Origin of the sequence: Psychromonas sp. MME1 (assembly GCF_041080865.1) — a bacterium.
GTDB lineage: Bacteria > Pseudomonadota > Gammaproteobacteria > Enterobacterales > Psychromonadaceae > Psychromonas.
Window position 1 is genome coordinate 865,071 of record NZ_CP160906.1, and the last position, 115,343, is coordinate 980,413.

Genomic DNA, 115,343 nt, shown 5'->3' on the forward strand with positions numbered 1-115,343 from the left:
ATGGAATTTAATATGAAAAAAAATGTTCTCTTTCTTGTGCTTAATACTGTACTACTTCCCATTACAGCAAATGCTGAAAGTAACCATTCTAGTATTCACGAACAAGTTTCAGATCAAGTTATTGCAAAGCAGCGTGATACGTTGGCTATAAATACGAAAGATAAAGGATTTGGTCCTCAGTCTCCCCGTGATATAGACTCTATTTTAGGTAATAATCAGCGTTTCTTTTCTTCTGCTCCTCCTTATTCAAATATGAACCTATGTAATATTCATTTTCATAAAAATGCAGAACATAAAGGGGGAGAGTTTACAAAATATGCTGGTAATGGTGATGGACATGGTTATCAGAGTGGTTATATGTATTCCGGAATGCTTGAGCCTGATGAGTTAAAACCAGTTCATCAGGAGGTATGCCCAAGCAAACATGGCAATCTGTCACCAGGTGATACGATTGAAGTGCATTATGTCTATTCAACTGCTCAAGTGTCTCCAGGTCCTACTTTAGCTTCTTGCTTAAGTGATTCAATTGTTAATCCTCAATTACGAGTAGAAACACAAGTTTATGTCTTGGTAAATGACAACAAAGCATTAGATTTTACTGATCTAACTAGCTATGGTTTGAATAATGGATTATACCAAGCATTAAATATCCCTAGTAATACAGGTACTCCTATCCAATATGCAGGTTCAACTACTGGGCCAACATACAATGAACAGGCATCTCCCTTCCAAGTTACATGGAGTGTACGTCCTAGTATTGCGAAGGTTAATGTAGAGTCTGTTGGTGAATGGTGTAAAGGCAATGTCTTTAATGAAGATCATGCTCATGGTGTAAGAAATTTGGTTGTTAATCCAGCGCTTTTGTCAAAAATAGACTGATAAATTTACTTTAAATTTATTTCTTGGTCTGTTTTTAGCTATTTTAATGTGATTAAAATGTCATGTTGAGTTGTTTTTATAGATTCATCGTGCATAATTAAGCGTCATTAACTTTGCTGAGTTAGTGATATCAATGCAAATTATTTATTTTAAAAGGAATTAAAATGACACTAATAAAAAAATTATCTGCTGAGTTTATTGGCACATTTTGGTTGGTATTAGGTGGTTGTGGGAGTGCAGTAATTGCTGCAGGCTTTCCTAATGTAGGCATTGGTCTGCTAGGGGTATCATTTGCATTTGGTTTAACCGTACTAACCATGGCATACGCAATTGGGCATATTTCTGGTTGCCACCTAAATCCAGCTGTATCAATAGGTCTTTGGTCAGGTGGTCGTTTTCCTGTCAGTGAACTTGTACCCTATATTGTTGTGCAAGTTGCTGGCGGTTTAACAGGCGCAGCTGTTTTATATGTTATTGCTTCAGGGCAAGCTGGCTTTGATATTTCAGCTGGATTTGCAACTAATGGATATGGTGAACACTCTCCTGGTGGATATAGTTTAATTGCAGCCTTGGTTTGTGAAATTGTCATGACCTTTATGTTTCTCATTATTATTTTAGGGGCTACCGATAAACGTGCTCCGCAGGGATTTGCACCTATTGCGATTGGTTTAGGACTTACTTTAATTCATCTGATTAGTATTCCTGTAACTAATACTTCGGTCAACCCAGCAAGAAGTACTGGTGTTGCTATTTTACAAGGTGATTGGGCATTATCGCAATTATGGCTCTTTTGGCTTGCGCCAATAGCTGGTGCTATGTTAGCTGGTGTTGTTTATAGATGGCTTGGATCTACTAAAGAAGCGTAAAAATATTTGAAACTAGTATTAACGCTGTTTTTTTAAATAAAAAACAGCGTTTTTTTATATCTATTTTTTATTGTTGCGTTGATGTCGATTGGATGTTTTATGTGGAATATCCGTAGGTACAGTTTGCAATGAAAAAATATGTTTGCCTGCTAAAATTGGATGTTTAAGTAACATTCTTGGCCCTGCATACTGCATTATCTCTTTTGCCTGTATGCGTTGTTTGTTTTTATAACAGTGGATAGGGCATTTGTTGCATGAGGGTTTGTTTTGCCCGTAGGGACAACGATCTAGCTTTTCATTCGCATAGTTTATAAACTCACTGCAGTTAAGACAAAGGGAGCTCTCTCCTTGTTGTCTATGGTGCCCATGACAATATATTTTGACCATTGCTTCAATGGTTTTAAATTCAGTCGCTAAACGTCCAGTGAATACATACATCGTTAATTTGACTCTTATCTATTAACCGTAAATAAAGTAGAATAGCTGTTTATCTATACCTTCACAATTGAGTATTTTGCTTTGATCTCATCTTTTTTTGCTCCTACGGGTCCTTTAAGCCAAAAATTGCCCCATTTTATTGCCCGTGATGCACAGCTAGAAATGGCTGAGGCTGTTGCCATAGCGATTAAAAATAGCAGCAATTTAGTGGTTGAAGCTGAAACTGGAACGGGGAAAACTTTTGCATATCTTGCTCCCACTCTTCTCTCTTTTGATAAGGATAAATCACCAAAAATTATTGTTTCAACAGGGAGTAAAGCGTTACAAGAACAACTTTTTATTAAAGATTTACCAATTCTAATCGAAACGACCCGGTTTACTGGCTCTGTCGCTTTATTAAAGGGGCGCAGTAACTATCTCTGTAACGAACGTTTAAATCGCTTTATGCTGGAAACTAAACATAAAGATCAGCATATGCATACGGAGCTAGTGAAAGTTAAGAATTGGTCACTGGCAACCCGTGTTGGTGATATTGCTGAAATTAATGATTTAGCCGAAGATGCCGCAATCATTCCTGCTATCACGAGTAACAATGATAATTGTTTAGGTCGTCAGTGCCCGAGCTTTGATGACTGTTTTATCGTCAAAGCGCGTAAAAAAGCAATGCACTCTGATTTGATTGTTATTAATCATCATCTGTTTTTTGCCGATTTAGCCGTTAAGGAGACCGGTTTTGGTGAATTAATGCCTGAAGCTGGCGTCTATATTTTTGACGAAGCACATCAACTGCCTGACATTGCGAGTTTGTATTTCGGTGAATCTTTATCTAGCCGGCAATTAATCGATCTGGCCAAAGAGATTGATTTCGTTTATCGCAGTGAACTTAAAGAAGCAAAACAGATGGCTAAAGCGGCTGAACAATTGCGAATCTGCACACTCGATTTTCGTTTGGCCTTCGCCTTAGATAAAGGTAGCGGCAGTTGGCGAGATAAATCACGTGAGCGCATCATGCAATTGCATATGCAGCGATTATTACAGGTGATGGATTTTCTGAAAGAGGTGATAGGTGATTTGTTAGGTAAAAGCGAAGTGTTAGATCACAGCTTCGATCGTCTAAACCAATTCACATTGTTGCTTAAAAAATTAAATAGTGTCAATGAAACTGGTTTTAGTTATTGGTTTGATTGCTCCAAATTGCACTTTTCCTTAAATATTACCCCACTTAGTGTGGCGGATAGATTTCAATCCGAGTGCCAAAAGAAGCAGGCAGCATGGATTTTTACTTCAGCAACGTTATCAGTAAAAGGGCTGTTTGACCATTTTACAGAACTGCTTGGTTTACAAAATAGCCAATGTTTACAATTAAGTAGCCCGTTTGATTATGCCAAACAAAGTTTATTTGTAGTACCTAGGTTATTGCCTGAGCCAGGAACCCCAGGCTTAGCCGAAAAACTAATTGAACAATTAGCACCAGTTATTCGTGCTAGTAAAGGGCGGTGCTTCTTTTTATGTACAAGCCATGCGATGATGAACCAATTGGCAAATGGCTTTAGGCAAACTCTCACCATGCCCGTACTTATACAAGGTGAAAAGAGTAAACAGGCATTGCTCGATGAATTTATTAGTCATGGTAATGCGTTGTTAGTTGCAACGGGGAGTTTTTGGGAAGGAGTCGATGTGCGTGGGCAGGTTTTATCCTGTGTTATTATTGATAAAATTCCTTTTACCTCTCCCGATGAACCTTTACTTAAAGCAAGAATTGAAGACGCACAATTGAAGGGAAAAGATCCGTTTTCAGATGTACAATTACCGCAAGCAGTGATTACCTTCAAACAAGGAATTGGTCGCTTAATTCGTGCAGAGCAAGACCGAGGCGTTATAATTGTTTGTGATAACCGTTTAGTGACACGTAAATATGGAAATTTATTTCTTAATAGTTTACCGTGCATGCCACGTACGCGATCCCTTGATAATGCGATTGCTTTTTTAGAAACAATTGATTAGAAAATAAAGTCTTAAACCTGTTGCTGATAAATGTTATACAGGCATGATAGATAAGAGATAAAGTAACTATGTCCAGAGCATTAAATATTTTATGTGTTGATACATCAACAGAAGCTTGTTCGGTGGCGGTACTTAGTGCTACCGGCTTCGACACTGTCATTAATGACCAATTTATGTTGGCCCCCCGTGAGCATACGAATAAAATATTACCGACTGTTGAACAAGTTTTGCAACAAGCAAAGTTAGCACTCGCTGATATTGATATCGTTGCCTATGGCCGTGGCCCTGGTAGTTTTACTGGTGTTAGAATTGGCATAAGTATTGCTCAAGGTTTAGCCTATGGCATTGAAAAAAACATGGTGGGTGTTTCGACTTTGCAGGCGATGGCACAACAAGCCTATAAAACAGAGCAAGCATGTGATGTCTATGCGGCTATTGATGCGCGTATGGGGGAAATTTATTTCGCACATTATCAGTTACAAGGGCAGTTAATGACATTGGTTAATGAAGAAGTGGTAATAAAACCTGCTGATTTATTGGCACAACAGCCGCTAATATCCAAAAATGCGGCACTGGTAGGATCTGCGTGGGCTGCTTACCCTGAATTGGTATCATATTTTGCCAATGCGGTGCGCCTTGATATTGAATTTCCGAGCGCCAAATATATGTTGGATCAGGTATTATATTGCATTGAAAAGGGTGTAACGCAGTTGCCAGAATTAGCGACACCCGTATATATTCGTGACAAAGTTACATGGAAAAAGCTACCTGGTAGAGAATAATTTTTTTAGTTAAAGTGTGGATTATTAATGGCAATACAAAATAATACCAGTTTACATCTCAGTCCAATATCCGTTGGTAAAAGTACGATTGCTAAAAAATCGTCTGTTACTAGCAGTACCGATATTGCACCTGTAACTCCAAAAGCATCGTCGAAAAATTTTTCTATGGTCCTCTCGGAAAAGCAGAAAGAGTCAATTAATAAAACTCTTGGTTATGATCAACCAAACTCTAAGCAGCGTGGTGCATTAGAAGCTTATCAACAAGTGGCGGTACAAGAAAAAAGAGAACGTATTATTGATAGTATGAGTTTTCATTTTGTTGTTTAATAAATGTTTATACCCTTGTTATCTCGAGGTGTTTTGTCAGGCGCCAGCCCATATTTCTGAGCAAGACCTAACATAAAATAATTATTTTTATAGTACAGCAACGTAGTGCTTATTTTCGAATTTGTGTCCATAGGGCAAGAAAAATAGTATTCATCTGCCTTGTCATGAAATAGCTATGTAGCATATATATACTTCAATTTTATACCTAGTATATCGGTCCTTTTTCTTGCTGTCTTTGCTTCTTGAAGTATCATGGGTATATATCTTCTAATTTAGGTGTTTTATGTTCCGTGTATTGACAATTTTCTGTTTTGTTTGTGCGAGTTTTTCATTACAAAGCCAACCTTATAAAATTAATTTATCAGCAACTCAAATAAGTCAATTAGGGCAACTTATTTGGCAAAATGAGGGACAACAAAAATTACAGCACTTAACTTCATGGAATCAAGCTGAAGATTTTCCTTCTCTCGGCTTAGGACACTTTATCTGGTATCCAACTAAAGAAAAAGGTCCCTTTAAAGAACAGTTCCCTGAATTACTTATTTTTTTCCGTGAGTCTGGTGTAAAAATTCCATCCTGGCTTGAACAGACTAAATTGGCTCCTTGGCAATCACGAACGCAATTTTATGAGGAGTTTGAAGGTGAAAAGCTTGCCTCGTTACGTCTGTTTTTAAGTGAGCAGGTTGATTTACAAGCTAAATTTATTATTAGACGTTTAGAAAAGGCAATACCATCGATCATTGCGACCTGCAATCCTGCTGATAAAACTGTGCTGTTACATAATCTATCTTCATTGACCAATAGCGTGAAAGGCACCTTTGTATTACTTGATTACGTTAATTTTAAAGGTGAAGGAGTTGCTAATAATGAACGTTATCAAGGTCAAGGATGGGGATTAAAACAAGTGCTTTTAAATATGCCGCGTCAATATGATGATGCTATACGTGCATTTTCTTTCTCTGCTGATGAAGTATTAACACGGCGAGTAAAAAATGCGCCGCGCGATGAATTTCGTTGGCTTAATGGGTGGCGAGCTCGCCTTTATGCTTACCCTCAGATAAGAATTGAATAATTTTTTTTATTATTTTCTTTTTATTGTTCATGTTTACCTCATATAAACGGTACAATATGGATCACACTATAATCTCTCAATTTTAAAAAGGTTTTGTTATGTTTTATCGTATTCTGCGTAGTTTTTTATTCATGTTAAATCCTGAAAAAGCTCATGATTTATCCATAAAACAGCTCAAATTAACACATGGCACTATATTAGATCTTTTTTATCGTCAAAAGGTTCAAAGTCGTCCTGTACAAGTGATGGGGTTAACCTTTCCTAATTCCGTCGGTCTTGCCGCTGGTTTGGATAAAAATGGTGAATGTATTGATGCATTTGCTGCGATGGGGTTTGGCCATATAGAAATAGGTACAGTCACTCCCGTTGCGCAGCCGGGAAATGAATCGCCGCGTATATTCAGAGTATTAGAGTCTGAAGGCATCATTAATCGTATGGGTTTTAACAACCTTGGCGTAGATAATTTGATTGCAAATGTCAAAGAGAGCAATTTTAAAGGTGTTATAGGGATTAATATTGGTAAAAACTTCACTACGCCAGTGGAAAAAGGTAAAGACGATTATTTACTTTGTATGGATAAAGTTTATCAACATGCCGGTTATATTGCCGTCAATATCTCTTCTCCAAATACACCAGGGTTACGCTCTTTACAGTATGGCGAAGCGTTAAATGAACTGCTTGATGCATTAAAAACCAGACAAGCCGAATTAGAAGTTAAATATAATAAATATGTACCGATTGCTTTAAAAGTGGCTCCTGATTTGAGTGATGAGGAAATTGAGTCAATAGCCTCTTCGTTATTGAAATACAAAATTGATGGATTAATTGCAACGAATACCACTTTAGATCGAGAAATGATCAAAGGTATGTCTCATGCAGCTGAAGCGGGGGGATTAAGTGGTCGTCCATTGCAAAGTAAAAGTACACAAGTCATTGCTAAATTCGCCTCTCATTTAAAAGGGGAAATTCCAATAATTGGTGTCGGTGGAATTGATGGTGTTATAGCCGCAAAAGAAAAAATTGCCGCCGGTGCGAGTTTAGTACAAGTTTATTCTGGATTTATTTATCACGGCCCACAATTAGTCAAGAATATCGTCAATAACATTTAATTTAATACCATTCAAAAAAGGCTAAATAACATCTATTTGTTATTTAGCCTTTTTATTTTTGGAACGTCGTTAACAATAGACGACATATATCGCTATAGGTATGGCAATGATACGCGTGTGAATTCACCTATCTGTATTTTTACATCGTTTATTAAAATATCGACTTGCGCACAGTCACGATTTTTTTTCTGTTACCTAGATCGCATTTATAGTAATTATAGGGGTGTGGTGATATTCATTATTAAATAGCGTTAAGTGATTTAATATTCATGCAATCAACCTCATTTAAGTTTTTATTCAATAATGTTGCATTCTTATTCGTGTAATGATTTTTATTCTGCTTTTCATTGCTTCAAAATGCATGATTACAAACTTGAATTAACCACGTGAACTGTCTATAAAGATGCATCTTTTCTTAACTCAAAGGTTTTAAATGAATACTGAAACTCATGTTTCCAATCGATGGTCAAGTAGATACGCATACATATTAGCGGCAACGGGCGCTGCGGTTGGCTTAGGTAATTTATGGAAGTTTCCCTACATTATGGGCGAAAATGGCGGTGGCGCATTCGTTCTTGTTTATCTACTTTGTATCCTCTTTATCGGTATCCCGGTAATGATGGCTGAGGTGGCGATTGGTAAACGTGGTCGCTCTACACCAGCCAATGCTGCTGCGATGGTGTCGGTTGAATCTGGACACTCTTCACACTGGTCTGTAATCGGCTCGATGGGCGTGCTCGCGGGCTTTTTAATTCTTAGTTTTTATGTGGTTATCGCAGGTTGGGCTGCTGCCTATGTATTGTATGCGGGTACCGGTGAATTTAGTGCCGCTGCTGCGGATAGCGCGACACATGCAGAAGCCATCGGCACACTTTTTGGCAATCTGGTAAGTAGTGTTCCACAGCTGCTTATTTGGACGACATTAACCGTTGTTGCTGTTGTTTATGTTATCTCCAAGGGGGTTAAAGATGGCCTTGAGACGGCGGTAACATATTTAATGCCGGCACTGTTAGTACTGCTTGTTTGTATTATGTGTTACTCCGCGATTGTCGGTGATTTTGCTTCTGCCTTCTCTTTTATGTTTGACGTAGATTTTTCTAAGCTAACGATCAAAGGTGTATTAGTTGCACTGGGCCACGCATTTTTCACGCTAAGTTTAGCCTCAGGTATTATGATGGTTTACGGTGCATATTTACCGGAAGGTGTCTCTATCGCTAAAACATCAGTTATGATCGCCATTGCTGATACGCTTGTTGCATTGATTGCCGGTCTCGCTATTTACCCAATCGTTTTTGCACATGGTTTAGAGCCAAGTGCTGGCCCGGGTCTATTGTTCCAGTCGTTACCAATTGCATTTGGCTCTATGCCAATGGGTGATTTTGTTGGTACATTATTCTTTATCATGGTGGTCTTCGCGGCCTTTACATCGGCAATTGCATTACTGGAGTCTGCTGCGGCATACTTAGTAGAGCGCCAAGGTTTAACACGTGTTAAAGCTGCGATTATTGCCGGTAGTGGCATTTGGCTATTGAGTTTGGGTACGATTGGCTCATTAGCAGGCAGTGAATGGGCGCAAATTAATTTTGGTTTCATGGGCGGTAATATTTTTGATGCCCTTGATTATTTAACGGCGAATATATTGTTACCGCTAGGTGGGTTATTGATATCGGTATTTGCGGGTTGGATAATTAAAACTGAAGTTGTTAAAAGCGAGTTTAGTTTAGCGCCGTGGCAATTTAGTCTAGTCATGGTATTACTGCGTTTTGTTGCACCATTAGGTATTTTATTTGTCTTTGCTAATTCAGTGGGTGTGCTAGATTTTATCAGCTAATTGTTAGTAAAAATTAGTTCTGTAACGACAAAGGCGCTTAATTTATTAAGCGCCTTTGTCGTTTTGCTTTTTGGATAAATCGAAGAATTGTTTGTACCCATTTCCCCTGAACCACCTATGCAAAGTATGATCTTGTCTTCATTTTATTAAGTGTAAATGAATATTAAATATGAGAGAAACCGCTTTCTAGGTATTATTGATTTTTAACGTTGTCGGCAGTAGGTATCAATTTAGTAAGGTTACTATGGGAATTCATAACGATAGACCAACAATCGGTTTCTTTGCTCCGAGTGTGAGTGGCTTTTATCTTAGTACGCTTTGTAGTGAGTTAAGAAAACAGTGCGCATTGCGTAGGATGGATTTAGTTGTCATATTAACCAATGAGACAACTGACTTTAATATGCCCTTAGCACTTGATTATATTGATGCTGCTTATATTGCAGTGGATGTATTATCTTCTATTTATGTCGAACAGCTTTTAGCGCGAAATATTCCCGTAGTTTCAGCCTCAGAAGAGTATTTTTCATTAGCGGTTGAATCTGTTATCAGTGACCAAAAAGCATCCGTTCAACTTGCCTTTGACCATCTTTATGACTTAGGGCATCGAAGAATTGGTTTTGTTGGCACCCTATTTATCACCGATTTCAGATTACGCTATCAAGCGTTACGTGAATGTTATGCACAAAAAGCGATGGTTTTTAATGAAAATTGGCTATTCGATGTAAGTGACCCTGGCATTGTTGGTGGGGCAAATGCGAGTGAAAAGTTCATTGCACAGGCGTGTGACTGTAGTGCAATCATTTGTGGCTCAGATATGATGGCTTTAGGAATGGTAAATGCATTAGATAAAAAAAGCGTTAACATGCCGCAACAACTAGCAATTGTAAGTATTGATAATAACCCTCTCGGAGAGAGTTGTATCCCTACTTTAACTTCAATTGATCAGAACTTACCTGTGATGATTTCGCGAGTTATTGATCGACTTCAGGGACGCCTATCCGGACTACCATTTATTAAAAGCGCACAATTGATAGCGCCGCGTATAGTGATCCGTGAGAGTTGCGGGGGCGCTGATGAAGTTTTGCTCCCTTGTGCTAATAATGAAAATGAGCAAATACAAAGCGCTAGCTATATGCAAGATTGCAGTAATTTGGCTTTGGCCATAGGAGGGCGTGACTACCGATGGATGACTAGTCTATCCAAACTATGGGGGCCATTCTTTACATGTGTCTGTTTAGGGAAATGGCAATCACAATTTAATTCATCGCGCGATAAAGAACGAATCACCTTGGTCGATGTGATTGATGGTGATGGAGATTGTACTATTTTAGATAGCTATATTAATAGTGAGATCGCAATACAAAAATTTCCGCCATTACCGATTGCAACCTATGATGCCAATGAAATACTTTACGTTACCTTGATCCCAATTACTCCAGAAGGAATTAAATGGGGAGTGATGACTATTATTGATAAACTAGATGTCGGTATGGATCAAGCTTCCTATAATATGTTTTTCTATTATGTCTCCCTGATCTCTGTATTTATGCAGCGTGAAGCATTAACCGAATGTGTTCGTGATCGGGAGCGTAATGCGTTGAATTTGGCAAAAAGACTCGAAGTGATTGCTCATGCAAGCAATGATGGTATATGGACCTGGAATCTAGAACTAAATTTAATGGAGTGGAATGACCAATTGCTTGAAATGCTCGGCTTCATAACTGAAGAGGAGAAGCTGTGCTATCGTAATATGTCATTTTTTGAACGTATTCATAGCGAAGATCAAGAAGTTACAAGATCTGCAATCACAGCGCATTTACAGAAAAGTAAACCCTTCAAATTAGAGTTTCGTATGCGAGCCAAGTCAGGCGCTTACCTTTGGGTTACTGCGTGTGGTGAAGCGATGCGCGAAGCTGATGGGCGGACGAGCCGATTTGTTGGGGTCCTTACAGATATTACTGAACAATACCATTCTAAGCAACATATTGAATTTTTAGCTTACCATGACAGTTTAACTGAATTACCCAATCGAGCTGCATTAATGGAGCGGGTTACTAGTGATATTCGTCAATATCCTGATGCATGTTTTGCTATTATGCTCATGGATCTAAATCGGTTTAAAGAGATTAATGATACCTTTGGGCATGCTGCAGGGGATGCAGTATTAGTTTATGTTGCAGAGGCTATAAGTTTTACGCTTCGTAAAGAAGATCATGCCTCCCGGTTTGGTGGGGATGAATTTGTCTTTAAGATTGATGCCAATACGGGCTCTGAAGCATTACTAATAGCGCAGCGGATATTAGATAGTTTTCAGGGGGAATTTAGCTACGAAGGTTACGAAATTCCTATTGCTGGTAGTATAGGTGTCAGTTTATATCCACAGCATGCGACTCTGCCTGAAGAGCTGATAGATAAAGCTGATACCGCTATGTATCATGCAAAATCCCAGTCGCATAATAAGGTGCAGTTATTTCGTTCGCAATTAGTCGAATCTATAGTTGTGTAAAGTAGTAAATATAAAAATAGATCTGTTATGCGATGATTTATTAATTATTTTTTGTCATCGCCACTAAACGTTAGCTAAGTTCATTTAGCGGTATTTGGCTATATTTAACCTAGATAACGCTTAGAGTATTTAATGATGGCGCAAAATCATTTTATAAATAAGTTATTATCACGAATAAGGTCACGTGGAAGGCTGTTTTTTATACGGTTGTTGAGTGCTTTACCCATACCGATTATATTGTCTCGGTAGCAAAGTAGTACTTCTCCTTTAGCATTATTTGTTTGCACTTCGTGAATATCACGGCCTTGAAAGAATTGTTGAGCCTGCTGTGCATTTAATGCGATTTTGTTTTTACTTGCTTGATCGCCAAAGCTGATAACAAATTCATGCATTGTTTTAAAACCTGTTTTACGACCCTGACCAAATTGTTCTGCTATTTTGATACCTAAACGAGAAAAACGTAATTCATTAATCAGTGGCTCTATTGGTGTTGGCAACAACCAAAACTCCTGGTCACGTTGATAGAGTTCGCCGGTAATATCATTAATGTTAAATTGTGCTGCAAAATAGTCATACAACAGCGCTTTAGTTTTTTTACTGCATTTTATAAAAGGGAACTTACCAAGACGTTTATCGGCTAGTGGTGGAAAACTTGCTTGTGTTTTTCTTATAGCCGCAACAAAAAATCCTTCACTATCATAAACCTGTGGCCAGATATGTAAAAAACCTTCTTCTGTTCTGGTTCTATGGGCATCGCTGAAGAGTGTATTAAGATCTAAAAATTCAACACCGTCGGGAAAGCTATTTTTAAGGTAATGGCAAACATCCTGGTTTTCTTCCAAACTTAAGGTACAGGTTGAATAGATTAGAATGCCGTTCTCTTTAAGTGCATGATATGCGCTGATGATAAGTTTTTTTTGTACTGCCGAAATTTCGTCAATAGCATCTTGACTCCAATTTTTCATCGCATTTTTATCTTTTCGCACTGTCCCCTCTCCTGAACAGGGGGCATCTAATAAAATCGCATCAAAGTTATCGGGTAACCATGATCCGAAAACGGCTGCATCAAAGTGCGTCAGTGCCACATTTTTGATGCCACAACGCTGGATGTTGGCATGTAACATTTTTATGCGGCTGGATGAAAATTCATTGGCAATAATTAACCCTTTATTTTCCAACAAAGCGGCCATCTGTGTTGTTTTAGATCCAGGGGCTGCAGCTGCATCGAGTAAAATAGTGCTTTCAGTAGGGAAAAAGAAATGAAATAAAGCTGCGACAGGCATCATTGAGCTAGCTTCTTGAATATAGCAAAGTCCAGCGAGATGCTCAGCACTGTTACCAAGAGGAATGGTTTCATCTTCAATTTCTATCCAAAAACCTTCTTGACACCATGGGATTGGAGTTAATGACCAGCCCTGTTCCGTTGCACGTTGTTTGAATTTATCCACTGATATCTTCAGAGTATTAACTCTGATAGCTCGTCGCAGTGGAATATGGCTAATATTAATGAGATCTTGTATATCAAGATGTGTGGGCAATATAGTCGTCATTTTATCTACGAATGCTTGTGGTAGAAGCGGGCTGTTATCCATTGAGTTCCTTAAATAGTTTATTAATCTGCTATGCGTATAATAGCAATCTGTATAAGTATCTGATCTAGCTTGCTGGTTAAAATAATAAATAGTTTGCTATCACCTGGAGTGTGTATTGCTCTGCCGTATTTTCCCTCAGCGAGCGATGTCCACAATATTATCCAGATTACTCTAATGCTTACAACTTATTGCTTCGACTGGTCATGGTTTAATGTTAAATCCCAAATTAATCGCGTATCAAAACTATGTGCAGCAAAGAGCGTCGTAAGCACTACAATAGTAAAAGAGGTTGCTGCGAAGCCGGGGTAAACCGATAGCATTTGTCCTTTATCAAAAACTGCAACCATAATTGATATGACAAAAAGGTCGAGAATTGACCACTTTCCGATTATCTCAACTAACTTGAATGCCCATAACTGTTTTTGGGGACTTAAATTATGTTGAAAATGTACGCATAGTGCAATCACAGCTAAGGCCAAAATTTTAAAAAAAGGGACGATAATCGAGGCAATAAAGACAATGATTGCAATGCTAACCATACCACTGTCTATGAGACTTAGAATCCCTGAAAAAATACTGTCTGGATATAAAACATTATTTTTTAAAAAATAAGTAATAGGGTAGAGATTTGCCGGAATGATAAATATAGTTGCTGTAATTAAGAAGGCAAAAGTCTTTTGTAAGCTATGATGGATCCGTTGAGATATTCGGCTTTCGCAGTTCGGGCAATAAAGTGGGTTATCTTTTTTTACACTGAAATGCCCACAGTTATTACATAGTTGCAACCCTTGTTCGATGCCAGTTTTACCTGGGACAGCGATATTATTCATTAATATATCTCTCCCATAAGTCATGGTGATTGTAATGATGAATAACAGTTAAGTTAACCAATAACAAGCCAATAAAAAAATAAAAGCCAACGTTAATAAATAGCTGCGCATAGTTAATTAGCTTAAAGATAGCAACCATTAAACTCAGCGCATAAACCTCAAGCATCGACCAATGCAGCAGTAGATGCGTGGTTTTTAGAATCCTACGTAAAAATAGGGGGCGATAATCAAAAGTTAAACAGGCACAACTAATGGTAATGCATACCATTAATACCGTTGGTGCAACAACCGCACAAAAGAGCACAACATAGGAGACAATCGGTGCGCTATTGGCCATCATCAATGCACCTTGAATGATATTTGTGGGCTCAGTTTTACCCAATAAATGAATTGAGAATAAAGGCAAATAAAATGCAGGCAGAGATATTATTAATGCGGTCAGTGATAAAGCTAATAGAGTAGAGATAGGATATCGACTCTGTTTGAAAATAGTATGCTTACAGCGAAAGCATTTTGCGACATGGCCTGCAGGTATGTCAGGAAGTTGTGAAACCATATCACAATGGCCGCAGAGAATAGTTTTCATTGGTTTAATTCATCTGTATAAAATATTAATTAAAGATAGCAAACTTTATTAAAGATTGCATTTTTGCTTTTAATATTTTACTGTATATAAAACCATGAACTTTAGATAAATAAAGAGGCCACCGTGGCAGTCATCATTAAATACATTGTAGAAAGAAAAGGTGTTGAAAAAATGACCTTTACTAGTAAGAAAGAGGCTGATGCATACGATAAAATGCTAGATAGTGCAGATCAATTAGCCGCATTTTTAGGTGCAAGTTCAGTTAACCTTGACGATGAGCAGTTAGAAGAATTAGGTCTGTATCTCGCAAGTAATAAAGAAATTGTGCAAAATTTATTCAAGGGTAACCTTTATACAGCAGGGGTAGAAACAGACAGTGAATAGCGTTCCCAATAAGTTGTGTTTATAAATCATTGAATTGTTGCTTTTCATGTGCGGCAGATTACTTTAAAATGCGCGCTTTATTTATAAAGCAATACAAATGCTTTTTGGTTGGAAGCATCACTGTGAGGAAAAGCGCATGCCAATTATTACTCTTCCCGATGGGAATCAACGTCATTTTGAAAACACCACTTCCGTTATGGAAATTGCATCTGATATCGGGCCAGGGCTTGCCAAAGCCTGTATAGCTGGGCGTGTCGATGGTAAATTAGTGGATGCTTGTGATCCTATTGATCGTGATGTTAATGTTTCTATTATTACGGCTAAAGATGATGAAGGTTTAGAAATTTTACGTCACTCATGTGCGCATTTACTTGGTCATGCCATCAAGCAGCTTTACCCTCAAGCCAAAATGGCTATTGGTCCTACCATAGAAAATGGTTTTTATTATGACATTGATTTAGATGTTGTTATCAATGAAGCGGAACTCGCTAAAATTGAAAAGCGCATGAATGAATTAGTGAAAACCAATTACCGTGTTATTAAAAAGAAAGTATCGGTTGCTGAAGCTATCGAAGTGTTTAAGGCGCGCGGTGAAGATTATAAGTTAGAAATTCTCGAAGGTATTGATAAGGATGACCGTCCTGGGCTTTATCATCATGAAGAGTATATCGACATGTGTCGTGGCCCACATGTGCCGATGATGAAATTCAGTCAATATTTTAAACTAATGAAAGTATCTGGCGCATACTGGCGTGGTGACTCTAATAATAAAATGTTGCAACGTATTTACGGTACTGCCTGGGCGGATAAGAAGCAGTTACAAGCTTATTTAAAACGTTTAGAAGAAGCGGCTAAACGCGATCACCGTAAAATTGGTAAGCAACTTGACCTTTACCATATGCAAGACGAAGCGCCTGGGATGGTATTTTGGCATAGTAATGGCTGGACAATTTTCCGTGAGTTAGAGAAGTTTGTTCGCGAACAAACTGAAGCGTTTGGCTATGATGAAGTAAAGGCGCCACAAATATTAGATCGCTCACTTTGGGAAAAATCTGGCCACTGGGATAAGTACAAAGATAATATGTTTTGTACCTGTAGTGAAAATCGTGAATTTGCCATCAAACCAATGAATTGCCCTGGTCATATCCAAATATTTAATCAAGGTTTGAAATCATACCGCGATTTACCTTTGCGCTTGGCTGAATTTGGATCTTGTCACCGAAATGAACCATCAGGCTCTTTACATGGCCTAATGCGCGTTCGAGGATTTACCCAAGATGATGCCCATATTTTCTGTACTGAAGCACAAATTTTAGAAGAAGTGTCTGCTTGTATTCGCATGGTCTTTGAGTGCTATAAAACATTTGGTTTCGATAATATCGTTGTAAAATTGTCGACACGCCCAGAGCAACGAGTTGGTGATGATGCAACATGGGATAAATCAGAAGCGGCATTAGCTAACGCATTAACAGAAAATGATATTCAATTTGAATATTTACCTGGAGAAGGGGCATTTTATGGCCCTAAAATTGAATTTACCCTATATGATTGTTTGGGTAGAGCGTGGCAGTGTGGTACTATCCAGTTAGATTTCTCAATGCCGGGCCGTTTAGGGGCTTCATTTGTTGGTGAAGACAATGAACGCCATACGCCAGTGATGATTCATCGAGCAATATTAGGTTCACTTGAACGTTTCATCGGTATCTTAACCGAAGAGTACGCGGGTGTTTATCCGACATGGTTATCACCTCAGCAAGTAGTAATTATGAATATTACTGATAAACAAGCCGTTTTTGTTGAAGAAATCGTAAATAAATTGAAGAAATCGGGTATTAGAGCAATTTCGGACTTGAGAAATGAGAAGATTGGCTTTAAAATCCGCGAACACACATTGAAGCGTGTACCTTACCTGCTTGTTGTTGGTGACCAAGAAGTCGAAGCAAATGAAGTTGCAGTAAGAACTCGTAAAGGTGATGATTTAGGTAAGTATCAAGTTGAAGACTTTGTTGCTTATATAAAAGAAGAAATTATCACTCGTCGTTAATTATTTTTGGAGGAATTTGTTATAAAAGGTGCAAAAAAGGCTCCCGTAGCGAGCAATAAACATCGTTTGAATGAAGAGATCACAGGAACAGAAGTTCGTTTATCTGACTCAGAAGGCAAACCTCTTGGTGTTGTTTCTTTAGAAGATGCAAAAGATATGGCATTTGAGCAAAATCTTGACCTTGTTGAGATTAGCCCAAATGCAGAACCACCAGTATGTCGCATCATGAATTATGGCAAATTTCTTTTTGAGAAGAGCAAATCCGTTAAAGAACAACGGAAAAAGCAAGTTCAGGTCCAGTTAAAGGAAATCAAATTCCGTCCTGGAACTGACGAAGGCGATTATCAGGTAAAACTACGCAACCTGACTCGTTTTCTTACAGAGGGTAATAAAGCTAAAGTAACGCTTCGCTATCGCGGTCGTGAAATGGCACACCAATCCATTGGGGTTGATCTTTTAAATCGTATAAAAGCGGATTTATCTGAGATATCTGTTGTCGAATCTTTTCCAAAGTTGGAAGGTCGTCAAATGGTTATGGTGTTAGGCCCTAAACGTGCTAGCTAAGGCATAAAGTAATATCTATTTTGCTGTACATTTTAAAGTGTACGGCAGGATTTTATTCGCCTTACTGGTTTAATTTAAATTTGAACAATGCGGAGTTCGCAATGCCAAAAATGAAATCTAACAAAGGTGCTGCAAAGCGCTTTAAAAAGACTGCTTCAGGTGGTTTTAAACGTAAGCAATCTCACTTACGTCATATCCTTACTAAGAAGTCTACTAAACGTAAACGCCACCTACGTGCTAAAAGCATGGTAGCGAAAGTAGATGTACCGAGTATTAACAGAATGTTACCATTCGCTTAAGTAAGGAATTAAAAGATGCCTAGAGTAAAACGTGGTGTACAAGCGCGTGCACGTCATAAGAAAGTCTTAAAACAAGCTAAAGGTTATTACGGTGCACGTTCACGTGTTTATCGTGTAGCAGTACAAGCTGTAACTAAAGCTGGTCAATATGCTTATCGTGACCGTCGTCAACGTAAACGTGTATTCCGTCAATTATGGATAGCGCGTATTAACGCTGCTTCTCGTATAAGCGGTCTATCTTACAGCCGTTTCATCAATGGTCTTAAAAAGGCTTCTGTTGAAATCGATCGTAAGATCCTTGCTGACATCGCTGTATTTGATAAAGCAACATTTGCACATTTAGTCGAAGTTGCTAAAAAAGCACTTGCTTAATTAGATGACTAATTAGATTTTTGAAAGGAGACTTAAATGTCTCCTTTTTTTTGTCTAAACATTAATTATTTTTATAGTGATGAATTAATTTGATGGTTATATAGATAAACCTTGTTATTATAACTAACGATATTCGACAACTTTTAACCTGCATTTTTGTACTAATTTAATAAATATTTTATGGATAATTTTATGAACGAGCTTTTTTCAAATCGTATCTCCGGTGTATCCCCTTCATTCATCCGCGAAATTCTAAAAGTTGCAGTCGATCCCTCAATTATTTCATTTGCTGGTGGCTTGCCTAATCGGGATCTATTTCCTATCGCTGAATTACAGAAAGCCACTAATGATCTCTTTGCTGATTCGGGTAAAGATATCTTCCAATATAGTAATACGGAAGGTTATTTACCATTAAGAGAATTGATTGCTGCTGATTATAAAAAGAAAGGATTAGATATTGATGTTAATGAAATTCTAATCACCAATGGATCTCAACAGGGACTTGATTTATTAGGTAAGGTATTACTTAATGAAGGTGATCAAGTGATTATGGAGGAGCCTGGCTACTTAGGGGCTATTCAAGCCTTTGACGTATATGCCGCGCAATTTCTTTCTGTGCCTGTTGATGAAACTGGCATGGATGTAGTCGCATTACAAAATGTTTTAGATAGCAGTAATGCGAAACTGATGTACACAGTACCTAATTTCCAAAATCCATCGGGTATTTCCTACAGTGACGAAAATCGCCAAGCGGTTGCAAATTGTTTAGCTGATAAGAATATATTATTAATTGAAGATAATCCCTATGGTGATCTGCGTTTTTCAGGTCAAGATAAGCAATCTTTTAAAGCGTTATTACCGGGAAAAACTATTTTATTAGGTTCTTTTTCTAAGATCGTTGTCCCTTCATTCCGTTTAGGTTGGATAGTCGCCCCGAAAGAATTAATGGCCAAATTAGTGATTGCAAAACAGGCTGGTGATTTACACTCTAATTATTTCTGCCAACGCCTATTGCACCGTTTTTTACAAGATAATGACCTGCAAGCGCATATTAAAGAGATTGTGAGTGTCTATGGGCACCAAAAACAAGTGATGGAAAATGCAATTAAACAGTATTTTCCAAAACAAGTGACTTATTTTAATCCTGAGGGGGGGATGTTCCTATGGGTAACATTGCCAAAAGAGCTATCTGCAATGGCATTATTTGACCTTGCTATTAAAGAGAAAGTTGCTTTTGTACCTGGTGACCCCTTCTATGTAAATAAACGTGGGTTGAATACATTACGTTTGAACTTCTCAAGCGTAGCGCCTGATGTTATTGAAGAAGGGATCCAACGTTTAGGCAAAGTATTACATGACTTGTTAGACGCCTAGCATCTCTACTATCGCCGAATATAAAGCCAATCATATGATTGGCTTTTTGGGTTTTAATCTAATATAAAATATATTGCTATTATATATCTGCCAGCAATATTCTTTTTCGGATACTATTATGCCAATCGCATTTTGTTTAATTATCGCTACGTTTTTGTGGGGTAGCTCCTTTGTTTCATTGAAATTCGCAATAAGTAGTTATGACCCTATTTTTGTCATGTTTTTTAGAATGATTACTACATTTTTTGTCTGTTTATTGCTATGGCGTTGGGTTAAGCGTTTTCGGTATAGAGTTGGAGATTGGAAATATTTAATTGGTATGTCATTAGCAGAGCCTTGTCTATATTTTTTATTTGAAGGTAATGCTTTACGCTATACCTCTGCATCGCAAGCGGGAGTGATTATCTCCTGTTTACCGATGTTGGTTGCCATTCTCGCCTATTTTATGCTCAAAGAACGGCTATCGAAAGCCATTGTTATTGGATTTACTTTATGTATTGTTGGCAGTGTTTCGCTAACATTACTGTCACCGCATTCCGATAATGCGCCCAACCCTTTACTCGGTAATTTATTGGAGTTTGCTGCGATGCTTTGTGCTGCATACTATTCCGTTAGTGTTAAATATTTACTGACACGATATTCACCGTTATCTTTGATTGCAATTCAGGGGGCAAGTGGAACGCTATTTTTTGGCACTTTACTCTGTTTTATTGATTTTCCACAACATTATGATATTGATGCGTTACTTAATATTATTTATTTGGGCTCGGTCGTTACATTAGGGGCCTATGGTTTATATAATTATGCCTTGAGTAAAACGTCGATATTGAAAGTCGCTGCCTATTCAAATTTAACCTTAGTTTTCTCATTAGTACTCTCTGCACTATTACTTGGCGAAGTATTAAATATAGACCAATGGTTAAGTGTAGGTGTAGTTATTCTTGGCATATTAATTAGTCAATTACATAATCCGTTGCCATTGGTTCCAGCAGAAGAAAATAATGTACAGTCCATTACACCTCTTAATAATTGATTGCTTATATGGCTATAACAGGTGAAAATAGTTAATCTCTATTTGCATTGTGCTAAATAGTAAAATGAAGAGAATATTATGAAAACAGAAACACAGGTAAAAAGAAGTAAACGACTTCGTAAAAAATTATATTTAGATGAATATAAAGTGCTGGGCTTTGAAGTTTCATTTCAGTTATCAGAAATAGATGAAAATACCTTTGATCTGTTTTTTACTGAGATAATGGATTTTGTTGAATCAAGAAATTTAATCATGGGTGGTGCCGGTGGTGGTGAAACCTTTAATATCTTCATTAGCCCTTATTCTCGTTATGCAAGTGCAACAGAAGACGATCGTAGCACCTTTACTAACTGGCTTGCTGAGCGTAACTTTATTAAAAATGTTATCGTTGGTGAATTAATTGATGCCTATTATGGCGATTAATTAAGAATCAACCGCTGTGTTTTTTGTTAATCAATCATTTTTTCTTAGATAAAGTGATTGATTTCCTATTCATTTAAGCTCTCATAGTAAGCTGTACAGGGGGCATCTATACCATGATACTCCAAGATGCAAAGCCAGTAGAAAAGAGTACCCATTTGTTAGGCATAAATTTCAGCATTGTTATTATACATAATAAAAAAGATGGGGGCAGTTCTATTGCCTTACAGGGCACTAGATAGAAAAGCAGATCTGTGCAGTAACTCTCGAAAAGTGAATAACAATTACCTCTGCTTAGGTCTTGATCAGCTATCCGAGTGAGCGTCTGAGAAATCATCTTGAGGTAACATTGGTATAGGTATACACTACGCGCTTTATTTTTCAGGTTTCCCTTTATGAAAGTATCAGATTTCTCTTTTCAGCTCCCTAATGAACTAATTGCTCGTCACCCGATGGCAGAACGAAGCAGTAGCCGTTTACTTGCCCTTGATGGGGTTAATGGAGTATTACAGCACTTGCAATTTAGTGATGTTGTTGACTTGATTGATGCGGATGATTTGTTGATTTTTAATGATACGCGTGTAATTCCTGCTCGTTTATTTGGTGAAAAAGAGACAGGTGGGAAAATAGAAGTCTTGGTGGAGCGTGTAATCGATGAACAGCGCTTTTTAGCCCATGTGCGTAGTTCAAAATCACCGAAACCTGGTTGTAAATTACGCTTGGAAAACCGCGTTGATGCGGTGATGGTAGCTCGTCATGGTCCTCTTTTTGAAATTGCAGTTGATGATCAAAAAAGTGTGCTTGAAATATTGGAAGCAATAGGGCATATGCCATTACCACCCTATATTGATAGACCCGATAGTGACGCTGATAAAGAGCGCTATCAAACGGTTTATAATAAAAACCCAGGAGCGGTCGCTGCCCCAACGGCAGGGCTCCATTTTGATCAACCAATTCTTGATAAATTAACTGCTAAAGGCGTTGATTTTGCTTTTGTCACATTGCATGTCGGTGCGGGGACCTTTCAACCGGTAAAAGTTGATAATATACTCGATCATCAAATGCATAGTGAATATGCTCAGGTATCGCAACAGGTTGTTGATAAAATTAATGCTACAAAAGCCAAAGGCGGGCGCGTTATCGCAGTAGGCACTACATCTGTACGCTCTGTCGAAAGTGCCGCGCAAGCTGCGTTATCGCAAGGTATTCCATTACAGCCGTATTTTTCCGAAACGGACATTTTCATATACCCGGGTTACAAATTTGCCTTAATTGATGCCATGATCACCAACTTTCACCTTTCAGAATCGACACTATTAATGCTAGTGAGTGCTTTTTCTGGTAAGGATCATATCGACCATGCATACAGGGTCGCTATTGATGAAAAATACCGATTTTTCAGTTACGGTGATGCCATGTTTTTAACTAAAAATACTTTACTATAACAATCAGACTGTTTATCTGATAAGGAATAAAATGAAATATGAACTATTAGCGACCGATGGTCGTGCGCGTCGTGGGCGTTTGACCTTCGAACGGGGGACGGTGGAAACACCTGCTTTTATGCCTGTTGGTACCTATGGTACGGTAAAAGGCATGACACCAGAGGAGGTTGATGCAACGGGCGCTGAAATTTTACTGGGCAATACTTTTCATCTTTGGCTTCGTCCTGGGCAAGAAGTGATTAAGCAACATGGCGATTTACACGATTTTATGAATTGGAAAGGGCCTATTTTAACGGATTCAGGTGGTTTCCAAGTATTTAGCTTGGGCAAAATGCGTAAAATTAAAGAAGAGGGGGTTTATTTCCGCAGCCCTGTCAATGGCGCCAAAGTGTTTTTATCCCCTGAAATTTCAATGGAAATTCAGTATGATCTCGGTTCTGATATTGTTATGATCTTTGATGAATGCACACCTTATCCAGCAACCGAAATGGAAGCGGAAGTTTCGATGAAGTTGTCTTTACGTTGGGCTGAGCGTAGTCGTAAACGTTTTGATGAACAAGAAAATCCGAATGCATTATTTGGTATTATACAGGGCGGCTGTTATGAACATCTTCGTGATGTCTCACTCGATGGATTAACCAAAATAGGTTTTGACGGGTATGCTATTGGTGGATTAGCGGTTGGTGAGCCAAAAGAAGATATGCATCGAATTTTGGAATATATTGCGCCTAAAATCCCGCAGGATAAACCGCGTTATTTGATGGGGGTAGGGAAACCAGAAGATCTCGTTGAAGGCGTTCGTCGAGGTGTGGATATGTTTGATTGTGTTATGCCAACCCGTAATGCGCGAAATGGTCATTTATTTACCAGTGATGGGGTAATCAAAATTCGCAATGCTAAACATCGCCAAGATACAACTCCATTAGACTCAGAATGTGATTGTTATACATGTAAAAATTATACCCGTGCCTATCTCTATCACCTTGACAAATGTAGTGAAATATTGGGTGCTCGGTTAAATACGATCCATAATTTACATTATTACCAACGTTTAATGAAAGGTTTGCGTGATGCTATCGCAACAGGTACATTAGAGGAATTCGTTGATCAATTTTATAAGCGCATTGGTAAAGAGAAGCCATTGCTTATCGATTAATCGATTTAGTAAATTTAAACAATAAAATATATCTTTAAACAATAAATGAGGGATACAAAATGAGTTTTTTTATTTCACAAGCACATGCCGCAGCTGAAGGTGCTCCAGAGCAAGGCGGGCCACAAATGATCTTTATGTTGGTTATTTTCGCTGCGATTTTTTATTTTATGATTTATCGCCCACAGGCAAAACGTACTAAAGAAATGAAAAATCTAATGGCAAGTTTAAGCAAAGGCGATGAAGTCTTAACACAAGGTGGATTAATCGGCCGTATCGTTAAAATTTCAGCTGAAAATGATTACGTTCAAATCGAGCTTAACGAAAATAATACCATTGTTATTAAAAAGACTTTTATCAGTGCCGTATTACCAAAAGGTACACTTAAATCTATCTAATAAAGTTTAAGTTACTCTAAGAAAATGACAAAATGGGTTTATCATTTTGTCATTTATTTTCTTTAGTGTGTAATTCAAGGACAGTACTGTGTTAAACAAATACCCATTGTGGAAGTATTTACTGCTTGGTTTTATCGTATTAATCAGTTTACTCTACGCAACCCCAAATATTTACGGTGAAGATCCATCTATTCAAATTTCTGCGACCCGCGGAGCAAAAGTTGAACTAGCTACCCTAGGTAAAGTCGAAAGTTTACTGAAAGAAGCGAATATCACTGTTAAAAGTAGCAAATTAGAAAACGGTCAAATTCTGGTACGTTTAAGTTCCAGTGAAGATCAGCTTCTCGCCCGTGAAACTTTAACTAGTCAACTTAGTGACAATTTCATTATTGCTTTAAATTTAGCGCCATCGACTCCTGCATGGTTAGAATCAATAGGCGGTGCTCCGTTAAAGTTAGGACTTGACCTACGTGGCGGTGTTCATTTCTTAATGGAAGTGGATATGGAGGAAGCTATCAGTAAAGCACAAGAGCAGTTGGTGCAAGATGTCCGTTCGGAATTACGTGAGCAAAAGATCCGCTTTATTGGCATCAATAAAGATAGCAGTGAAACGGGTGTCGTGGTGCGCTTCGCTGATCAGGAAAGGTTAGATAAAGCTGTTGATCATTTAAAACCGATAAACCCTGGTTATCAATTCATCGAAACGGATGAGAATGATCAGCTAGCGCTTGTTATTTCAATGACCGAGCAAAAGCTAAAGGCAACGAAAGAAGATGCGTTACAACAAAATTTAGGTATTTTACGTAATCGTGTCAATGAATTAGGTGTAGCAGAACCTCTGGTGCAGCGCCAAGGCAGTGACCGTATTGTAGTTGAACTTCCTGGTATTCAAGATACTGCGCGAGCAAAAGAGATCATTGGTGCAACGGCAACCCTTGAATTTCATGCAGCAGATGCTGAAACAGATCTTAATGATGCATTAGCTGGACGTTTACCTTCTTCTTCTGCTGTTTATAAAGATCGTGATGGACGTCCTGTGGTCGTTAAAAAGCAAATTATCTTAACGGGGAATCACATTGTTGACGCTCAATCGAGTCTCGATGAATATGGTCGTGCACAAGTTAATATTTCTCTGGACTCGGCTGGTGGTAGCAAAATGTCTCGTTTTACCAAAAGTAACATTGGTAAACCGATGGCAACCTTATTTATTGAGTATTTACCAACAGGCAAGAAAAAGGCCAATGGTAAAGCCGAAATTAAGAAGCGTGAAGAAATCGCCAATGTTGCGACTATCCAAGCTCAACTAGGACGTAGTTTCCGTATTACTGGGTTAGATAATCCTGCTGAAGCACATAATCTCGCGCTTCTATTGCGTGCGGGGGCTTTGATCGCGCCGATTCAAATTATTGAAGAACGTACTATCGGGCCAAGTCTTGGACAGCAAAATATTGATAACGGCGTGAAAGCGATGGTTTACGGACTACTTGCGGTCGTTTTATTTATGTTTATCTATTATCGTAAATTTGGCGTGGTAGCTAATGCCGCCTTGTTATTCAATATTGTTATGATTATCGGTGTTATGTCAATGATTCCTGGGGCAACATTAACTTTGCCTGGTATTGCGGGGATTGTATTGACTGTTGGTATGGCGGTTGATGCCAATGTATTGATATTTGAACGTATTCGAGAAGAGTTGCGTGCGGGTAAATCAGTACAAAAGGCGATTCACGAAGGGTATGCGAATGCCTTTTCGACGATTGCCGATGCTAATATTACAACGCTGATTACTGCAATTATTTTGTTTGCGGTGGGTACAGGGCCGATTAAGGGCTTTGCTGTGACTCTTGCAATTGGTATTGCAACTTCAATGTTTACCTCAATTTTTGGAACGCGTGCGCTTGTGAACGCAATCTGGGGTGGACGTAATGATATTAAAAAACTATCAATATAGGGCAGGATAAATTATGTTTGAGTTAATTAGAGCTAAACAAACCATTCCCTTTATGCGTTATTCAAAGCCAGCTTATTGGTTTTCAATAGTGTTAATTGTTGGTTCGTTATTATCACTGAGTATTAATTGGCTAAATTGGGGACTTGACTTTACGGGGGAACACTAATTGAGGTGGGGTTTGAGCAGCCAGCAAACTTACCTGATGTACGTGTAACCCTTGCAGATGCTGGATTTCCCGATGCTATCGTGCAACATTTTGGTAGTAGTCGTGATGTCATGGTTCGTTTGGCACCACGTGAAGGTGTTAAAGGCGAAGTGATTGGTAATCAAGTTTTGGATGCTTTGCAACACGGCTCTTTTGGGCAAGTGGATATGCGTCGTATCGAATTTGTTGGGCCAAACGTGGGGGCTGAGTTAGCTGAAGATGGCGGATTAGCTATTATTCTCGCGCTAGTTTGTATTCTTGTATACGTGAGTGCGCGTTTTGAATGGCGTTTAGCAATGGGGGCTGTATTAGCGTTAGCACATGACGTTATTATAACATTAGGTGTTTTTTCATTCTTCAAACTTGAGGTTGACCTTACGGTCCTCGCGGCACTACTTGCTGTAGTTGGTTACTCTCTCAATGATACGATAGTTGTATTTGACCGTATCCGAGAAAACTTCCGTTTGTTAGTAACAGCAACACCTGAAGATATTGTTAATGAATCACTAACGCAAACCTTAAGTCGCACACTAATTACATCAGGTACAACCATTTTTGTATTAGTATCACTGTTTATTGTTGGAGGAGCAATTATTCATGGCTTCGCAACAGCGCTTTTAATCGGTATTTTTATCGGTACCTATTCATCAATTTATGTTGCGAGTGCATTGGCAGTTAAATTAGGTATTAATCGTGAACATATGATACCTGTCGTTGTGGAAAAAGAGGGGGCTGATCAAGAACCTCTTTTATAATATTACCCACTTTTCACCTACCCGTTACCATTCTATATAGTACAAATATAGTTGAATGATAACGGGTTTTTTCATTATTTATTGCGCATTTATTTAAGCAAAATTTATATCTCTCTTTACTTTATTCTGATTATGGTTCACTCTTAACGTTCTTATCTACAAGGGTTTATACATGAAACTTAATTTTCCTATTATCTCATTATTAACGCTAATTGCTTTTCTAAGTGGTTGTCAAACAATACCTCCAGATACAGAGGTTTCTCCGGAGCAAACTGAAACTCAAGAAACGTTGCCGTTTGCTTTCCCTCTTGCTTTAGCGACCCAAGTTAGTTATGAGGATGAAGTTACAATATTACGCCTTAGTCAATTATTAACAGAGAAAAAAGATTTGACCGCGAGAGAGCGTGCGCAACTTTTTTATGAGCGTGGTATTACCTATGATCGAATGGGATTAAATGCACATAGTCGTTATGATTTTAACCAGGCCATAACTGCAGATCCTACTTTTCCTGAGCCTTATAATTTACTCGGTGTTTATTTGCTTTTGGTGCAATCCTATGATGAAGCCTTTGATGCCTTCGATTCTGCATTAGAGTTGTCTGATAAAATGCAATATAGCCATCTTCACCGAGCAATTGGTTTATATTTAGCAAAACGTTATGGATTAGCAAACAAAGATATAGAAACATTTTACGCGTTTGATAAAACTGACCCTTACCGTGTCTTATGGCGCTATATCATCAATAGCCAGCTAGATGAAGATCAGGCATTAAGAGATCTACAATCAGAGCAAGCACCTGAAAATGATAAAAACTTCGCCTGGGGAATTGTTGATGTTATCGCTGGACGCATAACTGAGCAGCAATTTTTGAGTAGTATATCTAATGGTTTGAAGAGTAACACTGAATTAGCTCAACGTTTATGTGAAGCTTATTTTTACTTGGGCCATAAACATAAATTGGCTGGAGAGCTGAAAATTGCTATTTACTACTTCAAAATGAGCGTTGCTACTAATATTCATGATTTTGTTGAGTATAAATATTCACTGATGGAATTAATGTCAATTCAGCAGATGTTACAAAAAGAGTTAACTAAAACAGTAAGCGAGTAAATAATATTCACCCTGTTAAAAAGGTAGCCTAAGCTACCTTTTTAACTCGTTATTTCTGACTATCTAAAAATCGTTCTGCATCTAATGCTGCCATACAACCAGTACCTGCTGATGTTATTGCTTGACGATAAATATGGTCGCTAACATCACCGGCTGCGTAAACGCCTTCTATACTTGTTTGTGTTGCGTTACCATGACTTCCCGTTTGAACTTTTAAATAACCATGGTTCATTTCTAGCTGATCAGCAAAGATGTCTGTATTAGGTTTATGGCCAATTGCTATAAATACACCCATCACTTCTAATATTTCACTGTTATCAGATAAGGTATCTTTTAAACGTAAACCAGTAACGCCCATTTCGTCACCAGATATTCGTCTAATACTCTATCGGTATGTAATATTATATTGCCGTTTTTAACTTTTTCATTTAAGCGATCGAGCAGGATTTTCTCACTACGAAAGCCAGTACGACGATGAATTAGATGGACTTCTGCGGCTATGTTAGATAAATATAGCGCCTCTTCAACAGCAGTATTACCGCCACCGACAACTGCTACTTTTTGGTTACGGTAAAAGAAACCATCACAGGTTGCACAGGCGGAAACACCACGTCCTTTAAATGCTTCTTCGGACTCAAGGCCGAGATAACGTGCAGAGGCTCCTGTTGCGATGATCAATGCATCACAGGTATAGGTTGCATCGCCAATTAAAGTGAATGGTCGCTTGCTTAGGTCTACACTATTGATGTGATCGACTACAATCTCAGTATCAAAACGCTGTACATGCTCTTTCATACTTTCCATTAAACCGGGGCCTGTCATATCAGCACCGCCGCCTGGCCAGTTTTCTACTTCGCTGGTTGTTGTCAACTGCCCACCTGGTTGCATGCCAGTTATAATAAGTGGGTTTAAATTAGCGCGTGCAGCGTAAACGGCAGCCGTATAACCTGCAGGCCCTGAGCCTAAAATGATTAGTTTGTGATGTGTTTTATTACTCATAAAAATGCCTTAATATATTTGAGTTAGCCTGTAGCTTAAATATCATACTTTACAGAACACTTGCTATATATAGTAAACTGGGAGCTAGAAAATAGCAGCATAAAAAAACGGATATTTCAATGAAATATCCGTTTGCTTTGATAGGCTAAAACTATTGATAGTTAAATAGTTGCTTTTACAGTTTTACTACTTGCCTGATTACTAGCGAAACTACTACCTGCTTGCTGAGTTGATTTAGTAAAGGGCAGGCGTGTGGTTGCAGCAATAATGGTTATTTCATTATTGAGATCCAAAGGCTCACTAATCGTGCGTGTCATTACTGATGTCGCGTACTGGCTGACATTACTGACCGTCCCAATTTTACTAGCATTGTGATCTACTTCGATTACGGAAGTAGGATTATTAACGACAACCGGTGTTTTTTCAGTGACGTTTGCTGGTTGCTTAACGAGTACAGGTGCTTCTTCTGTGACCGTTGGAGTTTGTTCAACGACAACGGGTGCTTCATCAATGACAACCGTAGGCTGTTCAACAACCACCGGCGCTTGCTCTACAACCACAGCTACTTGCTCAGTGACAGTAGTGGGCTGCTCAACAACAAGCGGTGCTTCTTCAGTGACAGTAGTGGGCTGCTCAACAACAAGCGGTGCTTCTTCAGTGACCGCAGGAACTTGTTCAACGACAATAGGCTCTGCTTCAGCAACTACCTGTGTTTCTTCTGCTAGCGTTGTAGTCGCTATAGGAGAAGTTTCTACGGGTTTTGTTGCCTTGCTGTCATTGTCAATAAAGGTTTCCATTTGGATTTCTGGTAATATCTGTTTTGCAATTGTAGTGGTTACATCGTTAGCACTATTTTGTAATTTTTTAACCACTTCACTTGTTGTCACATTACCATCAATATTGCTAATTTCGTTTGCGATACTGGCTTTGGTATTGCTATTCACACTTTCGTTTGTGTTAGTTGTATCCGTTGATTCCGGGTAACGGCTGCTGACAGGATCTAGTTGATTGATCGGATTTGTCGTTTCAATCGTTTTTTCATTTAGTTCCGATTTTTTGTTGCGTTGATTATTGTTACGTAAATAGCGCGCTCGTCGTTTGCTACTTTTTATTGCAACTTCTTCTTTTTCAACAGAATCTGAACTAACATTGTTATTTACTTCTTTAGGTAATGTATCTTTGTTGCTTACTTCATTATTAGGAGGTGTTTCACTTACTGGTACGCTGTTATTTTCAACAGAGGCTTCATTGTTTTGCAAACGGACTTTTTTACGCATATTTCTGCGTTTACGGCGAACGACAACTGCTTCTTCAGACTCTTTCTTATCTAAGTTAGAGTCATTCTGTTCTTGCTTTTTAACTTGATTATTGTCTTTTTTAGGGCGTTTAGGGCGTTCAGAACGCTCAGGACGCTCATTAGTAGGACGATTTCTGTTACGGTTACGGCTGCGATTGCGGTTATTTCGTGTCGCTTGTCGATCTGTTGCTTTTTTCTCCGATACTGTTGCAGCCTTTTTAGTTTCTTCGCTGACCGTTTCTTCGCTATTTGAGAAAATAGCGGCTATTGATCGGATAAAGCGTGTTAAAATTGATGGTTTGTTAGCCGTTTTTTCTTTTTCTGTTGAGGCACTTGGGATGTTTTTTTCAGGTGTTTTCTTAGGGCTAGAGAAACCGGTTAAAACGGGATCAGCCTCTTTATTTTGCTCATCTTTAATTACATTAGGGACGTAAACAGAGTGCTGTTTTTCTAATGCATCGTAGTTAACATCTTCTTTACCATCTTGACGCGTGCGTTTGATTTCAAAGTGAGGTGTTAATAGGTTGGCGTTAGGAATAATGTAAACTTCACATCCGTGACGTTCTTCTATTTTACTAACGGCATTGCGTTTTTCATTGAGCAAATAGGCCGCGACAGCAACGGGCACCGTTGCTTGAATTTGCGCTGTATTTTCTTTTAAACCTTCCTCTTCAATCAAACGTAGGATAGCAAGAGCTAAGGATTCATTATCTCGGATGGTACCTTGTCCATGGCAACGAGGGCATACACGAGATGCCGATTCGCCAAGAGAAGGACGAATGCGTTGACGAGACATTTCCATTAACCCGAAACGTGAAATACGACCAAGTTGAATACGGGCACGGTCTTGATGAACCGATTCACGCATACGGTTTTCAACTTCCCGTTGATGACGAGGAGGGGTCATATCAATAAAATCGATAACGACTAATCCACCTAAATCGCGTAGACGTAACTGGCGAGCAATTTCCTCTGCGGCTTCCAGATTTGTATTAAAAGCTGTTTCTTCAATGTCACCACCACGGGTTGCGCGTGCAGAGTTAATATCGATAGATGTTAATGCTTCCGTTGGGTCGATAACAATAGAGCCACCTGATGGTAGTCTAACTTCTCGTTGGAAGGCTGATTCAATTTGGCTTTCCACTTGGTAGTGAGTAAATAAAGGTACTTCACCTTGATATAATTTGAGGCGATTAATGAAATCGGGGCGAGCTACTTTGATATGCTCTTTAGCAAGTTCAAATATCGCTGCTTTATCAATAACGATTTCGCCGATGTCATTGCGTAAATAATCGCGAATTGAACGTAAAATAACATTACTTTCAGAATGAATTAAGAAAGGTGCGGGTTTAGAGGCTGCGGCAATTTCAATATTATTCCAGTAGTTAACCAGAACAGATAGATCGCTTTCAAGCTCTTCGGGAGATTTACCAACGCCAGCTGTACGTACTATAAGACCCATACCATTTGGTAGCGTTAACTGGCTAAGTGCCTGTTTTAAATCAGTACGTTCATCTCCTTCAATGCGACGAGATATGCCACCTGCGCGTGGATTATTAGGCATTAATACTAAGTAACTACCAGCCAAACTGATGAAGGTTGTTAATGCGGCTCCTTTATTGCCACGCTCTTCCTTTTCAATTTGAATAATAACTTCCTGGCCTTCTTTTATTACCTCTTTAATATTAGGTCTGCCCTTAAAGGAATAACCCGCAGGAAAATATGTTTTAGCGATTTCTTTTAAAGGTAAGAAACCATGTCGGTCAGCACCGTAATCTACGAAAGCAGCTTCTAAGCTTGCTTCAACTCGGGTGATTTTACCTTTATATATATTCGCTTTTTTTTGTTCATGTCCTGGACTTTCGATATCAAGGTCATATAACAATTGCCCATCGACAAGGGCAACGCGCAACTCTTCAGCTTGAGTTGCATTGATTAGCATTCTTTTCATTTTTAATAAACTCTTATATTTTATCGTTATTTTTTGTTTATGTTGGCTATGTTTCTGTTCACTTGACCTCGTGTCTGACTGTACAGTCTCTCGACTGGGAAATATGCAGAGGTGCATTGGAAAGTGAAAACAGATATTTTATTATCATTGCTGTAATTAGCTAATAAATAGATAATAAGCAAAAGGCTCAACATTGTATTTTTTATTTAATAGTTGTTATTTTGACTTCAAGCCGACTGGCGAGTCATAACACCCTAATCATCTCATTAATATACCTTTAGCCGCAATACAAATTTTTACATATTAACCCTTTAACACGTGATAAGCTTAGCGAATGGAACAGATAAATCACTCAGTACGCATGATTGAGGTAACTCAAGACAATGCACAACAACGAATTGACAATTTTCTTCGGCTTTATTTGAAAGGTGTCCCGAAAAGTATGATTTATAGAATCGTACGTAAGGGTGAAGTGCGCGTAAATAAAAAGCGTATAAAACCTGATTATAAACTTGCTGTTGGTGACATAGTACGTATACCACCAGTGCAAGTAGCTAAGGAAAATGCATTACCTTCACCTAAATTAAATAGCATCGCGCAATTAGAGTCGCGAATTGTTTATGAAGATGAGGCTTTGATTATTTTAAATAAGCCCTCAGGACTTGCTGTTCATGGTGGTAGTGGACTGGATTTTGGTGCCATTGAAGGGATGCGTGCGTTAAGACCTGATGCGCGTTTTCTTGAATTAGTGCATCGCCTTGATAAAGATACCTCAGGTTGTCTGTTGATCGCTAAAAAACGCAGCATGTTAAGGGCATTACACGAGCAATTGCGTAATAAAACCATGAATAAGCGTTATCTGGCTTTGGTTAAAGGCAGTTGGGATAAAAAATGGCGCACTGTCACCGAACCTTTACTGAAAATAGAGCAAGACTCCGTCGTGAAGGTAAGTAGTGAGGGCAAAGCCTCTGAAACGCGCTTTAAAATTATGCAGCGTTATCAAGGTGCTACATTGTTAGAAGCCAGTCCCGTGACGGGTAGAACACATCAAATTCGTGTACATACCGCCTGTAAAGGACATAATATTGCCTGTGATGTGCGTTATGGTGATGCGTCATTTACTGAAGAGATGCAAAAGTTAGGATTAAACCGTCTGTTTTTACATGCCGCTCATATTACCTTCTATCACCCCGTATTAGAAAAAGAGATTACTGTGAGTGCGCCATTATGTGCAGAGTTATCCGATTTATTAGAAAAGTTAACGAGGTGCTAGGGTGAAGTATTCACTGTTAATCTTTGATTGGGACGGTACTTTGATGGATTCGCTTGATAAAATAGTAGCGAGTATGCAGCGGGCGGCTATACAGGTTGATGTTGCAGCCCCTAGTAATGAGGCCATTCGTCATATTATCGGTTTGAGTTTGAACCATGCGATGGATAAGTTATTTCCAGAGCAGTCGAAACAAACGCGACTGGCTATCATTGATGCCTATCGCGACGATTATCGGCGTTTTAATAGTCAATTAACGCCATTTTATCCAGGGGTTAAAGAGTGGTTGTTTACACTCAAACAGCGAGGTTATATCTTAGCTATTGCAACAGGTAAAGGTCGTAATGGTTTAAATCATGTTCTTGAATCCCATGGTATGGCTGATTTTTTCTCAATAGCCTATTGCTCAGATGAGACAGCTTCAAAGCCAGATCCTCTAATGTTACATAAAATATTGGCTGAAATGGATGTAAAGGCAACCCAAGCTTTAATGATAGGTGATTCAAGTTATGATTTAGAAATGGCCAATAATGCAACTATCGACTGTATTGGCGTTAGTTATGGTGTACATTGTAAAAGCACTTTATCTGCTTATAACCCGTTGGCAATTCTAGATAATTTACCCAAACAACTTGATGCATATATTTAATTCCCCCAATAACAGTGAAATAATGTGATGTTTAGTGAATATATAAAAATTACCGGGCGCGGTGAAAAAGGGCGACGCCCTTTAACGCAAAAAGAAGCCTATGATGCTTTGTCTTGCTACCTAAATGGTGATGCTGAATTATTACAGCTAGCCGTATTGTTGATGTTGCAACGGGTACGCTGCGAAACAGCAGATGAGGCTGCTGGTTACATTCAAGCCCTACGCGATGTGATCGATCCTCAGTGGAAAAAACTTAGTGTAGATCTTGATTGGCCCTGTTTTGCGGGAAAAAAACGTCAGCCTCCTTGGTTATTATTAGCAGCCAAAGTGATCGCTTCGCAGGGTAAACGCATCCTTTTACATGGACATAATTCCATTGATGCGGTTAAATTTCAGATAGAAGAAGCTTGTCCTACGCTCAATATTAAAATTGCTGAAACACCTGAGCAAGCAGAGCTGTTCCTTTCTGAAAGTAATATCTGTTACCTTCCTTTATCTGCGTATTGCCCTGAGCTTGTGCCGTTGTTAGCCCTGCGCGATAAAGTGGGGTTACGCACACCTCTTAATACCGTCGCACGTAGCCTTAATCCAAGTAACGCACCTTTTGCTATTCACGGCGTTTTTCATAAAGGTTATGAAAAACTGCATGCGCAAGCCGCGTTATTAACTGCTGAACAGAATATGATCGCCTTTAAGGGTGAGGGCGGTGAGAGTGAGGTTAATCCAAGGGTAAGTAGTGATATTTGTGGCGTGCAACAGATTGATGGTGAGGCGACCTATTTTGAAGAAGAGTGGCCTACTTATTTAATTGAAGCGAGTGGCGCACATAGCGAAGTATCAGCTCAATATTTACAAAACGTTTGGTCTGGAAATGTGCAAGATGAGTACGGTGATGCCGCAGTGATCTGTACTATTGCGTTATTACTAAAACAATTCGATAGGCAACGTAGTCAACAAGATTGTTTGGGTGAGGCGCAACGTTTATGGGAAAAACGAGATAAAAATAGTTAACAGCGACTTTAAAAATAAGAGTAACAGTAGGGGGAATTTATATTCCCCCTACTGCATTGAGCTGAACGTTTAATTCTCCTGCGCTGGGATTTTTCTAATTTGTACAATCATGCCCATCAGAGGGTGGTCAAAATAGTGTATCTCACCACTGCGTAAGCGGCGGCTTTGGTCAAATAAAACGTCGGTAAGTTTTGTAACCTCTTGCATCGCCATCGGCATTATTGCTTCACTCTGTTTAATAATTTGTACATCATTTTCACTACTAACAACCTCAACGGATTGATTCTGTTGCGTTGCTGCGGTTGGCGTTGCTTGTTGTACTTGTTGGCGAATGATTAGCTGACTATCAATATATAAAAAATGGTCCAAGTAGACGGTGAAATTACCATCTATAGCCCATTTGTCGACGGCGGGGGGAGTCGCTTCTTGATTAACCGCGATAGCTATTTCATTGCTTAAACTATCTTGTAATTCTTGTGAAGCGTTGCTTTTATCTGCGCTACTCTGTGCAAAATTTTCACCTGCAAAAATATGAATAGGTTTTGCTGCATAACGATTCTTGACAGGCATGCGCCAAGCTAAATGCAGTACGGGCGTATAAGCTGCATGTCGATTTAATTTTTCTCGCTCTACACTTAATTGTAATTGACCATTTGTTAGTCGTTGAAAATTGTTATTTTCAGAATCAAAAAGCGTGCTATCAATCAGTACAGGATGACTAACATGTAAGCAGGTTGTTGTTTCATAGCAATCTAACGCCGTTTCTGTTTTGATTAGCGGTATACTGTTTGATAGATCAATATTAATATTATCATTTGTTAAATGTTCGCTAACATCTTGTAGCTTAACATTACGTTGAAAGAGCAATAGTTCGATTTCAAACCATCTCTCCTCAGCGCTGGCAGGAAAGGCATGCAGTAGTAATATTAATGGCAATATAAGTCTGTAATTCAAGATCATATCCTTAAATCTTATTTATTTGAGCGTATGCGCTGAAAAATCATCCAGCAGTTCTGTGATCCAGCTAATTCTTAATCGAGTATCCGTTAGATCAATGTTAAATTTAAGTTTCGTTGGGCCTTCTAGTTTAAATGTTTTTGTATCTTTTTGCAGTAAAGAAACTAAGAACATAGGATCAACGGAAGTGTTTTCTGTAAATATGACATGCCCTCCCTTAGCATGAGCTTCTAGACGCTGTATACCAAGTGAGCCTGCTTGTTGTTTGAATGTGGTGATTGCAATTAAGTTCTTCGTTGCATCGGGTAATAAACCAAAACGATCGATCATCTCCACCTGCAATTCTTTTAAGTTAGTTATATCTTTACTGTTAGCTATCCGTTTGTATAAGGCCAGGCGCATATTAACATCATGAATATAATTATCCGGGATAAGGGCTGGAATATGCAATTCCACTTCTGCTTGAGTCGCAAGTAGATATTCAAGCGTTGGTTCTTTACCATTTTGTAATGCTGTCACTGCCTGATTGAGCATTTCCATATACAAGTTATAACCAATGCTACTAATTTGGCCAGATTGCTCATCCCCTAGTAGTTCACCTGCTCCACGGATCTCCAAATCGTGTGTTGCCAGTGTAAAGCCTGCTCCGAGCGTATTTAATGATGAGATGGCATCAAGGCGTTTTTTAGCATCTTTACTCATTAATTTTTCATTCGGTGTAAGCAGGTAAGCATAAGCTTGATGGTGTGAACGTCCAACACGACCGCGCAGTTGGTGTAATTGTGCAAGGCCCAAGTGATCAGCTCGATTGATAATAATCGTATTAGCACTGGGGATATCGATACCGGTTTCAATAATAGTGGTACAGACGAGGACATTTTGTCTTTGATGATAAAAATCGGTCATAATCCGTTCTAACTGATGTTCATTCATCTGGCCATGTGCGACAGCGACTTTAGCTTGCGGTAGTAAATGTTGAATATCTGCTGCCGCTTTCTCAATGGTAGCGACTTCATTATGTAAAAAGTAGACCTGACCACCACGCATGATTTCACGCGTGATGGCATCACTAATGACTTGGTCGGTTTTTTGTTGCACAAAGGTTTTAACCGCTAACCGTTTTGAAGGTGGGGTAGCGATGATGGAGAGGTCACGCATCCCGTTCATGGACATATTTAATGTTCTTGGAATAGGCGTTGCTGTGAGAGTTAAAATATCGACTTGTGCCCGTAAAGCTTTAATTTTTTCTTTTTGGCGCACTCCAAATCGATGCTCTTCATCAATAATCAGTAAACCGATGTCAGAAAACTTAAGGTCACTGCTTAATAATTTATGTGTACCAATCAAAATGTCAATTTTGCCTTCAATGGTCTCTTGCAGTATCTGTTTTTGCTGTTTAGCCGTTTTAAATCGAGATAATACCTCAATACGCACAGGCCAATTGGCAAATCGATCTTTAAAGCTTTCATAGTGTTGTTGGGCTAATAATGTCGTAGGCACAAGCAGTGCCACTTGACGCAAGTTATCAGTCGCAATAAAAGCAGCACGCATTGCGACCTCCGTTTTACCAAAACCCACATCACCACAAACTAATCTATCCATTGGCTGCTTAGAGCACATATCGGAAATCACTGCATTGATAGAAAGGGATTGATTGTAGGTCTCTTCAAAGGGGAAGTCATTACGAAATATTGCATAATTAGCTTTATTAAGTTTATATTGAAATCCTATTTTAGCTGCGCGTTGTGCGTAGACATCGAGCAGCTCTGCGGCAACATCGCGCACTTTTTCAGCGGCGCGTTTTTTGGCTTTTTGCCAAGTGTCATTACCAAGTTTATTAATTGGGGCATTGTCGACGTCATGCCCACTATAGCGGCTTATCAGGTGTAAAGCGGTCACGGGGACATAAAGCTTATCGCCTCTTAGATATTCTAATGTGACAAATTCAGTGACATTTCCTGCATTTTCGATGGTTTGTAAGCCAAGATATTTGCCAACCCCGTGATCAATATGGACAACGGGTTGGCCAATTTTAAGCTCTTCTAAATTACGCAGCGTATGTTCAGCATTAAAGTTTTCATCATTTGCTTCATTACGACGCCCACGTAGTGATACTTTAATCCCTAATAGTTCATTTTCGGTAATAAATGCGATTTTGCTGCTATTTAATATAAAACTTTTTGCTACATGGCTGATGGTTACACCGACAGCTTTTGTGTTGCCGGCAAAAGATGTAAATGAGCTAAACTCAGCTATTTTCATCTTTAACGGTGCTAATAATTCTAATAGCGATTCTTTACGCCCTGGCGATTCAACACTAAAAAGAATTTTGCCATCGAAATGAGTAATAAAATGGGCAATTTTTTCCAGTGGGTTATTTTTTTTATGCTCGATTTGAACATTTTCAACGAGCGATATATCGAAGTTGGTATTTCCTGCTTTATGCTCGTTAATTGGCGCCTGCGAGAAAAAATAGCGAGGCCATTTATTTAATTGTTCGAAACATTGTTCATGGCGTAGATATAACTCCGCTGGCGGCAAGAGAGGGCGATAGAGGTCGACACAACGCTCTTCGTAACGCGACTGTAAATTATGCCAAAAATCCATGCTGGCTTGGTTAATATCACCGACGATAGCAAGGCGAGAGTTACTTGGTAGATAGTCAAAAAGGGTAGCGGTTTGCTCAAAAAAAAGTGGCAGATAATATTCAATACCCGCAGGTAAATTTGCCTGTTCTATGGTGTTGTAAATCGATTCTTTACTACTTGATAGTGGAGAATTGAATTTTTCTTTAAACTTTATTTTAAAACGTTGTAATGCATCAGCGTCCGTTGCAAATTCATGTGCGGGGAGTAATTTTATCTCTTTGACTGGCTTTAATGAGCGTTGACTTTCACTGTCAAAGGGGCGGATAGAGTCAATTTCATTGTCAAAAAAATCGATACGGTAGGGCTGTTGACTGCCCATGGGATATATATCAAGTAGTGAGCCGCGCGCACAAAATTCGCCATGGTCCATAACCTGTTCAACGGCATAGTAACCCGCTTCTTGTAAATTTGCGCGGAATTGTTGCGGATCAATTGTCTGTCCATTTTTAACAATTAACGTGTGCTGCTGTAAATAGGATAAGGGAGCTAGCCTCAGTAAAAGCGTGGTTATGGGGACAATTAATATGCCCCCTTGCATCTGCGGTAAGCGATACAAGGTTTCTATACGGGTAGAAATAATATCTTGATGCGGTGAAAAATGGTCATAGGGTAACGTTTCCCAATCGGGAAAATCAATTAGCTCAAGTTTATCCTCAACAAAATAGCTTAATTCTTGGCGTAACTTTAATGCACTTGGCGTATCGTTAACGATTAAAATGAGTGGCGATGATTGCAGTTTCGCGCACTCACTAATTGCCAATGCTTGGCTGCTGCCCTGTAAATTGGCGAGTAATAAACGGTCATTATTATTTTTGAGTGTTGGAATCGATAATAGTTGCACTGGCTTCATTGTCTATTCTTTTTTAAATTGATTGTGTGCGTTGCTCTGCACGCAGTTTGAGTTGCTTGGACTGAATATGTAATGTACTACGAATCAGTAATTCGCGATCTTCTTCGCGTATTCGCTGATAGGTTAATTGAACAGATGTTCCATCGATATTGGTTACCCTTGCATAGCAGTAGATCGCAGCAGACTCTTCAGGTAAAAAAATTTTTAAGCGTACCAGTTGTGATAAATAAAAGTTTTTTCCTGAGCAATCAAATAAACAACAACCGGCACTGAATGCATCGGTTTTAAAACGGTATTGGCTTTCATCTTGCTGACTTAATATGTAAGTTAGCAATATATTTATTTTTTGATTTTGTGTATCTAAGAATTGCCATAAAGTTTGCGTTGTTTCATTGTTTAGTTTTAGTCGATGCAACGCTGTAGAGTCAAGTTCAGAAAGGTCGCTGGCCATACGAAAAGGGGCGGGGATCTCCGCTTCAAATTGCCCTTGTTCTGGAATACTTTCATCGTCTTGCAGAGGTTGAACATTAATTGCAAGCTGATAGTGCACCAAAAAGTATTCATGTTTGGTCATTATTTTCCCTTATTTTCTGTCTACTGTGATTGTTTTCATCTAATTTTCGGTATCTTGATCTATGAAGATACATTAGAATATTGTGTAATCAATGTCTTAATCGTTATTTAATGTATTCTTTTTAGGGCTAACTACGAATATTTTGTCATTATAACTCAATGTCAACTAATCAAGAAACAAAGGAATTTATGTTTTACCCCCTCAGTGCTTTTATCGGCTTACGCTATACAAAATCAAAACGTAATAATAAATTTGTCTCCTTTGTTTCCCTTTTTTCTACGGGCGGGATCACCTTAGGCGTGTTAGCTTTAATAACCGTGTTATCGGTAATGAATGGTTTTGAAAATGAGTTAAAAACACGCATTTTAGGAGCAGTACCGCACGCGATTATCAGTAATGAACAACAAACCCTGAGCGATTGGCATGATCAAATACCGGAAATTGAAGCGATTGATGAGGTTAAAAGTGTTGAACCCATCGTTAGCAGTGAAGCAATAGTGCAAACGGCGACTAGCTTGCAAGGTGTTATATTTGAAGGGGTTGATCCTCTTTTATATGGTGCAGATGTCGTTAAATCCGGCATGTATGTAGGGGATATTAGTGATTTAACGGTAGGTAGTTACCATATTATTATCGGCAAAAATTTAGCGCGCCAACTCGGTGTAACCCTTGGCGATAAAGTACGCGTTATCTCTGCAAGGGGGAGTCGTTATACTCCGCTTGGGCGTATGCCTAGCCAGCGCAACTTTACCGTTGCCGGTTTATTTGATGTTGGCTCTGATGTGGATCAGCAACTGGTTTTGATGAATGTTGATGATGCGGCACGTTTAGTACGTATTAATGATGGGCAAGTGACCGGATTGCGTATCTATCTCTTTGACCCTTTTGCCATTGAATCTTGGCATTCTCCAAGTTTAAAACCGGGGCAATTACTCACTGATTGGCGGAGTAGCCATGGAGAGTTATTTGCTGCCGTGAAGATGGAAAAGAATATGATTTGGTTACTACTTTGTTTAATCATTGCCGTTGCCGCATTTAATATTCTCTCGTCATCGGTGATGGTTGTCAGTGATAAAAGTGCTGAAGTCGCTATTTTGAAAACCTTAGGCATTGAGGGAAGAACGCTTAATCTAATTTTTATTATTCAAGGAGCATGGAGCGGTATTATCGGCGCATTCGTTGGTACCATCATGGGGATTTTATTAAGTAGTTATATTAACGAAATTATGTCGATTTTAGGTTTACACCTTCTTTCAAACGCATCGGGAGGAGAGCGAATCCTTCCTGTGCTGTTTGAACCCATGCAAATTATCGTGATTATGCTGTCAGCGATGCTATTGAGCTTAGTTGCCACATTATACCCAGCATACCGCGCCGGAAAAGTTAGTCCCGTTGAGGCATTAAGATATGAATAATATAGATAATAAAAATAACATTGAGCATGATAATACGATCTTGTCTTGCCATGATTTAGGTAAAACCTATCAAGATGGCAAATTATTGAGTACTGTTTTACAAGGGGTTGAATTATCCGTTGCAAAAGGCGAGTTGTTAGCGATTGTTGGTAGTTCTGGCTCTGGTAAAAGTACGCTTTTACACCTGTTAGGTGCATTAGATGCGCCAACAACGGGGAATGTATTTTATTTAGGGGATAATATCCATCACTTATCATCTAATAAACAGGCAAAATGGCGTAATCAACATCTCGGTTTTGTTTATCAATTTCACCACCTGTTATCGGAATTTAATGCCTTGGAAAATGTGGCTATGCCATTATTGATTGCCGGCGAAAACATAAAAGACGCGACTCAAAAAGCACAGGCTATGTTGACTCGTGTTGGCTTAGATAAACGGTTAGCACATCGACCAGCAGAGCTCTCTGGTGGTGAAAGGCAGCGAGTTGCAATCGCGCGGGCATTGATTAATGATCCGCAACTGGTGCTTGCTGACGAGCCAACAGGAAATTTAGATGCGGTTAGTGCAGAAAGTATTTATCAGCTAATTAAAGACCTTAATAATGAGTTAGGAACCGCCTTTGTAGTGGTAACACATGATCAACAATTAGCCAATAAATTGGATCGTCAATTACACATGATCAGTGGTATTTTGCAGGATAACTTATAATGTATCGCCCTTTATCGACGTTCATTGGCTTACGGTATAGTCAAGCCAAGCATAAAAATAGATTCGTCTCTTTTATCTCTATCGCTTCGATATTAGGTATTGCACTAGGTGTGATGGTGTTAATTGTTGGTTTATCTGCCATGAATGGCTTCGAAAAAGCCTTGCGAGATCAATTATTATCCGTTGTCCCCCATGCTGAATTGGAAATGGTGTCTGGTAGTTTCAACGATATAGATGCAACCATTGCTAAAATCGAGGCGCAACCCGATGTCGTTGCTGCAACACCTTTTATTACTTTGAATGGGTTGTTACAAAAAGATAACAAGATGAAGGCGCTGCAAATACGTGCCATAGATCCTCGCACTGAAAACAATGTGACCAATATTGAGAAATTTATAAAAGGGCAGGGTTGGTCTTTATTATCCCCAAATAAAAATACGATTATTCTAGGCAAAAGTGTCGCTGAAAAGTTGCAATTGTCCATTGGAGATAGCGTCTTTTTGTTATTACCACAACAGGGCGCTCAAACTCGTTTAAAAGCGCCTCGCTCTATTCCTTTTAAGTTGGTTGGCATATTTGCGATGGGGGGCAATTAGATAGTTCACTGGCTTTTATTCACATTAGTGACGCTCAAAAAATACTGTCAATGGATAGCGCTAATGCAATTGCCTTTAAGGTTAATGATGTATTAAAGGCACAAAGTATCGCGCGTAGTGTTGGCTACAGTCTTGATAATTATTTATATATTAAAAGCTGGATAACCAGTCAAGGTTATCTATACCAAGATATCCAAATGGTGAAATCGTTAATGTATATCATTTTATTGCTGGTGGTTGCGGTCGCTTGTTTCAATATCGTGTCGACATTAGTGATGGCTGTTAATGAGAAACGTGGTGATATTGCTATTTTGAAAACCATGGGGGCTGGCAAGTGGACGTTGCGTTTCATATTTATCGTGCAGGGGGCTTTTAATGGTTTTGTTGGTTGTTTATTAGGCGCTATGATGGGGATTTATATTGCGCTTAATTTAACAGAGTTGATTACCCACTTAGAAGCGTTATTGGGCCATAAGTTTTTATCGGGTGATATCTACTTTATCGACTTTTTACCTTCACAAATAAATTATAATCAAGTAATAATTATTACACTGTTAGCCTTTGTGATGAGTGTGTTAGCGACTATTTATCCTGCCTGGCGAGCTAGTAATATAAAACCGGCACAAGAGCTAGGGTATAGTCACTAGCCTTAAATTGCACCCTGTTGGTAAGTAGTTGCGCTATTGCTTGGGCTAGCTTTTGGTAGCCCAATGCATTGGGATGTATGGCATCACTGAGCAATGAGGGTTGTTTTAATATTGTTGTAAAAATAGTGGTATCAATGTGAATAGCCATCTCTGATGCAACGTATTGATACTGTTTAATGGGAGCTAATAATTGCAGGGTATTCGGGATTGCTAGTAATACAACTTGAATATCACGCGCTTGTGCAAGTGCGATCATTGCGCGTAAATTATCTACCATTTCATCTAAACTGCGTTGTTGTAGCATATCATTTGCACCGTGGCACAAAAGCAATAACTGTGGTTCATATCTATCTAATAGCCTTTCTAGCCTAAGTCGTCCTGTCCCGCTTAATTCACCGTTCACACCTGCATTAATAACGTCACGGTTAATTAACTTACTTAGTTGTGCGGGGTAGCTTTGATGGGGGGAGGCGGGATAACCAAAAGTTAAACTGTCACCAAATGAAAGAATGGGTTGTAGAGGATTTAGTTGCTGTAACATGCCATGGAATCACTATGGGGGAAAATAATAGTTAGTAAAAAAACCGCCTAGAACAGAGCGTTATAGGCGGTATCAAACGGGTTAGTCGTCAGAAAGTCCCAATATAGTAAGAAGATGGATAAATATATTGAATAGATTTAAATATAAAGAGACGGTTGCGCGTATGTAGTTTGTTTCACCACCGTGAATAATGCGGCTAGTATCAAACAAAATAAAGCCAGACATAATGAGCACCACGACACTGCTAATGACCACTTGCATCATTGGAATCGCAAAGAAAAAGTTGGCAATCATTGCAATTAGCACAACGATCATACCCGCCATAAGAAAACCACCCATAAAAGAAAAATCTTTACGTGAAGTTAATACGTAGGCAGATAAAGCAAAGAAAATAAGTGCAGTTGAACCTAACGCCTGCATGATTAATGCAGGGCCATTTTCCATTGCCATGTAATGGTTAAGCATATTACCTAAAGAGGCGCCCATCACCCCGGTAAACATAAATACCCAAAACAGTCCTTTACTAGAGTCTGCTGTTTTAGAAACAACAAATAGTAAAGCGAAACCGACAAGCATTAATATTAAAGAGAAAGTTGGGCCAATATTCATGATGGTTGCAATCGTTGCTGTAACAGCTGACACCGTTAGTGTCATTGCCAGCAAAACATAAGTATTTCTTAACACTCTGTTAATAGAGATGCTGCGTCCCTGAGTCTCTGTTTGTGTGTTAAACATGGGTGAATTCATATGATCTCCAAGATAATGTTAAATAAACGGTAGTGCACCTATAGGGACAATTATTATTGTATCGCTTTTAGGTGCATGTTTAGTTCTGTAACTATCTGTATAGCAAACAATTACCTTTATAGTCAATAGATACACTATTATACAAGTATGAAATTTTCCTGCTGACTTTGCATTTAGGAGATGTATGGGTATAATGCCGCCCCCGATTAGGGTTCCATCGGGAAAGTTTAATGTTTGATAATATTTCGACAAAACTGGTAGTTAATCAATAAAATTTCAAGCGGGTTCCCTCACCCCGCACTATTTAATTAAAAAGGTCACAATATGTTAATGTTAACCACACAGCAAATGAGCCGTGCATTAGTTGTCCTCGTTGCTTTTCAAATTATAATAATTTGTGTTAGTAACTATTTAGTTCAACTTCCTTTTCAAATTTATGGCTTCCATACCACATGGGGTGCTTTTAGCTTTCCATTTGTCTATTTAGCAACGGATCTAAGCGTTCGTATTTTAGGTAAAAAAACGGCTCGAGAGATAATTTTAAAGTCAATGTTTCCCGCATTGTGTATCTCCTATGTAATGGGTGTTGTATTTAATCAGGGTGGTTTTCAAGGTGTTGCTGCACTCGCTGAATTTAATGATTTTGTTTTTCGTATCGCCTTTGCTAGTTTTACTGCTTATTTAGTTGGTCAGTTAATGGATATTACTGTCTTTGCTAAATTACGTAAAATAGGGGCTTGGTGGGTTGCGCCATCTATGTCGACTATTGTCGGAAATTTAGTTGATACGGTCGTCTTTTTTGGCGTTGCATTTTATGCTTCAAGCGATATGTTTATGGCGCAACACTGGCCGGAAATTGCAACAGTCGATTATGTGTTTAAGTTAATTGTTAGCCTTGGGTTATTTTTGCCAGCCTATGGGGTATTGTTAAAAATACTCGAGCAAAAAATAATTCAATCGCCAGTATCAAATCAAACAGTTTAAAACCATTTGTGGCTAAATGAACGAGGATTTTGATGCGACTGAACGGTTTGTTGAAGTTGTCAATATGGGATCGTCGCAATCATATTTATTAGACTGAATTTTAATTAAAACAAAACAATCGTTTAGGTATTTATTTAGCATCTGTTAATTAATGTATTGGCAATAATGGTACCATTTTTCGATTAACTGCTTATAATTCGCTTTTTGAATCTAATTGGCTATTGAAGAGAATCTAAATGTTATTAGCACCTTATTACACGAAAAATGGTAATGTAATTACGATATCTGCAACGCAAGCAAGTCATTTTGCTAAACAACAATGTCGCGATTTCAATCCAATTCATGATCCCGAATCGAAGCGCTTTTGTGTTCCCGGTGACTTATTGTTTGCACTTGCTCTGCAAGAGTATGGTTTGAGTGAAACAATGAGTTTTACTTTTACAAATATGGTGGGTGATAATGTTGGGTTGGTTTTTCCTGAGGTTGCTGGTGAAGATATTATTATTACCAATGAGCAAGGAAAAAGTGTATTAGAAATTAATCGTCAGGGAGCGAACAGTCAAGAGCCGACTCTAATCGGGTCATTGATTAAAAATTATGTGCTTTTTTCAGGACAAAATTTCCCCACATTACTCATGCCATTAATGAAAAAACACGATGTGATGTTCAATCCTGCAAGACCTTTAGTGATGTATAATAGTATGAGCTTTGCGTTTGATTCCTTATCGCTCACTAATCCGTTACATGTCAGTCTATCCGATGCAAGTTTTGAAGTGTTACCTAAACGTGCTAATAACTTTTTGAATTTTGATATTTTTGATGGTGATAAAGTTATTGGAAGGGGGGTTAAAACAATCGTTATTGCTGGATTAAAGCCCTATGACCATGAGCAAATTACAGCCTTTTCAAACGCTTATGAAGCGCGTCGGGAAGCATTTTAATTGTTAAAACTATCATTGTGCTCAATTGTTCATTCAAAAAATACATTTATTTTTTTGAATGAACAATATCCCCAACCATGAAAGTTAACCCATCATTTTTTGTTGATTAGCCAACGCACTGCTAAGAAACAGTTCTACTTTTGTTAGTGAATTTTTATTAGCACATTTTAAAGTATTAAACATAGCCCATAGATAGGGATCATCGTCATACCAACGACGTCGTTTTAAATTAAGTGGAAAATCAAATGCATTTTCCGTATCAAGTAAATTAGGCTGATATTTAGCTAACAATGCCATAACCTCTTTGATAATTGGTCCCCTCTCGATTTCAGTTAAATCTTTAAGTGTGTTTAATTTTTGACTTAAAGTTAAATGTTGATCATCCCAGCGATTCATCTGCTTCTCACTCATTTATTGAGGTAACATGGATATAGGTATAGCAGATAAAAATGATCATGTTAAATTCGTCGCATATTTTTTAATACTTACAGTTCATTTTGTAAGTTATGTCATTAGTTTAATAAAAACAGGCTGATTAGCCGCTAGAAAGGCCAATAATATTCATAAATAGTGGCGCTCTTAACACTAACTGAATCATTAATAGATGATAAACATATTTTATGTCGTTACAATTAGGTTTGATGTATATGAACAGAGGATCCTGTTGAATGATGATTGAGCAACATGTCGACGAGTTAGATATAGGTATGTATATCGTTGATATTACGACACCAAAAGGGAAATTTCATCTAGCAAAGGTTGGTTGGATCGAAAGCCCTAAGGCGATTGAGTATTTAAAATTGAAAGGTGTTGAACGTGTGCTTATCGACACTAGCAAACAACGCAGTGGAGCCATAAATAAAAAGCCACCGGTACAATCTCGTCAACAGTTGTTTAAGGAAGATGTTTTAAAAGCGAAGGCGGTGTTTGATCAATCGAAAGAAATTCAAAAAAAATTATTTTATGATGCCGAAAACGGTAATCCGTTAGATTTATCATCAGTGCAAAAAATAACTGATGAGTCTATTGATATCATTTTTAAAAACCCGGATGCGCTTGCCTGCGTATTGAATATTCGCATTAAGGATGAATATTTATTAGAGCATTCCGTTGCTGTAGCCGTGTTAATGACGATTTTTGCTTTCCGCATGAATATTGATAAAGCAATCGTAAAAGAATTGGCCATTGGTGCATTTTTACACGATGTTGGTAAAATTAAAATTCCTCCGGCAATTCTTGATAAACCGGGTAAATTAACGGAAGAAGAGTTTGCTATTATGAAAAGTCATGCTAGCCACTCCATTGAAATAATTAAAAAAACTCCAAATATCAGTGCGTTAAGCTTGGAGGTCGCAGCGTTACATCATGAGAAATTAAATGGTGAAGGTTACCCTAATGGTGTTGCAGATAAAGATATATCCATCTATGGGCGCATGATTTCAATCTGTGATATTTTTGATGCATTAACGTCGCACCGTTGTTACAAAGAAGGCTACTCGCAGGTTAAAGCCTTTGGCATTTTACGTGCTTTGGCTGAGTCTAACCAATTAGATGCAAAATTGGTTGATTCATTTATTAAATGCATTGGCGTCTATCCGGTTGGCTCTGTGGTGCAATTAGACTCTAATCGGCTGGCTGTTGTTGCTAGTCGTAATCCAGATGATCCCATTCGTCCTTTGGTTAAACCATTTTATAAATTACATCCTAAGCAATTTGAAGCTGCTAATGATATTGATTTATCGACTATACGAGATGAGCAGATTGTTAAATGTGTGCGCGTTGATGACTTCGATTTAAACATGGCTTTAGTCATGGAGTTTCTTGCAGATCAAGGTTAATTCTAGTGGCTATGATGCGTAATATGCCTTTAAAATAGACAATAGAGGGGGTAGGTGTACTTTTTATAAGCACTCAAACCATTTTATTAAATTATTTTATATTAAGCACTTGCGCTGAAATAAAACTTCTATACAATACGCCGCACTTACTTAGAAAGATAAAAAGTAATTAGCCCGGATGGTGGAATCGGTAGACACAAGGGATTTAAAATCCCTCGCCTTATGGGTGTGCGAGTTCAAGTCTCGCTCCGGGCACCAATTCAAGAGAAAGCTTCAACTTATGTTGGAGCTTTTTTTTTACCTGAAATTTATACCAAGAACATCTTATACCATTCCTTGATTGCTGTAACTTGTTGCTATAATTGCAAAATAAATAAGGTAGCGTTTATTTTAACAAGCATTAATGCGTAGATAATTATAGGGTTTGGTATTATTAATTTATTAAGGAATGTGATGACTGAATATATTGCGCTTATTATGATTGTAGCCATCGTTTATTTTGTACTAGTTCGTAATAAACCCGCACCGAAAACAGATTGGGAAAAATTGCCAGATTTTCAGGAATACCAAGCGTTGGAGAAAACACAAAATGAAAGCGGGGAGTTATGCTGTCATTATTGTGGTTGCAGCGAGACCGTAAAGCGTCCGTTGAAAAGTGAAAAAGAGAATCCTGATAAGCTCAAATTTTACCACGCCTGCACGCAATGTAAGGTCGTATTATGGCGCAGTGAATAAGCAACAGGGACTGTTTTTACTGAAGTTGTAGAGATTCGCATTTGCAATGTGTGAGTGTATAATGTGGCAAAATTGAGTGCCAAATTATGATATTAATGGGAAATTATTTTGCATACAAGCAATGAAAAGCGACTGAATAAATATATTAGTGATTCGGGTTTTTGTTCTCGTCGCGAGGCTGATAAACTGATTGAGCAACAACGTGTTCAAATTAATGGAAAAATTCCGGAATTAGGGACGAAAGTCCAAGTTGGTGATGTGGTTACAGTTAACGGTAAATGCATATCAGCTGTTGCAGAGAATAAATCAGATCGCATTTATATCGCCTACAATAAACCAATTGGTATTACCTGCACCACGGAGCGTAATGTACATGGCAATATTATTGATGCGGTGAAACATAAAGAGCGTATATTCCCCATCGGGCGTTTAGATAAACCGTCGGAAGGATTAATTTTTTTAACAAGTGATGGTGATATCGTAAATAAAATATTGCGTGCTGAAAATGCGCATGACAAAGAGTATCAAGTGACCGTTGATAAACCTCTAAGTGAACGATTTGTTGAGCGTATGCAGCGCGGCGTTCCTATCCTTGATACGATTACTAAGCCCTGTGTCGTTAAAGTTCAGAGTCGCTTTGTTTTTACTATTATATTAACGCAGGGGTTAAATCGGCAAATACGCCGAATGTGTGAATATTTAGGATATGAAGTGACCAAATTAAAGCGCACTCGTATCATGAACGTCAAGTTAGATAAATTAAAACCGGGACAATGGCGTAATCTTAGTGAACATGAAATGGATGAAATTAACCAAGCCGTTGCTTCATCTTCAAAAACAGCGTTAGATACTGCCTTACCTAAAAAACAGTTCAATAGTGACCATGAAAAGCCGCAAAAGAGTGCTAAAAAAATTTTTGTTAATGACAAAAAAAAGCGTGTTATTGCAAATGATAAGAGTAAACGTACATTAAAGTTAAATCGTTAATGAGTATCAGTGAATTTGATTTAATCGGGCAATATTTTAAAAATAACGTCGCCCTCGTAGATAATGATGTTTGTGTCGGGATTGGTGATGATTGCGCTATTTTAGATGTACCAGATGGTTTTCAATTGGCCGTTAGTACGGATACACTGGTTAGTGATGTGCATTTTTTTGCTGATGTTGATCCCTTTAGATTGGGTTATAAAGCGCTTGCAGTAAATCTGAGTGATTTAGCCGCGATGGGAGCTACGCCTAAGTGGGTATCCTTAGCAATCACCCTACCGGAAGTTAATGAGCAATGGCTTGCTGAGTTTTCTCGAGGCTTTTTTACATTAGCGAATCAACATCGGGTTAGCCTCATTGGTGGTGATACGACTCATGGCCCATTATCAATTACAATTTCGGTGAAAGGTATTGTCCCCCGTGGTCAAGCGTTGCTGCGTAATAAGGCCAGTGTGGGTGAACTTATCTGTGTTTCTGGCAACTTAGGCGATGGTGCATTAGGTCTCGATGCTAAACAATTAAAATGTGCGCTGAGTAGCCCTGAATTGTTTATTGATGCATTGGAGATAACGCAACCTCGTATAGAGCTGGGCCTTGTATTGCGCTCTTTGGCGAGTAGTTGTATTGATATTTCAGATGGATTAATACAGGATTTACAGCACATTTTGCAAGCTTCACACTGCTCTGCCAATGTTCATATTGATAAATTACCCTTTTCACCAGCAATGCGAAATGAGATTAATATGGGGGCGATAAATTGTCAGCAAGCTTCTCAGTATGCTTTAACAGGGGGCGATGATTATGAGTTACTTTTTACCATTGCTAGTGAAAAATTGCCGCAATTAACGATGCAAATGCAAAAAGCTGAAATGCATGATATCACTGTTAAAGTTATCGGAGAGATAACCGAACCGACATCTCCTCAGGTCGCTCTCTTTGAAAATAACAAATCAGTCTCTTTTATGACCCAAGGCTGGGATCATTTTAAATAAGGTTAATATAATGAAACGTGATGACTTAAATGGGTTGAAAATTTCTAATCCTATTCATTTTACTGCTGTTGGATTTGGCAGTGGGTTAGCGAAAAAAGCGCCAGGAACATTTGGCACCTTAGCTGCAATGCCTATCTACTATTTTTTATCTTTTCTCTCCGTTGAATTATATATTGGAATTTTGATTCTAAGCAGTGCCATCGGTATTTGGATTTGTCAGGTTACGAGTCGTGATATGGGGGTACATGATCATAAAGCGATTGTCTGGGATGAATTTGTTGGTTATTGGATCACGATGTTTATGGTGCCTTTTTCTATCAAATGGGCTATTGTCGGGTTTGTTCTGTTTCGTTTTTTTGATATTGTTAAACCATACCCTATTTCCTGGTTAGATAAAAAAGTCCATGGTGGCCTCGGTATTATGATTGATGATATTTTGGCGGGCGTGTTTGCCGCTGTCCTATTACAATACCTCATTCATATCTATAATTAATTATATGTTGCGCTTGTTATTACAGTTATTTCAGTTTGTTGTTATCTTTACTGCCCCTTCTCTCTTTTATGATGTGCTTGCGGAAGAAAGGGACGGGGGAGCGACAGTCGAAATCCAACAAAGCCCAGTCGGTAACGGTACACCCGAAGTGCAGATTGCTGTTGCAGATATTCCTCTTTATTTTTCTCCCTATGCAATGTCTCCTTTAGAGGCTCAATATGCACATTTATTTTTTGATCCCTTAGTGCGTTGGTCTACGCATAAAGAGTTAGAAAAACGTTTAGTGAGTGGCTGGCTGTTACTAAAACCCGGGGTTATTCGTTTTTTTTTAAAAAAAGAGATTAGTTTTCATTCCGGTAATAAATTAAGTAGCGATGATGTTATTTGGACGCTTGATCAAATTCGTAAAACCCCTCATGCAAAAGCTTTTTTTACAGGTATCCTTAAGATAGAAAAAGTCGATCAGCATAGCTTTGATCTACATACAGATTTGTCTGAAGATCAATTATTAGATTATCTGGCGCATTTTTTTGTTTTAGACCATGCATTTTATGAATCACATAATATCACCATGAATAATAGTCAAGATATCGTCAACTTTAATAGTAAAACACTGCCTATTTCTGGTTCAGGCCCCTATAAAATAAACCAATATAATCCATTATTACATCTACGTGTCGTTAGTAATGATAAATATTGGGGGGAAACTAATGTAATTGCAGGTTTTAATTTTATTAGGATACACTCAGCGAATTCTCGTTTATATGCATTACTTGCCGAAGATGTTGATATATGTGAATCGATGGCTAAAAAAGATATTGATACCGTTAGCCATGCCCCATCTAAAAAATTAGTAGAAATATCTTCATCGGAAGTTGTTTTTTTAACCATTAGTGATAAACGATCTAATGTGTTTAAACGCCGAGTTGCAAGAGATGCCGTTGCTTTGTCGATCAATAAAATGGGCATGTTAAAGCACATTGTTAATAATCTAGGGAGTGTAAAACCCTATTTTACTGCGCAGCAAAATATAGGAGATAAAGAAAATAAAGAGTTGCTTGAATATGATGCCAGAACTGCGAGAAATATTTTTTCTAAAATAACGATGCCAGCGGAGCTGCATTTATTAGTGTTAGTCGATAAAGCGGGTAATACAGCACAAATCGCCCGTGCTTTATTAAATATGATGCAAAAAGTGTCTATTAAACTGACCATTACAGAGGTCTCGGATTTACAAAAATGGAACGCAATGTCCGGTGATTATGACTTTACTTTATCTTCATGGCAATTTCCGTTGTTAAATCGAGATAACATTTACCAACACTTATTTACGGATAGCCCATTAAGTCAATATATCGACGCACTGTTTGCTGAATCGCTTAGTGATAATACACTCGCCAGTAAAATATCACTGTTTGAGCAAAGTCAAGAATCACAATGGATCATGCCTTTGTTATTTTTAAATACAGTATGGGCCAGTGATGATAAATATGATTTAGCATCCATATTTTCCATTAACAGTATCCCATACTGGCATTTATTAACAGTAAATAAGCCATAATAGCAATTGCTATATATTAATTATAATAGGCCTGAATTTGCTCTGTGATGCCTTCGCTATCTAGTTTTAATAAATGGTAAATTTGTTGCTGGGTTCCCTGTTCAATAAATTGATCTGGTATGCCAATGTTTAAAACGGGTAAAATAATTTTATTAGCCATAAAGTATTCATTTACGGCGGAACCTGGCCTCCCGCAATACTATTTTCTTCAATAGTTACAAACTGAGAATGATGATCACTGAGCTCTTTGAGTAGCACCTTATCCAGGGGTTTTACAAAGCGCATATCAATGAGCGTAGCATTTAATTTTTCAGCGACAGGTAATGCTTGTTGCAGTAAGGTGCCAAAACATAAAATGGCTAATTTTTCCCCTTCACGTATGCGTTTTGCTTTACCGATAGGTAGTTTTTGCATTGATTGACTTACAGGTACGCCGGCACCAACGCCACGAGGGTAACGAACCGCTGCAGGTGTATTAAGTGTGTGGCCTGTATATAGCATGTCTCGGCACTCTTGCTCATCGGAGGGTGTCATAACAACTAAATTAGGGATACAGCGTAGAAAACTTAAATCGAATGCTCCTTGGTGAGTCGGTCCATCTGGGCCGACAATGCCTGCTCTGTCAATCGCAAATAATACACCTAGATTTTGAATTGCAACATCATGGATGAGTTGATCATAGGCGCGTTGTAGAAAACTGGAATATATTGCAACAATAGGGTGTAACCCTGCGATAGCCATACCTGCAGCGAGTGTAACAGCATGTTGTTCTGCAATGGCAACATCAAAATATTTGTCAGGATGTTTTTTTGAGAAACTAACCATGCCAGAGCCTTCTCGCATCGCCGGAGTGATAGCGGTTAATTTTTCGTCTTGATCTGCCATATCATTTAACCACTCTCCAAATATTTGTGAGAAAGTCGGTGTGTTCGAAACAGATTTTGGCAATTCTTGATCGGGTGTAAATTTTGGAACCGCATGGTAACGGATAGGGTCCAATTCCGCTTGTTTATAGCCCTTCCCTTTTTTCGTCATAAGGTGTAAAAATTGAGGCCCTGAATGGTTACGCATATTGCTTAATGTTTCAACTAAATCAATAACATTATGCCCATCCATTGGACCGATATAATTAAATCCGAACTCTTCAAAGATAGTGGCAGGGGAGACCATTCCTTTTAGGTGTTCTTCTGTTCGTTTTGCGAACTCTTTAATGGGGGGAATGGTTGATAGGACTTTTTTACTACCTTCGCGTAATTGCGTATAAAGATTGCCAGATAAGATTTTGGCGAGATGATTGTTGAGTGCACCGACATTTTCAGAGATAGACATTTCATTATCATTGAGAACTACTAACATATCATTATGCAGAGCACCTGCATGATTTAATGCTTCAAAGGCCATTCCTGCGGTAATTGCACCATCACCAATAATAGCAACAACCTTACGATTTTGTTGTTCTTTTTCTGCCGCAATTGCCATTCCAAGTGCAGCACCAATAGAGGTTGATGAATGTCCAACACTGAGCACATCATATTCGCTTTCTTCCCGCCATGGGAAAGGGTGTAAGCCTTTAAAGGTGCGAATGCTATGCATTTGGTCCCGACGACCCGTTAAAATTTTATGTGGGTAGGCTTGATGGCCGACATCAAAAATAAGGTGGTCAAAAGGGGTACGATAAACATAGTGTAGTGCCACGGTTAATTCTACTACACCAAGCCCTGATGCTAAGTGTCCACTGCTTTGGCTAACTGTTTTGAGTAAAAACTGGCGTAACTCATTACAAAAGGCGGGGAGTTGCTGTTTTTTTAATAAACGCAACTCTTCGGGGTAATTAATATTAGCAAGCAAAGGGTAGTTTTTTAAATCCAAAGGCATAATAATTCGTCGCGTTTATAAATTTGATAAAAGATGAAAGCATTAATGCTGATTATACCCATGGTACTTCAATATGCAAAGTCAGCAAGAAAAGCATGCTGAAATACAAGCAAGTACGTGACGAGGCATATTGAGGTATCACAGGTATAGTAGTGTAAGTAAAGTGTATTAATATCCCCGTTCATCATAAGGTGGACTAGGATAGGTCCTATCGATTCTCTCTTTATGACATATTGAGCAAAGGATTCAAGTAATTCAGTATTATAGGGCAATTGCGTTAAAGCATGAAGTGCTTCTTGATACAGATATTCTGATTTTTCTATTGCGCCTGCGAGGCCAAGTAGGGCCGGGTAGGTCGATTTATTTAATTGAATATCCGATCCCTGCGGTTTACCGAGAGTTTTAGTATCACCTGTGATATCTAAAATATCATCCTGTACCTGAAAGGCTAAACCAATCGCACGTGCAAAATTATGCAATAGTTGTCTGTGTTCACATGGTAAATCAACTTTACTTAGCGCAGCTAGTTCTACTGCTGCTATTATTAAAGCACCGGTCTTCGCATTGTGTATCTTTTCAAGGGCAGTTAAGTCAATTTTTTTATTTTCGGCTTGGAGGTCTAAAGATTGACCTGCGCACATGCCATTATCACCGGAAGCTTTGGCAAGCCGGTTTATCATCGTCAGCTGTGTTTGTGCAGAGAGCCCAGCATTCGCTGTAGATAATATATCAAAAGCCAATGTTTGTAGTGCGTCACCAGCTAAAATAGCGGTCGCATCATTAAACTTTTTGTGGCAAGTGGGTTTACCTCGACGCAAGTCATCATCATCCATAGCTGGTAAATCGTCATGAATTAGCGAATATGCATGGATACATTCTATGGCGCAGGCGATAGGATCTAAGGTGGTTAATTTAGTTCCTAACATATTACCCACGATATAAACGAGAATAGGGCGTATGCGTTTGCCACCCAGTAAAGCGCCATAAGCCATTGCTTCGTTTAATTGAGCAGAGATTGGAGCATTTTGGTTAATATAATGTTCTAGTTGTGAGTTAACACGGTTTTGATAACGGGTGTTTATTTCAACAAGTTGTATCATAGATTTTACTATATTCACTTTTATATAATTGAAAAATTTCAGCTTGCTATCATTCTGTGACCAGAGTCGTTATAGCAATGGCAATAAAGAACTTAACCATTAAATGGTTGTAAAACCGCTTGTTCGTCTTGTTGCATTAATATTTTTACCTGTTGTTGGGCATCTTGCAACTTTTGCGAGTTACTGCGAGCGAGCGAAATGCCTCTTTCAAATTGTTTTAACGCATCCTCTAAAGGTAGATCGCCGTTTTCTAAGTGATTCACAATAGTTTGTAATTCAGTAATTGCTTCTTCATAAAGCATATTTTCAGGTTTCTTTAATGCCATGGAACGCTCATTTAGCTAAAATTTAAAGAGTACCGTGCCTAGCCAATAAGTCAATTACTGTTAAGGTAAATCTTTTATAAAGGGGGAAGATGTGATCTATTTCTGTTTGAATGTAAAAAATTAATAAAGATCATGGCAGCTTACCTGTAATATAAGCGAAAATAGATATACTCAACAAATTAATTCATTGAATGAAATTAATAAACGCTAACGGTATTATTCAGCGTTCTTGAAATCTAACCACTCAGTGTTGATTGGGTGTCTGTTTCGCATTTTCTGAATGTTGGATTGTTTTACATTTACTTAAAGGAATATTTTGTGGATTTAGCAACCCTTATTGGCCTCATCGGTAGTTTTGCATTTGTCATCATGGCGATGATATTAGGTGGTAACATTGGGATGTTTATAGACACCGTCTCAATATTAATCGTATTGGGTGGTTCATTATTCGTGGTTATGATGAAATATAATCTCAGCCAGTTTATTGGCGCTGTCAAAATCGCCATAAAAGCGTTTATGTTTAAAACAGACTCTGCGGAAGAGTTGATTAGCAAATCGGTGGAAATGGCTGACGCAGCTCGTAAAGGGGGCTTTTTAGCACTTGAAGAGGCTGAGATTAATAATCCTTTTATGCGTAAGGGGATTGATATGTTAGTCGATGGGCATGACGCTGATGTGGTGAGAAGTACGCTGGAAAATGATATCCGTTTAACGGCAGCAAGGCATGAATCTGGCGCAGAAATATTTAAACAGTTTGGTGACGTTGCTCCTGCTATGGGGATGATCGGTACTTTGGTTGGCTTAGTGGCAATGCTATCTAACATGGATGATCCTAAATCCATTGGACCTGCAATGGCCGTAGCACTATTAACAACACTATACGGTGCCGTTATAGCGAATATGATGGCCATTCCTATTTCTGATAAATTAAAATTAAGAGCGGCGGAAGAAGCGTTGAATAAAAATTTAATTCTTGATGGAATATTAGGTATTCAAGATGGTCAAAATCCACGTGTTATTGAAGGTGTGCTAAGAAATTATTTACCTGAATCAAAACGAAGTATTGATACAACAGATGAAGCGGGTAATTAACAATGGCTGATCAGGAATGTCCAAAATGTCCCCCAGAGGGGTTGCCCGCATGGATGGGCACATTTGCTGATTTAATGTCATTGCTTATGTGTTTCTTTGTTTTGCTATTATCATTTTCAGAAATGGATGTGCTCAAATTTAAGCAGATTGCAGGCTCAATGAAAAATGCCTTTGGTGTACAAACAAATTTAGAAGTTAAAGATATTCCAAAAGGTACCTCCGTTATTGCGCAAGAGTTCCGTCCAGGTAAACCAGATCCAACCCCGATTGAAGTTATCATGCAACAAACTATTGAGATGACAAAAGCAAAACTCGATTTTAAAGAGGGTGATTCGAATAATAGCGGTGGACAAACTAAAATCCAAGCACCAAAGCAAGATGCGCCCGATGAAAGTGAGTCAGATAACATTAATGAGCCACTGGATTCAACGGATTTAGAGTCGCAAGAGCAGCAGCAAGAGGAAGAACAGCAAGATGAAGCAATGGATGAGCCTGTCGAAAATCTTATCCAAGCTCCGGGCGTTTCTGCCGATCATGGCTTAGCGAGCAAAGTTGCCAAAGATTTACGTGAAGAGATTAATGATGGTGCTATTGAAATAGAGTCATTAGGTCAGCAGTTAATTATTCGTATTCGTGAAAAAGGGGCATTTCCATCGGGATCTGCTTTTTTACAACCTCGTTTTCGCCCCGTTATTAGCAAAGTTGGCAAGGTACTCGTTGATGTCCCTGGGGTGATTACTATTTCTGGCCATACTGACAGTGAACCTGTTCATTCAGAATTATATCGCTCGAACTGGGATCTTTCCGCACAGCGTGCTGTTTCAGTAGCACATGAAATGTTAAAGGTAAAAGGGATGAAAGGTAAAGAGTTGGTCGTTGCTGGTTATGCGAACACTAAGCCTTTAACTAAAGGGAAAAGTATCGCTGAGCGTCGCCGTAATCGCCGTGTTGAAATCATGGTTATGCAGGGAGAAGCTAAAGAAAGTGATCCGATAGGCTTACCGGCGAATTAATATTTTCGTATCTATAGCGTATTTATGGTTAATTTCTGTATAGTACGGCATTCCTTAATTGATAGTAGTTATTGCATCTATAAGCAGATTTACAGTCTGCTTTTATTTAAATCATTTATTAAAGTATCAGTAGAAAATGAAAATTCCGAAAAGATTACAGCCACTTGTTGATGATGGATTAGTTGACAAAGTATTACGTCAATTAATGAGTGGCAAAGAAGCAACGGTTTATGTTGTCCAGTGTGGGGAATTTATTCGTTGTGCAAAGGTATATAAAGAAGCCTCTAAGCGAAGTTTCAAACAGGCGGTTTTATATACCGAAGGTCGTAAAGTACGTAGCGGGCGTCGAGCGCGTGCAATGGAAAAAAATTCTAAATTTGGTCGCGAACAGCAAGAAAATATTTGGCAGAATGCAGAAGTCGATGCCCTTTATAAATTAGATGCTGTTGGGGTACGTGTACCCAAGCCTTATGGCTGTTTTGAAGGCGTGTTGTTAATGGATTTAATCACTGATACACAGGGCTTTGCTGCACCTCGTTTGAATGATGTTTCGATGTCAAAGGAACAGGCGATAGAAGATCACCTTGAAATGATGCAATATGTTGTGGCCATGCTTAGTGTTGGTATTATTCACGGTGACTTATCTGAATTTAATGTGTTAGTAGACGAATGGACCGGTTATTATTGACCTACCGCAGGCAGTTGATGCTGCTGCTAATAATAACGCGAAGCGAATGCTGCTAAGAGATGTTGAAAATATGAAACGCTATTATTCGCAATTTGCGCCAGAGTTATCACATACTAAGTATGGCGAAGAGATCTGGCAGCGCTATGAAGCCGGTGAATTATCCGTTAATACGGTGTTAACGGGGGAATTTGTTGAACCAGACAATGCGGTCGATGTTGATAATGTTATGAATGAGATAATGACAGCGCGTGATGAATATCAAGAGAAGCAGCAACGCTTAGTGGAGGCAGAGCTTTAATCTATTCAATTTCCACTCTTTAATTATTCTACTTGGTGGTATATTTATCATATATATTAAGTAGAATAATTACCCATTCGCTAGTTTATTAGTATCCTTATGACTCTATCACTTTTTTTAATAGTATAATTAATCCCAAAACAGGCACGCCAATTAATGCTGAACTAATAAAAAAGTTTATATAGCCCCAGTGATCCACATAAATCCCTGAAAAACCAGCAATAAACTTAGGAAAGAGCAACATCATTGAACTAAATAGGGCATATTGCGTGGCTGAAAATTCAATATTGGTTAGTTTAGAAATGTAGGTAATGAATGCTGTTGTTGCAATACCTGCACTGATATTATCCATCGAGATAATTGCCGTTAATAGCAGTAAATCTTTTCCAACAAAAGCTAAGACAGCAAAAATCAAATTGGTGATCACAACCAGAAATGCCCCTAAAAACAGTATCGAATAGGTGCTATAGCGAGTTAATAAAATCCCTCCTAAACCTGCGCCTACAAGGGTCATGATCACGCCAAATACCTTTGATATAGCCGCTACTTCGCCCTTGCTATAGCCCATATCGACATAGAAGGGGTTAGCCATGATGCCCATGACAATATCGGATATGCGGTAACTACCAATGAGAAGTAATATCAATATTGCATTCTTGCCATAGCGTTGAAAAAAATCAGTGAAGGGTTGAATTATCGCTATGCTTAACCAAGCTAAAAAATGAGCGAGGATGGACGGCAGATGTTGGTATTTTAATTTTTGTTCAAGTTTCTGTGCGTTTATTTGCTGTGAGTTTTGATAAGTGGGTTCATGGCAAATGAATGTGGTAACAATACCTACCCCCATGCATAGCGCCATAACCAGATAGGATGTTGACCAAGCAGATAATTGATAAGCATCACTACTGCTTGCCCAAGCAGCTATTGCTAAAGAGCCAGCTCCCGCCATGATCATGGCAAGTCGGTAACCAGTCATATAAGCTGCAGCCATCGCTGCTTGAAGCTTTTCTGGAGCAGATTCAATACGATAGGCGTCGATGACAATATCTTGTGTAGCAGAACTATAGGCAACAATAATAGCAAAAATAGCGAATGCAGTAAGATTTTGTTGAGGATCGCTTAGAGCCATGCCTAATAGTGATAAGACAATAGCAAGTTGTGAAAATAATAGCCATGCTCTACGTCGTCCTAACCAGTTGGTTAGAAAGGGTAATGCTAAACGATCTACGAAGGGAGCCCATATCCATTTAAATGCATATGCTAGCGCTATCCAACTAAAAAAACCGATACTTGCACGGCTAACATCAGCTTCTCTTAACCAAAAAGAGAGTGTTGAAAAAACAAGTAAAATTGGTAAGCCTGCGGAGAAACCGAAGAAAAAGAGGATCACGACTCGTTTTTCAAGGTAGACCTTACAATTTTCCAGCCAGGACTGCGATTCGCTCATATTCGTCGCTCTCTAATAAACCTAGGTGTAATAAACAAAAGGGATAGTGCATCGGAGCAATATTGGTCTCGTAGTACATTATCAAAATCTAACTAATGTTCAAATTGATGTCCGATCAGTTCAAAGCGCCATTCGGATAATAGTTTCGGTTTTTTGGCTGTTTTCTTTTGTTCTGCATCGAGTTTCCATAACCAACTCAAATATTCATTAATAATACGTTTTGAAGCGATGAGTTCACCGGTAATTCATATTTTTCCGCGCACAGTTGAATTTTACTGCGCATTGCTTTAACTGTCTTTTTGTAGGCTGGAAAATCCACGAGACGCGAAACATAGGGGGGGTATGTTTCCGGATCTTGTTGAGCAACTTCCTTAATGATAGCTAAAATTGTATCGCCATGAATGCGAATCTCGTTTGGTAGCAAATGTAGACGGTGTAAATCTTCAAACGAAGCTGGGCGATAATGAGCCAATAACCAAAGGTGGTCTTCTTTTACAACAAAATTTAGCGCTAGATTACGTGATTTAGCCGTGAGCAAACGCCATGTTGCTAGCGCTTTAATAACGGCGAGACCTTGCCTATCTAATTTAAACAAGTTGTTGAATGATTTGTATGCTTTTTCAGGATCTTGGGTTTGCATTTTTTGATTTAGAATCATTTGGCACTCTTGTTCGAAAAAGAGAGTCATTTTTTTCTCTTCAAGACGTTTTTGTAAATTTTCTAAGCAAGATTGTAAATAGAGAACATCAATAGCTGCGTAATTTATCTGCTTAGCACTTAAAGGGCGTTGGCACCAATCAGTGCGTGATTCTCCTTTATCAACAACAATTCCCTCTAATGTTTCCACCATTTTTGCATAACCCAATGAAGCACCAAGGTTTAAGAAAGCACAGGCTACTTGCGTATCAAATAGCTTAATATTTAAGTCACCTTTATGTTCGCGAATAATCTCTAAATCTTCACTGCTCGCATGCAAAATACATTTTTTTTCATTGAGTGCAGACCAAAAAGCAGAAAGGTCTGTAATAGCAAGCGGATCAATTAAGGTGATTTTGTTATTTTGTGATATTTGCAATAGGCCAAGATTGGCAAGATAGGTACGTGTTCGTACAAATTCGGTATCAAGAGAGATAGGACTATCGTCAAGTGTTGCTATAAAATCATGCAATTGTGTTTGTGTCGTTATCATGTCAAATTGCATAGATACTCCCATATGAATAATAATTGTTATATGTTACTAAAATTATTAAAAATCATCCATTTATATTCACTGTGATAAAAGGGATATTTTAAAGCTTGTGAGCTAGCTATTTTATATGGCAAGATTTATAGATGATAAAATCATGCATATTAATCAAGATAACGTGCATAAATAGTCATTTGAATAGGATTTTGTGACTCCCATCTTGTGAGATTGACAGTGATCAATTAGAATGGGGCAATCTAATAGTTTATTTTAACCCCCAAGTAACGATGTTTGTTAATAGCTTTTTTAAAACAGCTGTTTACAAATGTTAGCGTCGAATATTTACAGTGAATAGTACGGTAAGGAAAACAATGACTAAAACAATGTATGAAAAAATCTGGGATGCTCATTTGGTGCATGAACCAGAATCAGGTTCACCACTTCTTTATGTTGACAGACATTTAATGCACGAAGTAACCAGTCCTCAAGCATTCGAAGGCCTGAAATTACAAAATCGAGCAGTGCGTAATCGACACAGTATTCTCGGCACCATCGATCATTGTATCCCTACTGTCGATCGTACCAACATTGTTGATGTTATTGCCAAGAAACAAGTTGATACAATGACCGCTAACTGTGCATCTCATAATATCAATCTGTATGGATTAGATAGCCTAAATAATGGTGTTATCCATATTGTTGTTCCAGAGCATGGCTTTGTTCATCCCGGTATGGTTGTTTGTTGTGGTGATAGCCATACGGCAACTCACGGCGCATTTGGTGCATTGGCCTTTGGTATAGGCACCTCTGAAGTTGAACATATAATGGCGACACAGACATTACAACAGAAGAAAGCGAAAACGATGCTTGTTAAAGTCGAAGGTAAACTTTCTAAATTTGCAACCGCAAAAGATATCGCCCTTGCTATTATTGCTGAAACAGGGACTGCTGGTGGTACGGGATACGTCATGGAATTTGCTGGCGATACCATTACCGATTTGTCGATGGAAGGGCGTATGACGCTCTGTAATATGGCAATCGAAGCGGGTGCGCGTGCAGGGCTTGTTGCTCCAGATCAAAAAACCTTTGATTACTTAGAAGGTAAAGAATTTGCTCCTAAGGGCGCTGATTGGGATGCTGCTGTTGCTTATTGGAAGAGTATTCCTTCAGACGAAAATGCACAATTTGATGCAACGATTACATTAAAAGCAGAAGATATTGCACCACAAGTTTCTTGGGGGACATCACCTGAGCAAGTCGTTGCTGTAAATGCTGTCGTTCCTGCGCCTTCTGATTTTGAAAATGAAGTAAAAGCACAGGCATGTGAAAGTGCGCTTAAATACATGGATATTAAAGCGGGGCAAAAAATTACAGATATTAATGTGGATATCGTCTTTATTGGTTCATGTACTAATGGACGTATTGAAGATTTCCGTGCGGCGGCTGAATTACTCAAAGGTAAAAAAGTAGCTGCAGGTGTTCAAGCTATCGCAGTACCGGGATCTTTCCCTGTTAAATTCCAAGCGGAAAAAGAAGGCTTAGATAAAGTATTTGTTGAAGCTGGATGGGAATGGCGCGATCCAGGATGTTCTATGTGTTTAGCAATGAATGGCGATGAGTTAAAAGACGGTCAACGTAGTGCTTCTACATCAAATCGTAACTTCGAAGGTCGTCAAGGTAAGGGCGGACGTACTCACCTTGTTTCTCCTGCGATGGCAGCAGCTGCATCTATTGCAGGCCACTTCGTTGATATTCGTGATTGGAAATAGGAAAAAGATAATGCAACCATATATTAAACACACTAGTATCGCTGCGTTAATGGATCGTAGTAATGTTGATACAGACCAAATCATTCCAAAAAACTTTATGAAAAAAGTAGAGCGTACAGGTTTTGGTATCAATTTATTTCATAACTGGCGTTACCTTGCTGATAATGTCACTCCTAATCCCGAATTTGAATTAAATAAGCCTGCTTTCCAAGGTGCTAAAATTTTAGTTGCGGGTGAAAACTTTGGCTGTGGTTCATCGCGTGAACATGCGCCATGGGCAATCGCTGACTATGGTTTTAATACCATTATTTCTACTAGTTTTGCCGATATTTTTTATAGCAACTGTTTTAAAAATAGTATTTTACCTATTAAAGTCAGCGAAGATGAATTAGATGCATTAATGGCTGAAATTGCGGCTAATGAAGGTGTACAATTTACGGTTGACCTAGCTGCGCAAAAAGTCACAACACCAGGTGGTCTTGATATTAGCTTTGACGTTGATGCATTCCGTAAAGAGTCATTACTTGAAGGTCTTGATGATATTGCGTGGACGTTAAAACATGAAGATAAAATCACTGCCTTTGAAGAGAAACAGAAACAAGCTTTACCTTGGTTGTGGAATTAAGGCCGCTACTATTAAAATAGTGGTCGGTTAATTAAAAAGGCGCAATTGTTGCGCCTTTTTTATCGAAAACTGCTTGGATTAATATTTGAAAATTAATCCAAGCAGCTTTTAAACAGAATAACAGACGGAGTAAAGGGAATGATACAGCCCAACGTTGTACAATTAATGGATACTACATTACGCGATGGCGAACAAACTCAAGCGGTTTCATTTTCTCCTGCTGAAAAGGTTAGTATTGCTAAGGCTTTGTTACAAAAATTAAAAATAGATCGTATTGAAGTCGCTTCTGCACGTGTCTCTGAAGGTGAAAAAGAGGCCGTTAGCAAGCTTAATCGCTGGGCAAGTGGCGAAGGGCTTGTTGATAAAATCGAAGTACTTGGCTTTGTCGACCATACATTAAGTGTTGATTGGATAACAGATACAGGTGGAAAAGTTTTAAATCTATTGGCAAAAGGTAGCTTAAAACATTGTACTGAGCAGTTAGGCAAAACTCTTGATGAACATGTTTCTGATATAAAACAGACGATCGCCTATGCCAAGCAAAAAGGGTTAAAAGTTAATATTTATCTCGAGGATTGGTCAAATGGCTATCAAGACAGTCCTGAATATGTTTTTGCAATGGTAAGTCAATTAGAGCATGAAGGCATTGGCCACTTTATGCTACCTGACACATTAGGGGTCATGTCTCCCGATGATGTGTTTACAAGTCTAAGTGATATGATTGGACGTTTTCCGCATCTGCAATTTGATTTCCATCCGCATAATGATTATGGCTTAGCCACTGCTAATGCGCTGTTTGCCGTTAAAGCGGGTGTTGCTTCAATCCATTGCACCATGAACTGCTTAGGTGAGCGGGCGGGCAATGCGTCACTCACTGAAGTTGCCGTTGTTTTACAGGATAAATTGGGTAAAAAGGTGAATATTGATGAAAGTGAAATACACAATTTAAGCCAGTTAGTGGAGAATTTTTCAGGTAAACGTATCGCCGATAATACGCCAATTGTCGGTGCCGATGTGTTTACTCAAACCAGTGGAATTCATGCCGATGGTGATAGGAAAGGTGGATTGTATATCACTGCATTAACGCCTGAACGTTTTGCGCGTTCACGCAGTTATGCACTGGGTAAAATGAGTGGTAAGGCTTCGCTTATGAAAAACCTTGAGACGATGGATATTGAACTTGACGATGAGCAGCAGAAAAAATTGTTGAAACGCATCGTTCGCTTAGCGGATCAAAAATCTAGTATTAGTCCCGATGATTTACCATTTATCATTGCAGATATGCTCGAACGCAATGATTATAACTATGTAGAATTGTTAAATTGCTCTATCAACTCTGGATTGGAACTTGAATCAACTGTTAGTATTCGAGTTCGAGTTGCAGATGAGATATATAAAACCAGCGGTAGTGGTAATGGTGGTTTTGATGCTTTTATCAGCGCAATGAAAAAAGTGTTAGATAAAGATGGATTCCAGTTTCCTGAATTAATTGATTACGAATTACGTATTCCCCCAGGTGGAAAAACCAATGCATTAACCGAATGTAGAGTGACTTGGTCAGATGGTGATAGCCAATTTACGACGCGTGGCGTAAATGCTAATCAGGTTTTAGCAGGTATTGCTGCAACTATTCGTATGATAAACCTCAAATTTCATAAGGAGTAATGATCTCCTTGCGACAATTTTTAGTCGTTAAACCAATATTTGTTTTAATATGTAGCAATGAGTTAATTTGCTATGTTTAGTTAATTTTTTATAAGGTTATTTTATGCGTGTTTGTGGGGTTGAGTTAACGGGGAATGAAGCGATAATTGGTATCATTCAATTAAAAGGGGGGCTCTATGATGTGCCAGCCGTCAGGACAACTAAATTAACGTTAGGCGATGCAATCAATACTGAGCCACTTAAAAAATTTCAGTTTGATTTTTCACAATTAATGAAAGATTACCAAGTGGATACGGTTGTTATTAGGCAGCGTGACTTAAAGGGCAAATTTGCTGGAAATCCACTTAGTTTTAAAATTGAAGCTGCGTTACAGCTGATGAGTGATGTTAAGGTGCTTGTGCTTTCTCCTGCTTATATTAAAGAAGGTTTAGCGAAAGCGCAGGTAAAACCAGAAGCAAGAGAATTGGGGTTAAAGCAGTTTCAAGAAACCGCATTGTTAACTGCTTTTGCTTACTTAGAGCACCAAGCGGCCAATTAATAATAGTTAAAGCCGTTTTTTACAACGTCATGAAATCTGTAAAGTTGAAAATCGCAGCTAAGGATAAATTTTGAAAACAGATGTTAATCCCTTTTTAAATACATTACTTGATACTGAGAAACCCGTTAATCCACAGGGGTTCTTTGTACAGGGGGCTTTATACTTACAAGCTCAGTTATGCGATTATTTATGCAAAGAAGGTGTGGCGATAGAAAATAGCTTTTTAAAACAAATTAAGAGTGCTCAACGGCATGGTAATAGTGAGACGGACAAAGCATTTTGGAGGGCTTTGCATGTTATTCATTCCCTATCAACGATGCCTTCTCATCACCAATGCGAGAGAAAATGGCTACGTTTTATTAATATCATTGAAAAATTGCAAGGCTATAATGGCAGTCAATTATTTGCGCATGTTGGCATTAAGAAAAAGCGTTTATATCGCTTATATTTTGCGTATATGCTCAGCTGGGAGCATTTGCGCTATCTAGCGGGTAATGATGATGAATTTAGCCCAAGCGCTATTGTTCTTGATACTTTTTCGAGTATTAATGATGATCATGACCACTCCCATTAAGTCATAAAGCAGTGCTATCTTTTTTAGATAGCGCAGCTTCATTTTTATCGCTATTATTTTAGTAGAAATTTTTCAAAGACATGGGCAACACCATCCTCATCATTGCTCGTTGTAATAAAATTCGCATGGGCTTTAACTTCATCAACGGCATTATCCATTGCAACACCTAATCCTGCGAACTTAATCATTTCTAAATCATTCGCCGCATCGCCTACACATATCACTTGTTCTGCTGTTAGTCCGAGATGTGCGGTTAAAGCAGCCATGCCTTCACCTTTGTTGCTATTTTTATGCATAAACTCGTAAAAAAATGGTGTGCTTTGTGCCATTGAATACTTTTCTTGCATCTCATTTGGGAGTAATTTAATCCCTTTAGCGAGTTGTTCTGGCTCGTCAATCATCATAATTTTGATGATATCATCATTTTCATCAAGCTGATTAAAGTCGTATAGGTTAAATTCAATGCCATTGAGTTTTGCTTCATAATCCGTATATCTATTTTCCTTTGGTGTGATCAGCCCATGCGTCATAGAGTAAGCTAAAATATTAACATCTAACTTATTTGCTAGCTGATATAACTCAATCGCATCTCGCCCTGTTAAAATAGAGCTTTTTATAACTGAGCGACAGGCTACTTTAAGAATGAGTGAGGCGTTATAGGTTAACACATAATCATCTTCACCATCTAAACCCAACGCTTGTAATGTTGGTAGCATGCCTTCAAAGGGGCGGCCTGAAGCTAATACTACTTTTATATCTCGTTCCTTTGCCGCTGATATTGCTTCGCGAACACGATTGGTTAGGGCTTTTTGGCTATTTAATAAGGTGCCATCCATATCTAAAGCAATTAATTTATACATGATTAATTCCGGTAATTTATTTACCGATAGTGTATTTGAAATCGTCTTTTTAATCGACACTGTTTGTAGAAATAATATTATTGCTGACTTTGCATCTTGAAGTATCATGGGTATATTATCTGTTTTTAATATTAATCATTTAAAGAGTGGTACTCAAATGGCCTATATCCCAAGCAATTACAAATCAATGGAAAATGACTATCGCGATAAAGCATTAAAATTGTTTCCGTGGGTGTGTGGAAAATGTGCGCGTGAATTTGTTTATTCTAATTTACGTGAATTAACGGTTCATCATATCGACCATGATCACAGTAATAATCCAGCAGATGGAAGTAATTGGGAGTTATTGTGTATCTACTGTCATGACCATGAGCATGATAAATATACTCAAGCAGATTTGTATGGCAGTACGGTAGTCGCTGGTGATGATGTACAAGCCAGTGCAACCTACAACCCCTTTGCAGACTTGTTATCTAAAATGAAAAAGTAGTGTATTATGCCCCAATCATAATATTCGAATGGGGCATGTGTTGGATGAGTTAACTATCTTCCCGTTCAATAGAGATAACTACGCGGCGATTTTGCATCCGTCCTAATATATTTTGGTTATCCGCCACATGATGTTTTTCACCAAATCCTGTTACCTGTATTTTTTCATCATCTAGACCTAATTGTTCTAAATATTCTTTAACTGAAATTGCGCGTTGCTCCGATAATTTTTGATTATGACTACGGAACCATAGCTATCTGAGTATCCTGCAATGAGCACAACACTAATATTTTCATCATATTTAATGTAATCACCAATCATTTTTAAACGTTTTTTGGAAAATGAGGTGAGTTTAACGCCGTTCTTATTGTATTTTAAAATACTAAAAGAGATATCTTCAAAATCGTAGGGTAACAGTTGATCGACACAATTACTAAACTCATCATAGCTACGATTAAAATTGATTGATGAAAGTGCGACACTGGTTATTTGATCATTATTACGCTAATCTTCAAAGAAAAAGGTTGGGTATTGTCCTGCTTCAAGTTCGTTCAACATGCGCCAAGCGCTTTGTTGCGTAACATAACCATCAAATTGTTGATAAAACTCGACGGTATCAATATCTTCGCTAGGTGCACCGGGGCGCCATTGTGGCGGTATTGATTTGAGTTTCACTGTGCGTGTAACGGGCATCGCCAGTTTACTATGTAAAATAAAATCAAGGTTGATTTTTTTACTTGCCCTTGCCTCAAAATGCGCTTGTCCATAATTTGGAATAGGGTGCTCCAGTGTACATTGAATGGGAGTAGAGCTGGAGATATACCAAAGGGAGTTATCCATATCTGCGTGATAACTTTTATTCGTTGCAAAGGCTGATTGATAGAAAAATAGCAGTGTTATAAAAATAATTTTTTGCATAATATAACTCATCTTATTAAGGCGTCATCATTATTATCGGCAGCGATATTTTTTTCTTTAGTGAATTTTATGCTGTTTTCGGAAAAATCAGGCATAATTACTTTTCAAATTTTAACTATGAGTAAATTATGGCAAACACATTGACTGCGCGTTTTCGTGGTTATTACCCCGTTATTATTGATATTGAAACATCAGGATTAAACTCTCAAACGGATGCGATGCTAGAAATCGCCGCAATTTTTCCTGCGATGGATGAACAAGGTTACCTTTATGCTGCAGAAAAAATTCATTTTCATATAATGCCATTTGAGGGGGCGAATTTAGATCCTAAAGCATTGGAATTTACCGGTATTGATCCCTTTAATCCGTTACGGGGCGCTATTGATGAATGTGAGGCATTAAGCGAAATTTTTAAGTTAGTTCGTAAACATCAAAAAAATAATCAATGCAATCGTTCTATAATTGTGGCTCATAATGCTTCATTCGATCAAGGTTTCATAAATCAGGCAACCCAGCGTTGTAACTTTAAAAGAGTCCCATTTCATCCTTTTGTCAGTTTTGATACAGCGAGTATGGCTGCGTTAGCCCTTGGTCAAACTGTGCTTGCGAAGGCTTGTGAACAGGCCAAAATACCCTATGATAATAATGAGGCGCATTCTGCTTTATACGATACACAAGTGACCGCAGAGTTGTTTTTCTATATTGTCAACAAATGGAAAGGATTAGGCGGATGGCCTGTTTAATTAGAATAATATCAGTTATTCAATAATAGGCCTGGCAAAGTATCTTGAGGTACCATAGGGATAGTTGGCGCCTTTTACTCCTCATCACAATAATTGCAAATGAATCTAGGGGTAGTGTTCTTCATGGCAGAAAATAGAAAGCGAACAGCGGCAAGGTGGGTTGAGTTATTATCTAAGAATGAGCTACCAGCAATTACTTCTGTTGCGAGTAAATTAGATAAATTTTCCAATGATGACATTAGTTCTATACCTAAATTATGTAAGGTGATCTTACACAATCAATCTCTATCATCCTCAGTTTTAAAAGTTGTAAATAGTGGTAACCGTATTTCTAAACGTCAGATAACGACCGTTTCTAGAGCGGCTATTGTGTTGGGTATACGCACAGTAAAAAATATCTGTTTGACATCCAAAATATTAGATGGCCTATTAGAAAACAAAAATTTATCTCAGCAGGTCTGTAAGCGTTTAGGTATGTTAATGGCCAATGCCTTCCATGCTGCTTTATTAGCTAAAATGATGTTGCCTGAGTATGAAGATGATACACAGGAAGAGGTTTATTTGGCTGCGATGTTATATAACATCGGTGAAACTGCTTTTTGGAGTTGTGATAGTGAAATTGCTCGAGAATTAATTGAAAAAACATCATTACCTGCAAATCAGTTTCAAAAACATTGCCAAGAAACGCTTGGGATGAGTTTTAACGAGCTTAGTCGAGGGCTTGCTGAAACATGGCATCTTGGGGATTTATTAAGGAAGTCACTGGATACCCCAGAAAGTCGTACGGTTGAAATGCAAGCAATAAGCTTAGCAAATAAGCTCAGTTTTTATATTACCTCGCCACCGAATAATAAACGTGAATTTAATGAATTTAATGAAGTATTAAATAGTATTAGCCATATTATGCATATCGATAGACAAATTTTACGTGAACGTATAGATGAGACAAGGGTGCTCGCTATTAGTTTATTAAACTCATATGGTGCTTCTGTGTTAGATGAATATATTCGCAAATTGCCTAAAGAAGATGATTTGACAATTTCAACGCGAAACGCCACCATTTTATTGAGTCAGGAAAAAGCGATATTAATGACCGTTAAAGAGATAACAAGGTTAAGTAAAAAAGGCCATAGTATTAATGAATTATTAAATTACACACTACAGCAAATAGCGACTATTTTTCACTTCAGTCGTAGCTCCTTTTGGATGCTATCTAAGGATAAAAGTCATTTGGAATCAAGGGTTTCATATGATGATTATGGGGAGGTTATTTATTTCCATCGCAGACTTGATATTAATAAAAACCTTCATTTAATGGATCACGTTTTACAAAATGAGGAGGCGACGTTAGTGGCTAACTATCGTGATCCTAAATGGCGCAATTATATTACAGAAGATATTGAAAAATTAATTGCTAATGGTGTTATTGGCTTTGCTCCTATTATGATTTCTAATAAAGTGATTGGTATGTTCTCTGTGCAATATTTAGGTGCAGTAGAAAAAATAAATAGTGAAGATTTTTCTCTATTTAACTTTACTATCGAGCACCTTAACATGTGTTTAACGGCCTTTTCGATGCGTCAATAGTAAAATAAATGTTATTTAATGAGTGTTTCAGGATATTCGCTAAACTTACCTTCCATCAGTTTCTTTTTATAGATATTAGCTTGCTCTTGTAATGCCATTTCATTGGTTATTAGTTTCTTTCCATTGATAAGTCCTTTTTGCAAAATAAGATCTAGATTTATATATTCCAGTTGCTGTTCATCTTGTGCTTTCATCGCTTCTTTGCTTATTGCAAGTAGTGCCCATATGTAAGCTTTTTCAAAATCCTGTGCTTGGTAATAAATGGTCATAATATAAACAAATGTACTATCAGGTATATCTTTGTATGAGTTACTTTCTCGTAGCGCATTATAAAATAGTGCTAATGCTTGTTGTGGGTCAAATTTACTATAATAGATGGCAAGCTTGGTTAACAATTTACGGTCTGTTACGCCTTCTTTACGTGCAGCGTTTAAAAAAACTTGTTTTGCTTTTAAATCCTGATAATGCGTCCAAAGATAGTAAGCAAGAATGGGATCCTCTGTATTTTTAATTTTTTTTAACTCATTTTTCATTAGATTTTTAGTCGTAAGATAATTTTCGACGCGTGCTTGTTTGCGTCCTTGATTGCGTGTGAATTGTAATGAAAGTGTTAATTCTATACATGATTCATACTCATCAAGACGGTCTAAAAGCTGACGAGTATGGTCTGAAGAAGGCTCTCTTTTGTCATAATAACGAGCACGAATCAGATGTGTTCGTTGGAAACGGCAATCGGTTAATGTATGTAGATCTGCACATAGTTCAGGATCACTATCACAAATACGCGATAAACTATCATGTGAAAATGGGTTACAGGAGATAATAGCGAAGAGAGTAACTAGTCCAAAAATAAATTTGATGGTTTGGGTAATCATAAGTTGATCTGTTCCGTGAAATCAATATACATATGCATTATAAATATAAGTTAGCATGTTAATACTAAAATAGGTGATACGAGTGTCAAATTTAACCGAATATGCAAAAAATATATCGCCATCGTTATATGAACAATTAAAACAAGCTGCCGAAACCGGAAGATGGCCAGACGGTAAGCAATTATCTACACATCAGAAAGAGAGTAGTTTACAGTTAATAATGGCATATCAAAGTTTATATAACGAACTGCCCGACCATTTTAGCATCGCTAAAGGGGGGGAAATATACATGCAAAGCAAAGCGCAATTAAAAACAAAATTTACTCATGAGGATGAACCAGAAATTCATATTATTAACCTATAACAGTAGAGGTGGTAGTAAATCCTATCATTATCGACGAAACTGTTATTCCTCGATGATTTAAGTAAAAAACCTCTTTAAAAGAGGTTTTTTACTGTTAGTTAAGCGGTAAAATTACCTACACTCTAACAATTTTACAGGTGTTTGTAGAGCCTGCGTTGTTATCATCTCCGTGAGTAATCAGTATCAGATCACCATCTTTTAGACAATCTTTATCTTTTAATGTTTGGATTGCCTTAGCAATATATTCAACACTGTTAGTTGTTGTAGATGGGAATTTAACGGGGGTCACACCACGATATAATGCACAGTAGTTTAATGTTTGCGCATTACCTGAAAGTGCATAGATAGGTAGGCCCGAGCTTAAACGTGACATTAATAATGGTGTTGAACCTGATTCGGTTAATGCAACAATCGCTTTAACCCCAACGGTGTGGTTAGCGGCAAACATAGTTGTCATTGCAAGAGCTTCACCAGGATCCTCAAATGTGTAGTTCATACGGTTATTGGAAACATTAATGCTTGGGTGTTTTTCTGCGCCAATACAAACGTCGCTCATTGCTTTTACAGTTTCAACTGGATAATCACCCGCCGCTGTTTCGCCTGAAAGCATTACGGCATCCGTACCATCAAGTACCGCATTTGCAACGTCCATCACTTCCGCGCGGGTTGGCATCGGCGCGCTGATCATTGATTCCATCATTTGCGTCGCGGTAATCACTACGCGATTTAAACGGCGTGTTGTGCGGATCATATTTTTTTGTACGCCCACCAAACGTGCGTCGCCAATCTCAACACCTAAATCGCCTCGAGCAACCATCACCACATCAGATGCAAGAACAATATCTTCTAAAGCTTCTTGTGTTTCAACGGCTTCAGCTCGTTCTACTTTTGCTACAATTTTGGCATGACAACCAGCTTCTTGTGCTAATTTTCGAGCATAGTGGATATCAGCACCATTGCGAGGAAAAGATACCGCTAGGTAATCACAGCCAATTTGAGCTGCGGTTAATATATCTTTTTTATCTTTTTCAGTAAGTGCGGGAGCTGATAAACCCCCACCTTTTTTATTAATACCTTTATTATTTGAAAGTGGACCACCGATTGTGACTACGGTGTCAACGCGGTTGCCCGTTACTTTTTCTACTTGTAATTGCACGCGGCCATCATCAAGTAATAATATATCACCTGATTCTACTTCTTGCGGTAATGTTTTATAATCTAGTCCTACGGCCTGTTGATTGCCTTGACCCTTTTCAATATCGCTATCTAGCGCAAATTTATCACCAACTGCAAGATGAATTTTTTTATCTATGAATGTTGATACGCGTATTTTAGGGCCCTGTAGATCGCCCATAATTGCCACTTCTTTACCTAAACGGGCAGCTATTTCGCGAACTTCATTTGCTCGTCTAACATGGTCTATCGCTTCTCCATGAGAGAAATTCATACGAACCATGTTGGCGCCTGCAGCAATGATTTTTTCTAAATTATTATCTCTATCGGTAGCAGGTCCAAGGGTTGTTACTATTTTTGTACGTCTGATCATCATCTACTCCTTGTATAGGGGAAACATCTTGTAACAAATATGAAGTGTATTTACAAATGTTACTGATTTATTTTACATATCAAATTTTGAGTCGCGAATACCTTCTTTTACTTTTTTTAAATTATCTCTAAATTTGGAGCCGCGTCGAAGTGTAAATCCAGTCGTTAAAACATCAATTAGGACTAATTGAGCAATTCGTGAGGCCATTGGCATATAGATATCGGTATCTTCAGGGACATTAGTCGATAAGACTAAATTACTCTGAAGAGCAAGTGGCGAGTTAGATGCTGTTAAAGCAATAACAAAGGCATCATTTTTACGTGCTAATTGAGCTACTTCAACCAACGCTTTAGTGCGCCCTGTATGTGAAATTAAGACAAGGACATCACCATCGTTACTGTTGATGCTGCTCATCTTTTGCATGACAACGTCATCAAAACATAAAACAGGAATATTAAATCGAAAAAATTTATTCAGCGCATCTTTAGCAACAGATGCAGAAGCACCTAGGCCAAAGAAAGAGATTTTATTTGCCTGTGTCAAAACATCAACAGCACGGTTAATAAGTGATATATCTAAGGAGTCTTTGACATTTTCTAAACAGGCTATTGTTGACTCAAATATTTTTGCTGTATAAGCACTTGGGCCATCACTTTCATTAACATTACGATTAACATAGGGAGTACCAAGCGCAAGGCTTTGTGCTAGGTGTAGTTTAAAATCAGGAAATCCCTTAGTATTAAGCCAGGCGACAAAACCGGTTTACAGTTGGCTCACTGACTGATGCCATTTTTGCTAATGTAGCTATACTAGAATGAATTGCTATCTGTGGTGATGTTATTACCACTTCGGCTACTTTCCGTTCTGATTTGCTAAAAGTATCTAGATTTTTTTGAATTAACTCTAAAGTATTCATGCCTGACCGCTGTAATATATTATTTATAAGTTAAACTAGGCACTTACAAAATAGCTCGTGATAGTTTATGTTTTTTAATCCTTTTATGTCGTAGGATCTAAAATAGATTAAATGCTTGTAATGTCACTTTATTATAAGTAAGCCATTATTCGCTGTCATTTTATTACAACATAAAGCTGTTTTAGATCAACCTTTTCGTTGTTTTATTACGATATTGTGAGTGAGATTTGTCGAATTTATACTTTTATTTTTTATTTTTAATTATTTATGGAGAAAAATATGTTGTCTGTAGTTGCTGATGTTGGCGGTACTAATATTCGCCTTGCTGTTTGTGATATAGAAACCGGTGAATTGAGTAAATTAAGAGAGTTTGCTTGTGCGGAATTTGTAACGCTTGATGCAGCATTAGTGCAATATTTTGCAACATTACAGGGCGAAGTGAAGCATCTTTGTATTGGTATTGCTTGCCCTGTTGATAATGATCAGATTGTGATGACTAATTTAAGTTGGGCTTTTTCTAAGCAGGCATTAAAAGAAAAACTTAATTTAACATCTTTATATCTTATTAATGATTACACTGCAATTTCATTAGCAGTCCCTTTCCTCAATGACCAACAAAAAATAAAAGTTGGGGGAGGAGAACCCGTTGAAAATGGCGTCACCGCAGTATTTGGACCTGAACGGGTATAGGCGTTTCACACATTATTAAACCAGCTGATAAATGGATCAGTTTGGATGGTGAAGGTGGTCATGTTAGTTTTGCGCCAAATACACGTGAACAGGCTGATATTTTGCTTTTATTACAGGAACAATTCGGGCATGTTTCGGCAGAACGAATTTTGGCTGGGCAAGGTTTAGTTAATTTATATCATAGCCTATGCCGTTTAGAAGGTAAGCAACCGGTGTTTCATGAGCCAAAAGAAGTGACTGGTGCTGCTCTTGCAAATGAATGCCCGTTGGCTTTGCGTAGCTTGAATATTTTCTGTGAAGTGATGGGAGGTTTTGCGGGTAACCTTGCCTTAAACCTTTCTTGTATTGGTGGTGTTTATATTGCGGGCGGAATTGTTCCTCGATTTGTTGATTTCTTTCAAGCAAGTGATTTTAGAAAATATTTTGAAGATAAGGGGCGTTTTAAAAGCTATCTAGCATCGATCCCAACCTATTTGATTATTCATGATAATCCAGGATTGCTAGGGGCGAGTGTTTATCTTCGCCAAGAACTTAATATTATATAAAATGATATTAGTAGTTGATTTTAGGAGGAGAGTTAACTATCATGCGCCCCGCTTCAATGAAATATCGAAGTATTGGTGAGCTGGCTGAGTGGCTGAAGGCGCACGCCTGGAAAGTGTGTTTAGGTTAACCCCTAACGAGAGTTCGAATCTCTCGCTCACCGCCATATTTAGTGCCTCCTAGGTACGACTAGAACCCGAACAGTTTATGAATATAAGCGTTCGGGTTTTTTATGTTTATCGTATATGATGCTATTTACAGTTATCCGCATAAGTATCTGATCTATTATGGTGGTTAAAATAATAGATGACCATGTTGCATTTAATCGCAATCATCTGTAATTATTCAATCATGCTTTTTGCTTTCCCTCATTTGTTCTCCACAAGCTATGAACAAAATATTATGCAAAATGCTAGTATTGCAGCAAATTATACCAATTGGATTTGGTTTTGATGTAAATTACATGGCAATATGTTTTTGTTGTTATTTGTTTTTTATTTATTTTTAATCAACATGATAGGCCATACTTCAACCCACTTATTGGGCCAAATCTTATATCTCTTAGTTTTAAATGTATTTACATATTTCACATCACAAATTTGCAATTAAATCTATCTACGCCCTAGGGGGGGAGGGGGATTTACTCCCCCTACTACCATAGTATGTTTCTATTAATGATATGATCGGAAATAATCATAAGAGTTAATCAAAATTTAGTTCAATATAGATTTGTCTATTTTTAATTAAGATTACATTATTTCATAACAAATTTCGTAAATTGTCTATGTACACTACAGGGAACACGCTGCATGTTGATAAAAAATAAATTAATAGCAAACGCTGCCGTAACAATAGTAAGTATGGTCGCTATGTTACTCCTCATTAACTTCTCCTCTTCATCTTTACAACAAGATATAAAATTGGTGCAGAATATTGGCAAAATTGAAGCTGGAATACTGCAATTGCGCTCCTATGAAAAAGACTTCTTAGCGCGTAAAGAGAATGGTTACATAACCTCATTTAATGATGAAGTTGCGCAGCTACAAAGCAGAATTAAAGTGTTAGAAACAGATTTAGGTTTGATTAATGTCCCTGTTGATGAAGCGCTGCAATTAGCCGTCGTACTCAATGAGTATCAACAATATTTTTCTGAACTTGTGGCAACCCAAAGTGCGATTGGATTTGATTTAAAGAGTGGTTTGAATGGGCAGTTAGCGGATGCTGTGAGCGCTACTGAGCAAGCTATTGGTGATTCAATGTCGTTCTTAAATTTAATGCTTAAGATAAGAAGCAGTGAACAGAACTATATACGTCAACTTGATGACAGATTTATTACGGTATTCCAGGATGATTATGAAATATTACATGCAGATGTTAAAAAAAGTTATTTAATCAGTACACAGAAAAAAGCGATTTTAGAGGGACTAGAAAATTATCAAAGTTCATTCCTAGCGTTAATAAAAGAGCAGAAAAAATTAGGTTATAACGCAACCGATGGCTTACAAAAATCAATGAATGAAAGTGCGTTAAAAGTAACGGAAATACAAAATAACTTAATTGCTAAAGTGAATGTGGCCGTGGACACGTACGTTGATGAAATTAAGCAGGTGACGAATATTTTATTTGCCGTTGCATTGTTTGTTTCAATTGCGATTGCTTGGGTTATTGCGCGTAGTATTATGAATGGCATTTCCTATATTAAAAACTCGATTATTAAAATATCAGAAACGAATGATTTAACAATTTCGCTTGCAACGGATAATAAAGATGAGCTGGCGGATATGGGCAAAGCATTTAATAGCATGATTGCTAACTTCCAACGTCTTATTGTGTCGGTGAATAATTCTGTTGGCAGTCTCAATAATGCGACAGCGACACTAACTGATAATATTCACAAATCGAATTTAGGTGTGGCGTCACAGATGCAAGAGACGGATATGGTGGCTACTGCTGTTACCGAAATGGTTGCAACTATTGAAGAGATTGCCAACAATACAACAGATGCCGCAGATAAAGCACAACAGTCCAATGATAATGCTGCACAGGGGCTGCAAGGTGTCGATGCAACTATCACGCAAATCAACTTGTTATCTGATAAATTAATTGAATCCGAAGGTGTGGTGAATTATTTAGCCAAAGATAGCGAAACAATTGGCAGTGTACTTGATGTGATCCGAGGTATTGCAGAACAAACTAATCTATTAGCATTAAATGCGGCGATAGAGGCGGCTCGTGCTGGCGAACAAGGTCGTGGTTTTGCGGTTGTTGCCGATGAGGTTCGTACGCTTGCTAGTCGCACACAATCATCGACGAAAGAAATTGAAAATATCATTGTATCTTTACAGAATAGAACTAAACAGATTGTTGCTTTAATGGTTGATTGTCGTCACGAAGGGCAAGAGAGTGCTGATAAGGCCTCACAAGCAGGGCGATTACTTGAAAAAATCAATCACGATATGGTTGCGATTATGGATATGAATACTACGATTGCAACGGCTATCGAAGAGCAGAGCATGGTTGCTGCTGAAGTTAATCGTCATGTGGTATCGATAAGAGATGTGGCAGAAACATCCAGTGAGTCGGCACAACAAAATGAATTAATGGGTGATGAATTAGCGGAACAAGCAAATCTATTAAGTAATGAGATAAAACGTTTCATTATTTAATATGACCTATTAGTTCAGATTGCATTTAAACACCTTCCATGATCATATTATGGGAGGTGTTTTTTTATCATTACATTTCTAGTGTCTTTTTCCCCATTTGTAATTATCCATGTTGGTCAAAATCATTGATTGTATAGTGGCCTTAAAGTCACTAAAATCATATTCAATTTATTAATAGAAGGCGAGACGATGATACCTGAACTCTATTTTATTTATGACTCACACTGTCCTTGGAGTTATGCAGCAACGGCACAAGTGAATGAACTTGCTAATGCTTACCCTGAAATGAAGTTACATATCTGGCATTGTGCACATTTTGATGGCAGCGATAGTGCTGGCTTCAAACAGGTTGATGCGGTAGCTCAACAGAGTTGCGTTAAATTTGCTAAAGATTACATGCGTTTTTCCGATAGCCCAAAGAGTTCTATTCTAGCAGCGAACTTAATGACTTGGCTGCAAAGTAAACAACCTGAGAGAGCGTTACCAGTGTTAAACGCACTACAAAATGCGCATTTTATTGAAGGTAATCCTTTAACATGTAAGCATGATTTCAATGAGATTATTAATGCATTTAAACTGTCGCCTCCGAATAAAGTGTTTAAAGAAGAGTTAAGTAAAGAAGCGGAATATACGTTATCTGATATTAACGAATTACAAGAGTTTATGGGAACAAATTCATTTCCAGCCCTGTTATTAACGATCGCAGATAAAGCGGTTTTATTAAATCACGCGCTTTATCTCAAGAAACCAGTTGGCATTGTAAAGGCCGTGAAGAAAGAACTGCTTTAATGCTAAATCGTTGTCTGCTGGCAACGATTTAATTTAAGCGTAATTATTTTTCCTTATAGCTTCGCCATATGTATATACTTCGCCCTTATCAGCAAGACAGCGTTAATGCGACTATCGCATACTTCCGAAAAAATAGTGATCCCGCAGTATTAGCATTATCAACGGGGGCTGGTAAAAGCTTAATCATTGCGGAATTAGCTCGGCTTGCTAGAGGGCGTGTTTTGGTCCTTGCACATGTTAAGGAGCTGGTTGAGCAAAATCATGCTAAATATGAAAGTTATGATTTACAAGCCTCAATATTTTCCGCAGGCTTAGGGCGCAAAGAGAATGATCGTCAAGTTGTATTCGCGTCAGTACAGTCTATTGCCAATGGATTAGGCCGTTTTGATGACGCATTTTCATTATTGATTATTGATGAATGCCATCGTGTGCCTGAGGATGAAAATAGCGCCTATCAAAAAGTTATTCAACACTTACAGTCAATCAACCCCAACTTAAAAATATTAGGTCTTACCGCCACCCCTTATCGTTTGGGGATGGGGTGGATTTATCAATACCATACACGCGGGCAAGTGCGGAGTCATGAAAAACGATTTTTTCGTGACTGTATTTTTGACTTACCTATCCGTTTTTTACTGGAAGAAAAATACTTAACAACACCGAAAATAATGGATATGGCGGTGATCGGCTATGATTTTTCACAGGTTAAAATCTCCTCAGCAGGGTATTTTAATGTTGCACAACTCGATTCCGTAGTAAAAAAATCACAACGTGTAACCCCGCAAATTATCAAGCAGGTGGTTAGTACCAGTAAGGATAGAAGGGGGGTGATGATTTTTGCTTCTACGGTGAATCATGCCAAGGAGATCATGACCTACTTGGTTGATGAAAATGCGGCACTGGTAATTGGTGATACCCCTGTCGAGGAACAGATCGTATTATTACTGAATTTAAAGCTGAGAATATTAAGTTTTTAGTAAATGTATCGGTATTAACCACCGGTTTTGATGCGCCACATGTTGATTTAATAGCCATCCTACGACCCACCGAATCGATTAGTTTATATCAGCAGATTGTGGGGCGTGGTTTACGCCTTAGTGCGGGTAAAAAAGATTGTTTGGTGATGGAGTTTGCTGGTAATTGTTATGATTTGTATCAACCGGAAGTGGGCAGTGCTCAACCAGATTGTGACAGTGAAATTGTGACTATACCTTGCCCTGTATGTTCGTTTAAGAATAACTTTTGGGGTAAAATGGATCCTGCAGGTTTCGTTATCGAGCATTATGGGCGCCAATGTCAAGGTTACAAAGAGCATGCCGATGGGCTGCGAGAAATATGCGGTTATCGTTTTCGCGCTAAATTTTGTGACCAGTGTGGGGCTGATAACGATATAGCTGCTCGACAATGTCAACAATGCAACCATGTACTGGTGGATCCCGATAAAAAATTACGTGACGCATTAAAACTTAAAGACGCTCTAATAATGAATTGCATAGATTTAAAGCTGCAAGCGGGTAAGAATAAATTTGCAAAAGCACAATTAAAAGTCACCTATATTGGCGATGATGGCGGGGAAATTAATGAGGTTTGGCCCCTGCATAGCAAAACGCAGAAGAGAGATTTTCTTAATCGCTTTATTCGCCCACATTTAATCGATAGGCATAGACCCTTCACAGAAAGCTGCCCCACTAAGGTGATAAAAAATGCACATCGTTTACGCGCACCAAAGGTTATTATTGCGCGTAAAAAAGGACGTTTTTGGGTAGTGCGGGACAAATTGTTTGAACTAAGTGAATAATTCACTATTAAGTAGTAGATGCACAATAATGCTCGCGGCATAACCGATCGCAATGACGGGCATCCACTTTAGGTGTCCAAAAAAGGTATATTTTCCTCTCGTTGCCCCCATCAACGCAACACCAGCTGCTGAGCCTATGGACAGTAGACTTCCGCCAACGGCTGTTAGTGTTACTAATAACCAATTGCCCATAGACATGTCAGGTTGCATGGTTAATATGGCATACATCACCGGAATATTGTCGACAATGGCGGACATACCACCAACCATTATATTGGCCCAAATTGGATTCCATTGTGTATAGATAACTCCTGATACTAAGTCTAAATAACCTAATAAACTAAGTCCTCCGACACACATAACCACACCATAAAAGAACAGTAATGTATCCCATTCTGATGATGCAACGCGTTGAAAAACATCAAAGGGAACAACGGAACCAAGGCGTTTTAATGCAGCTTGATCATTGTTATTCAAAGCTCTTTTAGTTTTTTTTGCTAATGAACTAGGCAGGGTTTTACGCAGAAAATAACCAAAAAATTGTAAATAGGCGAGCCCCATCATCATCCCTATGACAGGAGGAAAATCGATAAATAGATGGAAACCTACTGCTGTAAAAATAGTGAGAATAAAAAGTAACACGATTCGCCGCGCACCGCGTTTTAATTCAACAAACTCACAAACAGTCAGTGGTTGGGTTTTTTCGACAAAGCGGGACATAATAAATGCAGGTAATAGGTAATTTACGATAGAGGGAATCAATAGGTCTAAGAATTGACCAAATGAGACAATACCTGCTTGCCATACCATTAATGTAGTGATGTCACCAAATGGGCTAAATGCACCGCCCGCATTAGCGGCAATAACAATATTGATACAGGCTAAATTAATAAATTTATTATTATCTCCCCCCACTTTCATGACTACCGCACACATCAACAGCGCTGTCGTTAAGTTATCGGCTATTGGAGAGATAAAAAATGCTAAGATCCCAGTCAACCAGAACAAAGTGCGGTAGTTGAACCCCTTACAAACCATCCAAGCTTGTAATGAATCAAAGAGTCGTCTCTCTTCCATTGCACTTATGTAAGTCATTGCAACGAGTAAAAATAAGAGCAGTTTTGAGTATTCTAATAAATTATGCTCTAAAGCCGCCTTTGCAATCTCAATTTGCCCCTGCTGATTAAGCAAGAAACCAATCATTAACCAAATAAGGCCAGCAGCTAACAGGACGGGTTTTGATTTACGTAGTTGTAAATACTCTTCACTAATAACTAAAATGTAGGCGATGGCAAAAATAGTTAATGATGCATAACCGATGGTCGATGTGGTTAAGTCCATGAGCGGTGGAGCAGATAAGGCGGGTATTGAGAAAAATAGAGTGAAAGCAAACAGGCAAATTTTACGTTTGGTCATAGAACATTTATCTCCATACTTTAAACGGCAATTAAATAATCGCAATTCCCGTCGTTATAAGATCTATTTAGAAATAGACATTATTGAGTAACTAATAATAGGAATTGCTATAATCCTAGTACAGGGACAATTAATTACTGTGAGCTGCTGGTTGTTTTGATGAAATAATGCCAACATGGATAAGTCGCTGATCTAACGTTAATAAACTCTATCGCAATGGGATAAACTAAGCGTGACCATACAAGTTTACTTTGTGTGGCCACGGTTAAATCGTATAGGGTTTGAGTCGCGCTATTTTGCGGTTAATTTTTGATGGCGGTGTACTAGATTAAAATCATCGAGCACTGCGTACGCACAGGGGATAATAAACAGTACCAATAAGGTAGAGCTAAAAATACCAAAGACGATAGAGACGACTAGTGGTTTGACTACTTGTGCTTGTAGACTTGTCTCTAAGAGCAGTGGCAATAATCCAGCTGCTGTGGTCAATGATGTTAAAAAAACAGCTCGTAATCGATCTCGACTGGCTAGGACAACAGCATCAACCACTTTATCGCCTAGCTCAATGTGATGGCGAATATATTGCACTAATAAAATAGAGTCATTGACGACGATTCCCGCCAGAGAGATAAAACCCATAATAGAAGGCATCGATAAACTATAACCAGTAATATAGTGGCCAAAGAGAACGCCGATTAATGCCAAGGGGATAGCGAACATGACCACCAAAGGTTCGCTATAACTTCTAAATTGGAAGCTAAGAATGACAAAAATTCCAAATAAGCCGATTAAAAATCCTTTTCGTAGGGAACTGCCCGTTTTGTCTGACTCTTTTGCTGCACCCTCAAAATCGATGATGATCCCCGCATAATGTTGCTTTAATAGTGGGATAAACTCATTACGCATATTGGCTACTATTTCATTGCCATTCGCTTTGCTATTGTCAATATCAGCCATTACCGTGATTGTACGTTGGCTATCGACACGTTGAATACGCACAAATGCCCGTTGAAAATCAATGAATGCGACACTGCTTAAGGGAATTTGGCTACCGTCGGCAAGCATGATCGGGAAGTTACTGAGTGTTTGTAAATCGCCTGCTTGCTCTTTATTTAAGCGTACATGAATGGCTATATTTTCTGGGCCAACTTGAATTTCATCGGCGGTTTGCCCGTAATAGGCACTGCGTAGTTGCATAGCGATAGTTTGACCGTTTAATGCATGGTTTTCAGCGCCCGGTTTTAGGTGGATTAATATTTCCTCCTTTCCTGGGCGCATATCATCGACAATGCCATTAACACCATTAAATTGTGATAGATAAGCTTGTAGATCGATTGATGCATGCTTTAACATGGTCAAATCACTATGCTGTAGGCGCAGCTCAATATCCCGACCTGCAGGCCCCATTGCGGGTTGTTTAAAGACTAATGAAATAGGCATGGCGAGCTCACCCGTTGTAAGCCGCCAATCATTAATAAAGGAGTCTATTAATGAGTTACGAATTTTTGCTGAGAGCAGGTCTAAACGAACAGTGGCAATATGCGCTCCAGTTTCCCCTGCATCGGCATTAAAATTATATTGCACCGTAATATCTCGCACCAACGGTGCAGGCTCAGCGTTTGACCTGCTGTATTGTTCGCTAAGTTGTTTGGCACTGCTCACGATTCTATCGACGACTTGTTCTGTTTGTTGCAAAGTGGAACCGGGTGGCAAAATGATACGCGCTTCGGCAATGTCGCCATCAAGTTCGGGAAAGGGTAAAAACTTAAGCAGCCCACCACTTAGCAAGGCAAAAGAGATAAATAATAGGGCAAAGGTGAACCCGATACTTACGTAGCGCCAATGCACCATAAAGGCAACCATTTTGACTAAGCTATGGGTTCTGAAATGTTCAAACTTTTGTAAAAAGAGTACTTTTATTCTTAGTGGTTGGCGATCTTGTTTTGCTTTATTAAGGGATTGGCTTAAATGGTGAGGGAGAATCAAAAAGGCTTCAATTAAACTGATTGAAAGCACCATAATCAATACTAGCGGCACGGCGGATAGCACTTGTCCCATTTGTCCTTCTAACCACAGCAAACTACCAAAAATAAACACAGTGGTTAAAAAAGAAGAGATAACTCCTGGAGCGACCTTAGCTACCCCTTTACTGACCGCCTCATTGATGGGCAAGCCTTTGTCAATATGAGCTGCAACGGATTCAGAGATGACAATGGCGTCATCCATCATAATACCAATTGCCATTAACAGCCCTACTAAGGTCATTACATTGATCGAGATGGAAAACATACCCATTAAAAATAAACCGCCTAAAAACGCAACGGGTAATCCAGCGCAAACCCAAAATGAATAACGCAATGAGAAAAACAACCATAACGATAAAAAAGCTAATAAAATACCTTGCCAGCCATTGCGCAGTAACATGGAAAGGCGATCTTGTAATAAGGATGATAAGTCATTCGTAAGTGTCAGCGTGATCCCCTTTGGTGCAATTAGCTTTTCATTTTCAATGAAGCTTTGCACTTTTGCTTTGATGCGAAGCGAATCATCCGCCTTATTCTTTTTGATTTTTAAAATAGCCGCTGGTTGCCCATTAAATTGAATATTATCTTCATCTAATTCAAAGGTATCTTCAATGGTGGCAATATCTTTAAGCCTAATTAGCCCCCCTTGAGCGTTACCTGAAATGATGATTTTTCCTAAATCAGCGGGAGAGGTTTTACGTTCGTCAAAACGAATTAATAGATTTTTATCTGATAGCTCAATATTACCCGCGGGCATTTGTATGTTTTGTTTGCCAATTATATTGGCGATATCAGCAATGCTTAAGCCGATACGGCGCATATCAATCATATTGACGGATATACGTAACTGATGGTCAGAAAAACCTGTTATGGTGATTAAATTTACACCCGCTTCAATTTTTAAACGGCGTTTTACATCCTCAGCATAGGCTTTGAGATCTGGGCGAGTAGTGTTACCTGAAATGGCGACATCAATAACCGGCTCTGCCCAATCTAACTCTTTGACGATGGGGGCTTCAATTTCACTTGGGAAGTCTTTGATCGCATTTATTTCTGTTTGAACATCAATCAAACTTCGTCCAAGATCGGCTTGGTCGCTCATTTTAAGCGTTAAACTTGCACTACCTTCACGGGCGTCACATTTTATCTCTTCGATATTACTAAGGCCATCAACGGCGTCTTCCATACGTAAGCAGATGCTCTCTTCTACTTCAGAGGGAGAGGCACCAGGATAGACAACTTGAGCAATAATATAGGGAGGGGAAAACTCAGGAAAAGTTTCCCTCTTAATTTCGCCTACACGGCTTAACCCTAACACAAAAAAAGTTAGCATCAGGAGATTGGCAAGGGTTGGGTGGCGAACAAATAATGTAATCATACCAAATCCTTTAATAATGAGATCTGTTCAGGCTGCGGAATAAATGGATGTTAGTGAGGCATGGATTTCTGTTGATAGCGGTGCTAATTATAAAATCAAAAAACAAGCTAGCATTCATTTTTACAAACATTAATGAGTCGATAATGATGGAATGTGTTATCACTATAATCCCTTTTTATCGTTGTTGATTTGGACTTGGCTTGGTTTAACGCGCATACCTGCAATAGCGGGGATCACATCATTTAATATCAGTGCTTGTTGCTCTTTAATATCGCCACTAATTGCGACACCTTGAGCTGTTCTAAAAACAACCTGCACAGGTTTGATTTGTAAGTTTTTTTGCTCATCCATAATATAAATAGCATCACCATGCAGGGCGCGTTCAGGAATGATAAATTGCGCAGAGGGGAGACCACTAATCCTTGCACTAACGAACATACCTTCACTCAGTGGTGGTTTGGTTGCCATTAGAAAAGCTTTAGCATCCTGCTCAACCTCTAAATAAAAATCGATGCTATCTTGCGGTTCATTAATAGTGCTGCCTATGCGTGTTAATTTGGCTGGCCATTGATAACTTTTATTGCCCAACATCATCTCAATATCAGCTTCGAAATTTAATTCACTCAGTAATGTGTCAATGGTGGAATGGTCGCTGTTAATGACACTGTTTCGTAAAATCTCTACATCTTGTAATGATAGTTGTGCGGCAACTTCTATCTCACCTAACTGTTGTGCTTCAAAAAGAGTTGCTCCTAGTGTAACCGCTTCTGATTGTTCAATGTTGACGCGGCTAATTCGAGCATCAAAGGGAAGAATAAATTCTGTTTTTTGTAGCTGACGTTGACTATCTTCGAGCATTGCCTGATTAACCTTTATTTGCGCTTCAATGACTTTTTTATCATCGGGGAGTAGGGCTAATGAACTTGATAATTGTTGTACTGAATTTTTTTGAATAAGTAATTGCTGTTGTTGATTTTCTAATGCTGAATTGGAAATAAGTTTTTGCTTTTGTAGGCGTAAATTGCGTTGGTATTCTTGTGTGATTAACGCCAATTTTTGTTGTTCAATGTTTAAGCTTGCATTAAGGTTTTTTTCTGTTTGTTGTAAACGTGTCAGTTGCGCTTTTGCTGCTTGTAAATTAGCATCGGCTTGTGCCTCTTTTAATTGGTATTCAAGAGGATCTACTTTTAGAACAACACGCCCTTTACGAAGATGTTTGCCCACCTCAAGATCTGGATGTCGATATATTATGGTGCCTTTAACTTCGGCAATACCTTGCCATTTTTGTTTAGCGGATACTCGCCCAAATCCAACCACCTGTGGCGAGATGTGTTGTTTTATCAAAGGGGTGATATCGACTAATTGCGCGTTATCATATTTCTCTTGTAACTTTGGAGCGGATTTTAAAATAGAGGCGGAGACTAAAACTGCAATGCCGATAGCAATGCCAGGAAATATCAGCCACTTTTTATTGAGCGTCATCTAACTGTCCTTGATTAAGATTAACTAATACCAATCGGTAATTACATCAATGTTAAATTGGTTGTTGTGAAAAGAAGTCATTGTGCCGCAAGTCAAAAAATAAAGACTTATACTTTATCAACTAAGCTAATTAAATATACAAGGCATTTTCAATTTATTAAACCTTTAAATAGATAAACTGATAAACTGCAGTGACACAACTATTCTTTACTTAAAAAGTGGATAAACCATGCTAATCATCGATTATCAAAGCAGTAGCTACCAGCGTTTTTTACAAGATTTGAAGCGTCATGTTAGTCACCCTAAACGATTCTTAATTATCTTTAATGGAGCCAATACAACTGATTTGGCAAAAGCAATGGAAGATGTTGAAACCTATAGTGGAAAATTGCTACAGCTCACTTCGGCGATTGCAGAGCAAGAAACAGGCGTGAATGATCTTTTTACAGAGGCAAAAAAATCACAGTCTATATTGTTATTTACAAAAGCAGATATAGCGTTAGGTAAAAGCGTTGCAGTTAAAAATTCGCATGCACTAGAGGCGGATTTTGATTTAAATAATTTTTTTAAAAATATAGCCAATCATAAAGGGATGGTGATATTAGCAAGCGAGAAAGCACAGACACTTAGTGCAGCCTTATCTTCTAAGGTCGATGTTAATCTCCGTTTTACCAGCAAATAAAATAATAGGTTATCCCATGTTACTTCTTTGTTTAGTGTTCGATTAGCGCTTGCTAAAAGAATATTGAGGTAACATGGGGAAATATATAAATCCAATATTCAACGCCATCTCGTTTATGTATTGCAAATATTATAATTAATAATGATCATTTATTTGCACTTATATTATCTTAAATACATTTTTCCTTAATCTGCACATTTCAATAAATTGAAAAACTAAATGTATTTTACGTGACTTGAAAAGCAATAATATGCTTATTTTTAATAAAATAAAGTGAAAATAACAAAGAGCGTGTAAGTGGCGTTTAATTGCTATATTTCATTATCTATATTGAACATTTTCAACGTAAAAAACTATATCCATGATGGTGTTATGCAAATAACTGGCCTAGGTGGTTATTGGTAGCGTTTACATTTGAATATGAAGCGCTTTCGTGTCTTTTTTGTTCTTTTCTTGTTTTGTGCTTGTATCGCCCGGGTTCGCTACATGTTAGTGCTCATTTTTCACGGTAAACCATTACCATGAGAAAGCGCTTTCATGCTGTTTTTTAAAAATCAAGCTGCTTTGCAGTTTTTTTGATTGGTATTCGGTGATGTCTTTCACAGAATTGGTGGATACTTTGCTTTTGAACTTTTTCATTGTTTTTTTTGTAAGATTTGATCACATATTAATTTATTTTAATCCCATAAGATTACGCACCGTAAAAGGGCAACCTTTACTATTTTCATACAAACTGCAAATTATTAATCCAATAATAAATATAATTGAACAGGAAAAGTTAATGAAATTTAAAATTAATAAATTAGCACGGTACACCATGCCGTTATTCGTAGCCGCTACATTAGTAGCCTGTGGCGGTAGTAGCAACAATAATGACGATGATGGTGGTAATGCTGACCAAAGTGAGCTGAATTATCTACGCAAAGATGCGAGCTATGATGGTTGGGGCTTACATATTTGGAACGATGATCCAACTTGTAATGGTGCGGCCGATAGTGCGGTTACATCGTGGGATACTCCATTAGCGCCAGTTGAGACAGGTGATAATGGTGCAGTTTATAAAATCGATTTAAAACCTGGTGCAACCTGTGTGACATATATCATGCACAAAGGTAATGAAAAAGAACCGGGTGGCGATCGTAAATGGGATATGAGTACACTAGGTAAAAAAGTTTACTTAGCACAAGGTAAACCTGAACTTTCTGCTACTCCTGTTGCCTTATCATTGTATGAAGGTACTAAAGGTGCGTTAATCGATGCGTCAACGGTTGCTTGGGACACTAGCGGTGATGCGACCTATGAAATCCATTATCTTGAAACGGGTGGTTTTGCTCTTGATGATGACACAGGGGAAATTACTTCTCCGTCGGTTAAATTAGAGCTAACCGCAAAAGAGATGCCAGAGGGTGCCGCAAAACGTTATGCTGAGTATAAAGCATTCGGCTTTGCTATCCCGCAAGATTCTTCACTAACTGATGCGGAATTAATATCTGGACAACTTGTGCTTGTCGCTAAGAATGCGGAAGGCAAAGTTTTTGATGCTACGGGTGTTCAACTTGCACCTGCGCTTGATGCTGTTTATGCAACTGGCGATGAAGGTGCACAAAAGGAAACCTTAGGTGCTATCGTCACTGGTTCTGATGCGACATTTAAAGTATGGGCGCCTACGGCTAAAAACGTTTCATTATATCTTTATGATGATAATTTAGCGCAAGTTGGTGATGCTGTGACGATGACGCGTAAAGCGAATGGTACTTGGGAAGTACAAAATGTTACTGATGCACTTGGCAAATATTACCGTTACGAAGTGGAAGTATACCACTCTGCTTTAGACAAAGTAGAAACACTACAGGTAACCGATCCCTATTCATTAAGCTTATCAACTAATAGCCTTTACTCTCAAGTTGTTGATTTAGCTATGGACGCTAAGCCTAGTGGTTGGGAAGATCATACAATTCCAACTGTAGACAGACCCGAGCAGTTAGTTATTTATGAAACACATCTTCGTGATTTAACTTCTGCGCCAAACGATGGTGGCACCGATGCGCTAGATGGTAAATATATCGCAATAACTGAAACAGATCGTAAAAGTGTTATGCAGTTAGAGTCACTAGCGCAAAATGGTATGAATGTAGCTCATTTAATGAATGTATTCGATATCGCAACGGTTGATGAAGATCCAGCTAAACGTGTTGATCTGGGTGACACTGTCGCTAAACTATGTGAAATTAAAGCATCGGCAGCCATTTGTGACGATGGTGTAAATGACTCTGTGATCCGTGATGTATTAGAGGGCTATAATCCAGAAACGGGTGATGCACAAGCTTTAATGAATGACCTACGTTCAATTGACAGCTTTAACTGGGGATATGATCCATTCCATTATACAACACCAGAGGGCAGTTATGCGACCGATGCGATGGGAACTAAGCGCATTGAAGAGTATCGTACGCTAATAATGAAGCTCCATGCAATGGGTTACCGCGTGGTAATGGATGTGGTTTATAATCACACTAATGCCGATGGTATTGCTCCTAAATCTGTTTTAGATAAAATCGTTCCCGGATATTATCAGCGCTTAAATGCCTCTGGTTTTGTTGAAACCTCTACTTGTTGTTCAAATACAGCGACAGAAAACGTCATGATGGGTAAATTAATGACGGATTCTTTAGTGACTTGGGCAAAAGAATACAAAATCGATGGGTTCCGTTTTGATTTAATGGGGCACCAACCAAAACAGTTAATGGTGGATTCATTAGCCGCTGTTAAGGAAGTTGATCCTGATACTTATTTCTACGGCGAAGGTTGGAATTTTGGTGAAGTAGCAGATAATGCCTTATTTGAGCAAGCAACTCAGCCTAATATGGGTGGCACGGAAATTGGTACCTTCTCTGATCGTCTACGTGATGCCGTTCGTGGTGGTGGTCCATTTGATGGTGGCAATCAATTACGTGAAAACCAAGGTTTTGCAACTGCTGGCGTTTGGAATGAAATGCAAGCAGATGAAGATACTTCAATTCTTAAATTAAGAGAAGCTGGAGACTTGATTCGCTTGGGTATGGCGGGTAACTTAGCTAATTTTGTTATGCTGGACCACACAGGTAAAACAAAACGTGGTCAAGACGTTAATTACAATGGCCAAAAAGCGGGTTACACTCTTGATCCACAGGAAAATATCTCCTATGTATCAAAACATGATAACCAAACACTTTGGGATAATAATATGTACAAAGCCGCATCAGAAGTTTCTTCTGCTGACCGTGCTAGAATGCAAATTATTGCCCTAAGTACGAACATGTTTGGTCAAGGTATTCCGTTCTTCCACATGGGTTCTGAATTGCTACGTTCTAAATCAATGCAACGCGATAGCTACGATTCTGGTGATTGGTACAATACTGTTAATTTTGATATGAGTAGCAATAACTGGAATGTTGGTCTGCCACGTGAAGATAAAGATGGTTCAAACTGGCCTCTAATTAAAGAGATTATTGCGGATAGCAATGCTAAGCCAGTAATGAGCGATATCGAATGGACTGATACTCGCTTTAAGGAGCTATTAAAAATTCGTACTAGTTCACCACTATTTAGTCTTGGCAGTGCAAGTGAAGTTCAATCGCGCGTTGATTTCAGAAATACAGGCGTAGAATCACAATCGGGTGTTATCGTCATGAGTATTGATGATGGTACTACTGCGGGTGCTGATCTTGACCCTGCAGTAGATGCAATTGTTGTGGTGATTAATACAACCAATGCAACAATTAATGCCCCTGTGAAAGATGCTGCTGGTTTTACATTACATACTGACCTAGTTGATAATGGCTCAACATTTAGCGATGGTACCTTTACTGTTCCTGCATTAACAACAGCGGTATTTGTGCAATCACAAGGTGCTAGTCAAGGTGCGGGTCTACCAGTAGATAATAGTAACAAAGATCTCTCTTCTATTCCGCCATTCGGTGATGATATCCCACATATTCGTGGTGATATGAACGGCTGGGGAACGGCGAATGCGATGGAGTTTACTACTGCGGGTGTTTACAACGTTACCATGACATTAGATGCAGGTACCTATGGCTTTAAAGTGGCTGATCCAACTTGGGGACCTATCAATTACGGTGGCTCAGGTGCTTTAACTGTTGGCGATGTATTCCCTTTAAACGGGGGAGATAATATTTCTCTGACATTAGACGTTGATTCAGTGGTTACCTTTAAATTTGACGCCAGCGATAAATCAGCGGCCACATTATTAGTTACAGCTGTTGAAGTAAAAACATGTGAGTTACTAGCCGATAGTGCTGAAACTGGGCCTGTGGCAGAATCACTTGCTGTACGTGGTGCACACTCTGGTTGGGGATGGGATATTGCATACGCATTAAACTATAAAGGTAATAATACTTACCAAGTTGCTTTAAGTGGTGTAGATCTTTCTGGTGGCTTTAAGCTAGCTGCTGATACCGGAAACTGGGACCCACAAGTATTTGCAGGTACAACAACTTCTGCAAGTGCAATGGTACTTGATGCTGAATATGATGCAATTGCACGTATTGGCAGTAGTGCTATCAGTGACCCAGGTAATAACACGTTAGCTTTAGGTGACGGTAACTATGTTATGTCACTGGTTGTAACAGACTTTGTTGATGCACAAAAAGTGGGCACGATGTCAGTTTGTGAAGTTAAATGATATAATTTAATTGCTTTGTAAATCTAAAATCGGTGCCTGGTGCGCCGATTTTTTTTACTTGTTTAATACTAATCTGCATAACTACCTGGCCTATCTTATTGGTTAAAATAATAGATAACAGCGTTTCATTCAATCGTAATAACCTGTTATTACTCAATCATGCGCCTTGCTCGCCATCATTTTTCCACAATAAGCTATGACCATAATATTATGCGAATTGGTATAAATTAATCCGTTAATGGTATCTTCTCTATAAAGTGCAATAGAAAGCTAATTTATAGCCAATAACGCAAATTTTATTGATGTTAGACTAGCCTAACTGCTTAGTTAAGCGTTAAAATTACCACTTTCATTTTAATCAACTATAAAAGAGTCTTAATAGATGGGAAGAGCATATCAAAACCGCAAAGAATCGATGGCGAAAACAGCGGGCGCTAAAACTAAAGTATACTCAAAGTATGGCAAAGAGATTTATGTTTGTGCTAAAAATGGCGGTATAGATCCCGATGGAAACCTCTCCTTACGTCGTTTAATTGATGCCGCTAAAAAAGATCAAGTACCAACTCATGTCGTTGAACGTGCTATTGAAAAAGCAAAAGGTGGCGGTGGTGAAGACTATGAACGTGCAACTTATGAAGGTTTTGGGCCGGGTGGTTGTAGTGTTATTGTTGACTGTTTAACGGATAATAATAAACGTACATGGACCGATGTACGTAACTGTTTTGTTAAGACAGGTGCGAAAATAGGCTCTCAAGGTACGGTTGCGCATATGTTTGAGCATCAAGCTGTTTTTAGTTTTAAAGGTATAGATGAAGAAACTGTACTAGATGAGTTACTGATGGCTGATGTTGATGTCACTGATGTTGAGAATGAAAAGGGGCAAATCACCGTGTTTTGTCCCCATACAGAATATTATAAGGTCAAAACAGCACTGCATGAGAACCATCCAGACCTTGAGTTTGATGTGGAAGAGATAACCTTTGTTCCACAAACGGACACCGACATCACCGAAGAGCATATTGAGAAATTTGAAAAATTTATGGATATGCTAGAAGATTGTGATGATGTACAGAATGTTTATCACAATGCCGTCTTACCCGATTAAATACTAAGCTAGAAGGCCATTGTGCGCATAAAAAACCACGTTAATTGACGTGGTTTTTTATGCCTGAAATTCACTGTTCTAATTTATACCGTTGCGCATAATATTGCGATCAGGGCTTGTTGAGGAAAAATGATGGCGAGAAAGGCGCTTGATTGAGTAATAGCAGGCTATTACGATTGAATGCAACGCAGCTACTGATTTAAAGCAACAAGATATATCAGATAGTTATGCGGATTAGTCTTGTTTTACGTCTATTTAAGGTAAGGTTCTACGGATAATTTGTAACTTTTTACGGATATTTTAGAAGGCCCATAATCTCGTTGAGAGCGAAAATTATCTCTGCCAATGGATACGATTACATCATTATGTAATTTTTTTTGAATGATGACTTTAGCCTCTTCAAAATATTGTTGTAGCTCCCTATTTTTACTTTCTAGTTCGATTATTAGTGATGATATAACTTCTTTTACAGATGCTTTGGTGAGCTGTAAACGGCTATCTAATTCCTGTTTTTTTTCTGAATTAGGTAGAATGTCAATTTTACGTTGCGCTGAAATTAAACTTTCTAGTTTACTTTGCTCTTCATCTATACATTGTTTTATTAATTGCCTATCATTGATTATTTTCGGATAAATGCCGACCAAATCTATAATCGTTTTACTGCCTGCTGTCGCCCCCAAGGTTACCGTGTTAATACTTTTTTGACAGCGTAAAATGCCACCCAAAATTGTTCCTTTTAGTCCCGATTCATCAATGACATTAATATCACCTTGGCTATCAACATGGCAGTGTAATAACTGTTTTTTAATAAAGACACTTTCACCTGCTTTTATTTGAGAGTATTGGCTAAAATTCGCAATTACGGACCCTTTGGCGGTGATTTGGCAAGAATAATTATCACAATTTTCCTCCTGTTTACGGCCTATGATCCCCTTGGAAACGATCAGGTCTCCACCACAATTTATTTCAGCTGATTCAACGTAACCCGATACGGTAATATCTCCGCTAGAGCTTACTTTCATACCTTCACAAACATTACCCTTGATGATGATACTGCCATCATAATTAACATGACCATAGCCCACATTGACATTATCAATTAATAACACATCATCAACCTGCATTCCGTTACCGAGTGCTTTTGGTATACCAACTAAGGTTGAGATTAATAGATTTTCATCAGAAGGGCTGATTTGAGTGTTAGCACCTGCAATTAATGCGAAATCTTTACCGGGGACATATTCAAGAATATCACCCATAACATTCATGCCTGGTGAACCTAAAATCATCGGGGTTTTACGCATTAAATGACTATCTGGCGCAACGGTAATTAATTCGCCTAAATCACGCATGTCAACACGACCATGTTCGTCTTCGATGGGTTTTAGTAGCCGCTCTTTAGGGGTGTCAACTAGACGAGTAAAACTAGCATTAACCCCATTAACGGCCTCTGAACCTTGAGCAATGGTTGCTTGCACAGCAGTTCCCGGAGGGGCGCTTTGTGATTTTTCGATCAGTAATTCGATGGTTTTATGGCGTATCCCATGCTGAATACCCAATTCATTAATGTGATCCTTCAAGTCGGATTTGGTAATCGCTTTTCCACCGTAAGCAGAGATGATCTCCGCCTTGGCAAACATGAGCATGGGATCAATAGTGATAGATAATTGTGCGTCAATACGTTCAGCAACAATAATCGACTTAGTATCAACAGAGTGGCCTGCTTTTAATTGTTTAACCACCGTTACGGCTTGGTTGATGGCAACTTGATCAAGTTTAAAATTGCAATATGGAGATGATAAAATTAATTGGGTGAGATGTTCTGCAGTGATTGCATCATTGCTAGACTGAATTAGAAATAGTAATTCCTTATTATCACTCGATAGTTTTAGTAAATTACTATTTGCTATTATATTTTCGCCCATAATGTATTGCTCATCTCTCTATTTTGTTTCTAGGTGATTTTTATAAATAATGTAGTTGAAAAATATTTGTAATATTATTGAATCGCAAATAATGTAATAAATGACTAAAAATAAAAAGTCTATTTGATCTTATTTTAATCATATAGTTAAGAACTTGAGTGACGGTCACATAATCGATTTTTTGTGCAATTTATTATGAACTACAGGATAATGTTGAACACCCTATTTTATTTTTTGCCCATTCAGGGCGTCGCTTAGCATATTGTTCATATTGCGGCTGCTCATCGTAAGGGCGTGTAAATATTTTTTGTAATTTATCTATTTCACTAAAGTCACCGAGTTCAGCTAATTCAATCGCCTGCTGGGTTATATAATTGCGCAACACATATTTAGGATTATATTTATTCATCGACATTGCCCGTTGAGAGTCTGTTAATCCATCTAATTCAATTCGCGCTATATAACGTGTTAGCCATTGTTGTAAAATGGGCACATAATGGCCATCAACTTTATGCGAGTCATAGAAACAAGGGGAAAATAGTTCAAGCCAGCTATTCATATCAGTGAGGTCGATTTGGGCTGAGAGTTTTGCCAAGTTACGATAGAAAATGGTCATGTCTGTTTCGATCAGTGATAGTAATGTTTCTAAATCCTTAAACAATTGCAAATCGTCCTCGCCTTGATAAGCGACAAGACCTAGCTTATTGGCCATCATTTGGCACCATTTACGTTGATAATTAACCTCGTAGTCATTGAGAATAGCTTGCAACGGTGCTGTTTCACCAATAAGGGGTAAAATAGCATTAGCTAAGCGGTAGAGATTCCACAAGCAAATAGCTGATTGCTGTCCAAAGCGATAGCGTTTTTGTTCAAAATCGCTGCTATTGGGCGTCCAATCTAAGTCAAAATTATCGATCCACCCATAGGGGCCGTAATCAATTGTTTCACCAATAATAGACATATTATCAGTATTCATAACCCCATGGACAAAACCGACGCGCATCCAGTGTATAATTAAATGACAGTGACGCTGGCAAATTTCTTTAAACCAAGCGATATAAACGTCTTTATCCGAGGCGTTGTCAGCCTGTAGTGTGGGGAAATCTGCTTTTATACTATATTCAACAAGCTGCTGTAACAGCGCATGATCGCCCCGTGCAGACGGTAACTCAAAATTACCAAATCGTAAAAAGGAAGGAGAAACTCGACATACAATAGCCCCCGACTCCATTGCAGAGTTGCCGTTATACATCATGTCTCTGAGGACTTTTTCACCCGTCAAGCATAAGCTAAGTGCGCGTGTCGTTGGGATGCCTAAATTAAAAAGCGCTTCTGAACATAAATATTCACGAATAGACGAACGAAGTACCGCGCAGCCATCACCGCGTCGAGAGTAAGGGGTTTTTCCTGCACCTTTTAATTGCAGCGTCTGATAACCTAATTTTTTAGTGACAAGTTCACCTAAATTAATCGCACGGCCATCCCCTAATTGTCCAGCCCATTGACCAAATTGATGGCCGCCATAGCAAAGCGCATAACCTTGCATTCCCGCTAATAGTTTATTGCCAGTCATTACTTGAGTAAATGCATCTTGATTGCTTAATAATTTGGTTAAGCCTAATTGTTCGACTAGTTGTTCATTATAAGCAATTAAAGAGGGAGCTTGGGTTTTCTTTGGGGTAACCAAGGAGTAGGCAGAAAACTCGACACTTCTACAGCCGTTTTCGATGATCGGGTCTGCAGGTAATTCTCTTATAAATTGATTATCGAAATTTGCTAATGGCATAATAAATATTCCAAATTGAGATAGTTAAATAGTATACTGTTTTGGTTGGTTATTTAGCAAGGCAATGAATAGGTAAATTAAATAATCTGAAAACTGTTTATTTTGGAGGAATGATGAAAAACAAATATATACCTGAGAAAGTTTGGCAAAATAATGCGCAAACTGGCGGAACTTGGGCAAGTATCAATCGCCCAATAGCAGGGGCTACGCATGATAAGGTACTTCCTATTGGATCGCACCCTTTACAGCTATATTCAATGGGAACGCCAAATGGTCAAAAGGTGACGATTCTACTGGAGGAGCTATTAGCGTTGGGAGTCGAAGAGGCTGAATATGATGCTCATTTAATTCAAATAGGGCAAGGAGATCAGTTCTCTTCCGGTTTTGTTACTGTCAATCCAAATTCAAAAATTCCAGCGTTAGTCGATTGCTCCACGGAGCCTGCAATCAATGTATTTGAGTCGGGCGCAATTTTGCTATATTTAGCAGAAAAACACGCGCTGTTTATTCCAAAAAATAGCGCCGAACGTGTGCAGGTTTTGAACTGGTTATTTTGGTTACAAGGTGCGGCACCATACCTAGGTGGCGGCTTTGGTCATTTTTATGCCTATGCCCCAGAAAAATTTGAATATCCCATCAATCGTTTTACCATGGAAATAAAACGCCAATTGGATCTTCTAGATAAGCAATTATCTACAAACACATTTATTGCAGGCAATGAATACAGCATAGCAGACATCGCTATTTGGCCATGGTATGGAAATTTGGTGCTGGGTAAATTGTACGATGCCGCTGAGTTTTTAGATGTCCAAAGTTATAGTAACTTACAGCGTTGGGCAAAGCAGATCGCATCGCGTACCGCAGTACAACGTGGCAGGATTGTTAATCGCACGTGGGGGGATGCTTGGGAAATGTTAGCTGAACGACATCAAGCATCTGAAATTACTGATATACTCAATTTAACCCCTAAAAAATAAATTGAGTATATAGAGGCTGTGTGCTTATTTTAGCATTCATTCATTATTTTATGTTGAGTTAAAATGATACGCTATAATAAAAATATGCGTGCAAGTAACAAGGAGATATCATGGATATGGCGGTAGTAGGCTCAGTGCTAACTGAGCAGAATAGAATTAATACACTTGAAAAAGTAAATATTAATTTATTAAAAACAACGAATAATCAAGCAGAACAACAGGCCGCTCAATTAATTGATTCTATTGCGCCTGTGAAGCCTGAAGGAAGTAAGGGGCACCATATAGATGTTTCGGTATAACCGCACATTATATTTGTAGATTTGTGTATTCGTTTTCCTGATAGGTTAGCAGCTTCTTCTTGTGGCAACACATAATTTGTTTTTCGCACGGAGAGGCTATTGCAAAATCGTCATAGTTCGGTTATTTTCGTTAAACTAATCAATTAATTAACAACACCTAATGTTTATGTGGCGTTATTTAAACCTTACAAAGTATTATAATTATAATTAAAATTAGGATTTAATTAATGTTGTTAACAACGTTACTAAGTACATTCTGTGTAACTTTAAGACAGATAGAGGGATTTTGCTGATGTCGCATCTTCATGCCTGTCATGAATGTGATCTTTTAATTGATATTGGATCGATATCAGAGGGGCAAGTTGCAGGTTGTCCCCGTTGTGGTTGTGAGGTTATTAGGCGGAAAATAGATGCGATTCGTCGAACCAAAGTGGTTGCTATTTCGGGATTAATTTTTTTTGTGCCAGCCATCTTTATGCCATTGATGGCAATGCACGCTGTTGGCCGTGCGAATTCGGCAAGTTTGCTTGAATGTGTAGAAATCTTATTGCAAACGGAATTATATTTCGTGGCATTGATTGTTGCGTTAACGAGTATTATTGCACCTCTTTTTAAGTTGACGTTAACATTATATATCAGCTGTTATTTTGATACCCCTGTAATGCAACATCCTTATTACCGTAAAGCGGTGTTAATTTATCATAAAATTGATTCATGGGAGATGCTCGAAGTGTTTATGATGGGGATTTTGGTTTCTATTATCAAATTACAGGCAATGGCGGTATTAACTTTTGGCATGGGGCTTGTGTGTTTTGTTGGTTTGTTATTGTGTGTGGTTGCGTTACGCGTGACTTTTGATATAGAGCAAATATGGGAAAGAATTCATGAGCATTGATAATGCTTCACTCCCGCGAGTTAATACGGCTAAAAATCATGGTTTGGCAGCTTGCCCCCATTGCCATTTTGTAAATAAATGGGATAAAGAAGAAGAATCACCAAAGTGTCACCGTTGTGATGGGGCGATTTATAGTCGCAAGCCAGATTCCTATAATCGTACTCTTGCCTATACTATTACTGCTACGATTGCATATATCCCTGCAAATCTCCTTCCGATTATGACCATCGTTTATTTTGGCAAAGGCGATCCTGATACTATCCTATCTGGTGTTGCACTACTCATTAAATTAGGTAGCTATCCGATTGCCGCGGTGATATTTTTGGCTAGTTTTATTCTCCCTCTTTCAAAATTGGTCGCGTTATATGTACTTGTCTATTCCCTAAAGAATAAATCCCGTTTTAGCAAAAAACGGCTGACTACTTTTTATCGATTTATTGAAATATTTGGCCGTTGGTCTTTACTCGATGTGTTTGTTGTTGCACTGCTAGTCACACTTGTTGAAATTGGCAGTGTTGTTGAAATTATTGCCGGAGGTGGTGCTACCGCTTTTGGTATTATGGTCGTGCTGTCTATACTTGCAGCCGAAAGTTTTGATCCCCGTTTAATTTGGGATGAGGAAGAGTAGAATGAGTCAGGAAATAAGTACCACCGAATCTGCGATCGTTAAAAAAAGCTCTAAAATGTCCGTTATCTGGATTTTACCCATATTGGCCGCGATTATTGGTATATGGATGATTGTCAATGCCGTGATGACAGCAGGCATCAACATACAGGTACAATTCGAAAGTGCCGATGGTATTGTCGTTGGTAAAACCGAAGTACGATATAAGGGGCTCGTGGTTGGCGTTGTAAAAAATGTTAACATCACTAAAGATATGGATAACGTCATCGCGCATATTGAAATGGATTATAGAGCCGATGTGTTATTGAAAGAGACAACGGCATTTTGGATTGTCCGTCCTGAAGTCAGTCTGTCTCAAATATCTGGGCTGGATACCGTTTTTTCAGGCAATTATATTGCAATGGCTGTTGGTGAAGGTGCGACTAAGCATGAATTTGTTGCTTTGGACAAAGCCGCTCCAATTTCCGAGGATGCGCCTGGTTTACACATTTCCGTCTATGCAACTAATTTAGGCTCCGTAGCAATCGGTAGCCAAGTTTTCTATAAAAAAATAGCCGTAGGTAAGGTTATTGATTATGAGCTAGAAGAAGATAATGATTGGGTCAAAATAAACCTGCTTATTGAAAAAAAATACAAAAAATTAGTTAAAGTTGACTCGCGTTTTTGGAATGCAAGTGGTATTGATATTAGTGGCAGTTTATCCGGTTTTCACCTCCGTACGGAGTCGCTAGGGTCGATTGTTGCCGGTGGCATTGCTTTTTATAACCCGAATAATGATGAATCGGCGTTAGCCGAAAATTCCCATACATTTAACTTATATGATACCTACGATGATGCAAAAGCATGGTTTGAAATAACATTACGCTTTGATAACTTTAGTGCCGTTACTGTTGGTAAAACTAAAGTCAGGTATGCTGAGCATGATTTAGGTTTTGTTAAGTCACTGGAATTTGATAAAAACAGTAAGGATACGGATGAATATAGATGGGTCGGAAAAGTTTTCCTTGATCCAGAAGTAGCTCCCTATATCACTGAATCAACTAAATTTTGGTTGGATAAGCCCATTATCAGCTTAGATAAAATGGATAGTTTCAACAAGATTCTAGAAGGTACTTATATCGCCATTGAACCAGGTATTATTGGTGATAAACCTAAATCTGATTTTACTATACTCGATACTCAACCCATTAATGATTACTCTAAACCCGGGTTGCATTTGCAACTACTAGCCAAAAATTTAAATTCAATAAATGCAGAACAGGGGGTTTATTATAAGCGAATGAAAGTAGGCAACATTGAGGGGTTTGAACTTGCTGAGGATAATGTCTCCTTTAATGTGCATGTTTATATCGAAGAAAAATACCAACATTTAGTTAATGAAAATAGTGTTTTCTTTGAAGACTCTGGTTTTGAACTTACTGGAAATTTGCAATCTTTTAGCCTCAAGTCGCGGCCCCTGCAAGCGCTGCTAGTTGGCGGAATATCTTTCCATGGAGATGTTAAAAATAAGTCACACAAACCACTTGAAAACGGAGCGATATTCCCACTTTATCATTCCAGAAAAGATGCTAGATATAGTGAAAAAGTATATCTGACAGTAAAGAATGCCAATAAAAATGAAATTAACGCGAACATAACACGACTAATGTATCAAGGTGAAGAAATTGGTATGGTATCTCACGTCAAAGTTACGAAGGATTTAAAATCGCGTATTGCCACAATTAAATATGATCCCAAATTTACCAAATTATTTGTCAAAAATAGTGCTGTTTGGATGGTTGAACCAAAAATATCAGCAGGTTCGTTAACCGGATTAGATGCATTAGTGAAAGGGGCTTACCTTGTTATTAAGCAAGGAGATGGTACCCCGACGAAAAACTTTTATTTAAGTGATAGCGCGCCAGCCTCACGTCCTGGTGATCCTGGCTTACAACTTATTATTAGTAGCGATGAAGCTGGCTCAATTACGGTTGGTACACCCGTTACATATTTGCAGCAACATATTGGTTATGTTGAAACGGTCAATTTCAATGGGTCAGGAAAAAATGTTGATATAACGCTGACCATAGATGATGAATATCGTCATTTTGTACGTGATGATGCCCGTTTCTATCAAGGAAGTGGTATCAATGTTGCTGGAAATATCACTGACTTGGATATTCGTACAGAAAGCTTAGCTTCAGTGATAAGAGGCGGGATTGCATTATTACCAAGCGAAAATAGTGAAGCCAAAGCAGCCTCTGAAATGCAAAAATTTAAATTGTTTGCAAGCCGATCTCAGGCGATTCTCAATGGTTATGATGTTCAACTTGAATTTGACACTGTTGTTGATTTGCAAGAAGGGGCACCCGTTAAATTTAATAATCATGTTGTTGGCAATGTTAATAATGTCGCTGTTAATAATAATCTCACTGGTACAAAGGTCAGTTTAAGTATCTCTAAAAAATTCCCCGCGTTATTTGCGAAAGATGCCAAATTTTGGCTCTCTTCTGCACAAATTGGCTTAACGAATATTGAAAATCCGCAGGCAATATTAACGGGTAATTTTATATCTGTTGTACCGGGGGAGTCTAAGAATTCAGCGCATATATTTAGTGGTTTATATAGTAAACCCATTGTTAAATCATTAACAACGGGTTTAAATATCGGCTTGCGTACTAATTCGTTAGGCTCTTTAAAAGTGGGCGATCCAATCTATTACAGACAAATTAAAGTCGGTAAAGTAATTGATTTTGATCTCACGAGGAATGCTAACGCTGTCATTATATATGCAAATATTGATAGTAAATATCAACATTTACTAAATGAAAATAGTCGCTTTTGGAATGCCAGTGGCATTGATGTTGATGCAGGTATTTTTTCTGGCATAAAAGTCAGAACAGAATCTTTAGAATCTATTTTATCGGGAGGACTCGCTTTTGCTTCGCCAGCAGAGGGCGCTCCGCTAGTCAATAACCGAGCTTTATTTGATATTTTTGATGAGCCAAAGAAAGAGTGGTTAGATTGGCAAATAAATAAATAGTGCTCTCTGATAATGTTGTTCTTATTGATTTATAGGAAAATTTATAAAAGCAACATTTTGACGAATTTTTTGTTAATGTCATTCAAAATGACTTTTAAATGACAAAAATAAAATTTTAATAGTTGGAAAATAATAAAAGCTCTGACATACTTGTAATGTATAGAAAAAAATATATATTGTATGTAAAAGATATATTTACATCCCGTACGATAACTAAAAGAGGTTTTACTATGAATAATAAATTAACTATCGCTGGAATTATCCTTGCAACTACAGTTTTAGGTGGTTGTGTGAGCAAAGCTGATTTAGATGCGAGTGTTGCACAAACAAATAAACAAATTAGTGAGCTATCTGCTAAAGTAGATGGTCTAGCTGCTGATCACGCTCGTATGGAAGCTGAAACTGAAGCGAATACAGCAATTGCTGAAGCTGCTGCAATGGAAGCTGAACGCGCAAATCTACGCGTAGATAGCATTGTTGAATCTTACAAAAAATAATTGTTAGATTATTAAATATTTAGTTTGATTATTGCACCGCTTGTAGATGTAATTTAAATTAAGCCATAAATATATAAAGCCTCTGAAAAATTGACTGATATATCAATTTCTCAGAGGCTTTTTTTATCTGTTATTATTCCCTAAATTATTATTCATCGACAAATATCACGGGTAACATATGAAGATTCTACATACTTCAGATTGGCATTTAGGGCAGAGTTTTTTAACCAAAAGTCGCAGAGAGGAGCACCAAGCATTTATCAATTGGTTGCTCATTCTTATTGAAAAAGAGTCTATTAATGCAGTTATTGTTGCTGGCGATATTTTCGATACAGGGACACCACCAAGCTATGCTAGAGAAATGTATAATCAATTTGTTGTGGCAATAAGTAAATTAAACTGCACTTTAATTGTACTTGCCGGTAACCATGACTCTGTCTCAACGTTGAATGAATCCAAGGATATCCTTGCTTGTCTTAACACCTATGTTATTACAACAGCTGGAGAGGATATCCATCGGCAATTATTTACACTGAAAAATAGCCAAGCTGAAATAGGTGCGATTCTCTGTGCAGTACCCTTTATCCGTCCTCGTGATCTGTTGACGAGTAGTGGTGGTGAAACGGGGCTACAAAAAAGAGAGGCGCTTGGGGAAGCCATTAAGGCTCATTATCACGCGCTTTATGCTGCCGCGGTTGATTTGCGTGATGCCAAGGGGCTAACGGTTCCGATTATTACCACCGGACACTTAACCGCGTTAGGAGTAAGTCAGTCTGAATCGGTTAGAGATATTTACATAGGTAGCTTAGATGGTTTTTCTGCCGATGCTTTTCCTCCTGCTGATTACATCGCTTTAGGGCATATTCATCGCCCGCAAAAAGTCGCGAAAAGTGAACATATTCGTTATAGCGGTTCACCGATTCCCTTAAGTTTTGATGAACTTAAATATAATAAACAAGTTGTTATTGTTGAATTTATTAGCGGCAAAAATATTTCAATCACACCCTTTGATATACCACTCTTTCAACCTATGGCAGTATTGAAAGGGGATTTAGATGCTATTAAAGTACAATTACAGAATGTTGCTAATGCGCTTAATGACCAGCCCACTTGGTTGTTTATAGAGGTCGAAGTGCAAGATCATTATTCCGATTTACAACAAAGAGTCTTGGCGATGGCCGATGAGTATCATGTTGAAGTCCTTAAAATAAAGCGCGCTAGAGGAAAAAATCAACCTGTTTTAACACAACAGATACAAGAGACTCTGGCTGAGTTAGATCCCTTTGATGTATTTAATAAACGCTTAGCCCTTGAAACTATTGAAGGGGATCAAGCTGAAGCGCAACTTGAACGAATTAAAAATGAATTTAAAGAGATAGTCACGGAAGTGGCGTATCAGGAGCCGAGCGAATGAAAATTTTAACTCTGCATTTTAAAAACCTTAATTCACTCAAGGGAGAATGGAAAATTGATTTTACCCAAGCGCCTTTTATCGATAATGGATTATTTGCCATTACCGGACCAACGGGAGCTGGAAAAACGACTATTCTCGATGCTATCTGTCTTGCGCTATACCACAGCACGCCGCGCCTTGGTGTTATCACCACTGCCAACAATGAAATAATGACCCGTGGTAGCGCTGAGTGTTCTGCTGAAGTAGAGTTTGAAGTTAAAGGTAAGGCCTATCGTGCGTTATGGAGCATGCGCCGCTCACGAGGCAAGGCAGATGGTAACTTACAGCAAGCCGATGTGGAGTTAGCGGAAGTTGCCAGTCAGCGTATTATTGCCAGCCAAATAAAAGCGAAAAGTGAGAAGGTTGAACAGATCACTGGGCTCGATTTTGCCCGTTTTAGAAAATCAATGATGTTGTCACAGGGCGAGTTTGCAGCCTTTTTGAATGCGAATGAAAAAGAACGGGCTGAGCTTTTAGAGGAGCTTACCGGCACGGAAATATACGGCCTCATCTCCGAAAAAGTACATCAACGTTTTATGGATGCCAAAATTAAACTTGGTGAGTTAGAGGCAAAAGCAAGTGGTGTACATTTGCTCAATGATGAACAAAAGCTTGCCTTGAACGATGAGTTACATCATCTCAATAATGAGCAAGTCCAGCTGAAGGTTGAGCTGGCACAATTAAGTGCGCATAATGTTTGGTGGACTGAACATGATAAAGCGCAGGCGAGTGCTAATAATGCCAAACGGGAGTCTGATCTTGCCCTTGCTCAAAAAGAGGCTGCACAGCAACAGTTGCTGCGTTTAGCGCATAGTGAGCCAGCCGAAAAGCTAAATATGCCATTTCAGCTTTGGCAGTCAGCCTTACAACAGGTAAATAAAACGCAAACAGCATTGTTAGCAAAACAAGAAAGTGAATGTTCCGCGAAAAAATCCCTCGATTTATCTATCACTACTGAGCAGTCATCGTTGCACACTTTAAATACCGCGAAGGCTCAGCAACAGTCGTTAGAAAAATTAATCAATGAACAAGTACTGCCGTTAGATAATGTAATAGTAACGCTGCAAGAGAAGCTTGATGAAAAAGAGAGTCAATTCAAAAAGTTGAGTACGTTACAAAAAACGACACTGGAAAAGCATGAGCAACTTGTTGGTCAACAAAAGAATCAGCAACAGAGCTTAGAAAATGTAACGCTGTATTTACACAACCAGCAGTCGGATCAGTCATTACAGCAATATCTTGGTCAATGGCAAATGCAAAGTGAGATGCTGCAAACTGAACAACAAAACATGACGGTATTGACTGCAAATGAGTATAGTGTGCAACATTCTCTTCTTGGCAAACAAGCAGAGCAACAGAACAACAATAATACATTACAAGCGGCGAATGATCACTTAGCAACCGTGCAACAAGCATTGCTTAAAATAGAGCAGGATTATCTGCTGGCTGAAAATGAGGGTAAACTTGAAGAGCTCGAAACAAGTAAAGAAAGAATGGACCGTGGTTATCGAGCACTTGTTCAATTAAGTCATGATAGTGGGCAATGGTTAGCTGTGCAGACTGAACAGCGCTTAAAGCAAGCAATGTACAGCGAACAGCAACAACAATTGGTTGAGCTAGATAAAATAGAGCAACAAAGTATCGATAAAATTGCGAAACAAAAACAGTTAATTCATGCATTGAAAACTCTCGCAAATCAAGAAGAGCAACTTGCTCAGTATCGTCTTCATTTACAAACAGGGGAGGCGTGTCCTTTATGTGGCGCCAAAGAGCACCCTAAAATTACAGGTGTCGCTATTGATATTCCGGAGGTGATCGATCAACTAAGTGATGCGGAAAAGGAGTTAGAGCACTGTTTAAAAATTATTACAGCAACAACGTCGAAGATTAGCTCAAGCAAACGTTATTTGCAGGAATTACAGCAGAGGTTGAACGCTATTTCAGAAGAGCAAAGCGAGCTTGAAAAAAGTTGGCAAGTTAACTGTCAGTTGTTATCAATAAATATGGTCATTAGTGAAACGGATCAATTTATGCTCTATCAACAACAACAGGATAAATTATCATCACAAATAAGCGACAAAATAGGCCAGTTAAAGTATCTCGAAAAAGCCTTAAAGAAGGCAACTTCGGATGTAGAACAAGCTGAACGCAATGTTGAAGTGATTAAAACAAAGATCGCATTGCTTGAACAGAATATAAGTAATGAGCAGGAAAAATTAGCCCAAATAAGTACAGAAAAAACGCATAAAATAGAACAAATAGACGCTAAAAAAGCGACCTTACTGGTGGAGATCTGCGAAAAAGGTTTTGTTGCTCCCCTATTTGATGAGTTAGCGCAGTGGTTGAGCGAAAAACAACGGGATGCAATGCGTTGGCAAGAATATAGCCAACAAAAACAGCATATCACGAGTCACCTATTGCAATTAGAGGCGCAAATCGAAAGTGCAGTAACGACTCTTGTTGAACAAACGCAGCAACTCTCTCTTCTGCAAAGGGATAAACTTGCCTTACACAAAAATTTGACTGAGCAGCAGCGTGAGCGACAACGTCTTTTTGCTGACAAAGTGGTTGCGAATGTTAGAGAGCAAGCATTGCAAGCGTTAGCAAATGCGGAATCTGCATACCAAATAGCTCAGCTGACGATGCAGAGCGTAAGAGAAAAGCTAAGCACTATCGGTGGTGAGATTTCCATTTTACAACACCGCCTGAAAGAGGAACAAAACAGCGTAAAAGTGCAAGAGCATACGTGGTTAGTACAATTACAGCAAAGTCCCTTTGCGACAGAAGGTGATTTTTGCAAGGCATTATTGTCAGCAGAAGAACGCAATGACCTTTTAGCACTTCAGCAAACACTCAATACGAAGATAGCGCAAACACAAGCGTTATGTGACAGTGCACAGCAGGGATTAGCAGCGCTGATGCAGCATGCATTAGTCGATGAATACCTGAAAACCCCACAAGCAGAAATTGTGGAAAAAAGTGGGCAGTTGCACGACCGTGCAGAGAATATCACAAAACGTGTTGGTGAAATTAACAATGAATTGACATCGGATAAAGCGCGTTGTGATGGTCAACAACTTTTATTTACTGAAATTGCAAATTTTAAGGTCCGCTACGATGATATTCACTATTTGCATACCTTAATTGGTTCTCAAAAAGGGGATAAATTCAGAAAATTTGCTCAGGGTTTAACCTTAGATAATCTCGTCTATTTAGCCAATAAACAGCTCGATAGAGTGCATGGACGTTATCAATTGCAGCGTAAGCAAAATGAAGGGTTGACGTTGGTTGTAGTCGATACGTGGCAAGGTGATATCGAGCGTGATACTAAAACACTTTCGGGTGGTGAAAGCTTTTTAGTTAGCCTTGCGCTTGCCTTAGCGTTATCAGATTTAGTGAGTCATAAAACCAGCATTGATTCACTGTTTCTCGATGAAGGTTTTGGCACCTTAGATAGCGAAACCTTAGATATTGCGTTAGATTCGCTAGATAACCTCAATGCTTCGGGCAAGATGATTGGCGTAATAAGCCATGTAGAAGCGATGAAGGATCGTATCCCAACACAGTTAATCGTGACCAAAAAAAGTGGCATGGGTATTAGTTTTCTTGAGGCTAAATTTTCGGTTAAGGCAAAGAACATTGCCAAACGCGGTTAATTCCTACGCTGTTTTCTGTAATTCTGCGGCGTTAATTGGAAAGTCTGTTTGAAGCATTTAGAAAAATAATTACTATCGGCAAAGCCGCTCTGTTCGGCAATATGTTGTACTGAATGTCGGTTTTCTTCTATTAGTAATTTACTTGCGAAATTAAGACGAATATCTTTTAAATACTGGTTTGGTGAGGTATTCAAAAATTGGCGAAATAACCTTTCTAATTGTCTTTTACTAACAAATGCTGCCCTGGCTATTGTTTCCGTATTAATATCGATAAGGGCAAAATTTTGTTCGATGAAGACTAAAGCTCGGCTTAATGCAAGGGTTGGTTGAGGTAGATCCTGTGATTGTTGTTGATAAATACGAGATAATGAGACGACTAATTGTTGTAATAAGCTGGTTAACATCACTTCAAAACCGGGCTGGGCTGATTGATATTCTTGCTTAATACTACTAAGCAGTGCTTGAGTTGCTGAAAGTTGCGGACCATTTAACGTTAATTTTGCTCGGTATTCAGTTTGCTGTCTGGCAATAGGTTCAACTTTAAACATCGCTTGATAGCCAGATAAAAGGCGCATGGAAGGCAATTCGAAGAAAGGCGTTTGATAATCAAACATTAAGTTAACAACTTTCAACTTATTCACATCATGAAAACCATGCTCAATATCACCGTTTATAACAAATACATCGCCCTTACTTAGCGGGTAGACATGTCTTTCGACCGAATGGTTTCCACTGCCACTAAGTACAAAAAAAAGCTCTGAAAAATCGTGTTGATGGGCGGCAAAGTCATGATTATGAAAGCCGTCAACATAGGCAAATTTGATCTGTTGATGTTGCTGGTGAGATTTTAGTTGATATATAATGCTCATGTCGCTATTTTCCTTTTTATTGTCGCTATTTTGGTAGAATAGCGTACCTAACAAGCATACTATTTACTAAGAGCATAACCAATATAATTTTGTCTTTGTGTTTATTTGCATAAGTTAATATCGGCTTTATGTTGATCTAATTTTTCAACACGTACCATAAATAGTGATGAGTGAGTTTTATATGAATATTAAACAAATCAGCCAAGCACAGCAAAATCTTGTGCCAGTTAGTCGTCAAGCTGCTGCCGAAGGTATTGTATTACTCAAGAATGAGGACGCGGTGTTACCGTTAAAAGCTACTGAAACAATCTCCTTATTTGGTCGCTGCCAAATCGATACTTACCGAAGCGGTACAGGCTCAGGTGGCGCGGTTAATGTACCCTATGCGATTAACGCCCTAGATGGTCTAAGAGCAAATGAAGGTATTGTGTTGAATGAGTCATTGGTGACGATTTATGAAAATTGGATTGCAGAACATCCCTTTGATAACGGCGGTGGTGGCTGGGCGGCTGAGCCTTGGTTTCAACAAGAAATGCCTCTTAGTGAAGATGTGATAGTGCAAGCTGCAGCTGTGTCCAGCAAAGCGGTTATATTTATTGGCCGTACAGCGGGTGAAGATCAAGATAATGCCGATAAAGCAGGCAGTTATTGTTTAACCGAACTAGAAATAGAGATGATCGCGAAAGTTAACCAGCACTTTGACAATGTGATTATCGTACTTAATGTCACCAATATTATGGATATGGCATGGCTTAACACTATTTCCGGCCATCAATCGATTAAAGCAGTACTTTATAGTTGGGCTGCGGGGATGGAAGGCGGTCATGCGTTGGCCGATATCCTTTCAGGTGATATATCACCAAGTGGTCGTTTAACAGATAGCATTGCTTATCAGCTAGCAGACTACCCATCATCAGCAAACTTTGGCCGTAAAGATTATAATTTGTATGCTGAAGATATTTATGTTGGCTATCGTTATTTTGAGACCTTTAATCCGCAAGCGGTACAGTATGAATTTGGTGCGGGGCTTTCTTATACTGAATTTAGCCGTGATCTTGTCGCTTATGCCGAGGAAGGTGAAGGCGTAAATCTCATCTTGCATTTTGATGTAAAAGTGCACAATGTTGGCATTGAATTCTCTGCTAAGGAAGTCGTACAGTTATATCTAGAAGCACCGCAAGGTGTACTTGGTAAAGCAGCTCGCGTGCTAGCTGGCTTTGCAAAAACGCAACAATTAAAACCAGGAGAGAGTGAAACATTGCGCATCTCAATTCCTGTTACTTCATTTGCCTCCTATGATGATAGTGGCATAACAGGGCAACCGAATAGTTATGTGTTAGAAGAAGGCTGTTATCAATTTTACCTAGGTGCAAGTGTTCGTCATGCTCAGCCTGTTGCTGCAACGTTTGCATTAGATCAGTTACTGGTTATCGAGAAATTAACCGAAGCGCTTGCGCCTATTCACCCCTTTGAACGCCTAAAACCTTTACAGAGAAACGAGTCAGGCGTGTATCAAGCTAGTTATGAGCCTGTACCATTACGCACTGTTTCTTTAGCGCAACGCATTCAAGCTAGTATGCCACAACCATTATCATTAACTGGTGATCAAGGCATTAAGTTAATAGATGTAAAACAGGGCAAAGCATCATTGCAGGATTTTGTTGCACAAATGACGCCAGAGCAATTAGCAACTATCGTACGAGGCGAGGGGATGTGTAGCCCTAAAGTCACGCCAGGTACCGCAGCTGCATTCGGTGGTGTATCTAATAGCCTATTTAATTTAGGGATTCCAGTCGTTGCCGCCGCAGATGGCCCCTCTGGAATTCGTATGGATAGTGGCCATAAAGCGACGCAGGTGCCAATTGGTACGCTACTTGGTTGTACTTGGAATAAACCGCTTAACGAACAGCTATTTTTCCTTGTTGGGCAAGAGTTACTTGCAAATCAGATAGATACCTTGTTAGGTCCGGGCATTAATATTCATCGTCATCCGCTTAATGGGCGAAACTTTGAATATTTTTCGGAAGATCCCTTGATGACGGGGGTGATGGCTGCCGCACAAACTCGCGGACTGAAAAAAGCGGGGGTTACTGGCACAATCAAACATTTTGCTGCGAATGACCAAGAAACGGCTCGCGTTGATGTTGATAGCATCATGTCACAACGAGCACTGCGTGAAATTCACGTAAAACCATTTGAAATGGCGGTGAAGGAAGGTGGTGCAACTACCATTATGACGGCTTATAACCCAATTAATGGTCATTGGAGTGCTTCAAATTATGATCTTAACACGACTATACTGCGCGAAGAGTGGGGGTATACTGGTATTGTTATGACCGATTGGTGGGCTAAAATGAATGATCCTATTCAAGCGGGTAAAGAGGATAAGAGCTATACATCATTCATGATTCGTGCACAAAATGACCTTTATATGGTGGTTGAAAATGATGGCGCAGAAATGAATGCGATGGGCGATGACACGCTAGCCGCGCTGCAGAATGGCACGCTGACATTGGGTGAAATACAGCGATGCGCTATGAATATCTGTCGCTTTATTCTCGATACTCCAGTGATGGATCGACCACTGAAAGCCTATGAACCCATTAAATCATTCGCTGCTATTGATAAAAGTGCTGCTGAGACCGTGCATCAGATTGACCTAGCAATTGAACTTAATACGAAAAGTAATTCAACCGTGATGATTGAAGTGGCAGAAGCTGGAGTGTATCAGTGTAGCAGTTTAATGAAATATGATGCTGAAGCGACTTCACAATCAGCTTGTAGCTTGAGTTTAAATGGGATTTTTAGCATGACATTACCCATTAATGGCACCCATGGTAAAATTATCACTGTAGAAGGGCTGCAAGTTAAACTTGATAAAGGTTTTTATAAGCTAGACATTGATTTCGTAAAATCAGGTTTACAGCTGGAAAAATTGATTTTTACTAAAGTGTAAAATTATTAGGCTATTATCCATTTACTCCTACGCTTAATTAGAGCATATAACAGTAGGAGTTCATGGTGTTTTTATATAGGTCTCCCCCTATAATAGGGCTGCCAATTAGAGGGAGATTTTTATGTTAAGGAGTCGTGGAGAGCTAAAAATTGTTATGGTCATTGATTAACTACTTGCACGCTCACAGAGTTTATAGCCAACATCTATTTGGGTATTATTATTTACTTCTTTATCTAACAAGCGCTCTAATAATCGCTGAGCCGCTTTTTTTGCCATTTTAGTATAGTCAATGTCGATACTCGTCAATGTAGGTACTGATTGACGACTAAGTAACGCTCCATCAAGGGTTGTTATGGCAATATTTTTAGGGACTTTAATGACTCGACGTTGGCATTCAAATAATACCCCCATAGCGATATCTTCATTACTACAAATAATAGCATCTAAATTACTCTGTTTTAATAATAACTCTGAGAGTCCTTGAGTACCTAATTGAATATTAGCAATATCGTTGGCGATTAAAAAATGGTCTGGGGATAGATAATTATTAAGCATTGCAGACTGCCAGCCTCGTAATTGCTTTTGTAAAAGATTGTGCTTGCTTTGACAACCAATAAATGCAATGTTTTTATAACCTTTATTAATTAGATATTGAGTCATATCTTTGCTTGCCTGATAGTGGTCAATGCCAATATTCAAGTCTGATGCAAATTTGTTGATTTCAGTAACTTCCATAATAGTTAGCTGAGCATTTTTTATCATTTTTGTTGACTGCTCACTGTAGTCACTGCCAAAAAGTACTACGGCAGAGGGGTTGCTTGCTAGTAGTGTTGACAGCAATTGCTCTTCCTGTACCGTGGAGTGATTACTGTAACCCAGTATTAACTGATGGCCTGCTTTATTTAATACCTC

At 38.5% G+C, this 115,343-nt stretch carries 90 protein-coding genes, 2 tRNA genes and 8 pseudogenes (1 of these 100 only partly in view); 69 read left to right on the top strand and 31 right to left on the bottom strand.

The genetic code is table 11. The annotated features are described in order from the left end of the window. The first annotated feature begins 12 nt into the window (after positions 1–12). The gene (locus AB2N10_RS04105) at positions 13–879 is read left to right on the top strand and encodes a delta-class carbonic anhydrase (protein ID WP_354625570.1); all 867 of its coding nucleotides are present in this window, start codon (positions 13–15) and stop codon (positions 877–879) included. A 164-nt stretch (positions 880–1,043) separates the two neighbouring features. Beyond that, positions 1,044–1,745 carry an aquaporin Z gene (gene aqpZ / locus AB2N10_RS04110; RefSeq protein WP_369434363.1) on the top strand — a complete coding sequence of 234 codons (702 nt, stop codon included), beginning with the start codon at positions 1,044–1,046 and terminating at the stop codon, positions 1,743–1,745. 60 nt (positions 1,746–1,805) lie between these two features. On the opposite strand, the gene AB2N10_RS04115 is transcribed toward aqpZ, so the two are convergent. Then, complete coding sequence (locus AB2N10_RS04115; RefSeq protein WP_369434364.1) at positions 1,806–2,183, bottom strand: nitrous oxide-stimulated promoter family protein; 378 nt, start codon at positions 2,181–2,183, stop codon at positions 1,806–1,808. Between the two features lie 81 nt (positions 2,184–2,264). Here AB2N10_RS04115 and AB2N10_RS04120 point away from each other — a divergent pair, with 81 nt between their 5' ends. The 7 genes from AB2N10_RS04120 (at position 2,265) to AB2N10_RS04150 (ending at position 11,814) form a co-directional block, all read left to right on the top strand. Beyond that, positions 2,265–4,187: an ATP-dependent DNA helicase gene (locus tag AB2N10_RS04120; RefSeq protein WP_369434365.1), complete on the top strand. Its 1,923-nt coding sequence runs from the start codon at positions 2,265–2,267 to the stop codon at positions 4,185–4,187. Positions 4,188–4,255: 68 nt separating this feature from the next. Further along, positions 4,256–4,969 carry a tRNA (adenosine(37)-N6)-threonylcarbamoyltransferase complex dimerization subunit type 1 TsaB gene (tsaB, locus tag AB2N10_RS04125; protein ID WP_369434366.1) on the top strand — a complete coding sequence of 238 codons (714 nt, stop codon included), beginning with the start codon at positions 4,256–4,258 and terminating at the stop codon, positions 4,967–4,969. 27 nt (positions 4,970–4,996) lie between these two features. Continuing rightward, positions 4,997–5,296: a hypothetical protein gene (locus AB2N10_RS04130; protein WP_354625576.1), complete on the top strand. Its 300-nt coding sequence runs from the start codon at positions 4,997–4,999 to the stop codon at positions 5,294–5,296. 283 nt (positions 5,297–5,579) lie between these two features. Next, positions 5,580–6,368: a hypothetical protein gene (locus AB2N10_RS04135; RefSeq protein ID WP_354625577.1), complete on the top strand. Its 789-nt coding sequence runs from the start codon at positions 5,580–5,582 to the stop codon at positions 6,366–6,368. A 98-nt stretch (positions 6,369–6,466) separates the two neighbouring features. Next, positions 6,467–7,477, top strand: a complete 1,011-nt coding sequence (pyrD, locus tag AB2N10_RS04140; RefSeq protein WP_354625578.1) for a quinone-dependent dihydroorotate dehydrogenase — start codon at positions 6,467–6,469, stop codon at positions 7,475–7,477. Positions 7,478–7,910: 433 nt separating this feature from the next. Further along, complete coding sequence (locus AB2N10_RS04145) at positions 7,911–9,308, top strand: sodium-dependent transporter (protein ID WP_354625579.1); 1,398 nt, start codon at positions 7,911–7,913, stop codon at positions 9,306–9,308. Positions 9,309–9,552: 244 nt separating this feature from the next. Next, complete coding sequence (locus tag AB2N10_RS04150; protein WP_369434367.1) at positions 9,553–11,814, top strand: diguanylate cyclase; 2,262 nt, start codon at positions 9,553–9,555, stop codon at positions 11,812–11,814. Between the two features lie 146 nt (positions 11,815–11,960). On the opposite strand, the gene rsmF is transcribed toward AB2N10_RS04150, so the two are convergent. From rsmF to AB2N10_RS04165, 3 genes are all read right to left on the bottom strand, one after another. Beyond that, positions 11,961–13,406, bottom strand: a complete 1,446-nt coding sequence (gene rsmF, locus AB2N10_RS04155) for a 16S rRNA (cytosine(1407)-C(5))-methyltransferase RsmF (protein WP_354625581.1) — start codon at positions 13,404–13,406, stop codon at positions 11,961–11,963. A 185-nt stretch (positions 13,407–13,591) separates the two neighbouring features. Continuing rightward, on the bottom strand, positions 13,592–14,236 hold the full coding sequence (locus AB2N10_RS04160; protein WP_369434368.1) for a paraquat-inducible protein A: 645 nt from the start codon (positions 14,234–14,236) through the stop codon (positions 13,592–13,594). Then, a complete protein-coding gene (locus AB2N10_RS04165; protein WP_354625583.1) occupies positions 14,229–14,822 on the bottom strand; it encodes a paraquat-inducible protein A in 594 nt (197 codons plus the stop codon). The genes AB2N10_RS04160 and AB2N10_RS04165 overlap by 8 nt, the downstream gene beginning before the upstream one ends. Before the next feature lie 123 nt (positions 14,823–14,945). Here AB2N10_RS04165 and AB2N10_RS04170 point away from each other — a divergent pair, with 123 nt between their 5' ends. From AB2N10_RS04170 to nlpI, 14 genes and pseudogenes are all read left to right on the top strand, one after another. Next, positions 14,946–15,206, top strand: coding sequence for a YebG family protein (locus AB2N10_RS04170; protein WP_354625584.1), 261 nt, complete (start codon positions 14,946–14,948; stop codon positions 15,204–15,206). Positions 15,207–15,342: 136 nt separating this feature from the next. Beyond that, complete coding sequence (gene thrS, locus AB2N10_RS04175; RefSeq protein ID WP_354625585.1) at positions 15,343–17,250, top strand: threonine--tRNA ligase; 1,908 nt, start codon at positions 15,343–15,345, stop codon at positions 17,248–17,250. Positions 17,251–17,256: 6 nt separating this feature from the next. Then, the gene (gene infC / locus AB2N10_RS04180) at positions 17,257–17,814 is read left to right on the top strand and encodes a translation initiation factor IF-3 (RefSeq protein ID WP_369434369.1); all 558 of its coding nucleotides are present in this window, start codon (positions 17,257–17,259) and stop codon (positions 17,812–17,814) included. Between the two features lie 101 nt (positions 17,815–17,915). Beyond that, complete coding sequence (gene rpmI / locus AB2N10_RS04185; RefSeq protein ID WP_354625586.1) at positions 17,916–18,113, top strand: 50S ribosomal protein L35; 198 nt, start codon at positions 17,916–17,918, stop codon at positions 18,111–18,113. A gap of 15 nt (positions 18,114–18,128) precedes the next feature. Further along, entirely contained in the window at positions 18,129–18,485 is a 357-nt protein-coding gene (rplT, locus tag AB2N10_RS04190) for a 50S ribosomal protein L20 (RefSeq protein WP_015464855.1), read from the top strand. 192 nt (positions 18,486–18,677) lie between these two features. Further along, positions 18,678–19,859 carry a PLP-dependent aminotransferase family protein gene (locus AB2N10_RS04195; protein ID WP_369434370.1) on the top strand — a complete coding sequence of 394 codons (1,182 nt, stop codon included), beginning with the start codon at positions 18,678–18,680 and terminating at the stop codon, positions 19,857–19,859. Between the two features lie 118 nt (positions 19,860–19,977). Continuing rightward, complete coding sequence (locus tag AB2N10_RS04200; protein WP_354625589.1) at positions 19,978–20,892, top strand: DMT family transporter; 915 nt, start codon at positions 19,978–19,980, stop codon at positions 20,890–20,892. 78 nt (positions 20,893–20,970) lie between these two features. Beyond that, entirely contained in the window at positions 20,971–21,315 is a 345-nt protein-coding gene (locus AB2N10_RS04205) for a 50S ribosome-binding protein YggL (protein WP_354625590.1), read from the top strand. Positions 21,316–21,707: 392 nt separating this feature from the next. After that, complete coding sequence (gene queA, locus AB2N10_RS04210) at positions 21,708–22,757, top strand: tRNA preQ1(34) S-adenosylmethionine ribosyltransferase-isomerase QueA (protein ID WP_354625591.1); 1,050 nt, start codon at positions 21,708–21,710, stop codon at positions 22,755–22,757. A 31-nt stretch (positions 22,758–22,788) separates the two neighbouring features. Next, a complete protein-coding gene (gene tgt, locus AB2N10_RS04215) occupies positions 22,789–23,913 on the top strand; it encodes a tRNA guanosine(34) transglycosylase Tgt (RefSeq protein ID WP_354625592.1) in 1,125 nt (374 codons plus the stop codon). Between the two features lie 59 nt (positions 23,914–23,972). Next, positions 23,973–24,308, top strand: a complete 336-nt coding sequence (yajC, locus tag AB2N10_RS04220) for a preprotein translocase subunit YajC (protein WP_354625593.1) — start codon at positions 23,973–23,975, stop codon at positions 24,306–24,308. An 88-nt stretch (positions 24,309–24,396) separates the two neighbouring features. After that, entirely contained in the window at positions 24,397–26,259 is a 1,863-nt protein-coding gene (gene secD / locus AB2N10_RS04225) for a protein translocase subunit SecD (RefSeq protein ID WP_354625594.1), read from the top strand. A gap of 13 nt (positions 26,260–26,272) precedes the next feature. Continuing rightward, positions 26,273–27,219: pseudogene (gene secF / locus AB2N10_RS04230) on the top strand (protein translocase subunit SecF). A gap of 172 nt (positions 27,220–27,391) precedes the next feature. Next, positions 27,392–28,330, top strand: a complete 939-nt coding sequence (gene nlpI / locus AB2N10_RS04235; protein ID WP_354625596.1) for a lipoprotein NlpI — start codon at positions 27,392–27,394, stop codon at positions 28,328–28,330. Positions 28,331–28,379: 49 nt separating this feature from the next. Here the strand turns inward: nlpI and trxB are convergent. Both trxB and rne read right to left on the bottom strand, forming a co-directional pair. After that, positions 28,380–29,329, bottom strand: a pseudogene (gene trxB / locus AB2N10_RS04240) (thioredoxin-disulfide reductase). 161 nt (positions 29,330–29,490) lie between these two features. Then, entirely contained in the window at positions 29,491–32,577 is a 3,087-nt protein-coding gene (rne, locus tag AB2N10_RS04245) for a ribonuclease E (protein ID WP_369434371.1), read from the bottom strand. Between the two features lie 334 nt (positions 32,578–32,911). Here rne and rluC point away from each other — a divergent pair, with 334 nt between their 5' ends. The 3 genes from rluC to AB2N10_RS04260 are packed head-to-tail and all read left to right on the top strand — an operon-like array spanning position 32,912 to position 35,507. Beyond that, positions 32,912–33,850 carry a 23S rRNA pseudouridine(955/2504/2580) synthase RluC gene (gene rluC, locus AB2N10_RS04250; RefSeq protein WP_354625598.1) on the top strand — a complete coding sequence of 313 codons (939 nt, stop codon included), beginning with the start codon at positions 32,912–32,914 and terminating at the stop codon, positions 33,848–33,850. Between the two features lies 1 nt (position 33,851). Continuing rightward, a complete protein-coding gene (locus AB2N10_RS04255) occupies positions 33,852–34,496 on the top strand; it encodes an HAD-IIIA family hydrolase (RefSeq protein ID WP_354625599.1) in 645 nt (214 codons plus the stop codon). Between the two features lie 27 nt (positions 34,497–34,523). Further along, positions 34,524–35,507 (top strand): glycosyl transferase family protein, encoded by a 984-nt coding sequence (locus AB2N10_RS04260; RefSeq protein ID WP_354625600.1) that lies wholly within the window; start codon positions 34,524–34,526, stop codon positions 35,505–35,507. Positions 35,508–35,576: 69 nt separating this feature from the next. Here the strand turns inward: AB2N10_RS04260 and AB2N10_RS04265 are convergent, their stop codons facing one another. The 3 genes from AB2N10_RS04265 to AB2N10_RS04275 are packed head-to-tail and all read right to left on the bottom strand — an operon-like array spanning position 35,577 to position 40,536. Then, complete coding sequence (locus tag AB2N10_RS04265) at positions 35,577–36,461, bottom strand: peptidoglycan binding protein CsiV (protein ID WP_354625601.1); 885 nt, start codon at positions 36,459–36,461, stop codon at positions 35,577–35,579. A 21-nt stretch (positions 36,462–36,482) separates the two neighbouring features. Then, a complete protein-coding gene (gene mfd, locus AB2N10_RS04270) occupies positions 36,483–39,962 on the bottom strand; it encodes a transcription-repair coupling factor (RefSeq protein WP_369434372.1) in 3,480 nt (1,159 codons plus the stop codon). Positions 39,963–39,975: 13 nt separating this feature from the next. Next, positions 39,976–40,536, bottom strand: a complete 561-nt coding sequence (locus AB2N10_RS04275) for a PilZ domain-containing protein (protein ID WP_354625602.1) — start codon at positions 40,534–40,536, stop codon at positions 39,976–39,978. Between the two features lie 188 nt (positions 40,537–40,724). On the opposite strand from AB2N10_RS04275, the gene AB2N10_RS04280 reads away from it, so the two are divergent. The 4 genes from AB2N10_RS04280 to AB2N10_RS04295 are packed head-to-tail and all read left to right on the top strand — an operon-like array spanning position 40,725 to position 43,903. Beyond that, positions 40,725–41,951 (top strand): lipoprotein-releasing ABC transporter permease subunit, encoded by a 1,227-nt coding sequence (locus AB2N10_RS04280; protein ID WP_354625603.1) that lies wholly within the window; start codon positions 40,725–40,727, stop codon positions 41,949–41,951. Further along, complete coding sequence (lolD, locus tag AB2N10_RS04285; RefSeq protein WP_354625604.1) at positions 41,944–42,660, top strand: lipoprotein-releasing ABC transporter ATP-binding protein LolD; 717 nt, start codon at positions 41,944–41,946, stop codon at positions 42,658–42,660. Before AB2N10_RS04280 ends, lolD begins: the two co-directional genes overlap by 8 nt. Then, positions 42,660–43,256 carry an ABC transporter permease gene (locus AB2N10_RS04290; protein ID WP_369434373.1) on the top strand — a complete coding sequence of 199 codons (597 nt, stop codon included), beginning with the start codon at positions 42,660–42,662 and terminating at the stop codon, positions 43,254–43,256. Before lolD ends, AB2N10_RS04290 begins: the two co-directional genes overlap by 1 nt. 50 nt (positions 43,257–43,306) lie before the next feature. Further along, positions 43,307–43,903 carry an FtsX-like permease family protein gene (locus AB2N10_RS04295; protein ID WP_369434374.1) on the top strand — a complete coding sequence of 199 codons (597 nt, stop codon included), beginning with the start codon at positions 43,307–43,309 and terminating at the stop codon, positions 43,901–43,903. On the opposite strand, the gene AB2N10_RS04300 is transcribed toward AB2N10_RS04295, so the two are convergent. Together AB2N10_RS04300 and AB2N10_RS04305 are read right to left on the bottom strand one after the other, a co-directional pair. Continuing rightward, positions 43,860–44,444 carry a GDSL-type esterase/lipase family protein gene (locus AB2N10_RS04300; RefSeq protein WP_354625606.1) on the bottom strand — a complete coding sequence of 195 codons (585 nt, stop codon included), beginning with the start codon at positions 44,442–44,444 and terminating at the stop codon, positions 43,860–43,862. The two genes, AB2N10_RS04295 and AB2N10_RS04300, sit on opposite strands and share 44 nt — an antisense overlap. Before the next feature lie 81 nt (positions 44,445–44,525). After that, the gene (locus AB2N10_RS04305; RefSeq protein ID WP_354625607.1) at positions 44,526–45,191 is read right to left on the bottom strand and encodes a Bax inhibitor-1/YccA family protein; all 666 of its coding nucleotides are present in this window, start codon (positions 45,189–45,191) and stop codon (positions 44,526–44,528) included. Positions 45,192–45,515: 324 nt separating this feature from the next. Between AB2N10_RS04305 and AB2N10_RS04310 the strand changes: the two genes are divergently transcribed. Beyond that, entirely contained in the window at positions 45,516–46,175 is a 660-nt protein-coding gene (locus AB2N10_RS04310) for a 7-cyano-7-deazaguanine/7-aminomethyl-7-deazaguanine transporter (protein WP_354625608.1), read from the top strand. A gap of 236 nt (positions 46,176–46,411) precedes the next feature. Next, a complete protein-coding gene (locus AB2N10_RS04315) occupies positions 46,412–47,116 on the top strand; it encodes a DUF3581 domain-containing protein (RefSeq protein WP_354625609.1) in 705 nt (234 codons plus the stop codon). An 84-nt stretch (positions 47,117–47,200) separates the two neighbouring features. Here the strand turns inward: AB2N10_RS04315 and AB2N10_RS04320 are convergent, their stop codons facing one another. After that, on the bottom strand, positions 47,201–47,527 hold the full coding sequence (locus AB2N10_RS04320; protein WP_369434375.1) for a hypothetical protein: 327 nt from the start codon (positions 47,525–47,527) through the stop codon (positions 47,201–47,203). A 257-nt stretch (positions 47,528–47,784) separates the two neighbouring features. Here AB2N10_RS04320 and AB2N10_RS04325 point away from each other — a divergent pair, with 257 nt between their 5' ends. The 7 genes from AB2N10_RS04325 (at position 47,785) to AB2N10_RS04355 (ending at position 53,722) form a co-directional block, all read left to right on the top strand. Then, complete coding sequence (locus tag AB2N10_RS04325; protein WP_354625611.1) at positions 47,785–48,954, top strand: HD-GYP domain-containing protein; 1,170 nt, start codon at positions 47,785–47,787, stop codon at positions 48,952–48,954. 172 nt (positions 48,955–49,126) lie between these two features. Beyond that, positions 49,127–49,212, top strand: a tRNA-Leu gene (locus AB2N10_RS04330). Positions 49,213–49,407: 195 nt separating this feature from the next. Beyond that, positions 49,408–49,689, top strand: coding sequence for a hypothetical protein (locus AB2N10_RS04335; protein ID WP_354625612.1), 282 nt, complete (start codon positions 49,408–49,410; stop codon positions 49,687–49,689). Positions 49,690–49,797: 108 nt separating this feature from the next. After that, positions 49,798–50,676, top strand: coding sequence for a 23S rRNA pseudouridine(2604) synthase RluF (gene rluF / locus AB2N10_RS04340; protein ID WP_354625613.1), 879 nt, complete (start codon positions 49,798–49,800; stop codon positions 50,674–50,676). Further along, a complete protein-coding gene (gene thiL / locus AB2N10_RS04345) occupies positions 50,676–51,668 on the top strand; it encodes a thiamine-phosphate kinase (RefSeq protein WP_354625614.1) in 993 nt (330 codons plus the stop codon). Before rluF ends, thiL begins: the two co-directional genes overlap by 1 nt. A gap of 10 nt (positions 51,669–51,678) precedes the next feature. Next, positions 51,679–52,161, top strand: a complete 483-nt coding sequence (locus tag AB2N10_RS04350) for a phosphatidylglycerophosphatase A (RefSeq protein WP_354625615.1) — start codon at positions 51,679–51,681, stop codon at positions 52,159–52,161. Positions 52,162–52,174: 13 nt separating this feature from the next. Beyond that, positions 52,175–53,722, top strand: a complete 1,548-nt coding sequence (locus AB2N10_RS04355; protein ID WP_369434376.1) for an ABC transporter substrate-binding protein — start codon at positions 52,175–52,177, stop codon at positions 53,720–53,722. Between the two features lie 16 nt (positions 53,723–53,738). Here AB2N10_RS04355 and dxs read toward each other — a convergent pair. The 3 genes and pseudogenes from dxs to xseB all read right to left on the bottom strand — a co-directional run bounded on the left by dxs (position 53,739) and on the right by xseB (position 57,023). Next, positions 53,739–55,597, bottom strand: a pseudogene (gene dxs / locus AB2N10_RS04360) (1-deoxy-D-xylulose-5-phosphate synthase). 218 nt (positions 55,598–55,815) lie between these two features. Beyond that, positions 55,816–56,697: pseudogene (gene ispA / locus AB2N10_RS04365) on the bottom strand ((2E,6E)-farnesyl diphosphate synthase); the annotation flags it as partial. A 92-nt stretch (positions 56,698–56,789) separates the two neighbouring features. Next, positions 56,790–57,023 carry an exodeoxyribonuclease VII small subunit gene (xseB, locus tag AB2N10_RS04370; RefSeq protein WP_354625619.1) on the bottom strand — a complete coding sequence of 78 codons (234 nt, stop codon included), beginning with the start codon at positions 57,021–57,023 and terminating at the stop codon, positions 56,790–56,792. Positions 57,024–57,341: 318 nt separating this feature from the next. Between xseB and pomA the strand changes: the two genes are divergently transcribed. From pomA to AB2N10_RS04385, 3 genes and pseudogenes are all read left to right on the top strand, one after another. Continuing rightward, the gene (gene pomA / locus AB2N10_RS04375) at positions 57,342–58,115 is read left to right on the top strand and encodes a flagellar motor protein PomA (RefSeq protein ID WP_354625620.1); all 774 of its coding nucleotides are present in this window, start codon (positions 57,342–57,344) and stop codon (positions 58,113–58,115) included. A 2-nt stretch (positions 58,116–58,117) separates the two neighbouring features. Then, a complete protein-coding gene (locus AB2N10_RS04380; RefSeq protein ID WP_354625621.1) occupies positions 58,118–59,128 on the top strand; it encodes a flagellar motor protein MotB in 1,011 nt (336 codons plus the stop codon). Between the two features lie 136 nt (positions 59,129–59,264). Continuing rightward, positions 59,265–60,114, top strand: a pseudogene (locus AB2N10_RS04385) (PA4780 family RIO1-like protein kinase). A 97-nt stretch (positions 60,115–60,211) separates the two neighbouring features. On the opposite strand, the gene AB2N10_RS04390 reads toward AB2N10_RS04385, so the two are convergent. The 3 genes from AB2N10_RS04390 to rnd all read right to left on the bottom strand — a co-directional run bounded on the left by AB2N10_RS04390 (position 60,212) and on the right by rnd (position 62,762). Continuing rightward, positions 60,212–61,561 (bottom strand): MFS transporter, encoded by a 1,350-nt coding sequence (locus AB2N10_RS04390; RefSeq protein ID WP_369434377.1) that lies wholly within the window; start codon positions 61,559–61,561, stop codon positions 60,212–60,214. Between the two features lie 92 nt (positions 61,562–61,653). After that, the gene (locus AB2N10_RS04395; RefSeq protein WP_369434378.1) at positions 61,654–61,761 is read right to left on the bottom strand and encodes a hypothetical protein; all 108 of its coding nucleotides are present in this window, start codon (positions 61,759–61,761) and stop codon (positions 61,654–61,656) included. Further along, a complete protein-coding gene (gene rnd, locus AB2N10_RS04400) occupies positions 61,758–62,762 on the bottom strand; it encodes a ribonuclease D (protein ID WP_369434379.1) in 1,005 nt (334 codons plus the stop codon). The genes AB2N10_RS04395 and rnd overlap by 4 nt, the downstream gene beginning before the upstream one ends. A gap of 356 nt (positions 62,763–63,118) precedes the next feature. On the opposite strand from rnd, the gene leuC reads away from it, so the two are divergent. From leuC to AB2N10_RS04425, 5 genes are all read left to right on the top strand, one after another. Then, the gene (leuC, locus tag AB2N10_RS04405) at positions 63,119–64,516 is read left to right on the top strand and encodes a 3-isopropylmalate dehydratase large subunit (protein ID WP_369434380.1); all 1,398 of its coding nucleotides are present in this window, start codon (positions 63,119–63,121) and stop codon (positions 64,514–64,516) included. A gap of 10 nt (positions 64,517–64,526) precedes the next feature. Next, complete coding sequence (gene leuD, locus AB2N10_RS04410) at positions 64,527–65,141, top strand: 3-isopropylmalate dehydratase small subunit (protein WP_354625624.1); 615 nt, start codon at positions 64,527–64,529, stop codon at positions 65,139–65,141. 138 nt (positions 65,142–65,279) lie between these two features. Continuing rightward, positions 65,280–66,806: an alpha-isopropylmalate synthase regulatory domain-containing protein gene (locus tag AB2N10_RS04415; protein ID WP_354625625.1), complete on the top strand. Its 1,527-nt coding sequence runs from the start codon at positions 65,280–65,282 to the stop codon at positions 66,804–66,806. 103 nt (positions 66,807–66,909) lie between these two features. Then, positions 66,910–67,344, top strand: coding sequence for a DUF3010 family protein (locus tag AB2N10_RS04420; protein WP_354625626.1), 435 nt, complete (start codon positions 66,910–66,912; stop codon positions 67,342–67,344). Between the two features lie 70 nt (positions 67,345–67,414). Next, positions 67,415–67,918, top strand: a complete 504-nt coding sequence (locus tag AB2N10_RS04425; RefSeq protein WP_354625627.1) for a hypothetical protein — start codon at positions 67,415–67,417, stop codon at positions 67,916–67,918. A gap of 53 nt (positions 67,919–67,971) precedes the next feature. Here the strand turns inward: AB2N10_RS04425 and AB2N10_RS04430 are convergent, their stop codons facing one another. After that, positions 67,972–68,778, bottom strand: coding sequence for a Cof-type HAD-IIB family hydrolase (locus AB2N10_RS04430; RefSeq protein ID WP_354625628.1), 807 nt, complete (start codon positions 68,776–68,778; stop codon positions 67,972–67,974). Positions 68,779–68,935: 157 nt separating this feature from the next. Here AB2N10_RS04430 and AB2N10_RS04435 point away from each other — a divergent pair, with 157 nt between their 5' ends. Then, the gene (locus AB2N10_RS04435) at positions 68,936–69,268 is read left to right on the top strand and encodes a YajD family HNH nuclease (protein ID WP_354625830.1); all 333 of its coding nucleotides are present in this window, start codon (positions 68,936–68,938) and stop codon (positions 69,266–69,268) included. A 49-nt stretch (positions 69,269–69,317) separates the two neighbouring features. Here AB2N10_RS04435 and AB2N10_RS04440 read toward each other — a convergent pair whose 3' ends face one another. Further along, positions 69,318–69,476 (bottom strand): hypothetical protein, encoded by a 159-nt coding sequence (locus tag AB2N10_RS04440; RefSeq protein ID WP_369434651.1) that lies wholly within the window; start codon positions 69,474–69,476, stop codon positions 69,318–69,320. Further along, positions 69,455–70,198: pseudogene (locus AB2N10_RS04445) on the bottom strand (flagellar protein MotY). Before AB2N10_RS04445 ends, AB2N10_RS04440 begins: the two are co-directional and overlap by 22 nt. 116 nt (positions 70,199–70,314) lie before the next feature. Here AB2N10_RS04445 and rnt point away from each other — a divergent pair. Further along, the gene (rnt, locus tag AB2N10_RS04450; protein WP_354625630.1) at positions 70,315–70,929 is read left to right on the top strand and encodes a ribonuclease T; all 615 of its coding nucleotides are present in this window, start codon (positions 70,315–70,317) and stop codon (positions 70,927–70,929) included. A 123-nt stretch (positions 70,930–71,052) separates the two neighbouring features. Then, a complete protein-coding gene (locus AB2N10_RS04455; RefSeq protein ID WP_369434381.1) occupies positions 71,053–72,516 on the top strand; it encodes an HDOD domain-containing protein in 1,464 nt (487 codons plus the stop codon). Positions 72,517–72,527: 11 nt separating this feature from the next. Here the strand turns inward: AB2N10_RS04455 and AB2N10_RS04460 are convergent, their stop codons facing one another. After that, positions 72,528–73,391 (bottom strand): DUF2989 domain-containing protein, encoded by an 864-nt coding sequence (locus tag AB2N10_RS04460; protein WP_354625632.1) that lies wholly within the window; start codon positions 73,389–73,391, stop codon positions 72,528–72,530. Between the two features lie 82 nt (positions 73,392–73,473). Between AB2N10_RS04460 and AB2N10_RS04465 the strand changes: the two genes are divergently transcribed. Further along, positions 73,474–73,755 (top strand): DUF1315 family protein, encoded by a 282-nt coding sequence (locus AB2N10_RS04465; RefSeq protein WP_354625633.1) that lies wholly within the window; start codon positions 73,474–73,476, stop codon positions 73,753–73,755. Between the two features lie 115 nt (positions 73,756–73,870). Here the strand turns inward: AB2N10_RS04465 and pyk are convergent, their stop codons facing one another. Both pyk and AB2N10_RS04475 read right to left on the bottom strand, forming a co-directional pair. Next, positions 73,871–75,301 (bottom strand): pyruvate kinase, encoded by a 1,431-nt coding sequence (pyk, locus tag AB2N10_RS04470; protein ID WP_354625634.1) that lies wholly within the window; start codon positions 75,299–75,301, stop codon positions 73,871–73,873. A 72-nt stretch (positions 75,302–75,373) separates the two neighbouring features. Then, positions 75,374–76,217: pseudogene (locus tag AB2N10_RS04475) on the bottom strand (MurR/RpiR family transcriptional regulator). Positions 76,218–76,496: 279 nt separating this feature from the next. Between AB2N10_RS04475 and AB2N10_RS04480 the strand changes: the two are divergent. The 6 genes and pseudogenes from AB2N10_RS04480 to AB2N10_RS04505 all read left to right on the top strand — a co-directional run bounded on the left by AB2N10_RS04480 (position 76,497) and on the right by AB2N10_RS04505 (position 82,703). After that, on the top strand, positions 76,497–76,907 hold the full coding sequence (locus tag AB2N10_RS04480; RefSeq protein WP_369434382.1) for a glucokinase: 411 nt from the start codon (positions 76,497–76,499) through the stop codon (positions 76,905–76,907). Between the two features lie 41 nt (positions 76,908–76,948). Next, positions 76,949–77,452: a glucokinase gene (locus tag AB2N10_RS04485; protein WP_369434383.1), complete on the top strand. Its 504-nt coding sequence runs from the start codon at positions 76,949–76,951 to the stop codon at positions 77,450–77,452. Between the two features lie 74 nt (positions 77,453–77,526). Beyond that, positions 77,527–77,616 (top strand) — tRNA-Ser (locus AB2N10_RS04490). Between the two features lie 643 nt (positions 77,617–78,259). Continuing rightward, the gene (locus tag AB2N10_RS04495) at positions 78,260–80,116 is read left to right on the top strand and encodes a methyl-accepting chemotaxis protein (RefSeq protein WP_354625637.1); all 1,857 of its coding nucleotides are present in this window, start codon (positions 78,260–78,262) and stop codon (positions 80,114–80,116) included. Between the two features lie 189 nt (positions 80,117–80,305). Continuing rightward, on the top strand, positions 80,306–80,905 hold the full coding sequence (locus AB2N10_RS04500; RefSeq protein ID WP_354625638.1) for a protein-disulfide isomerase: 600 nt from the start codon (positions 80,306–80,308) through the stop codon (positions 80,903–80,905). Positions 80,906–80,973: 68 nt separating this feature from the next. Then, positions 80,974–82,703 (top strand): annotated as a pseudogene (locus AB2N10_RS04505) (DEAD/DEAH box helicase). Here the strand turns inward: AB2N10_RS04505 and nhaD are convergent. The 3 genes from nhaD to AB2N10_RS04520 all read right to left on the bottom strand — a co-directional run bounded on the left by nhaD (position 82,692) and on the right by AB2N10_RS04520 (position 89,003). Next, on the bottom strand, positions 82,692–84,119 hold the full coding sequence (nhaD, locus tag AB2N10_RS04510; protein ID WP_369434384.1) for a sodium:proton antiporter NhaD: 1,428 nt from the start codon (positions 84,117–84,119) through the stop codon (positions 82,692–82,694). The pseudogene AB2N10_RS04505 and the gene nhaD sit on opposite strands and share 12 nt — an antisense overlap. 291 nt (positions 84,120–84,410) lie before the next feature. Next, positions 84,411–87,521: an efflux RND transporter permease subunit gene (locus AB2N10_RS04515; protein WP_369434385.1), complete on the bottom strand. Its 3,111-nt coding sequence runs from the start codon at positions 87,519–87,521 to the stop codon at positions 84,411–84,413. Positions 87,522–87,683: 162 nt separating this feature from the next. Next, positions 87,684–89,003: an HlyD family secretion protein gene (locus tag AB2N10_RS04520; protein WP_354625642.1), complete on the bottom strand. Its 1,320-nt coding sequence runs from the start codon at positions 89,001–89,003 to the stop codon at positions 87,684–87,686. 229 nt (positions 89,004–89,232) lie between these two features. Between AB2N10_RS04520 and AB2N10_RS04525 the strand changes: the two genes are divergently transcribed. The 3 genes from AB2N10_RS04525 to AB2N10_RS04535 all read left to right on the top strand — a co-directional run bounded on the left by AB2N10_RS04525 (position 89,233) and on the right by AB2N10_RS04535 (position 95,471). Further along, positions 89,233–89,685 (top strand): AAA family ATPase, encoded by a 453-nt coding sequence (locus tag AB2N10_RS04525; protein ID WP_354625643.1) that lies wholly within the window; start codon positions 89,233–89,235, stop codon positions 89,683–89,685. Positions 89,686–90,466: 781 nt separating this feature from the next. Beyond that, on the top strand, positions 90,467–94,366 hold the full coding sequence (gene pulA / locus AB2N10_RS04530) for a pullulanase-type alpha-1,6-glucosidase (RefSeq protein ID WP_369434386.1): 3,900 nt from the start codon (positions 90,467–90,469) through the stop codon (positions 94,364–94,366). A gap of 382 nt (positions 94,367–94,748) precedes the next feature. Beyond that, positions 94,749–95,471 (top strand): YebC/PmpR family DNA-binding transcriptional regulator, encoded by a 723-nt coding sequence (locus AB2N10_RS04535; RefSeq protein ID WP_369434387.1) that lies wholly within the window; start codon positions 94,749–94,751, stop codon positions 95,469–95,471. Between the two features lie 251 nt (positions 95,472–95,722). On the opposite strand, the gene AB2N10_RS04540 is transcribed toward AB2N10_RS04535, so the two are convergent. Together AB2N10_RS04540 and AB2N10_RS04545 are read right to left on the bottom strand one after the other, a co-directional pair. Next, a complete protein-coding gene (locus AB2N10_RS04540; protein ID WP_354625646.1) occupies positions 95,723–97,396 on the bottom strand; it encodes a FapA family protein in 1,674 nt (557 codons plus the stop codon). A 193-nt stretch (positions 97,397–97,589) separates the two neighbouring features. Next, positions 97,590–99,182, bottom strand: a complete 1,593-nt coding sequence (locus AB2N10_RS04545; protein WP_354625647.1) for a protein adenylyltransferase SelO — start codon at positions 99,180–99,182, stop codon at positions 97,590–97,592. Between the two features lie 113 nt (positions 99,183–99,295). Here AB2N10_RS04545 and yghU point away from each other — a divergent pair, with 113 nt between their 5' ends. From yghU to AB2N10_RS04585, 8 genes are all read left to right on the top strand, one after another. After that, positions 99,296–100,159: a glutathione-dependent disulfide-bond oxidoreductase gene (gene yghU / locus AB2N10_RS04550; protein ID WP_369434388.1), complete on the top strand. Its 864-nt coding sequence runs from the start codon at positions 99,296–99,298 to the stop codon at positions 100,157–100,159. Between the two features lie 110 nt (positions 100,160–100,269). Beyond that, complete coding sequence (locus AB2N10_RS04555; protein ID WP_354625648.1) at positions 100,270–100,458, top strand: putative motility protein; 189 nt, start codon at positions 100,270–100,272, stop codon at positions 100,456–100,458. Between the two features lie 292 nt (positions 100,459–100,750). Further along, positions 100,751–101,353: a paraquat-inducible protein A gene (locus tag AB2N10_RS04560; RefSeq protein ID WP_354625649.1), complete on the top strand. Its 603-nt coding sequence runs from the start codon at positions 100,751–100,753 to the stop codon at positions 101,351–101,353. Then, positions 101,343–101,981: a paraquat-inducible protein A gene (locus AB2N10_RS04565; protein WP_354625650.1), complete on the top strand. Its 639-nt coding sequence runs from the start codon at positions 101,343–101,345 to the stop codon at positions 101,979–101,981. Before AB2N10_RS04560 ends, AB2N10_RS04565 begins: the two co-directional genes overlap by 11 nt. Position 101,982: 1 nt before the next feature. Then, complete coding sequence (locus tag AB2N10_RS04570; protein ID WP_354625651.1) at positions 101,983–105,000, top strand: MlaD family protein; 3,018 nt, start codon at positions 101,983–101,985, stop codon at positions 104,998–105,000. 230 nt (positions 105,001–105,230) lie between these two features. Beyond that, the gene (locus AB2N10_RS04575; protein ID WP_354625652.1) at positions 105,231–105,497 is read left to right on the top strand and encodes an Lpp/OprI family alanine-zipper lipoprotein; all 267 of its coding nucleotides are present in this window, start codon (positions 105,231–105,233) and stop codon (positions 105,495–105,497) included. A gap of 178 nt (positions 105,498–105,675) precedes the next feature. After that, a complete protein-coding gene (gene sbcD / locus AB2N10_RS04580) occupies positions 105,676–106,911 on the top strand; it encodes an exonuclease subunit SbcD (protein WP_369434389.1) in 1,236 nt (411 codons plus the stop codon). Beyond that, complete coding sequence (locus tag AB2N10_RS04585; protein WP_369434390.1) at positions 106,908–110,606, top strand: AAA family ATPase; 3,699 nt, start codon at positions 106,908–106,910, stop codon at positions 110,604–110,606. Before sbcD ends, AB2N10_RS04585 begins: the two co-directional genes overlap by 4 nt. Here the strand turns inward: AB2N10_RS04585 and AB2N10_RS04590 are convergent. Then, positions 110,603–111,475: a helix-turn-helix domain-containing protein gene (locus AB2N10_RS04590; RefSeq protein ID WP_369434391.1), complete on the bottom strand. Its 873-nt coding sequence runs from the start codon at positions 111,473–111,475 to the stop codon at positions 110,603–110,605. The two genes, AB2N10_RS04585 and AB2N10_RS04590, sit on opposite strands and share 4 nt — an antisense overlap. 181 nt (positions 111,476–111,656) lie before the next feature. Between AB2N10_RS04590 and AB2N10_RS04595 the strand changes: the two genes are divergently transcribed. Continuing rightward, positions 111,657–114,431, top strand: a complete 2,775-nt coding sequence (locus AB2N10_RS04595) for a glycoside hydrolase family 3 C-terminal domain-containing protein (RefSeq protein ID WP_369434392.1) — start codon at positions 111,657–111,659, stop codon at positions 114,429–114,431. Between the two features lie 165 nt (positions 114,432–114,596). Here the strand turns inward: AB2N10_RS04595 and AB2N10_RS04600 are convergent, their stop codons facing one another. Further along, positions 114,597–115,343, bottom strand: partial view of a LacI family DNA-binding transcriptional regulator gene (locus AB2N10_RS04600; protein ID WP_354625658.1) — the 3' portion only. It continues 279 nt past the right edge of the window; the window shows 747 of its 1,026 coding nt (coding positions 280–1,026); its start codon lies off the right edge, out of view; its stop codon occupies positions 114,597–114,599.

What these genes read in the sequence shown, in the direction of transcription:
- AB2N10_RS04105 (WP_354625570.1), top strand. Translation starts at nt 13, where the DNA reads ATGAAAAAAAATGTTCTCTTTCTTGTGCTTAATACTGTACTACTTCCC.
- aqpZ (WP_369434363.1), top strand. Translation starts at nt 1,044, where the DNA reads ATGACACTAATAAAAAAATTATCTGCTGAGTTTATTGGCACATTTTGG.
- AB2N10_RS04115 (WP_369434364.1), bottom strand. Translation starts at nt 2,183, where the DNA reads ATGTATGTATTCACTGGACGTTTAGCGACTGAATTTAAAACCATTGAA.
- tsaB (WP_369434366.1), top strand. Translation starts at nt 4,256, where the DNA reads ATGTCCAGAGCATTAAATATTTTATGTGTTGATACATCAACAGAAGCT.
- AB2N10_RS04130 (WP_354625576.1), top strand. Translation starts at nt 4,997, where the DNA reads ATGGCAATACAAAATAATACCAGTTTACATCTCAGTCCAATATCCGTT.
- AB2N10_RS04135 (WP_354625577.1), top strand. Translation starts at nt 5,580, where the DNA reads ATGTTCCGTGTATTGACAATTTTCTGTTTTGTTTGTGCGAGTTTTTCA.
- pyrD (WP_354625578.1), top strand. Translation starts at nt 6,467, where the DNA reads ATGTTTTATCGTATTCTGCGTAGTTTTTTATTCATGTTAAATCCTGAA.
- AB2N10_RS04145 (WP_354625579.1), top strand. Translation starts at nt 7,911, where the DNA reads ATGAATACTGAAACTCATGTTTCCAATCGATGGTCAAGTAGATACGCA.
- AB2N10_RS04150 (WP_369434367.1), top strand. Translation starts at nt 9,553, where the DNA reads ATGGGAATTCATAACGATAGACCAACAATCGGTTTCTTTGCTCCGAGT.
- rsmF (WP_354625581.1), bottom strand. Translation starts at nt 13,406, where the DNA reads ATGGATAACAGCCCGCTTCTACCACAAGCATTCGTAGATAAAATGACG.
- AB2N10_RS04160 (WP_369434368.1), bottom strand. Translation starts at nt 14,236, where the DNA reads ATGAATAATATCGCTGTCCCAGGTAAAACTGGCATCGAACAAGGGTTG.
- AB2N10_RS04165 (WP_354625583.1), bottom strand. Translation starts at nt 14,822, where the DNA reads ATGAAAACTATTCTCTGCGGCCATTGTGATATGGTTTCACAACTTCCT.
- thrS (WP_354625585.1), top strand. Translation starts at nt 15,343, where the DNA reads ATGCCAATTATTACTCTTCCCGATGGGAATCAACGTCATTTTGAAAAC.
- rpmI (WP_354625586.1), top strand. Translation starts at nt 17,916, where the DNA reads ATGCCAAAAATGAAATCTAACAAAGGTGCTGCAAAGCGCTTTAAAAAG.
- rplT (WP_015464855.1), top strand. Translation starts at nt 18,129, where the DNA reads ATGCCTAGAGTAAAACGTGGTGTACAAGCGCGTGCACGTCATAAGAAA.
- AB2N10_RS04195 (WP_369434370.1), top strand. Translation starts at nt 18,678, where the DNA reads ATGAACGAGCTTTTTTCAAATCGTATCTCCGGTGTATCCCCTTCATTC.
- AB2N10_RS04200 (WP_354625589.1), top strand. Translation starts at nt 19,978, where the DNA reads ATGCCAATCGCATTTTGTTTAATTATCGCTACGTTTTTGTGGGGTAGC.
- AB2N10_RS04205 (WP_354625590.1), top strand. Translation starts at nt 20,971, where the DNA reads ATGAAAACAGAAACACAGGTAAAAAGAAGTAAACGACTTCGTAAAAAA.
- queA (WP_354625591.1), top strand. Translation starts at nt 21,708, where the DNA reads ATGAAAGTATCAGATTTCTCTTTTCAGCTCCCTAATGAACTAATTGCT.
- tgt (WP_354625592.1), top strand. Translation starts at nt 22,789, where the DNA reads ATGAAATATGAACTATTAGCGACCGATGGTCGTGCGCGTCGTGGGCGT.
- yajC (WP_354625593.1), top strand. Translation starts at nt 23,973, where the DNA reads ATGAGTTTTTTTATTTCACAAGCACATGCCGCAGCTGAAGGTGCTCCA.
- nlpI (WP_354625596.1), top strand. Translation starts at nt 27,392, where the DNA reads ATGAAACTTAATTTTCCTATTATCTCATTATTAACGCTAATTGCTTTT.
- rne (WP_369434371.1), bottom strand. Translation starts at nt 32,577, where the DNA reads ATGAAAAGAATGCTAATCAATGCAACTCAAGCTGAAGAGTTGCGCGTT.
- rluC (WP_354625598.1), top strand. Translation starts at nt 32,912, where the DNA reads ATGGAACAGATAAATCACTCAGTACGCATGATTGAGGTAACTCAAGAC.
- AB2N10_RS04260 (WP_354625600.1), top strand. Translation starts at nt 34,524, where the DNA reads ATGTTTAGTGAATATATAAAAATTACCGGGCGCGGTGAAAAAGGGCGA.
- mfd (WP_369434372.1), bottom strand. Translation starts at nt 39,962, where the DNA reads ATGAAGCCAGTGCAACTATTATCGATTCCAACACTCAAAAATAATAAT.
- AB2N10_RS04275 (WP_354625602.1), bottom strand. Translation starts at nt 40,536, where the DNA reads ATGACCAAACATGAATACTTTTTGGTGCACTATCAGCTTGCAATTAAT.
- AB2N10_RS04280 (WP_354625603.1), top strand. Translation starts at nt 40,725, where the DNA reads ATGTTTTACCCCCTCAGTGCTTTTATCGGCTTACGCTATACAAAATCA.
- lolD (WP_354625604.1), top strand. Translation starts at nt 41,944, where the DNA reads ATGAATAATATAGATAATAAAAATAACATTGAGCATGATAATACGATC.
- AB2N10_RS04290 (WP_369434373.1), top strand. Translation starts at nt 42,660, where the DNA reads ATGTATCGCCCTTTATCGACGTTCATTGGCTTACGGTATAGTCAAGCC.
- AB2N10_RS04295 (WP_369434374.1), top strand. Translation starts at nt 43,307, where the DNA reads ATGGATAGCGCTAATGCAATTGCCTTTAAGGTTAATGATGTATTAAAG.
- AB2N10_RS04300 (WP_354625606.1), bottom strand. Translation starts at nt 44,444, where the DNA reads ATGTTACAGCAACTAAATCCTCTACAACCCATTCTTTCATTTGGTGAC.
- AB2N10_RS04305 (WP_354625607.1), bottom strand. Translation starts at nt 45,191, where the DNA reads ATGAATTCACCCATGTTTAACACACAAACAGAGACTCAGGGACGCAGC.
- AB2N10_RS04310 (WP_354625608.1), top strand. Translation starts at nt 45,516, where the DNA reads ATGTTAATGTTAACCACACAGCAAATGAGCCGTGCATTAGTTGTCCTC.
- AB2N10_RS04315 (WP_354625609.1), top strand. Translation starts at nt 46,412, where the DNA reads ATGTTATTAGCACCTTATTACACGAAAAATGGTAATGTAATTACGATA.
- AB2N10_RS04320 (WP_369434375.1), bottom strand. Translation starts at nt 47,527, where the DNA reads ATGAGTGAGAAGCAGATGAATCGCTGGGATGATCAACATTTAACTTTA.
- AB2N10_RS04325 (WP_354625611.1), top strand. Translation starts at nt 47,785, where the DNA reads ATGATGATTGAGCAACATGTCGACGAGTTAGATATAGGTATGTATATC.
- AB2N10_RS04335 (WP_354625612.1), top strand. Translation starts at nt 49,408, where the DNA reads ATGACTGAATATATTGCGCTTATTATGATTGTAGCCATCGTTTATTTT.
- thiL (WP_354625614.1), top strand. Translation starts at nt 50,676, where the DNA reads ATGAGTATCAGTGAATTTGATTTAATCGGGCAATATTTTAAAAATAAC.
- AB2N10_RS04350 (WP_354625615.1), top strand. Translation starts at nt 51,679, where the DNA reads ATGAAACGTGATGACTTAAATGGGTTGAAAATTTCTAATCCTATTCAT.
- xseB (WP_354625619.1), bottom strand. Translation starts at nt 57,023, where the DNA reads ATGGCATTAAAGAAACCTGAAAATATGCTTTATGAAGAAGCAATTACT.
- AB2N10_RS04380 (WP_354625621.1), top strand. Translation starts at nt 58,118, where the DNA reads ATGGCTGATCAGGAATGTCCAAAATGTCCCCCAGAGGGGTTGCCCGCA.
- AB2N10_RS04390 (WP_369434377.1), bottom strand. Translation starts at nt 61,561, where the DNA reads ATGAGCGAATCGCAGTCCTGGCTGGAAAATTGTAAGGTCTACCTTGAA.
- rnd (WP_369434379.1), bottom strand. Translation starts at nt 62,762, where the DNA reads ATGCAATTTGACATGATAACGACACAAACACAATTGCATGATTTTATA.
- leuC (WP_369434380.1), top strand. Translation starts at nt 63,119, where the DNA reads ATGACTAAAACAATGTATGAAAAAATCTGGGATGCTCATTTGGTGCAT.
- leuD (WP_354625624.1), top strand. Translation starts at nt 64,527, where the DNA reads ATGCAACCATATATTAAACACACTAGTATCGCTGCGTTAATGGATCGT.
- AB2N10_RS04415 (WP_354625625.1), top strand. Translation starts at nt 65,280, where the DNA reads ATGATACAGCCCAACGTTGTACAATTAATGGATACTACATTACGCGAT.
- AB2N10_RS04420 (WP_354625626.1), top strand. Translation starts at nt 66,910, where the DNA reads ATGCGTGTTTGTGGGGTTGAGTTAACGGGGAATGAAGCGATAATTGGT.
- AB2N10_RS04430 (WP_354625628.1), bottom strand. Translation starts at nt 68,778, where the DNA reads ATGTATAAATTAATTGCTTTAGATATGGATGGCACCTTATTAAATAGC.
- AB2N10_RS04435 (WP_354625830.1), top strand. Translation starts at nt 68,936, where the DNA reads ATGGCCTATATCCCAAGCAATTACAAATCAATGGAAAATGACTATCGC.
- rnt (WP_354625630.1), top strand. Translation starts at nt 70,315, where the DNA reads ATGGCAAACACATTGACTGCGCGTTTTCGTGGTTATTACCCCGTTATT.
- AB2N10_RS04455 (WP_369434381.1), top strand. Translation starts at nt 71,053, where the DNA reads ATGGCAGAAAATAGAAAGCGAACAGCGGCAAGGTGGGTTGAGTTATTA.
- AB2N10_RS04460 (WP_354625632.1), bottom strand. Translation starts at nt 73,391, where the DNA reads ATGATTACCCAAACCATCAAATTTATTTTTGGACTAGTTACTCTCTTC.
- pyk (WP_354625634.1), bottom strand. Translation starts at nt 75,301, where the DNA reads ATGATCAGACGTACAAAAATAGTAACAACCCTTGGACCTGCTACCGAT.
- AB2N10_RS04480 (WP_369434382.1), top strand. Translation starts at nt 76,497, where the DNA reads ATGTTGTCTGTAGTTGCTGATGTTGGCGGTACTAATATTCGCCTTGCT.
- AB2N10_RS04495 (WP_354625637.1), top strand. Translation starts at nt 78,260, where the DNA reads ATGTTGATAAAAAATAAATTAATAGCAAACGCTGCCGTAACAATAGTA.
- AB2N10_RS04500 (WP_354625638.1), top strand. Translation starts at nt 80,306, where the DNA reads ATGATACCTGAACTCTATTTTATTTATGACTCACACTGTCCTTGGAGT.
- nhaD (WP_369434384.1), bottom strand. Translation starts at nt 84,119, where the DNA reads ATGACCAAACGTAAAATTTGCCTGTTTGCTTTCACTCTATTTTTCTCA.
- AB2N10_RS04515 (WP_369434385.1), bottom strand. Translation starts at nt 87,521, where the DNA reads ATGATTACATTATTTGTTCGCCACCCAACCCTTGCCAATCTCCTGATG.
- AB2N10_RS04520 (WP_354625642.1), bottom strand. Translation starts at nt 89,003, where the DNA reads ATGACGCTCAATAAAAAGTGGCTGATATTTCCTGGCATTGCTATCGGC.
- AB2N10_RS04525 (WP_354625643.1), top strand. Translation starts at nt 89,233, where the DNA reads ATGCTAATCATCGATTATCAAAGCAGTAGCTACCAGCGTTTTTTACAA.
- pulA (WP_369434386.1), top strand. Translation starts at nt 90,467, where the DNA reads ATGAAATTTAAAATTAATAAATTAGCACGGTACACCATGCCGTTATTC.
- AB2N10_RS04535 (WP_369434387.1), top strand. Translation starts at nt 94,749, where the DNA reads ATGGGAAGAGCATATCAAAACCGCAAAGAATCGATGGCGAAAACAGCG.
- AB2N10_RS04540 (WP_354625646.1), bottom strand. Translation starts at nt 97,396, where the DNA reads ATGGGCGAAAATATAATAGCAAATAGTAATTTACTAAAACTATCGAGT.
- AB2N10_RS04545 (WP_354625647.1), bottom strand. Translation starts at nt 99,182, where the DNA reads ATGCCATTAGCAAATTTCGATAATCAATTTATAAGAGAATTACCTGCA.
- yghU (WP_369434388.1), top strand. Translation starts at nt 99,296, where the DNA reads ATGAAAAACAAATATATACCTGAGAAAGTTTGGCAAAATAATGCGCAA.
- AB2N10_RS04555 (WP_354625648.1), top strand. Translation starts at nt 100,270, where the DNA reads ATGGATATGGCGGTAGTAGGCTCAGTGCTAACTGAGCAGAATAGAATT.
- AB2N10_RS04560 (WP_354625649.1), top strand. Translation starts at nt 100,751, where the DNA reads ATGTCGCATCTTCATGCCTGTCATGAATGTGATCTTTTAATTGATATT.
- AB2N10_RS04565 (WP_354625650.1), top strand. Translation starts at nt 101,343, where the DNA reads ATGAGCATTGATAATGCTTCACTCCCGCGAGTTAATACGGCTAAAAAT.
- AB2N10_RS04570 (WP_354625651.1), top strand. Translation starts at nt 101,983, where the DNA reads ATGAGTCAGGAAATAAGTACCACCGAATCTGCGATCGTTAAAAAAAGC.
- AB2N10_RS04575 (WP_354625652.1), top strand. Translation starts at nt 105,231, where the DNA reads ATGAATAATAAATTAACTATCGCTGGAATTATCCTTGCAACTACAGTT.
- sbcD (WP_369434389.1), top strand. Translation starts at nt 105,676, where the DNA reads ATGAAGATTCTACATACTTCAGATTGGCATTTAGGGCAGAGTTTTTTA.
- AB2N10_RS04585 (WP_369434390.1), top strand. Translation starts at nt 106,908, where the DNA reads ATGAAAATTTTAACTCTGCATTTTAAAAACCTTAATTCACTCAAGGGA.
- AB2N10_RS04590 (WP_369434391.1), bottom strand. Translation starts at nt 111,475, where the DNA reads ATGAGCATTATATATCAACTAAAATCTCACCAGCAACATCAACAGATC.
- AB2N10_RS04595 (WP_369434392.1), top strand. Translation starts at nt 111,657, where the DNA reads ATGAATATTAAACAAATCAGCCAAGCACAGCAAAATCTTGTGCCAGTT.